General features: G+C 48.5%; 118 protein-coding genes, 1 tRNA gene and 1 pseudogene (1 of these 120 running past the window's edge). 45 read left to right on the top strand and 75 right to left on the bottom strand.

The genetic code is table 11. The features are described from left to right. Positions 1-255: 255 nt before the first annotated feature. The 6 genes from QM717_RS12585 to QM717_RS12560 all read left to right on the top strand — a co-directional run bounded on the left by QM717_RS12585 (position 256) and on the right by QM717_RS12560 (position 6,072). A complete protein-coding gene (locus tag QM717_RS12585) occupies positions 256-2,646 on the top strand; it encodes a TonB-dependent receptor (RefSeq protein ID WP_415037825.1) in 2,391 nt (796 codons plus the stop codon). Between the two features lie 10 nt (positions 2,647-2,656). Continuing rightward, the gene (locus tag QM717_RS12580) at positions 2,657-3,475 is read left to right on the top strand and encodes a DUF4249 domain-containing protein (protein ID WP_415037823.1); all 819 of its coding nucleotides are present in this window, start codon (positions 2,657-2,659) and stop codon (positions 3,473-3,475) included. A gap of 67 nt (positions 3,476-3,542) precedes the next feature. Then, positions 3,543-4,451 carry an alpha/beta fold hydrolase gene (locus tag QM717_RS12575; RefSeq protein WP_415037821.1) on the top strand — a complete coding sequence of 303 codons (909 nt, stop codon included), beginning with the start codon at positions 3,543-3,545 and terminating at the stop codon, positions 4,449-4,451. 33 nt (positions 4,452-4,484) lie between these two features. Continuing rightward, the gene (locus QM717_RS12570) at positions 4,485-4,916 is read left to right on the top strand and encodes a GNAT family N-acetyltransferase (protein ID WP_415037819.1); all 432 of its coding nucleotides are present in this window, start codon (positions 4,485-4,487) and stop codon (positions 4,914-4,916) included. Between the two features lie 89 nt (positions 4,917-5,005). After that, positions 5,006-5,614 carry a T9SS type A sorting domain-containing protein gene (locus QM717_RS12565; RefSeq protein ID WP_415037817.1) on the top strand — a complete coding sequence of 203 codons (609 nt, stop codon included), beginning with the start codon at positions 5,006-5,008 and terminating at the stop codon, positions 5,612-5,614. Next, positions 5,614-6,072 (top strand): nuclear transport factor 2 family protein, encoded by a 459-nt coding sequence (locus tag QM717_RS12560; RefSeq protein ID WP_415037815.1) that lies wholly within the window; start codon positions 5,614-5,616, stop codon positions 6,070-6,072. The genes QM717_RS12565 and QM717_RS12560 overlap by 1 nt, the downstream gene beginning before the upstream one ends. Positions 6,073-6,268: 196 nt before the next feature. Here the strand turns inward: QM717_RS12560 and QM717_RS12555 are convergent, their stop codons facing one another. After that, complete coding sequence (locus tag QM717_RS12555; protein WP_415037813.1) at positions 6,269-7,252, bottom strand: GlxA family transcriptional regulator; 984 nt, start codon at positions 7,250-7,252, stop codon at positions 6,269-6,271. A gap of 161 nt (positions 7,253-7,413) precedes the next feature. Between QM717_RS12555 and QM717_RS12550 the strand changes: the two genes are divergently transcribed. The 5 genes from QM717_RS12550 to QM717_RS12530 all read left to right on the top strand — a co-directional run bounded on the left by QM717_RS12550 (position 7,414) and on the right by QM717_RS12530 (position 9,591). Further along, the gene (locus QM717_RS12550) at positions 7,414-7,821 is read left to right on the top strand and encodes a VOC family protein (RefSeq protein ID WP_415037811.1); all 408 of its coding nucleotides are present in this window, start codon (positions 7,414-7,416) and stop codon (positions 7,819-7,821) included. Next, positions 7,821-8,327: a DinB family protein gene (locus QM717_RS12545; protein ID WP_415037810.1), complete on the top strand. Its 507-nt coding sequence runs from the start codon at positions 7,821-7,823 to the stop codon at positions 8,325-8,327. The genes QM717_RS12550 and QM717_RS12545 overlap by 1 nt, the downstream gene beginning before the upstream one ends. After that, positions 8,308-8,742 (top strand): VOC family protein, encoded by a 435-nt coding sequence (locus QM717_RS12540; RefSeq protein ID WP_415037808.1) that lies wholly within the window; start codon positions 8,308-8,310, stop codon positions 8,740-8,742. Before QM717_RS12545 ends, QM717_RS12540 begins: the two co-directional genes overlap by 20 nt. A 174-nt stretch (positions 8,743-8,916) precedes the next feature. Beyond that, complete coding sequence (locus QM717_RS12535) at positions 8,917-9,279, top strand: DoxX family protein (RefSeq protein WP_415037807.1); 363 nt, start codon at positions 8,917-8,919, stop codon at positions 9,277-9,279. Between the two features lie 90 nt (positions 9,280-9,369). Then, positions 9,370-9,591 (top strand): hypothetical protein, encoded by a 222-nt coding sequence (locus tag QM717_RS12530; RefSeq protein ID WP_415037805.1) that lies wholly within the window; start codon positions 9,370-9,372, stop codon positions 9,589-9,591. Positions 9,592-9,634: 43 nt separating this feature from the next. Here the strand turns inward: QM717_RS12530 and QM717_RS12525 are convergent, their stop codons facing one another. From QM717_RS12525 to QM717_RS12515, 3 genes are all read right to left on the bottom strand, one after another. Further along, complete coding sequence (locus QM717_RS12525; RefSeq protein ID WP_415037803.1) at positions 9,635-11,557, bottom strand: PAS domain S-box protein; 1,923 nt, start codon at positions 11,555-11,557, stop codon at positions 9,635-9,637. Between the two features lie 102 nt (positions 11,558-11,659). After that, on the bottom strand, positions 11,660-12,199 hold the full coding sequence (locus QM717_RS12520; RefSeq protein WP_415037802.1) for a DUF4199 domain-containing protein: 540 nt from the start codon (positions 12,197-12,199) through the stop codon (positions 11,660-11,662). 107 nt (positions 12,200-12,306) lie between these two features. Further along, complete coding sequence (locus QM717_RS12515) at positions 12,307-12,762, bottom strand: response regulator transcription factor (protein WP_415037801.1); 456 nt, start codon at positions 12,760-12,762, stop codon at positions 12,307-12,309. A gap of 46 nt (positions 12,763-12,808) precedes the next feature. On the opposite strand from QM717_RS12515, the gene QM717_RS12510 reads away from it, so the two are divergent. From QM717_RS12510 to QM717_RS12490, 5 genes are all read left to right on the top strand, one after another. Further along, complete coding sequence (locus QM717_RS12510) at positions 12,809-13,153, top strand: DUF6660 family protein (protein WP_415037800.1); 345 nt, start codon at positions 12,809-12,811, stop codon at positions 13,151-13,153. Between the two features lie 64 nt (positions 13,154-13,217). After that, positions 13,218-15,182 (top strand): TonB-dependent receptor plug domain-containing protein, encoded by a 1,965-nt coding sequence (locus tag QM717_RS12505; RefSeq protein WP_415037799.1) that lies wholly within the window; start codon positions 13,218-13,220, stop codon positions 15,180-15,182. A gap of 266 nt (positions 15,183-15,448) precedes the next feature. Continuing rightward, complete coding sequence (locus QM717_RS12500; protein WP_415037798.1) at positions 15,449-15,889, top strand: hypothetical protein; 441 nt, start codon at positions 15,449-15,451, stop codon at positions 15,887-15,889. Positions 15,890-16,011: 122 nt separating this feature from the next. Beyond that, a complete protein-coding gene (locus QM717_RS12495) occupies positions 16,012-16,341 on the top strand; it encodes a hypothetical protein (protein WP_415037797.1) in 330 nt (109 codons plus the stop codon). Between the two features lie 195 nt (positions 16,342-16,536). Next, on the top strand, positions 16,537-16,779 hold the full coding sequence (locus tag QM717_RS12490; protein WP_415037796.1) for a hypothetical protein: 243 nt from the start codon (positions 16,537-16,539) through the stop codon (positions 16,777-16,779). A gap of 136 nt (positions 16,780-16,915) precedes the next feature. Here QM717_RS12490 and QM717_RS12485 read toward each other — a convergent pair whose 3' ends face one another. After that, on the bottom strand, positions 16,916-17,536 hold the full coding sequence (locus QM717_RS12485; protein WP_415037795.1) for a ferritin-like domain-containing protein: 621 nt from the start codon (positions 17,534-17,536) through the stop codon (positions 16,916-16,918). A 171-nt stretch (positions 17,537-17,707) separates the two neighbouring features. Here QM717_RS12485 and QM717_RS12480 point away from each other — a divergent pair, with 171 nt between their 5' ends. From QM717_RS12480 to QM717_RS12470, 3 genes are all read left to right on the top strand, one after another. Next, positions 17,708-18,514 carry an alpha/beta hydrolase gene (locus tag QM717_RS12480; RefSeq protein WP_415037794.1) on the top strand — a complete coding sequence of 269 codons (807 nt, stop codon included), beginning with the start codon at positions 17,708-17,710 and terminating at the stop codon, positions 18,512-18,514. 1 nt (position 18,515) lies between these two features. Continuing rightward, on the top strand, positions 18,516-18,905 hold the full coding sequence (locus QM717_RS12475; RefSeq protein ID WP_415037793.1) for a DUF1398 domain-containing protein: 390 nt from the start codon (positions 18,516-18,518) through the stop codon (positions 18,903-18,905). A 93-nt stretch (positions 18,906-18,998) separates the two neighbouring features. Further along, a complete protein-coding gene (locus QM717_RS12470) occupies positions 18,999-19,157 on the top strand; it encodes a hypothetical protein (RefSeq protein ID WP_415037792.1) in 159 nt (52 codons plus the stop codon). On the opposite strand, the gene QM717_RS12465 is transcribed toward QM717_RS12470, so the two are convergent. Further along, on the bottom strand, positions 19,158-19,751 hold the full coding sequence (locus QM717_RS12465; RefSeq protein WP_415037791.1) for a murein L,D-transpeptidase catalytic domain-containing protein: 594 nt from the start codon (positions 19,749-19,751) through the stop codon (positions 19,158-19,160). 108 nt (positions 19,752-19,859) lie between these two features. On the opposite strand from QM717_RS12465, the gene QM717_RS12460 reads away from it, so the two are divergent. The 15 genes from QM717_RS12460 (at position 19,860) to QM717_RS12390 (ending at position 32,926) form a co-directional block, all read left to right on the top strand. After that, the gene (locus tag QM717_RS12460) at positions 19,860-20,324 is read left to right on the top strand and encodes a DinB family protein (RefSeq protein WP_415037790.1); all 465 of its coding nucleotides are present in this window, start codon (positions 19,860-19,862) and stop codon (positions 20,322-20,324) included. Between the two features lie 9 nt (positions 20,325-20,333). Continuing rightward, positions 20,334-20,843 carry a DUF6438 domain-containing protein gene (locus tag QM717_RS12455; protein ID WP_415037789.1) on the top strand — a complete coding sequence of 170 codons (510 nt, stop codon included), beginning with the start codon at positions 20,334-20,336 and terminating at the stop codon, positions 20,841-20,843. A 36-nt stretch (positions 20,844-20,879) separates the two neighbouring features. Next, positions 20,880-21,758 (top strand): alpha/beta hydrolase family protein, encoded by an 879-nt coding sequence (locus QM717_RS12450; protein WP_415037788.1) that lies wholly within the window; start codon positions 20,880-20,882, stop codon positions 21,756-21,758. 92 nt (positions 21,759-21,850) lie between these two features. Then, entirely contained in the window at positions 21,851-22,288 is a 438-nt protein-coding gene (locus QM717_RS12445; protein WP_415037787.1) for a hypothetical protein, read from the top strand. Between the two features lie 6 nt (positions 22,289-22,294). Then, entirely contained in the window at positions 22,295-23,029 is a 735-nt protein-coding gene (locus tag QM717_RS12440) for an alpha/beta fold hydrolase (protein WP_415037786.1), read from the top strand. Between the two features lie 301 nt (positions 23,030-23,330). Continuing rightward, a complete protein-coding gene (locus QM717_RS12435) occupies positions 23,331-23,963 on the top strand; it encodes a hypothetical protein (protein WP_415037785.1) in 633 nt (210 codons plus the stop codon). A 183-nt stretch (positions 23,964-24,146) separates the two neighbouring features. Continuing rightward, complete coding sequence (locus QM717_RS12430) at positions 24,147-24,827, top strand: metal-dependent hydrolase (protein ID WP_415037784.1); 681 nt, start codon at positions 24,147-24,149, stop codon at positions 24,825-24,827. Positions 24,828-24,939: 112 nt separating this feature from the next. After that, complete coding sequence (locus tag QM717_RS12425) at positions 24,940-25,848, top strand: EamA family transporter (protein WP_415037783.1); 909 nt, start codon at positions 24,940-24,942, stop codon at positions 25,846-25,848. A 133-nt stretch (positions 25,849-25,981) separates the two neighbouring features. After that, positions 25,982-27,334 (top strand): CHASE3 domain-containing protein, encoded by a 1,353-nt coding sequence (locus QM717_RS12420; protein ID WP_415037782.1) that lies wholly within the window; start codon positions 25,982-25,984, stop codon positions 27,332-27,334. Positions 27,335-27,438: 104 nt separating this feature from the next. Then, on the top strand, positions 27,439-28,158 hold the full coding sequence (gene aqpZ / locus QM717_RS12415; protein ID WP_415037781.1) for an aquaporin Z: 720 nt from the start codon (positions 27,439-27,441) through the stop codon (positions 28,156-28,158). A 74-nt stretch (positions 28,159-28,232) separates the two neighbouring features. Continuing rightward, on the top strand, positions 28,233-28,832 hold the full coding sequence (locus QM717_RS12410) for an alpha-ketoglutarate-dependent dioxygenase AlkB family protein (RefSeq protein ID WP_415037780.1): 600 nt from the start codon (positions 28,233-28,235) through the stop codon (positions 28,830-28,832). Between the two features lie 37 nt (positions 28,833-28,869). Further along, a complete protein-coding gene (locus QM717_RS12405; RefSeq protein ID WP_415037779.1) occupies positions 28,870-29,706 on the top strand; it encodes a sterol desaturase family protein in 837 nt (278 codons plus the stop codon). Between the two features lie 101 nt (positions 29,707-29,807). After that, positions 29,808-30,086: a DUF2805 domain-containing protein gene (locus QM717_RS12400; RefSeq protein WP_415037778.1), complete on the top strand. Its 279-nt coding sequence runs from the start codon at positions 29,808-29,810 to the stop codon at positions 30,084-30,086. A gap of 132 nt (positions 30,087-30,218) precedes the next feature. Beyond that, on the top strand, positions 30,219-32,057 hold the full coding sequence (locus QM717_RS12395) for a peptidase M61 (RefSeq protein ID WP_415037777.1): 1,839 nt from the start codon (positions 30,219-30,221) through the stop codon (positions 32,055-32,057). 200 nt (positions 32,058-32,257) lie between these two features. Then, entirely contained in the window at positions 32,258-32,926 is a 669-nt protein-coding gene (locus QM717_RS12390) for a DUF4369 domain-containing protein (protein ID WP_415037776.1), read from the top strand. Positions 32,927-33,263: 337 nt separating this feature from the next. Here the strand turns inward: QM717_RS12390 and QM717_RS12385 are convergent. The 5 genes from QM717_RS12385 to idi form a co-directional block, all read right to left on the bottom strand. Then, positions 33,264-33,337 (bottom strand) — tRNA-Thr (locus QM717_RS12385). A gap of 79 nt (positions 33,338-33,416) precedes the next feature. Continuing rightward, positions 33,417-33,683, bottom strand: a complete 267-nt coding sequence (locus tag QM717_RS12380) for a hypothetical protein (protein WP_415037775.1) — start codon at positions 33,681-33,683, stop codon at positions 33,417-33,419. Between the two features lie 56 nt (positions 33,684-33,739). Further along, the gene (locus QM717_RS12375) at positions 33,740-34,708 is read right to left on the bottom strand and encodes a type I phosphomannose isomerase catalytic subunit (RefSeq protein ID WP_415037774.1); all 969 of its coding nucleotides are present in this window, start codon (positions 34,706-34,708) and stop codon (positions 33,740-33,742) included. A 121-nt stretch (positions 34,709-34,829) separates the two neighbouring features. Continuing rightward, positions 34,830-35,240: a 6-pyruvoyl trahydropterin synthase family protein gene (locus QM717_RS12370; RefSeq protein WP_415037773.1), complete on the bottom strand. Its 411-nt coding sequence runs from the start codon at positions 35,238-35,240 to the stop codon at positions 34,830-34,832. A 23-nt stretch (positions 35,241-35,263) separates the two neighbouring features. Further along, complete coding sequence (gene idi / locus QM717_RS12365) at positions 35,264-35,791, bottom strand: isopentenyl-diphosphate Delta-isomerase (RefSeq protein ID WP_415037772.1); 528 nt, start codon at positions 35,789-35,791, stop codon at positions 35,264-35,266. A gap of 169 nt (positions 35,792-35,960) precedes the next feature. On the opposite strand from idi, the gene msrB reads away from it, so the two are divergent. Together msrB and msrA are read left to right on the top strand one after the other, a co-directional pair. Next, on the top strand, positions 35,961-36,512 hold the full coding sequence (gene msrB / locus QM717_RS12360; RefSeq protein ID WP_415037771.1) for a peptide-methionine (R)-S-oxide reductase MsrB: 552 nt from the start codon (positions 35,961-35,963) through the stop codon (positions 36,510-36,512). A 2-nt stretch (positions 36,513-36,514) separates the two neighbouring features. Further along, a complete protein-coding gene (gene msrA / locus QM717_RS12355; protein WP_415037770.1) occupies positions 36,515-37,150 on the top strand; it encodes a peptide-methionine (S)-S-oxide reductase MsrA in 636 nt (211 codons plus the stop codon). A gap of 60 nt (positions 37,151-37,210) precedes the next feature. Here the strand turns inward: msrA and QM717_RS12350 are convergent, their stop codons facing one another. From QM717_RS12350 to QM717_RS12340, 3 genes are read right to left on the bottom strand one after another with little or no spacing between them, the layout of a single operon-like run. Next, complete coding sequence (locus QM717_RS12350) at positions 37,211-38,296, bottom strand: XAC2610-related protein (RefSeq protein ID WP_415037769.1); 1,086 nt, start codon at positions 38,294-38,296, stop codon at positions 37,211-37,213. Then, complete coding sequence (locus tag QM717_RS12345) at positions 38,293-38,856, bottom strand: hypothetical protein (protein ID WP_415037768.1); 564 nt, start codon at positions 38,854-38,856, stop codon at positions 38,293-38,295. The genes QM717_RS12350 and QM717_RS12345 overlap by 4 nt, the downstream gene beginning before the upstream one ends. Beyond that, on the bottom strand, positions 38,853-40,415 hold the full coding sequence (locus QM717_RS12340) for an FAD-dependent protein (protein ID WP_415037767.1): 1,563 nt from the start codon (positions 40,413-40,415) through the stop codon (positions 38,853-38,855). The genes QM717_RS12345 and QM717_RS12340 overlap by 4 nt, the downstream gene beginning before the upstream one ends. A 300-nt stretch (positions 40,416-40,715) precedes the next feature. Between QM717_RS12340 and QM717_RS12335 the strand changes: the two genes are divergently transcribed. Next, a complete protein-coding gene (locus tag QM717_RS12335) occupies positions 40,716-40,952 on the top strand; it encodes a hypothetical protein (RefSeq protein ID WP_415037766.1) in 237 nt (78 codons plus the stop codon). A gap of 82 nt (positions 40,953-41,034) precedes the next feature. On the opposite strand, the gene recQ is transcribed toward QM717_RS12335, so the two are convergent. Next, positions 41,035-43,230 carry a DNA helicase RecQ gene (gene recQ, locus QM717_RS12330; RefSeq protein WP_415037765.1) on the bottom strand — a complete coding sequence of 732 codons (2,196 nt, stop codon included), beginning with the start codon at positions 43,228-43,230 and terminating at the stop codon, positions 41,035-41,037. A gap of 120 nt (positions 43,231-43,350) precedes the next feature. Here recQ and QM717_RS12325 point away from each other — a divergent pair, with 120 nt between their 5' ends. The 5 genes and pseudogenes from QM717_RS12325 (at position 43,351) to QM717_RS12305 (ending at position 46,573) form a co-directional block, all read left to right on the top strand. Continuing rightward, positions 43,351-44,316: a KpsF/GutQ family sugar-phosphate isomerase gene (locus QM717_RS12325; protein WP_415037764.1), complete on the top strand. Its 966-nt coding sequence runs from the start codon at positions 43,351-43,353 to the stop codon at positions 44,314-44,316. Further along, positions 44,316-45,137: a twin-arginine translocase subunit TatC gene (gene tatC, locus QM717_RS12320; RefSeq protein WP_415037763.1), complete on the top strand. Its 822-nt coding sequence runs from the start codon at positions 44,316-44,318 to the stop codon at positions 45,135-45,137. Before QM717_RS12325 ends, tatC begins: the two co-directional genes overlap by 1 nt. Beyond that, positions 45,130-45,477, top strand: coding sequence for a carboxymuconolactone decarboxylase family protein (locus QM717_RS12315; protein WP_415037762.1), 348 nt, complete (start codon positions 45,130-45,132; stop codon positions 45,475-45,477). Before tatC ends, QM717_RS12315 begins: the two co-directional genes overlap by 8 nt. A gap of 127 nt (positions 45,478-45,604) precedes the next feature. After that, positions 45,605-46,346 (top strand): annotated as a pseudogene (gene lptB / locus QM717_RS12310) (LPS export ABC transporter ATP-binding protein). Then, positions 46,346-46,573 carry a hypothetical protein gene (locus QM717_RS12305; RefSeq protein ID WP_415037761.1) on the top strand — a complete coding sequence of 76 codons (228 nt, stop codon included), beginning with the start codon at positions 46,346-46,348 and terminating at the stop codon, positions 46,571-46,573. Before lptB ends, QM717_RS12305 begins: the two are co-directional and overlap by 1 nt. Here the strand turns inward: QM717_RS12305 and QM717_RS12300 are convergent. Together QM717_RS12300 and QM717_RS12295 are read right to left on the bottom strand one after the other, a co-directional pair. Further along, complete coding sequence (locus QM717_RS12300; protein ID WP_415037760.1) at positions 46,570-47,442, bottom strand: glycoside hydrolase family 25 protein; 873 nt, start codon at positions 47,440-47,442, stop codon at positions 46,570-46,572. The two genes, QM717_RS12305 and QM717_RS12300, sit on opposite strands and share 4 nt — an antisense overlap. A 10-nt stretch (positions 47,443-47,452) precedes the next feature. Further along, positions 47,453-48,157 (bottom strand): CDP-alcohol phosphatidyltransferase family protein, encoded by a 705-nt coding sequence (locus QM717_RS12295; protein WP_415037759.1) that lies wholly within the window; start codon positions 48,155-48,157, stop codon positions 47,453-47,455. A 257-nt stretch (positions 48,158-48,414) separates the two neighbouring features. Here QM717_RS12295 and QM717_RS12290 point away from each other — a divergent pair, with 257 nt between their 5' ends. Beyond that, complete coding sequence (locus QM717_RS12290; protein ID WP_415040119.1) at positions 48,415-49,398, top strand: PorV/PorQ family protein; 984 nt, start codon at positions 48,415-48,417, stop codon at positions 49,396-49,398. Position 49,399: 1 nt separating this feature from the next. Next, entirely contained in the window at positions 49,400-50,998 is a 1,599-nt protein-coding gene (gene lnt / locus QM717_RS12285; protein WP_415037758.1) for an apolipoprotein N-acyltransferase, read from the top strand. A gap of 3 nt (positions 50,999-51,001) precedes the next feature. Here the strand turns inward: lnt and QM717_RS12280 are convergent, their stop codons facing one another. The 23 genes from QM717_RS12280 to QM717_RS12170 form a co-directional block, all read right to left on the bottom strand. After that, positions 51,002-52,402, bottom strand: coding sequence for an exopolysaccharide biosynthesis polyprenyl glycosylphosphotransferase (locus QM717_RS12280; protein WP_415037757.1), 1,401 nt, complete (start codon positions 52,400-52,402; stop codon positions 51,002-51,004). Between the two features lie 62 nt (positions 52,403-52,464). Further along, entirely contained in the window at positions 52,465-53,478 is a 1,014-nt protein-coding gene (locus QM717_RS12275; protein WP_415037756.1) for a glycosyltransferase family 4 protein, read from the bottom strand. A gap of 24 nt (positions 53,479-53,502) precedes the next feature. Then, on the bottom strand, positions 53,503-53,793 hold the full coding sequence (locus QM717_RS12270) for a hypothetical protein (protein ID WP_415037755.1): 291 nt from the start codon (positions 53,791-53,793) through the stop codon (positions 53,503-53,505). After that, the gene (locus QM717_RS12265) at positions 53,783-54,181 is read right to left on the bottom strand and encodes a class I SAM-dependent methyltransferase (protein ID WP_415037754.1); all 399 of its coding nucleotides are present in this window, start codon (positions 54,179-54,181) and stop codon (positions 53,783-53,785) included. Before QM717_RS12265 ends, QM717_RS12270 begins: the two co-directional genes overlap by 11 nt. A 99-nt stretch (positions 54,182-54,280) precedes the next feature. Continuing rightward, complete coding sequence (locus QM717_RS12260) at positions 54,281-55,861, bottom strand: hypothetical protein (RefSeq protein WP_415037753.1); 1,581 nt, start codon at positions 55,859-55,861, stop codon at positions 54,281-54,283. Between the two features lie 2 nt (positions 55,862-55,863). Beyond that, positions 55,864-56,829, bottom strand: a complete 966-nt coding sequence (locus tag QM717_RS12255) for a glycosyltransferase family 2 protein (protein ID WP_415037752.1) — start codon at positions 56,827-56,829, stop codon at positions 55,864-55,866. Then, positions 56,807-58,138 (bottom strand): O-antigen ligase family protein, encoded by a 1,332-nt coding sequence (locus QM717_RS12250; RefSeq protein ID WP_415037751.1) that lies wholly within the window; start codon positions 58,136-58,138, stop codon positions 56,807-56,809. Before QM717_RS12250 ends, QM717_RS12255 begins: the two co-directional genes overlap by 23 nt. Next, complete coding sequence (locus QM717_RS12245; RefSeq protein WP_415037750.1) at positions 58,131-59,228, bottom strand: glycosyltransferase; 1,098 nt, start codon at positions 59,226-59,228, stop codon at positions 58,131-58,133. The genes QM717_RS12250 and QM717_RS12245 overlap by 8 nt, the downstream gene beginning before the upstream one ends. Then, positions 59,225-60,355, bottom strand: coding sequence for a glycosyltransferase family 4 protein (locus QM717_RS12240; protein WP_415037749.1), 1,131 nt, complete (start codon positions 60,353-60,355; stop codon positions 59,225-59,227). The genes QM717_RS12245 and QM717_RS12240 overlap by 4 nt, the downstream gene beginning before the upstream one ends. 1 nt (position 60,356) lies before the next feature. Then, on the bottom strand, positions 60,357-62,009 hold the full coding sequence (locus QM717_RS12235) for a hypothetical protein (protein ID WP_415037748.1): 1,653 nt from the start codon (positions 62,007-62,009) through the stop codon (positions 60,357-60,359). A gap of 37 nt (positions 62,010-62,046) precedes the next feature. After that, on the bottom strand, positions 62,047-63,192 hold the full coding sequence (locus tag QM717_RS12230; protein ID WP_415037747.1) for a glycosyltransferase family 4 protein: 1,146 nt from the start codon (positions 63,190-63,192) through the stop codon (positions 62,047-62,049). After that, the gene (locus QM717_RS12225; protein ID WP_415037746.1) at positions 63,192-63,842 is read right to left on the bottom strand and encodes a CatB-related O-acetyltransferase; all 651 of its coding nucleotides are present in this window, start codon (positions 63,840-63,842) and stop codon (positions 63,192-63,194) included. The genes QM717_RS12230 and QM717_RS12225 overlap by 1 nt, the downstream gene beginning before the upstream one ends. Positions 63,843-63,853: 11 nt before the next feature. Then, positions 63,854-65,263, bottom strand: coding sequence for a hypothetical protein (locus tag QM717_RS12220; RefSeq protein ID WP_415037745.1), 1,410 nt, complete (start codon positions 65,261-65,263; stop codon positions 63,854-63,856). Positions 65,264-65,338: 75 nt separating this feature from the next. Further along, positions 65,339-66,460, bottom strand: a complete 1,122-nt coding sequence (neuC, locus tag QM717_RS12215) for a UDP-N-acetylglucosamine 2-epimerase (RefSeq protein WP_415037744.1) — start codon at positions 66,458-66,460, stop codon at positions 65,339-65,341. Beyond that, positions 66,460-67,104, bottom strand: coding sequence for a TylF/MycF/NovP-related O-methyltransferase (locus QM717_RS12210; RefSeq protein WP_415037743.1), 645 nt, complete (start codon positions 67,102-67,104; stop codon positions 66,460-66,462). Before QM717_RS12210 ends, neuC begins: the two co-directional genes overlap by 1 nt. Position 67,105: 1 nt before the next feature. Continuing rightward, positions 67,106-68,164 carry an N-acetylneuraminate synthase gene (gene neuB / locus QM717_RS12205; RefSeq protein WP_415037742.1) on the bottom strand — a complete coding sequence of 353 codons (1,059 nt, stop codon included), beginning with the start codon at positions 68,162-68,164 and terminating at the stop codon, positions 67,106-67,108. Between the two features lies 1 nt (position 68,165). Continuing rightward, the gene (locus tag QM717_RS12200) at positions 68,166-68,807 is read right to left on the bottom strand and encodes a hypothetical protein (RefSeq protein ID WP_415037741.1); all 642 of its coding nucleotides are present in this window, start codon (positions 68,805-68,807) and stop codon (positions 68,166-68,168) included. Next, a complete protein-coding gene (locus QM717_RS12195; protein WP_415037740.1) occupies positions 68,807-69,466 on the bottom strand; it encodes a cytidylyltransferase domain-containing protein in 660 nt (219 codons plus the stop codon). The genes QM717_RS12200 and QM717_RS12195 overlap by 1 nt, the downstream gene beginning before the upstream one ends. After that, positions 69,466-70,551 (bottom strand): glycosyltransferase family 4 protein, encoded by a 1,086-nt coding sequence (locus tag QM717_RS12190; protein ID WP_415037739.1) that lies wholly within the window; start codon positions 70,549-70,551, stop codon positions 69,466-69,468. The genes QM717_RS12195 and QM717_RS12190 overlap by 1 nt, the downstream gene beginning before the upstream one ends. Positions 70,552-70,612: 61 nt before the next feature. Further along, entirely contained in the window at positions 70,613-71,452 is an 840-nt protein-coding gene (locus QM717_RS12185) for a glycosyltransferase family 2 protein (protein WP_415037738.1), read from the bottom strand. Beyond that, on the bottom strand, positions 71,452-72,321 hold the full coding sequence (locus tag QM717_RS12180) for a hypothetical protein (protein WP_415037737.1): 870 nt from the start codon (positions 72,319-72,321) through the stop codon (positions 71,452-71,454). Before QM717_RS12180 ends, QM717_RS12185 begins: the two co-directional genes overlap by 1 nt. Beyond that, positions 72,318-73,610, bottom strand: coding sequence for a polysaccharide ABC transporter ATP-binding protein (locus QM717_RS12175; protein WP_415037736.1), 1,293 nt, complete (start codon positions 73,608-73,610; stop codon positions 72,318-72,320). Before QM717_RS12175 ends, QM717_RS12180 begins: the two co-directional genes overlap by 4 nt. Next, the gene (locus tag QM717_RS12170) at positions 73,610-74,467 is read right to left on the bottom strand and encodes an ABC transporter permease (RefSeq protein ID WP_415037735.1); all 858 of its coding nucleotides are present in this window, start codon (positions 74,465-74,467) and stop codon (positions 73,610-73,612) included. The genes QM717_RS12175 and QM717_RS12170 overlap by 1 nt, the downstream gene beginning before the upstream one ends. 162 nt (positions 74,468-74,629) lie before the next feature. On the opposite strand from QM717_RS12170, the gene QM717_RS12165 reads away from it, so the two are divergent. Beyond that, positions 74,630-75,367: a tyrosine-protein phosphatase gene (locus QM717_RS12165; protein WP_415037734.1), complete on the top strand. Its 738-nt coding sequence runs from the start codon at positions 74,630-74,632 to the stop codon at positions 75,365-75,367. A 90-nt stretch (positions 75,368-75,457) separates the two neighbouring features. Here QM717_RS12165 and QM717_RS12160 read toward each other — a convergent pair whose 3' ends face one another. The 35 genes from QM717_RS12160 to QM717_RS11990 form a co-directional block, all read right to left on the bottom strand. Then, the gene (locus tag QM717_RS12160) at positions 75,458-77,848 is read right to left on the bottom strand and encodes a GumC family protein (RefSeq protein WP_415037733.1); all 2,391 of its coding nucleotides are present in this window, start codon (positions 77,846-77,848) and stop codon (positions 75,458-75,460) included. 17 nt (positions 77,849-77,865) lie between these two features. Then, a complete protein-coding gene (locus QM717_RS12155) occupies positions 77,866-78,627 on the bottom strand; it encodes a polysaccharide biosynthesis/export family protein (RefSeq protein ID WP_415037732.1) in 762 nt (253 codons plus the stop codon). Positions 78,628-78,691: 64 nt separating this feature from the next. After that, positions 78,692-80,638, bottom strand: a complete 1,947-nt coding sequence (locus QM717_RS12150; protein WP_415037731.1) for a polysaccharide biosynthesis protein — start codon at positions 80,636-80,638, stop codon at positions 78,692-78,694. Between the two features lie 70 nt (positions 80,639-80,708). Beyond that, positions 80,709-81,845, bottom strand: coding sequence for a DegT/DnrJ/EryC1/StrS family aminotransferase (locus QM717_RS12145; protein ID WP_415037730.1), 1,137 nt, complete (start codon positions 81,843-81,845; stop codon positions 80,709-80,711). A 64-nt stretch (positions 81,846-81,909) separates the two neighbouring features. Beyond that, positions 81,910-82,707, bottom strand: coding sequence for an FkbM family methyltransferase (locus QM717_RS12140; protein ID WP_415037729.1), 798 nt, complete (start codon positions 82,705-82,707; stop codon positions 81,910-81,912). Between the two features lie 2 nt (positions 82,708-82,709). After that, positions 82,710-83,357: an HAD family hydrolase gene (locus tag QM717_RS12135; RefSeq protein ID WP_415037728.1), complete on the bottom strand. Its 648-nt coding sequence runs from the start codon at positions 83,355-83,357 to the stop codon at positions 82,710-82,712. Next, positions 83,357-84,325 carry an ATP-grasp domain-containing protein gene (locus tag QM717_RS12130; RefSeq protein ID WP_415037727.1) on the bottom strand — a complete coding sequence of 323 codons (969 nt, stop codon included), beginning with the start codon at positions 84,323-84,325 and terminating at the stop codon, positions 83,357-83,359. Before QM717_RS12130 ends, QM717_RS12135 begins: the two co-directional genes overlap by 1 nt. Then, complete coding sequence (locus tag QM717_RS12125; protein ID WP_415037726.1) at positions 84,325-84,930, bottom strand: sugar transferase; 606 nt, start codon at positions 84,928-84,930, stop codon at positions 84,325-84,327. Before QM717_RS12125 ends, QM717_RS12130 begins: the two co-directional genes overlap by 1 nt. Before the next feature lies 1 nt (position 84,931). Beyond that, positions 84,932-86,083, bottom strand: a complete 1,152-nt coding sequence (locus QM717_RS12120) for a glycosyltransferase family 4 protein (protein WP_415037725.1) — start codon at positions 86,081-86,083, stop codon at positions 84,932-84,934. Position 86,084: 1 nt separating this feature from the next. Continuing rightward, the gene (locus QM717_RS12115) at positions 86,085-87,038 is read right to left on the bottom strand and encodes a polysaccharide deacetylase family protein (protein WP_415037724.1); all 954 of its coding nucleotides are present in this window, start codon (positions 87,036-87,038) and stop codon (positions 86,085-86,087) included. Position 87,039: 1 nt separating this feature from the next. Next, positions 87,040-88,086, bottom strand: coding sequence for a GNAT family N-acetyltransferase (locus tag QM717_RS12110; protein WP_415037723.1), 1,047 nt, complete (start codon positions 88,084-88,086; stop codon positions 87,040-87,042). A gap of 38 nt (positions 88,087-88,124) precedes the next feature. Further along, complete coding sequence (locus tag QM717_RS12105) at positions 88,125-89,231, bottom strand: glycosyltransferase (RefSeq protein ID WP_415037722.1); 1,107 nt, start codon at positions 89,229-89,231, stop codon at positions 88,125-88,127. Continuing rightward, positions 89,228-90,109: a glycosyltransferase family 2 protein gene (locus tag QM717_RS12100; protein WP_415037721.1), complete on the bottom strand. Its 882-nt coding sequence runs from the start codon at positions 90,107-90,109 to the stop codon at positions 89,228-89,230. Before QM717_RS12100 ends, QM717_RS12105 begins: the two co-directional genes overlap by 4 nt. Further along, complete coding sequence (locus QM717_RS12095) at positions 90,110-91,213, bottom strand: EpsG family protein (RefSeq protein ID WP_415037720.1); 1,104 nt, start codon at positions 91,211-91,213, stop codon at positions 90,110-90,112. It lies immediately after the preceding gene. 115 nt (positions 91,214-91,328) lie between these two features. After that, entirely contained in the window at positions 91,329-93,995 is a 2,667-nt protein-coding gene (locus QM717_RS12090; RefSeq protein ID WP_415037719.1) for a T9SS type A sorting domain-containing protein, read from the bottom strand. 28 nt (positions 93,996-94,023) lie between these two features. Continuing rightward, entirely contained in the window at positions 94,024-95,430 is a 1,407-nt protein-coding gene (locus QM717_RS12085) for a T9SS type A sorting domain-containing protein (RefSeq protein WP_415037718.1), read from the bottom strand. Between the two features lie 166 nt (positions 95,431-95,596). After that, the gene (locus tag QM717_RS12080) at positions 95,597-96,724 is read right to left on the bottom strand and encodes a glycosyltransferase family 4 protein (RefSeq protein ID WP_415037717.1); all 1,128 of its coding nucleotides are present in this window, start codon (positions 96,722-96,724) and stop codon (positions 95,597-95,599) included. After that, positions 96,721-97,446, bottom strand: a complete 726-nt coding sequence (locus QM717_RS12075; protein WP_415037716.1) for a glycosyltransferase family 32 protein — start codon at positions 97,444-97,446, stop codon at positions 96,721-96,723. Before QM717_RS12075 ends, QM717_RS12080 begins: the two co-directional genes overlap by 4 nt. Further along, positions 97,443-98,570, bottom strand: a complete 1,128-nt coding sequence (wecB, locus tag QM717_RS12070) for a non-hydrolyzing UDP-N-acetylglucosamine 2-epimerase (protein ID WP_415037715.1) — start codon at positions 98,568-98,570, stop codon at positions 97,443-97,445. Before wecB ends, QM717_RS12075 begins: the two co-directional genes overlap by 4 nt. After that, positions 98,563-99,558: a polysaccharide pyruvyl transferase family protein gene (locus QM717_RS12065; RefSeq protein ID WP_415037714.1), complete on the bottom strand. Its 996-nt coding sequence runs from the start codon at positions 99,556-99,558 to the stop codon at positions 98,563-98,565. The genes wecB and QM717_RS12065 overlap by 8 nt, the downstream gene beginning before the upstream one ends. 14 nt (positions 99,559-99,572) lie before the next feature. Beyond that, positions 99,573-100,847, bottom strand: a complete 1,275-nt coding sequence (locus QM717_RS12060; RefSeq protein WP_415037713.1) for a hypothetical protein — start codon at positions 100,845-100,847, stop codon at positions 99,573-99,575. Between the two features lies 1 nt (position 100,848). Next, positions 100,849-102,357, bottom strand: a complete 1,509-nt coding sequence (locus QM717_RS12055; RefSeq protein ID WP_415037712.1) for a lipopolysaccharide biosynthesis protein — start codon at positions 102,355-102,357, stop codon at positions 100,849-100,851. A 7-nt stretch (positions 102,358-102,364) separates the two neighbouring features. Further along, positions 102,365-103,630: a hypothetical protein gene (locus QM717_RS12050; RefSeq protein ID WP_415037711.1), complete on the bottom strand. Its 1,266-nt coding sequence runs from the start codon at positions 103,628-103,630 to the stop codon at positions 102,365-102,367. Beyond that, a complete protein-coding gene (gene rffA, locus QM717_RS12045; protein ID WP_415037710.1) occupies positions 103,627-104,757 on the bottom strand; it encodes a dTDP-4-amino-4,6-dideoxygalactose transaminase in 1,131 nt (376 codons plus the stop codon). Before rffA ends, QM717_RS12050 begins: the two co-directional genes overlap by 4 nt. A gap of 9 nt (positions 104,758-104,766) precedes the next feature. After that, entirely contained in the window at positions 104,767-105,396 is a 630-nt protein-coding gene (locus QM717_RS12040) for an acetyltransferase (protein ID WP_415037709.1), read from the bottom strand. Further along, complete coding sequence (locus tag QM717_RS12035; RefSeq protein ID WP_415037708.1) at positions 105,393-106,337, bottom strand: glycosyltransferase family 2 protein; 945 nt, start codon at positions 106,335-106,337, stop codon at positions 105,393-105,395. Before QM717_RS12035 ends, QM717_RS12040 begins: the two co-directional genes overlap by 4 nt. Next, positions 106,334-106,969, bottom strand: coding sequence for an HAD family hydrolase (locus QM717_RS12030; protein ID WP_415037707.1), 636 nt, complete (start codon positions 106,967-106,969; stop codon positions 106,334-106,336). The genes QM717_RS12035 and QM717_RS12030 overlap by 4 nt, the downstream gene beginning before the upstream one ends. Continuing rightward, positions 106,970-107,947 carry a hypothetical protein gene (locus QM717_RS12025; RefSeq protein WP_415037706.1) on the bottom strand — a complete coding sequence of 326 codons (978 nt, stop codon included), beginning with the start codon at positions 107,945-107,947 and terminating at the stop codon, positions 106,970-106,972. After that, positions 107,926-108,759 carry an NAD-dependent epimerase/dehydratase family protein gene (locus QM717_RS12020; RefSeq protein WP_415037705.1) on the bottom strand — a complete coding sequence of 278 codons (834 nt, stop codon included), beginning with the start codon at positions 108,757-108,759 and terminating at the stop codon, positions 107,926-107,928. The genes QM717_RS12025 and QM717_RS12020 overlap by 22 nt, the downstream gene beginning before the upstream one ends. Beyond that, complete coding sequence (locus tag QM717_RS12015; RefSeq protein WP_415037704.1) at positions 108,756-110,621, bottom strand: DCC1-like thiol-disulfide oxidoreductase family protein; 1,866 nt, start codon at positions 110,619-110,621, stop codon at positions 108,756-108,758. The genes QM717_RS12020 and QM717_RS12015 overlap by 4 nt, the downstream gene beginning before the upstream one ends. 4 nt (positions 110,622-110,625) lie before the next feature. Beyond that, entirely contained in the window at positions 110,626-110,994 is a 369-nt protein-coding gene (locus QM717_RS12010; protein WP_415037703.1) for an EamA family transporter, read from the bottom strand. Then, positions 110,991-112,040, bottom strand: coding sequence for a dTDP-glucose 4,6-dehydratase (gene rfbB, locus QM717_RS12005; RefSeq protein ID WP_415037702.1), 1,050 nt, complete (start codon positions 112,038-112,040; stop codon positions 110,991-110,993). The genes QM717_RS12010 and rfbB overlap by 4 nt, the downstream gene beginning before the upstream one ends. A gap of 22 nt (positions 112,041-112,062) precedes the next feature. Then, the gene (locus QM717_RS12000; RefSeq protein ID WP_415037701.1) at positions 112,063-113,337 is read right to left on the bottom strand and encodes a nucleotide sugar dehydrogenase; all 1,275 of its coding nucleotides are present in this window, start codon (positions 113,335-113,337) and stop codon (positions 112,063-112,065) included. A gap of 24 nt (positions 113,338-113,361) precedes the next feature. Beyond that, a complete protein-coding gene (locus QM717_RS11995) occupies positions 113,362-114,753 on the bottom strand; it encodes a UDP-glucose 6-dehydrogenase (RefSeq protein WP_415037700.1) in 1,392 nt (463 codons plus the stop codon). 33 nt (positions 114,754-114,786) lie between these two features. Then, positions 114,787-115,343 carry the 3' portion of an SDR family oxidoreductase gene (locus QM717_RS11990; RefSeq protein ID WP_415040117.1) on the bottom strand. Its footprint extends 427 nt past the window's final position, so 557 of the gene's 984 nt are visible here — the last part of the coding sequence; its start codon lies beyond the right edge, outside the window; its stop codon occupies positions 114,787-114,789.

The raw sequence follows: 115,343 nt of genomic DNA, 5'->3' as shown, positions 1-115,343 counted from the left end.
CATTTTTTCATCGGTATACCTTTGCCGAAGAAAAATAAACAAGCGCATTGCATCAAAAATGAAAAGTCATGACCTCTTAAAATTCAAATTTCAAGTTTCAACTCATCCATCAAAACGAAAAATCAAATCAGTATCAATCATCAAAAATCAATTTTAAATCATCATCAATTAATCAACCCGAGGCATTTGATATTAAGAGGAGAATGTCCAGCGGACATTCGGTAATACCAAACGCAGCGGAAAAAAAATCAACAAATGAAGAATCCAATGTACCACTACCTGATGGCCATCCTACTTTCCCTGTTCGCCATCATCGCCAATGCCCAGGACGGCAAACAGAAATTTACGCTGAGCGGAACCATTTCCGACAAGGCTGGAAACGAAACGCTCATCGGCGTCAACATCAGTATCAAGGAGCTCAAGGCGGGCGTCATGACCAACGAATACGGCTTTTATTCGATTTCGTTGCCCGAAGGAACCTACACGTTACAGGTGAGCTACATCGGCTACAACACCTTGGAGCAAACCATCGAACTCAACGAAAACATCCGCAAGAATGTACAGTTGGAAAGCGAAAGCCAACAGCTCGTGGAGGTGGTCATCCAATCGAACCGCCCCGAAATCACCAATGTGCGCAAAGCCGAAATGAGCACGAACAAACTCACGATCCAGGAAATCCGCAAAATGCCCGCGGTTCTGGGCGAAGTCGATGTACTCAAATCGATTCTGCAATTGCCGGGCGTGACCAATGCGGGCGAAGGCTCATCGGGGTTTAATGTGCGTGGCGGCTCGGCAGACCAGAATTTGATTTTGCTCGACGAGGCTACCGTGTACAATTCCTCGCACCTTTTCGGGTTCTTCTCGGTGTTCAATCCCGATGCGATCAAGGACCTCAAATTGTACAAAGGCGGAATTCCGGCCAAATTCGGCGGTCGCGTGTCCTCGGTGTTGGACATTTACCAGAAGGAAGGCAACAAGGACGGCTTCCACATGAACGGCGGCATCGGGCTTATTTCGAGCCGACTCATGGCCGAAGGCCCAATTGTAAAAGGCCAAGGTTCGTATCTCGTGGCAGGCCGCGGATCGTATGCGCATCTGTTCATGAAATTGTCCGACAATGACAATTCGGCGTATTTCTACGACCTCAACACCAAGGTCAGCTACAAACTCAATGAGAACAACAACTTGTTTTTGTCGGGTTATTTCGGACGCGATGTGTTTAGTTTGGGCGACGATTTCAGCAATACCTATGGGAATTCGGTCGTGAATGTGCGCTGGAACCATTTGTTTTCGGACAAATTGTTTTCGAACCTGTCGATGATCTACAGCAATTACCATTACGGTCTCGACCTGGATTTCGAAGGTTTGCAATGGGAATCGGGCATCAAGAACTACAATTTCAAGTACGATTTGCGGCATTACCTGAGCGACAAACTCAAACTCAGTTATGGCGCCAGTGCGATGTATTACGAATTCAATCCGGGCGAAGTGTCGCCACTGGGTGAAAACTCGGGCATCAATTACCGCCAGCTCGACAAGAAATACGCGTTTGAACCGTCGCTTTACATTCAGGCCGAACAGGAACTGACCGATAAGCTTTCCATCAATTACGGCTTGCGCTACAGCATGTTTTACCGCATCGCCGACAAGGAAAATCATTATGCCAACGGACAGGCGGTGGCGTTCAACGATACCTTCCAGATTTATGAAAAGGCCCAGCCCGTCGGTACCGAATACCATCCCGGGCATGAAATCATCGCGAGCTTCGACAACCTCGAACCGCGATTGGCCGTGGCCTACCAATTGGCAGACAACCAATCGGTCAAGGCGAGCTACAACCGCATGAGTCAGTATTTGCATTTGATTTCGAACACGGCTTCGGCTACGCCGCTCGATGTTTGGGCGCCGAGCGACAATTACATCAAGCCCGAGATCTTGGACCAGGTGGCTTTGGGTTATTTCCGCAATTTCAAGGACGATGCGTATTCGATTGAGGTGGAAACCTTCTACAAGAAAATCAAGAACCGTATCGATTACATCGACGGCGCCGATTTGATTGCCAACAACGACATCGAGCAAGTCATTTTGAACGGAAAGGCACGTTCGTACGGAATGGAAGTCTTGTTCCGCAAAAACGAAGGCAAGCTGACCGGATTCGCTTCCTATACTTTATCGCGCTCCGAGCAACAAACCCCGGGCCGGACGTCAAACGAAACAGGCATCAACAACGGCGAATGGTACCGCGCGAGCTATGACAAAATGCACAATTTGTCGGTGACGACGGCCTACCAGTTCAACGAGAAATGGTCCTTCGGTGGGATTTTTACGCTGCAATCGGGCAAGGCGGCAACGTTCCCGAATGGCAAATACAGTTTCGGCGGCATGACGGTTCCTACTTTTGAAGGTCGAAACCAAAGCACGCTCCCGGCCTACCACCACCTCGACATTTCGGCTACTTATACGCCCAAACCGAACAAAACCAAAGGCTGGCAAAGCGAATGGGTGTTCAGCATCTACAACGTGTACAACCGCGCCAATGCCGCCTCGTTGTCCTTTGGACAAAACGAAGACAGCGGGCTCAGCGAAGCCAAACAAATGTCAATTTTCGGGATGGTCCCGAGCATCACTTACAATTTCAAATTTTAATTTAAACATTATGAAGACATTACTTTATATCGCACTGTTATGCACCGCATTCTTGAACATCGGTTGTGAAGACACCGTACACGTTGACCTCGACACGGCCCCGTCGCGCTTGGTCATCGATGCCCAGCTCGACTGGCAGAAAGGAACCGATGGAAGCCAGCAGACCATCAAACTGAGCATGACGACCGGTTATTACGAATACCTCTATCCGGCGGTTTCTGGTGCCGAAGTGACCGTCACCAACAGCAGCAACACTGTTTTTACCTTTACCGAAACACCGGGAACGGGCAACTACGTGTGTAATGATTTTGTCCCCGTCATCGGCGAGAAATATACGTTGACCATCCAAACGGGCGGGCAAACTTATACCGCTTCGGAGACGCTGATCGGCGTACCTGAAATCGACTATGTCAACCAAAGCAATGAAGGCGGATTTGAAGGCGACGAAATCGAAGTCAAATATTATTTCAACGACAACGGGGCCGAGGACAATTTCTATATGACGAGCGCCATCGCACCGGTTTTGCCGTATCCCGATTACGATGTCTGGGACGACGAATTCACGCAGGGCAACCAGAATTTCGGCTATTTCAGCCATGAGGATTTGACCCCCGGCCAGCAATTGAAACTCACGCTTTACGGCATTTCCGAGCCGTACATGAATTACATGAACATCTTGCTACAGGCGGCATCTGGTGATGGCGGACCGTGGCAAACCACTCCGGCCAATGTGCGCGGGAACATCGTCAACCAGACCAACAAAACCAATTTTGCGCTCGGGTATTTCCGACTCTCGGAAGTAGACCGACTCGAATACACCATCCAATAAAAAAAACGGCCGTCGGGGCAGAGATTATGATTAATTTTGTCTCCCCGGCGGCTTAAATTATCCCTTTATGGAAATCAAAAGAAAATCCCATTTCAAGGACATCCGACGCGATTTGGCCTGGTTTGACGATTGGGTAAACGATCTCGAAATCGCCAACGGAAAGCAGTACGAACGAATGGAAGTAAAAACCCCACTCGGCATCACGCATGTCTGGGGGTTGAACACCGAAGACCAAAATGCCGAAACGCTCGTCGTTTTCCCGGGCGCGCGTACCACGGCGCTGTTTTGGGATTTCGACAACAACCTCGCTCATCTCGGGAAAAACCTGCGTCTTTTTTTGGTGGAAACCAACGGATTGCCCAACCTCAGCGACGGCCATACGCCCGACATTCGTTCGCTCGATTATGGGGAATGGGCCAATGAAGTAATTGAAAAACTCAACATCGACAAGGCTTTCGTGGCCGGGGCTTCATTCGGCGGGCTCATTTGTATGAAACTCGCGATCACGAATCCCGAAAAAATCAAATCGGTTTTCCTGCTCAATCCGGGTTGCCTACAGTCTTTTTCGCTCAGCGCTAAAAATCTGTATTACAATTTATTGCCATTGATTGTCCCGACGCACGCCAACATCAAAAAATTCCTCGACAAAGCCATTTTCTGCAAGCCGAACCACCAACTTTCGGAAGCGGCCCAAAAGCTGCTGATCGACTACGAACATTTTGCGATGACGCGCTACGCCGACCAAACGCAGAAACCGTATGACATGGACAATGAATTGCGCGGGGTAAATGTCCCGACCTATTTGCTGCTGGGCGACCGCGATTTGTTGTTCCCGTTTGAGCGTTCGATCAGACAGGCGCAGGATAAAATCAGTACGCTCAAGGAAATCAAGGTGTTTGCCAATGTCGGGCACGGCATTGAGACGTATGCGAAAGCGATGGAATACATCGGGTCGCAGATTCCAAATTCCCGTTAGACTGAAACCAAACCAAAATTGATGACACATCAAATGACAATAACATACCGAACAGCAACCGAAAGTGACAAGGATTACCTCGTTTGGTTGCGAAAAGCGACGATGGAAAACCACCTGATCAATTCAGGAATTTCATTGCGTGACGAAGACCAATTGTTGCGGGTCAATTATCTTTTCGACCAGGCGAAAATCATCCTTTACAAGGGCCAAAATATTGGGCTTTTGAAACTCGACGAAAAAGAAAATAATGTAGAAATCGTACAAGTGCAAATCGATCCGCAATTTCAAGGAAAAGGAATCGGCAGGCAAATTATCCAATCGGTGATCGAAAATTCGTTAAACCGCAACAAGCAAATCTCGTTGAGTGTCTTAAAACAAAATCCCGCGAAAGAATTGTATTTGCGGATGGGTTTTAAAATCATCGGGGAAGACGATTCGTCGTATCTGATGCAATTCGAAAGTTAAACCATTAAATTTCAACCGAAAAGCATTTCCGATTCAAAAAAAAATTACCTTAGTGGGAACTTTTCAACCACCTTTAAAACCAAACGCTTATGCACAAAACTACTTTTTTATTTTCTTTTTTGCTGATTGCCGTTGTGGCGTCCGGACAAATGAATCCGGTCAACAACCTCAACCATTGGCAACAATACCTCACCCCGAACAATTTTTACGAATTGAGTTGGGAAGAACCGACTGCGCCGCATGACGAACTGCTCGGTTACAACATTTACCGCGAGAATGAATTGTACCTGTTTCATACCGGAAGCACCAATTTATTCCATTTGCCGCAGGGCTCCAATGACTACTCCCTTTTGGAGTACAATCTTGAAGAATCACAAGGTTATTACGCGCATGTTACTGCGGTTTACACCACCGGCGAATCGGAATTTGTACAGACCGTTTATGTAGCGCCACCTGCATTGAAAACCCAACAATTTGCAAAAACCAAAGCCATTTTGTATCCGAACCCGACCAACGGAATACTGCACATCGGCAACGAAAACCTCGATAAAATTGTACTTTTCGATGTGACCGGAAAACAAATCAAGGAATTCCAGCCGCAACCGCAAATCGATTTATCGGAACTTCCCAAAGGGTTATACCTGATCAAGTTGTTTTCGGCAGAAGGCATTTGGGTCGACAAAATCATCGTGGAATAATGAGAATCCCATTTCCATTTCTTGCGCTATTGCTGTTCGGAAGTCTTTCGGCGCAAAACAAATACGTCCCGGACGACCCGGTCTTGTACCAAACCATCGTCAGGCTCGACAGTGTTTTCTTTGACGCCTACAACCATTGTGACAACAAACTCAAGGTGTATGGCGATTTCTATGCAGAAAACCTGGAGTTTTACCACGACAAGGGCGGTTTGTCGACTTCCAAAAAAGAAACGGTCGAGGCGACGAAGAAGAACATCTGCGGCAAAGTCACGCGGCATTTAAAACCGGGCAGCATCGAAGTGTATCCGATCAAGGATTGGGGCGCGATCGAAATGGGACTGCACCAGTTCCGCAACAAGGCCGAACCCGACGCGGTGCCGCACGACAGCAAATTCATTATTTTCTGGCACAACGACCACGGAAACTGGAAAATTGAAAAAGTGGTGAGTTTGCATTAAAAAAACCTTGCGGTATTTTTCGCCACGAATCACACGAATCTTCACAAATCTATTCGAGAAAATGGGTACAATTCGTGGCTTACTTTATTACCTAATTTCAACTTTAAATGACGGACACGGCTGCGTTAGTGCCTTTTGTGAAGCAAAGCAATAAAAGAGATAGCGGAAAGCGCGGCCGAAGACAACGCCCAAATCATTAAGCCGCCACCATGCCGCGGTTGTACTTGTTGCGGTACTCGACCGGCGTGAGTCCCGTGATTTTCTTGAACACGTCGCGGAAGGCTTTCGTATCGGTGTAGCCCACGTCGAACATGACCTCGCTGATGTTCTTGCGGCTCGTCTCGAAACTGCGTTTGGCGGCCTCGATCTTGACGCGCTGCATGTATTCGACGACCGTGTTTCCGGTGGCTTTCTTGAATCTTCTTTCCAAGGTCCTGCGCCCGACTGCGAATTTGTCGGCGAGTTCCTCGACGGTAATCTTGTCCTCGAATTTCTCCTCAATGTATTGCTGCGCCTTTTGGATCGCCTCGTCGTCGTGGTCTTTCTGGCCTTGGAACATGATGAACGGCGACTGGCTGTAACGATCGATGTCGATCATGTAGGCTTTGGAAATGACGATCGCCATTTCGCGTCCGGCGTATTTCTCGATCAAATAGACCAATAGATTGACGAACGAATAGGCACCGCCGCTGGTGTAGATGCGGTCTTCGTGCGTGATGATTTTGTCGTCGATCGCGTGCACGTCGGGGAACATTTGCTGAAATTTGTGGACTTCGGCCCAATGCGTTGCGCAGCGTTTGCCCGTCAGCAATCCGGTTGCAGCCAAAAGGAACGCGCCGATACACAAACTTGCGACTTCCGCGCCGTTGTGGTATTGCTTGGTGATCCAAGGCAGGAATTCGGCGTTGTTTTCGATGGCTTCTTTCATGTCGCCGTGCACGGCGGGAATGATGATGAGATCGGTTTTCTTGACATCGCCGATCAGGCAATCGGGTTGGATCGTAAAACGGCCGTTGCGCTGGATGACTTCATTCGAAATGCCGACGAGCTGTACCTCGAACATTTTGGGAATGCCCATGCGCGCGCCGAAATTGTTGACGTCGGAAAGGATTTGGTGCGTGCCGTCGATGTTGGGCAAACTCGCGTGGCCGAGCGGGACCAGTACTGATATGTGTTTCATAGCTTGGATTGATTGATGGTTTGATTATTAATTGTTTGCCAGACAAATATAGCCAAACCGTTTGTCGCAATCAACCCTTGCTTAAGTCGGTTTTGCACGTCGTATCGTTGTGCCATCTGGAATACCTTTGCTATATTCACAACAACAATAAAAACAACCTTATGGAAACCAAAGTATTCATCAATTTCGCCGTCAAGGATTTGCAAAAATCCATCGAATTTTTCACCAAGGTCGGCTACACGTTCAACAAAGGATTCACCGACGAGAGCGGCACCTGCATGATCATCTCCGAACACATCTATGCGATGCTGCTCACCGAGCCGCGCTTCAAGGATTTCACTTCGCGCGAAATCACCGACACCACCAAGGCCATTGAAGTCATGAACGCTTTTTCGTGCGACAGCCGCCAAGCCGTAGACGACATTTTCAACCGTGGCATCGAAGCCGGCGGCAAGGAATCGGCGCCGACGCAAGACCACGGTTTTATGTATGCGCGTGAATTCCAGGATTTGGACGGACACGTATGGAGTTATTTCTGGATGGATCCGGCAGCCATTCCGCAGAACTGATGAAAGCCGAAGTCCAAAGCAACATCAGGCAAAGTTTGGGAAAATTGATGGACGTCGTGTCGCGATTCGACCAAAGCCAAATCGATGTCGTTCCGTTCGAAGGCAGTTGGACCGCGGGCCAGGTCGCCGAACACATCACCAAAGGACTGTCGGGCATGCCGCGGCTCGTGGCCGGAAAAACCGAAGTGACCACGCGTGCGTACAATGCCAAAGCCCAACCGCTGCGCGATTTGTTCCTCGATTTTTCGATCAAGTTCCAGTCGCCCGATTTCATCCTGCCAACCAAAACGGTGCATGCGCAAACGAAATTGATCATCGGCCTGCGCCAAATCGAAACCGAATTGCTCGACGTGGCCGACAAAAACGACCTGACGCTGAGCTTACTCGATTTCGAAATGCCGCAATTCGGTACGCTCACGATCTATGAAATGCTCGATTTCATGATGGCGCATGCCCAACGGCACACGCACCAACTCGAGCACATTTATGCGCGACTCAATCCATAACCCAATGCCCAGCATCAGTTCGTATTTGACCTTTAACGGCAATTGCCGCGAAGCGATGACGTTTTACCGCGATTGTCTCGGTGGTGAACTGGTGCTGGAAACCATTGGCGACTTGCCGATGTCGGGCAAAATACCATGCCACATGAAAACGATTGTCGTACAGGCGATGCTGACCAAAGGCGATTTCACGCTCGTGGCGACCGATATGGGCAATGAAACCCAAATCGTTAAGGGCAATGCCGTGGCGATGTTGCTCGACTGCGATTCTGAGGACGAAGCGCGTTCGGCCTACCAAAAGTTATCTGCCGACGGCCAGCAGACGCATCCGCTCGAGGATTCATTTTGGGGTGATTTGTTTGGCAATTTGCGCGATAAATTCGGAAACCATTGGCTCATCCGGTTTGAGCGTTATTGATTTTTGAGGAGCATGTTCCCGCTTTCCGTTGCAATCTTTTTTCAAGGATTGTATTTCCCGTCGCAAGCTCCGGGCAATCCTTAAAAAAAGGATTTCCACTGCACACGAGCGAAGCGACTGCCGCAGGAATCGGGGCTAGGCATCAACGTAAATTTCACGATTAATTCTAAAAACATGAAACGAATTAAAACTACCTACTGGATTTTATTAATCCTGTTTTCCCTGATGATGCTCCTAGACGGCATCTCGGGCATCCTGCAGGTCGAGGACGGCAAAAAAGCCTTCGACCAACTCGGTTATCCGTATTACCTGATGACCATTGTCGGGATTTCGAAGCTGCTTGGCGTCGCCGGATTGCTGCAAAACAAATGGAAAACGCTCAAAGAATGGGCATTTTCGGGTTTTGCGTTTAACTTTATCGGTGCTTCGGCTTCGTGGCTGCTCAGCGGCGGGCCGATTGCATTTGTTGTCATTCCGTTGGTGATGCTGGGCTTTTTGTTTGCGATTTACACGCTTTGGAAAAAGCAGCCGGTCTAAGCGAACGGTAATTTTTATCTGTAACATTTGACCCGAATCGTATAAAGTTTTTGCACGGAATGTTGGGAAATTTGGTCATCCGATTTTCCTATGAAAGCATACAAGAACTTAAGCAAACAATCTGCTGTCAAAGCTTACCAGCCTTACCTCGACGCGATCAAAATCCAATTCGACGACGGGACGGTTTACCTGTTTACCCATGAAAATTCGGGAGAAGAAATCGTTTCTAAAATGAAAGCACTTGCCTCCGAAGGTCAAGGTTTGGGCAGTTACATCCGCAGCATCGGCACCGAAACCGCACAAAAACTGTAATGATGCCAATATTGGATTTCTGAAATCAAGATGGATTGGGCAACTATTCCTTGATCGGCAAGAACACATGAAACGTCGCGCCCACGCCCGGCTTGCCTTCTGCCGTGATGTAACCGCCGTGTTTGTGCGCAATCTTTTGGCAAATCGCCAGCCCGATTCCCGTCCCTACGTATTCCATCTTTCCGTGCAGTCGTTGGAACGCCTCGAAAATCTTCTCGGCATATTGCGGTTCGAAACCGATGCCGTTGTCGGCGACGCTGAGCCGCCAATAGGTCTGTTTGCCGATGATGTCTTTTTCTGCGGAAATATGGATGAGCGGCTTGACATCGGGTTTGCTGTACTTGATCGCATTGTTGATGATGTTGAGCAGCAATTGCTGGAAATGGATCGGGATGATCTTGACCGTCGGCAGTTCTTCCTTTTCGACAGTGACCTGCTTTTCCTCGAGCAGCAAATCCATCTGCGAAAGCACTTCCTTGAGCATCGTATTGAGGTTGACGCGTTCGAATTTGTATTTCTCCGAATCCATCTTCGAATAGCTCAACACCGCATCGATCAAATTCTGCATGCGGTAGGCCGTCGAAGTGATGCTCTTGAAATACGACAGTGAATTTTCCGAAAGGTTCTTGGTGTCGTTTTCCAAAATACGGCTCGCAAACATCTGGATTTTGCGCAACGGTTCCTGCAAATCGTGCGAGGCGATATAGGTCAGCGAATTGAGTTCCTTGTTCTTGATGTTGAGTTGCTCGTTCATCTGTTCCAGGTGCAGGGCTGCCTCCTTTTCCTTGGTGATGTTTTTGGAAGTCACCGTCAGCGAATCATTGACTTTCTCAATTGCCGCACTGAGCCACAGTGTTTCGCCATCGCGGTCCACATCGATTTCATACACATCGGGTCGACCCGATTTCATGCACGAGACCATCTTCTCGAAAATGCCGTTTTCGAAAATGCCGGGATAGACTTCTCGGCAGGTTTTCTCGAGCACGTCGTCGACGGTGAGCCCGAAATTGGCCGGCACTTCGGGATTCGAGTAAATGATCCTGAAATCGACGATATGGCCTTTGTCGTCGCGAATCGGCCTGTAGCTCGCGATGCCGTAATAGGTCGAATTGAGCACCGATTTGAGGAATGAACGCGACTGCTCCAATTCCTCGGTCCGGATCTTGACCATGCGCTCGAGCGTATCCGAAAAATCCTTCTGGTCGTGGATGTCCATGCAGCCGCCCACATAACCCGTAAAATTTGCGTCGATGTCGAAACGCGGCACGCCTTTGTCCGAAATCCAGCGGTATTGGCCGTCGTGTCGGCGCAGGCGGTATTCCATGTAGAATTCCTTGCGCGCGTCGAAACTGGAGTTGTAGATGTTGAGGCAGCGTTCCAAATCTTCGGGGTGCACGCCTTCAGCCCAGCCGTTGCCCATTTCCTGTTCCAGTGTACGGCCGGTAAAATCGAGCCAGTTCTTGTTGAAGAAATAACACAATTTATCGGTTCCCGACAGCCAGATCAATACCGGCGTCGTATCGGCCACCACGCGGAAACGGTCTTCGCTTTCCTGGCGTTTGATTTCGGCCTCGCGAACGAGTTGTTGGCTTTTCTTCTTTTCGGTGATGTCTTCGATCACCAGGAAAATAAGTTCGGCGTTCTCGGTCTTGTCGGTGATTTGGCGTGCATTGACGAGCAACGAATGCTGCTCATTGGTCTTGAGCGAAATCTCGACCTCATAATTCTCGGCACCGAGATTTTCGGGCAGGATGCGCGACAACAATTCCTTGACCTCGGGAATGTCCCAGGCTTTGTGCGCGATTTCGAACAGCGCCTTGCCTTCGGTTTGTTTAACCGTCAAATCGAAAAGCTCGTAAAAATGCGAATTGGCCTTACGGATGTGGTAAGTGCCGTCGAGGATCAGAATCGGGTCATGGCTTGCGGCGAGCAATGTCTCTATGTATTCCTGTGTATAGTCGGTCATGTGGTTTTTGGCCTAATTGCTTTCATCTGTGGCAATAAATGTAGCAAAATATCCGAAAAACCCTGATTAGACGTCCGTTAAATTTGTATAAAAAAAGGGAGCCTAAGCCCCCAATGGATGTTGTGGTTTCTTTTTGAGGAACAAGGCTGTGATGATTGTGATTAGCAATCCGACGGGCAGGATTTCCATGTAAGTGTACAACATGACAAAAATGGGGTTCTTATACTGTTCCCGGCTGTGTTCCATTTCTGCAATCTGTTCTTTAATCTCCGCAGCAGGAGCGCCACTTGCTTGAATTTGCTCGATGACTTTGGCGGCGTATTTGTCCATAAAATCGGGCATGAAATTGTAATAGATGACCAGCCAGGTGACCACATAGAAACTCGAGGCAATCAGGCTGATCCACAATCCGATCATAAAGGCTTTCCCGAAACTGACCGTCCCGCCGTTGAATTTGTCGCGGTAATTCTTGATCGCCACAAAAATAAACGCGAAGGCGATGATCATTCCGGCAAAGCCGAGCGCCATGCCCCATTCCATATTGTCGGCGCCCTGGCAACCGAAGCCAAGCATGGTCACCGACATCCAGAGGCTTACGATAATCCCTGAAATCAATCCGTAATTCAATACTGTTTTTTGCATCATTTGATTTTTTAAAAGTTATACCGCAAAATTGCGGCAAGCGTTGATTTTGTTGTTCATACTTTGGTATGATTTGTGGCAAAACCGCGGGTTTTCATACTTTGGTGTTACGGAATCAGCCGGATTCTCTTGGCTTTCTCCACGGCCTGCGTACGGCGGTTGACCTCAAGTTTTTCGAACAATCGTGCGCCATGGGTCTTGATCGTGTTGAGCGAGACAAACAATTCGGCGGCGATTTCATTGTTGCTCATCCCCTTGGCCATCAGTTGCAGTACTTCGAGTTCGCGTTTGCTGATGCCGAGCGCCTCGCATTCGGTTGCGTTGAATACAAATTCAGCAACAGGGACAATGGTTTGCTTCTCAACAACGATGGTTTTCGGTTGGGTCAGCTTGGCGGCCAGCCAAACCCCGAGCGCGGTAAAAATAACCGCAATCGCGCCTGCATAAATTTCGAATCCATGGCTGAAAATCACATACCGCAACTCAAGCCAACGCAGCACGAAAAGCAACAGTGCGAGCGTCAACCCGTAGTAGATGACCTGTTTGTGTTTGGAAAACGGCATGGCATTTTTCGATTTTGTCTTGCCCAAATATAAAAACTACAACCGGATGTTGCGAACTTTTTCTACATTTGCCACTGTGAAAACGATCAAGATCCTGTTGTCGCTGTATTTTCTGTTGCTCGCATGCATTCCGTGTGTCGATGCCGAAGTGGCGCACAAAACCGAAAAGACCGAACAGCATTCGGGAGACGAGCACCACGATTTGTGCCCGCCGTTCTGTACTTGCAACTGTTGCGGGACATTGGTCATTTCCCAGATCGGGATCATTTCGTATTCGTTTCCAAAACCCAATCCGGTTCCACAAACCGCGACACCGGAATACCAGTCGGTATTGCTTTCCGCTTTCTTCGGAAACATCTGGCAGCCGCCCAAAATAAGTGCATTAGCCTAATAGATTCGAGCCGTTCCTTTTTTGGAAATCAGGCTTTTATTGCTATTCACTTAAATTTTTATCCATGAAAAAAATAGTTATACTGCTTTTGATGGCAGTAGTTTCGGGTGTGGCCTATGCCCAGGAAATTCCAAAGGACAGTCTTTCCGAAAGCCACGAAGAAATCGATGAAGTCATCATCCAATCGACCAGAACCAGCCGTACCATCCGCAATACACCGACCCGGATCGAAACCATCGACGGCGAAGAACTCGACGAAAAGGCCAACATGCAGGCGCGTTCGGGCATCACGATGGCGTTGCATGAAAGTACCGGACTGCAAGTGCAGCAAACCTCGGCCACGAGCGGCAATGCGAGCATCCGCGTACAGGGACTCGACGGCCGTTACACCCAATTGCTCAAGGACGGTTATCCCAATTTTGGGAATTTTTCGAGCGGATTGAGCTTGCTCGAAATCCCGCCGCTCGATTTGAAACAGGTCGAAATCATCAAAGGCCCGGCCTCGACTTTATACGGCGGGGGCGCGATTGCGGGTGCGATCAATTTTGTTTCGAAAACCCCGAAAGAAAAGGCCGAGTATCTGTTTTTTGTCAACCAATCGCATTTGGGGCAGACGAATATGGGCGCGTATCTTTCGCAGAAAAAAGGCCGTTTCGGCTATTCGCTTCTGCTCATGAACAACCTGCAGAAAGCGTACGATATCGATGACGATGATTTTTCGGAGCTCCCAAAATCGAATACGTTTACGATCAATCCGAGGTTGTTTTTCTATCCAACGGAAAGCACGACTTTGATGCTCGGCAACAGTTTTACCAAAGGCAATATGAAGGGCGGCGACATGAATGTGATCGATGGCCATCCAGATATTTTGCATACGTATTTTGAAAAAAACGAGACGATACGCAACATTACGACGCTCGAGTTCGACAAGCGTTTTGCGAACAAAAACACGTTTAAATTCAAACAAAGTTTGTCGGTTTTCGACCGAAAAATCAACATCCCAAATTATGAATTCGATGGCAAGAATACGAACGCATATTCGGATGTTTCTTACGTCATCAACAAGGAATTTCACACCCTGATCGGCGGTATCAATTTTGTCTATGACGATTTCAAACAGGATTCCGGCCTGCACGATTCGCGATCGTTTACCTCGGGTGCCTATTTGCAGCATACTTGGGATATGACAAAAAATGTCAAGCTCGAAAATGGTTTGCGTATTGATTACGTTGATTATAACGAATTATCTAAAAACCAGCTTTTTGTATTGCCTCGTTTATCTACTTTGTTTAAGATCAACAACCAATGGTCTTCACGCATTGGCGGCGGACTCGGCTACAAACTTCCATCGATTTTTACCGAAAAAACGGAGGAAATGCAGTATCGAAATCTCGCTGTTTTATCCCATGTCAGGCCCGAAAGAAGCATCGGCGGAACGGCCGACGTGAATTACAAAGCCAGCCTGGCAACGGACTTTGTTTTTAGCCTCAACCAGATGTTTTTCCTGACCAAAATCGAACGGCCTTTGGTACTGCAACAGGATGGTTTCGGGACGAATGAATTGGTCAATGCCTCGCGCCCGATTTTGAGCCACGGATTCGAAACGAACCTCAAATTTATTTACCGCGAAGATTTCAAATTGTTCGCCGGTTATACGTTCACCGACGCGAAGGCCGAATACCTATCGGGCAACCAATTTTTGCCGATCACACCCAAGCACAAAGTCAATTTGGCACTGATCCATGAAAAGGAGAACAATTTCAAATTCGGGCTCGAAGGATATTTTACCGACAAACAGTTTTTGACCAATGGCCTGGCGACGGCTTCATTTTGGGAGCTCGGATTTATGGCACAGAAGACGCTTTGGGACCACTTTGATTTCTTCATCAATTTTGAAAACTTCACCGACGTCAAACAAAGCGATTACAAACGCGTGGTCAACGAACCGCACAACAATCCTACATTTGACGAAATCTGGACGCATACCGAAGGCTTTGTCTTCAATGGCGGGGTCAAGATCCGGTTCTAGCAGAAACTTAAAAACCCGCAGAATAAATCCTGCGGGCTTTCAAAATAATAGAATCTAACTTTTATTTACCGTCTTCGTGTTGCATGAAGATGATATCTTATTTAGCCCAAAATTACTGCACGGATTGCGCATATTGTTATACAATTCCCATGCATGTTTATAGAATTAAAAGATTGTCTGTTAAACTCTTGCAAAATTTTAAAAAAGCCATACTAGGCTGGTTCATCGGGCGTTCCAATTAATAACTAATCTACAAAATACAAGTAATGAAGAATTTATTTTATGCCTTGATTGCCTTGGCGATGGTAACGGTTTCGTGCAACTCCGACGACGATGACCACAACAATGTCGTAATCCCGAACCCGACGCTGACTTCGCAAATTACTTCCGGAAGCTGGCGCGTGACCTTGTACCAGGAAGAAGACAATGTACAGACCGACCATTTCACCGGATACAACTTTACGTTTGGGGCCAACAATACGATTACGGCTTCGAACGGCATCAATACCTACAACGGTAATTGGAACCTGGACAACGACGACAGCAGCTCGGACGATTTCAATATTTTCTTTAGCGCACCCGACAATTTCGCCGAACTGACCGAAGACTGGGACATCCTCGAAAGCACTTCTACCCTGCTGCGGCTCAAACACACCAGCGGCGGTGACGGAAGCGTCGATTATTTGACCTTTACGAAAAACCCATAAAAAAGCAGGCCGGCCGTTACAGCCGGTTTTTTTATGCAGTATTGTAACGTTTTCGCAAAATTGCATAAGAAATTGCCGCCCCCGAATCGCTTACTTTGTAGGGAATCACAAATTGCAGAACCATGAAAAAGTTATTTTTAACCGCGGCGCTTTTGACAGTTGGCACAGTTGCAACCGCGCAGCAGGACGGACAACAACCCAATGACGACCAAATCCAACAGCAGGCCCCGCGCGAAACGCAGGTACAAATGGAACGCGCCGCCAGGATCGAAGCCATCAAAACGCAAAGCAACAGCGAAATCGAAGCCGAAAAAGCCGCCAAGGACAAAGGACAATCGCAAAAGCAAACCAAGACACAACCGGTCGGGCTCAATCCATCGGATACCGTGGCGAAACCGAAACCGCTCAAGCCCAAAAAAATCCAATCGGAAGACAGCAAACGCAGGAATTGACCGGGATTGGAATGGAAATATTGTAACATGCCTTGCAGAAATTGTAAGGCATTCTTTTTTCTACGGCAGACCTTTGCCTATTGTTTAGCTGCCTGAAATCTTCGGGCCAATACTGATTGAATATGAAATCGCAGATTATTGCATCCGTTCGTCTTACAGGCCCGGGTCACAAAAACCAAAAAAAACAATATCAACATGAGTAAAAAGACAATCCTCACCTTTGGTGCGATGCTTATTTTCGGATTGGCATCGGCGCAGACCGAAACACACAAGAAACAAGATGCCAAGACAGTCCCGGCCGATACCATTACGGTAATCGAAACCCCGGCCGAGATGAAAAAATCGGAAACGGTCAAGACCCAAAACCACGACAAATCGACACGCAAAAACAAAACCGCTAAGGATTCTATAGCCGTCAAGCCGCGCAAGAGTCCCTAAATCCAAATGTACTATACAGACCTACTATAGTTATGCGGGAACCGACTGTCATTCAAAAGCAGTCGGTTTCTTTTTGCAAACACCTAAAAAAAGCCTCCTGCAAAACAGAAGGCCCATTGATCCAGACAATCTCCCGTCATTTTTCCTCCGCAGCCTGGATATTGATTGATGCCTCGGCGATTTCGGTCAGCATCTTATCGGCGTTTTTTTCTTCGTCGAGCGTGGCCGAAAGGATTTGGGACGCCCTGCTTTCGCCCAAAGTATCGGCAAAAACGCGCAATGTGCCATAAGTGGCGATTTCGTAGTGTTCGATTTTCTGCGAGGCCGCAATGATTCCCGCATCGCGCACGACCCCAATCTCGGTTTCCCCGACAATGCCTTCGCCTTCCTTGATTAAGCCTTCCATCGCATCGCACTTTTTGCCCACGGCCTTCTTGCCTATCGATTCGAAAACCTGTTCCAGGCGCAAGACGTGCTGCTCGGTTTGTTTCAAATGGTGGTTGATGGCGGTAATCAGGTCCTCTGAGGTCGCGTTTTTGGCCATTTTGGGCAAAGCCTTGGTCAGCGCCTTTTCGGCCCAATAGATGTCCTTGAGGCTGTCGATGAACAGTTCGCGCAAACCATCGGCTGCATTTTTCTTGGGCTTGATGACGCTTTTCGTGTTGGATTTGGCGGTCGGTTTAGCGGTTGTTTTTGGGGTTGTGCTGCGTTTTGTGGCCGTCGCGGTAGTCTTTGTTTTTGATGCTGTTGTTTTCATAGGAATGTCTTTTTTGTGTATTAGAACAACAAATTTCCCGCTTTCTGACAACGCACATTTACACAATTTCGAACGAACTTTACAATATTATTTTGATTCGATTTGGTATGGATTTGCCGTAGGAAAACCGCCCTTTTTTAATATCTTTGGGCTACATCATTTTAAAAACCCATGAAAAAAATCCACGCTTTCCTTTTGTTTTTGCTGACCGTATCCACCTATGCACAGACCAAGCCGTTCAACATTGGCGTAGTCGATGAAATCCAATCGACGGTCCTCAACGAAAAACGCATCCTCAACATTTACCTGCCCGACGGCTATGAAAAAAACACCGCCGCTTATCCCGTGATTTATTTGCTCGACGGCAGTGCCAATGAAGATTTCATCCACATCGTGGGCCTGGTGCAGTTCATGACCATGACCGAAAGAATGCCCGCCTCGATTGTCGTGGGCATCGCCAATGTAGACCGCAAGCGCGATTTTACTTATCCGACGACCATCGAACAGGACAAGAAAGATTTCCCGACGACCGGAAGCTCCGAGAAATTTATTTCGTTCCTGGAAAAGGAATTGCAGCCATACATAACCAAAAATTACCGTATCTCGGATTCGAAAACCATTATCGGGCAATCGCTTGGCGCGCTCGTATCGACCGAAATTTTGCTCAAGAAACCCAACCTGTTCACCAACTATATCATCGTGAGCCCGAGTTTGTGGTGGGACAATGAATCGCTGCTCCACAAGGCCCCGCAACTACTTTCTGCACAAGCCGACACCAACCGCCAGGTCTATGTTTCGGTGGGCAGCGAAGGCAAGATCATGGAAGCCGATGCCAAGCAACTGCACAAGGTACTCGTGGAGTCGGGCAAGAAGAACCTCAAGGTCTTTTTCCAACCCTTGCCCGAAGAAAACCACGCGACCATCTTGCACAACAGTATCTACAAAGCATTGGAAACCTTGAACCCAAAAAAATCCTGATATGTTTACGCTCGACCAAATCAAGGCGGCGCATGCCCAAGTAAAAAGCGGCGCCGATTTCCCGCAATACATCCGTGACCTTAAAGCCATGGGCGTGGCCGGCTACGACACTTTTGTACTCGACGGACATGCCGTTTTTGTTGGTAAAGACGATTATTCCGTTTCTTCCGAAGCCAAATATCCTCCGGTCCACATCTCACCCGAAAGCAATGCAGATCAGTTCGCCCAATACCTCAAAAGCCACCAGCAAGGCCAAACCGATTACCTTCGGTTTTGCGGACATGCCGCCGAATCGGGCGTGCACAAATGGACCGTCGACATCGCCGCCATGACCTGTACCTATTTTGACACCCGAGGCAACCTCATGCTCAGCGAACCAATCCCTTCCTAAAGTGGGGTAATATTGTAAAAATCACGTACAAAGCTGTAAGAAAAGCACTAGCCATCGATTGTACTTTTACGACATAAACTAAAAATTGATGTTATGAAAACGATCCTAAGATGGCGGATGTTGCTCGCGATGCTGGGCTGCTGCCTACTGCTGGCCTGCTCCTCGCAAAGCAAAATTGCCGGAACTGCCTCTGACCGCAGTGGAACCAACGGCGCGACCAACGGAACCGGAAAAATTGCCAAAAGCTTGTAGCTATTCAATAATCCATAGCAAAACCGGTTTGTCGGTGGCTTGGAGTTTGGTGTCGAGCGTGCGCATAAAATCGTCCGACACCGCCGGGCAACCCCAACTGAGCGGTGCATAATCGGGGAAGATTTCCTCGTTCGCGACGGCGCTCCACGAATGCAACACCACGACCCTTTGCTCGGCGTTGCTGTTAGTCGGCTCGAGTCCGTGCAACCAGTATTTGACTTTGATGCCCCAACCGCTGTAGTCGCGCTTGCCGATTTTGTACTTGCCCTTTGCGCTGCAATGGCTGTTGTTGGCATTGCTGAATTTGGCCTTCTCCCATTTGTCTTTGTTGTCCTCGAGCACATCGCAACTGCCGTGGGTGACGAGGTTTTCGTTGCTGATTCTTTGTTTCTTGAAATCGTAGACAAAAAAACGGTTCTTTCCCGAATGCACACTGAGGTCGACCAAAAAGTAATAATCGTCATTAAACCCCTTTTGCCTGCAATAGGCCAAAGCCTGTTGGTGTTGGGTTGCATAATCTTTGCGCGGTACTTCTTCGATTGCATTGTTGCAGCAGATGAAACTGATGAACACAATCAGCAAGGCATTTTTCATAATACGGGGTTTCCTACATAACTTTGCAACCCTCCAAATTATTATACTGGCCATCAACAATTTACACTTGCCCAAAAATGCGTAAATTAGCAGGGCTAAAAAAACATCATGGATTTCAAGAACCAATACGAACTGATCCGTTCATCGCGTGGCGCTTTGCTCGACTATTGCGAGACACTTTCACAGGCGCATCTTTTAGAAGAAAACAGTACATTTGGACGCGGCAGTATCCGCAACCTACTGGTCCACAACGGTTACACTTACCAATACTGGCTGGGCGTTCAAGCATTGGGAAAACACATTCCTTTTCCCGAATACGAATCGGTTGAAACAGTTGCCGATGCCAGGCGGTTGTTTGATCAGGTCGATGCGATCGTGTCCGAATTTATCTCAGAATTCGAATCGAAACCGCTCGAATCCATCCAAGTCACTTTGCGCGAACATACTTTTCCGGCGACTGCCCTGGAATTGTTTACGCATGCCATTTCGCATGAATTCCACCACAAGGGACAAATGCTGTCGCTGAGCCGCCATTTGGGTTACATTCCCGCAGATACCGATGTCATCCGATAAAATAAAATCATGAAAAAATACCTTGCCCTCAGTTTGATCGCCGTTTCATTGTTTTCGTGCAAATCGGCCAAAGACCAGTTCCAGTTTGAAAAAATTGCCTTCAGTTCCTCGATGTGTTTCGGCTTTTGCCCGAGCTACCAGATGGAAATCAACAACGACCGCAGCGTCCGTATGCACGGCGATTCGGTTTTTGGGAAGCGGTTTGAAAACGCCAACATCGACCGATCCAAAACGGGCTATTTCACCGGTACCGTAGCCGATACGACCTACAACAAATTGCTCAAGGAATTGCGCACCATAGGGCTCGATACGGTCAAATTTGGTGGGCCTGATTGTTGCGACGGCTCGATCAAAACCATTGTCGTGTACTACAACGGCAAACGCAAATTCCTCAAGGCGATGTTTCCGCCCGAGCATGCACACGCGCTGATTGCGACTTTGCAGGACATTTATTCGACGACCCCATTTGTACCGACGACGCAAAAATTCGAAATCGAACGCGACAGTATCCGCAAATAAATGCGTATTTTTAACTGAATTTCAAACGGTTGAACGATGAAAATCAGTTGGCTTTTCTTGCTCGTGTGCTGCGCCAATGTCGTTTCGGCACAAGTCCCCGATTCGTTGGCGCGCATTTTTCGCTATGAGAAGCAGGTCAAAATGGCGTTGATTGTAGACAGCACCGGAGCCCAGCAAAATGTTTCGATCCAAAAAATCCGTTATTCGGGCCAGGACCATTTTGTGGTTTCGGCCTTGGTGACGACTCCCCAAACAAGTGAAGGTTCGCATCCACTGGCAGTTTTCGGGCATTGGGGCGAAGGAGACAAATCGGAATTCCTGGACCAGGCGATTGCACTTTCTGCCCGAGGTTTTATTTGTATTTTACCCGACGGTCCTTGGCTTTGCCCGAATTCGCCGATCACTTCGTTCAAACGGCAGGGCTATGAAATGTACCGCCAATATGTGATGAACGCGCGTACGGCGATCGATTTGGCACAGCAACAATTCGCAATCAACAACGATAAGATTTTTTACATCGGACACAGTTTTGGCTGCAATGCCGCTTCGGTGTTGTCGGCTGTCGATGCGCGTGTGGATTATTTTGTTTTCATGGCCGGGGCCTATAGTACGGTGTCGAACATCCGCGATTCGACTTATCCCGATTTTGTACAATGGCGCACCGACGACCCGGCGTCTTTTGAACAGTGGGCCAGGCGTATGAAAAACCTCGACGCGCAATATTATTTGCCCTACAAAAAAGCAGCTTGCCTGATCCAGATCGCCGACCAGGATGAATACATTTCGATTGCCGAAAATGAACAATTTACAAATGGCACGCCCCAGCCCAAACAAGTCCGGCATTACAACGCCAAACATGCACTCGATTCCAAAGCTGCCGAGGAAAGGCTCGAATGGATGTTGCAAAGGCTGTAAATCTTTAAAATCTGCAATTCTTCCGTCGTAATTTATAACGGTTTTATGGAGGCAAATGTTAACTTTGTATCTGAAACTAAAATCCGAATGCCATGGAATTCTACGCCACTCTCACCGAACAAGAAAAAAACAAATTGATCCAGTTCCCGGTCTACATTAGTCTGCTTGCCGCCAATCAGGACGGCCAACTCGACGACAAGGAAAAGCAGAAAGCCAACGAAGTAGCACACATCAAGAAATATGAAAACAAAGAACCACTGCTCGTGAAGTTTTACGAAGATGTCGAGGCCCAATTCGCAAGCAACCTCGACGCCCTCGATGCCCAACTGCCGCATGACAAAGACCAACGCGAAGCGGCCATCCGCCAGCAACTCGGTGAACTTGAGGGCATCCTTTCCAAGCTCAGCACCCAGTACAACAACGCCATGCACCGCAGCATCCAGACCTTCAAGGAATATGTTTCGAAGGCGCACGAAAATGTGCTCGAGCATTTCATTTTCCCATTCCCGATTAAAGGATTCACCGAATAACGAACCATGCAGCTAGTCAAAGGTAAAGGAGTCGTACTGATCCACGGTGCCGGTCTTGGCGCATTCATCTGGCAGGAAATGAAATTGGACTGGCAGGTGCTGCGCATCAATTTCCAAAACCGCGGCAATGGTCCCATGAATGTGGGGTTGCATTATCAGGATTATGTAGACGAAGTAATCCAGCAGATTGAAAACTGGACGGTAGACCAGATTGTCATCGTCGGGCATTCAATCGGCGGATGCATTGCGCTCAATGTAGCGGCGCGTTATCCTGAACGCGTCATTGGATTCATCGGCATTTCGGCGGCCATCCCCAAAAAGGGCGGATCGTTCATTTCTTGTTTTTCGGGTCCCAAAAATTGGATGTTGCCCTTGATGATGCGTATTTTTGGAACCAAGCCTCCCAAATTTGTCCTTGAAACCAACCTGTGCAATGGACTCAAGAGCGAAGACCGCGAAAAAATCGTGTCGCGTTTTACATATGAATCGCGCCAATTGTACCTCGAGGATTGCAACGGCAGCATTCCGAATTGCCCCAAGATGTACATCCTCACGACCGAAGACCGAGAGTTCGATCCGAACGACCAGAAAAAAATGGCCAAAAACCTCAAGACCAAACAAATCGAAAGAATTGAGACCGGGCATTTGCCGATGCTGGCAGACCCAAAAAAACTGTCGTACCTGATCAATAGTTTTTGCAAAAACCTGCTCGCGCCTCCTGTAAAACAAGCTGAAAAATAAGCCCATAAAAAATGGAGTAACAGAACTGTTACTCCATTTTCATTTGATCCGGTCTTACCGTTTGGTGATTCGGAACACCAGCGTTGTCACGGATCGGGTTTTTGTTGATAAAGTAAAAAAAGCTGGTTGTGTTGCGTTTTTGTCTCTGTTACAAATGTGTAACTTACAGCCCAATAATGGTTTATATTATTATGGAAAATGTTTATACAATTTCCACTTTTTCAAAAAAATATCCGGTGTAAATTCTGTAAAAATGGCTCACAATCAGCCATTAAAAAAACACAAACGAAAGTAATTTCTTATGAACCTCATCCATAAACTGGCATCGGTTTCGGGCCGACGCGATGAAATCCCGAACCAGGAACTCGCCAAAGCAATCGCATTGGCCAACGATCACAATGCCATTTCCGAATTGGTTGCGCTGCTCCAACACACCGACAAAGCCATCCAAAGCGACAGCATCAAGGTGATTTATGAAATCGGCGCGCTGAATCCAAAATTGGTTGCACGTCACCATGCAGCGTTGGCCCAATTGCTCGATAGCAAAAACAACCGCCTGCAATGGGGCGCGATGACGGCCTTGGGCACGATTGCCTTGGAAAAACCCGAGTTCATTTTCGAACAACTGCCCAAGCTGGTCGAAGTGGCAGAAAAAGGTTCGGTCATCACCAAAGACCATTTGATGGCGATCCTGATCAAACTTTATGCGCTGCCGCAATATGCCACCGCAATTTTCGCCTTATTCAACGAACAATTGCTCCAATGTGCGACCAACCAATTGCCGATGTATGCCGAACAGATGCTGCCTAAAATTGGTGCCGAGCACAAAATCCAGTTCATCCAAACGTTGACTTCGCGACTTGGCGATATCGAGAAGGAAACCAAACGCAAACGCGTGGAAAAAGTGATCCAAAAGTTGGCTAAACAACACTGACACCAAGCTTTGATTACCCGCCGGATCAAAACAATTGCTTACTTTTGATATGTCGAAAATCGGCCGACTTGCTGTCGATATTCCGATAATGACCGCCGCCCTAAATTGGCCAGCCCGCACCAAACAAACGTTTGGCCGACTGGAACTACTTTTGCCACTTTTGTCCAACAAAATCCTTCGACTATGAAAGTTACCTATTATGGCCATTCGTGTTTTGCAGTAGAAGCCGGTGGCAAAAATTTATTGTTCGACCCTTACATCACGCCGAACGAACTGGCCCGGCACATCGATGTCGATGCCATAGCCGCCGATTACATTTTCGTATCGCATGCGCATTTCGACCACATGACCGATGTGGCACGCATCGCCAAAAACACCGGCGCCAAAGTTTTGGGCAATTGGGAATTGTACCAATATTTCAACGGTATCGGCTTGCAGCACACGCACCCGATCAATCCGGGCGGTCAATTCCAATTCGATTTTGGTACGGTCAAATGTGTGATTGCCCAGCATTCGAGCAGTCTGCCCGACGGCAGTTACGGTGGCGTGGCCAGTGGCTTTGTCTTTGACACACCCGATGGCAATTTCTATTACAGCGGCGATACTGCCCTGACGCTCGACATGCAACTGATCCCAAAATTCATCCAACCCGATTTTGCCGTTTTCCCGATTGGCGACGGTTTGACGATGGGTGTTTCCGAAGCGATCGAAGCGGCGAAGATGGTCAAGGTAAACAAAGTTCTGGGCGTGCATTACGACACTTTCCCGTTCATCAAGACCGATCACGACAAAGCCATTGAAACGTTTAAAAAAGAAGGCATCACGTTGTATTTGCCTGAAACTGGAGCAACCATCGAGATCTAAATATTTGTTATTTATTGCTTTGTGTGACTGTCGTTTGTCCTCAAATTAATCGCCGACAATCTTCGTTTTTTAAATCAAGGTCGTATCTTTGCCCGCTTTTTTTAATCAAGATATGACAAACAACAACATACTCAAGGGCGTTTTTTTGGTCGGACTGGGCGCCACCAGTTATGGCATGCTCGCCACCTTCGTCAAATTGGCCTACCACGACAAGGGCAGCACCGGATTGCCTTTTACGCCCGCCGAAGTCATTTCGTCCCAATTCATCTTGGGCATTATCGCCATCCTGGTCCTGAACGTGATTGCCAAGGCCAAAAAGGGCGATTCGGTGGTCAAAGCCTCGAAGCGCGAAATCATGCAGCTCATGGTGGCCGGGACTTCCACCGGGCTCACGAGCATCTTTTATTACCTGGCCGTCAAGTTCATTCCGGTTTCGATCGGGATTGTTTTGCTCATGCAGACCGTTTGGATGGGTGTGCTTTTGGAAATGGCACTGGAGAAAAAATGGCCTTCGAAAATCAAAGTGATTGCCGTATTCATTGTGTTGCTTGGGACCGCATTGGCGACCAATTTAGTCAACAATACCACCCAACTCGACTGGCGCGGTATCGTGCTTGGTTTGCTGGCGGCGGCCTCGTTTACGACGACGATGTTTACCGCCAACCGCATCGCCATCGGGGTTTCCTCGGCACAGCGCAGCCTGTACATGCTTTTGGGCGGCGCCGTGGTCGTGTTTTTCTTTGCTGTGGCCACACAGGTTACGCCGTTCAATTATGACATTTTCTACAAATGGGGCATTTTGCTGGCTTTGTTCGGTACGGTCATTCCGCCGATGCTGATGAATGCGGGTTTCCCGCTGACCGGAATCGGATTGGGCAGCATCGTATCTGCACTCGAGCTTCCGGTATCGGTCATGATGGCTTTCTTTATCCTCAATGAAACGGTGATTCCGTTGCAATGGCTCGGTATCGTCTTGATCATCTTGGCCATCGTGATGATGAACGTGCGTTTCAAGAAATAATTTTGCGCCAAGCTGTTGATTGAACAGTTCATAAAGTTTGCGCTGGGCTTTTCTGATTTGGGTTTTTTGACCTTATTTTGCAGCAGTTTTGCAACTGCCAGTGGGTTGCACCTGTCTCTAAATACCACATTTCATGAAAAAGCTGACCCTAAAGAATGCGCTCGACGCAACGTTTTTGGCCATTCTCCTTGTCTTTAGCGTATTGGTCTACTCGACCTGGAACCGCGCCCAATTGGTCAAACAGAACCGCCTCTCGGTCAACAAGACCAGCAACATCAACGATGTACTCGAAAAAATCCTGTCGAGCACGATCAACATCGAAACCGGCACGCGCGGTTATACGATTACGGGCGAGAACGATTATCTTTCGGTGTACAAGGACGGGCATGAAAACGTCAAGATGTGGATCGATTCGCTCAAGAACATGACCAAGGGCGATACGATTGCGCCTTATAAAATCGATTCGCTGCAGGAACTCATCGAAGACAAGAAAGCCATCAGCGCGATCACGATCAAAACGCGTAGGGAGCAAGGCATGGAAGCCGCGGCGGCCATCGTCAAGACCGGAAAGGGAAAAATGATCATGGATTCGATCCGCTTGCACATCCTCAACTACCAGAAACAGGAATTGCGCTCGCTGGGCACGAACCTCACCGCAACCGAGGACAACGTGCATGCGCGCAATGTCAACTTTATCATTTTTGCCTCGATTACCTTTCTGATCGTGTTTGTCGCCTATGTCATGCTGCGCCGTACGACCAAAGCTTTGTTGCAGGACAAGATCATCCAGGAAAATTTGATGGACGAACTCACGTTCCAGAACCAGCAACTCAATGATTTTGCGAGCATCACTTCGCACAATCTGCGTTCGCCTGCTTCCAACATTACTTCACTCGTGGCTTCGGTCGAAGAAGACAGCACGATTGACGAATACAAGATGCTGTTCGAAATGCTCAAGAAAGTGGCGCAGAACCTCAACGAATCGCTCAACCAATTGATGGAAGTGCTGCACATCAAACGCAACAAACTCATCGAAAAGGAAAACCTCACTTTCCGATCGATCCTGGACAAAACCATCGATTCGCTCCAGGGCGAAATCCACCGCTCGGACGCCGTGATTACCGGCGACTTCGATAAAGCCCCGGAAATTTTGTATTCGCGCATCTACCTCGACAGCATTTTCCACAACCTCGTGAGCAATGCACTCAAGTACCGCGACCCGAAACGCAAACCCGAAATCAGGGTGTCGACCGAAAAGAAAGGCGGGCACATCTACCTTCAAGTCAGCGACAATGGACTTGGCATCGACATGGCGCGCCACGGTCACAAATTGTTCGGCATGCACCAGATTTTCCACAACCATCCCGAAGCGAAAGGCGTCGGATTGTTCATGACCAAAACGCAGATCGAGAGCATGAAAGGCCGAATCAGCGTGGAAAGCGAAGTTGGAAAAGGCACGACTTTCACGGTCATGTTCGGTGCATAACCCTGTTGATTACTAGCTTATTGTTTTGGGTTTCGGCTGCCAAATTTTGTTATTTTTGTTTAAGCCGTGGATCTTCTGCGGCACTCTAACCAAAAACCAACCTCATGAAAAAATTTGCAGCAGAATTTATCGGCACCCTATGGCTTGTCCTCGGCGGTTGCGGAAGCGCCGTCTTGGCCGCCAACTTCTCCTCTGACCCTTTCATCGGCATCGGGCTCGTGGGCGTTTCGCTCGCTTTCGGCTTGACCGTTTTGACCATTGCCTATGCGCTGGGACGCATTTCGGGCGCGCACCTGAACCCGGCCGTCACGATCGGTCTTTGGGCCGGCGGACGCGTAGAAGCCTCGACCGTATTGCCTTATGTAGCCGCACAAATCCTCGGCGGAATCGCCGGAGCGGGAATCTTGTATGTGATTGCCACCGGAAACGGCAGCGCTGTGGGTGATTTCGCAGCCAACGGCTATGGCGATCATTCTCCTGGAAAATACGATATGATGTCGGCCTTTGTCACCGAATTCGTGATGACGTTTATGTTCATCATCATCATCTTTGGCGCCACCGAGAAAGACCGCGCGCGTGAAGCCTTTGCGGGAATCGCAATCGGTTTGGCATTGACCCTGATCCACCTCATCAGCATTCCGGTGACCAATACATCGGTCAACCCGGCACGCAGCATCAGCCAGGCGGTTTTTGTACAGGGCTGGGCTTTGGAGCAGGTTTGGCTGTTCATCGCCGCACCGGTTTTGGGCGCTATCGCCGGCGGCGTGGTGTATAAGAATTTGTTGCGCAAGACGGAATTTGAGCCGGAAGATCGCAATGAATAATATTTTGCCACGAATTCCCGAATTTTAAAATCAATATTATTCGGGAATTCGTGGCTTCTTTTTAATTTTGGGGCATGAGCCTTTTCCAAAGAGATCCCATCCACTTCAACCTGCCCGATGCGGAGATCAGCTATTTCCCCGATTTCTTTTCACGCGAAACCGCCGATGATTTCTTTGCAAAGCTTCGGGACGATATTCCGTGGCAACAGGATGACATCACGGTGTTTGGCAAGACACATCCGCAGCCGCGGCTCACGGCCTTGTTTGGGAACGAGGGCAAACCCTACGCCTATTCTGGGATTGTGATGCAGCCGCACCATTGGACACCGCTGCTGGTTTATGTCAAGGAAGCGATTGAAGCAATCAGCGGTGTTTCATTTACGACAGTTTTGCTCAATTATTACCGCGACGGCAGGGACAGCAACGGTTGGCATGCGGATAATGAAAAAGAACTCGGCAGGAATCCGGTCATTGCTTCGGTGAGTTTGGGTGCGGAACGTTTCTTTCATTTACAGCACAATTCAATCAAGGAAGAAAAACTCAAAATCCTGCTCGAACACGGCAGCCTGCTGCTCATGCGTGGAACGACGCAGCATCTTTGGAAACACCAGATTCCCAAAACGACCAAACCGATTGGGCCGCGCATCAATTTAACATTCCGTATTATCAGATAATTCGGAAAAAAAGTAAATTTGGTTTCAAACGACCGTTATGGAAACCATTGCCGATTATTTCTCGACGATTCCGTCCTCGCACCGCGCCGCCATCCTGGCCGGTGGTATTGCCTTTTTCTGGCTGCTCGAAAGCGTCAAGCCGTTGTTTGATTTCGATTACAAGAAAGGACAACATGCCGCGATCAACATCTTTTTTACGCTGACGACGATTGTGGTCAATTTCGTGATGGCCTTCCTTTTATTGCGGACCGCCGATTATGCCGCGACGCATCAGGTTGGGATTTTACAATGGTTGCCCAAGATGAACATTGGGCTGTATACGATTATCGGCTTGCTGCTGCTCGATTTAATCGGCGCTTATCTCGCGCATTGGGCGCAACACAAAACGATGTGGATGTGGCGTTTCCATTTGATCCACCACACCGACACCTGGATCGATACGACTTCGGCCAACCGGCACCATCCGGGGGAAAGCGTGATCAGGTTTGTATTTACGATGCTGGCGGTATTGGTTTCGGGCAGCCCGATGTGGATGGTGTTCCTGTACCAGTCGTTGTCGGTGGTGTTTTCGCAGTTCAATCATGCCAACATCGCGCTTCCGCAGAAAATAGACGAAATCCTGAGCTGGGTGATTGTCTCGCCGGACATGCATAAGGTGCATCATCATTACAAGTTGCCGTATACCGACAGCAATTATGGCAATATCTTTTCGGTTTGGGATCGGTTGTTCGGGACGTTTAAGGTTTTACACAAAGATTCGATTATTTATGGCGTGGACACGCACATGAAACCCGAGGAACACAACAATCTTAAAAATTTGCTGCGCATTCCATTCCAGAAAAAAAGGGCCGCCTCACCGCCCGAGAATTCGTAAAAAAATCTAGCGGGCGCTGAGAAAGTGATTCTTTTTTTTCTTAATATTGGATGAGAAAAGTAACCTTTAACTAAAAAATTATCTGAATTAATTTTCACCTAATGAAAAAGAGTAAAAGACCCGAGCTTACTTACGAACAAAACGAGAGGCTCATTACGCTGGCTTTAGAGGAAAGGAATCCGTTTGAAATCATCAAAAAAGAATTTGGTTTTTCGGAACAGGATGTTCTTGAAATCATGAAAAAAAGGCTTACCGCAGACCGCTTCGAACTGTGGAAAAAAAAGGCACAGGCCAGCAAACCCAAACCCAAACCACCAAAATTTGACGATTTTGATGAAGACCTCGACGGAAAATATTACTTCAAAAACAAAATAGACTAACGAGAAACTCCCACATCGGGAGTTTTTTTTATGTTTGCGCGTTTTATGTTAATCCGATACTAAAAACCCATGCAGTCGTGTAACTATTTTTTACATTCGCGTACTCATTCCTAAAAAATTTAAAATTTCCTAATGAAGCAATTAATCCTTACGCTGGCGCTGGCAGGTTCGCTGTTGGCCTTCAAGGCCAGTGCGCAATCGAAAGCCGACAAGGTGCTGGTCGATATCGACCTCAATGTAGTGAAAGACGACAAGGTCATGGTCACGATTACGCCTCCGAAAATGAAAACGAACGAAGCTTCTTTCCACATTCCGAAAATTGTACCCGGCACTTATTCTGAAGACGATTATGGCAAGTTTGTCGACAACCTTAAGGCATACGATGCCAAAGGAAATCCGATTGCCGTAGCCAAGATGGACGACAATTCCTGGACAATCAAGGACGCCAAGAAATTGGCCAAAATCACTTATTGGGTCAATGACACCTATGATGTGGAAGACCAGCACGACATTTTCTCGCCAGCCGGGACCAACATTTTGGAAGGCAAGAATTTCCTGCTCAACATGCATGGGTTTGTGGGTTATTTCGATGATTTCAAGGCCACGCCTTATCAACTCAACGTAGCGCATCCGGCTACACTTTGGGGTGCGACCTCGATGACCGACACCGATGCTTCGAATACCAGGGATTCGTTTACCGTTTCGCGCTACGCAGAACTTGTGGAAAATCCAATCATGTATTCGAAACCGGACTACACTTCCTTTAAGGTCAACGACATGGAAATCCTGATTGCGGTGTATTCGCCCAACGGAACCTTTACGGCCGAAGCGCTTACGCCCGATATGAAACGCATGGTCACGGCCCAAAAGAATTTCCTGGGCGCGTTCAATTCCACCAAGAAATACAGTGTGCTCATTTACCTGACCGATGTCAATACCGGAACCGACGCGCACGGTTTTGGCGCACTCGAACATCCGACGGCGACCACGGTCGTGATGCCTGAGGCGATGCCGCTCGACCAATTGTCGGAGCAGCTTAAGGATGTGGTGTCGCATGAATTTTTCCACATTGTGACCCCGCTCAGCATCCATTCGAAAGAGATTCATTTCTTCGATTACAACCATCCGAAGATGTCGGAGCATTTGTGGATGTACGAAGGCGTAACTGAGTATTTTGCCAACCTGTTCCAGATCAACCAAGGTTTGATCACCGAGGATGAATTTTACCAACGCATGGCCGGCAAAATCGCCAATGCGTCGAACATGAACGACACCATGCCATTTACCAAGATGAGCGCCAACGTGCTCAACAAACCATACAAGGACCAATACCTCAATGTATATGAAAAAGGGGCATTGATCGGGATGTGCGTCGACATCATCATCCGTGAGAAATCGGGTGGTCAGCGTGGCATTCTCGATTTGATGCAAAAATTGTCGGCGGCATATGGCAAAGACAATCCGTTTAACGATAATGAACTTTTTGCCAAGATTACAGCCCTGACTTATCCCGAAGTGGGCGAATTCCTCAATACTTATGTGGCAGGCGAAACCCCGATCCCATACGAACAGTTTTTTGCCAAAATGGGCGTGACCCAAAAAGCGACCAAGGTGCCCGGAAATGTGTTCCTCAAAGGACAGATGCCGTACATCACTGTTAATCCGAGTACCAAAGAAATTGTGGTATTGCCGCAAATTGCGCTTCCAGAATTCTATTCCGCACTCGGCATCAAAGGCGGCGACACCTTGCTGGAGATCAATGGCAAAGCCTACAACCTCGACAATATTTACGACATGATCATGGCCAGCCAATTGTGGAAAGAAGACGATGCGATTACCGTAAAAATCAAACGCGACGGCAATGAAACCACGCTGAAGGGTAAAATCAAATTGCCTTATGAAGATGCGACAACATTCGAAGCAACCGATAAAAGCAAGGACAAGCTCAAAGAAGCTTGGTTGAAAGGATAAATTAGACCGCTGCGCTGCTAGAAACAAGATTGCTGCGCTGCAAGAGTCAAGACCATGTAGCCTAAGATTTCTTTTAGACGTCTTGGCTCTTGGTTCTTGGCTCTTGGTTCTTCTAGCCCGATTCACTACTTTTGCCCAGTTAAAATCAATTTCATGAAGAATATTATTATCGCGTTGTCCGCCCTTTTTATCCTGGTGGGTTGCGAAAAAAAGAATCCGATAAAAACCTGCACATCACCGGAAACGTCAAAGGACTCAAAAAAGGAACGTTGTACATCCAAAAAGTGGTAGATACGAACCTGGTGGCCATCGACACCATTCACATCAATGGCGACTCGCATTTCTCCAGCGATTTCAACATCGATTCCCCCGAAATGTATTACCTGTTCCTCGACCGTGGCGTAACGAATTCGCTCGACAACAATTTGCCCTTTTTCGTCGAACCCGGAAACATCCATATCGAAACCAAATTGGATCTGTTCCTGTCTGGGGCCAAAATCACAGGTTCGAAAAACAACGACAAATACTACGAATTCCGTCAAGCCAAAACGCGTTTCACCGATTACAACCTCGGACTCATGGAGCAAAAGCTCAACGCGTTCAAGAACAACAATACCACACGCATCGACAGCCTTGAAAAATTAGCCCAGGCCAACACCAAACGGTTTTATTTGTACACCACTAATTTTGCCGTCAACCACAAGGATTTTGAAGTGGCTCCGTTCCTGGCTTTGTCCGAAATCCCAGACATCAACCTGCACTTTTTGGACACGATCCAGAAATCGATGTCGCCCAAAGTAGCCCAGTCTTTATATGGTAAAAAGCTGACCCAATATTACAACGACAGAAAGAAATCCGAAAAGCAGTAATTTTTGCTAAAACAATGTTAAACTATTGATAACTACGCATTTTTGAAAGGTGAATTTTGATTAAGTTTGTTCGACTTAAACCACTAAAACAAAACATTATGAAAAAATACGCATCAATCATCACGACTGCCTTCATCTGGATTTTTATCCTCGGTTAATCAAGCAGCAAAAACATCAAAAGCCGTCACCAAATTGGGGCGGCTTTTTTATTGGAAGTCATTTTCAAAATATAAAAAAACCAATAAAAGCGATGGTTTCACGATTGAGCTGCGCGGACATGCGTCAAAATATTTCATAAAAAAAAACCACCACTAAAAAAGTGATGGTTTCCTGATTGAGCCGATAGAGGGACTCGAACCCACGACCTGCTGATTACAAATCAGCTGCTCTAGCCAGCTGAGCTACACCGGCGTCTCAATACGGTTGCAAATATAGAAGCGAAAATTAAATTTCCAAAATAAATTTGCACTTTTTTACCGCTATTTCGGGCTTACAAAGCGTTGATCTTTTCAACGAGTTGATTAGCAACCTGTTCTAATTCGGTATGAATTTGCTTGAAATGTGCCTTTTTGTTCTCGACATTTTTAGCGTTCACTTTCGTGATCAAATTGTCGAAAGCCGTGATGGCGTCGTCGATGACCGCATTCGAAGCATCGGTTGGTTTTCCTGTAGTTGACATTTCAAATAAGTACACCGCCTCGATGATATCACCCAACACATAATTGATGTCTTTCTTTAAATTTCTAACGTTAGCCATTGTTTTATTTTTTTAAAATTGTGCTGCAAAAATACTGTTTTTCTTCCGATTACCGTCTATGAAATATAAATTTCGAGCAGTTCTGCTTTGCCTTTGAGGTTCAAGGCGTGAATGGCTGCGGGAACCAATAGGGTATCTCCCGTCTTATAATGATATTTTTCACCGCCAATGTGGATTTCAAAAGTCCCTTCCATACACATGTAAACGGTAAACGAAGCGCCGTCCTTGTGCACTTCTGCCTCACCGTCAAGCGGAATGAAATTGGTAGTGAAATACGGACATTCGACCATCCCGTTCGATTGGTTCGGGTGGCGCGTGTATTCTTTTTGGGTCTCGGTCAAGTCGTAATTGATCGCGTCCAAAGCCAAATCGACGTGGAGCTCGCGCGTGTTCCCATTGGCATCCTTGCGGTTGAAGTCGTAAATGCGATAGGTAATGTCGGAAGTTTGCTGGATTTCGGCTATCACAAGTCCCGCACCGATCGCGTGCACGGTTCCCGTTTCGAGGAAAAACACATCGCCTTTTTGCGCCTTGACCGTATGCAACAACCCGAGGATTGTTTGGTCTTCGAGGCTTTTGAGGTATTGCTCGGGCGAGGATTTGTGTTCGAAACCTACAATGATGCGCGCATTCGGATCGGCTTGCATGACGTACCACATCTCGGTTTTACCGAAAGAATCGTGGCGCTCTTTGGCCAATTCATCATTCGGATGGACCTGGATCGACAGGTCTTCGCGCGCGTCAAGGTATTTGAATAGCAAAGGAAATTGTTTACCGAAGCGTTCGTGCACCTGGGTTCCGAGCAATTCGTCGGGAAAATTTTCGAGCAATTCGGTCAGCGATTTTCCTTGGTAATCGCCATTCGAAACGACACTTACATCGCCTTTGACATCCGACAATTCCCAGCTTTCGCCCGTAATGTTGGACGTGATGGGTTTGTTGAACATCGACTTGAGTTTGGTGCCGCCCCAAATGCGTTCTTTTAGGATCGGATCGAATTGCAGCGGATAGGCTTTGAATTCCATATGTTCTTTTTTGTAGTAGACTTTATCGTTTGTGGATGGCACTAGCCCTGATTGAAACGGAAATCCTTTTGACGCTTCTTTAAGCGGCGAAAGATTGCAGTGAAAAGCAGGTTCCCGGCTCCTAATTTCCTTTATAGCTCACGAAATTGCGCGGTGTTTCATAGAGCACCACTTCGAGTCCAAACTCGGGTTTCAACCTCGGTTTGAGTTTATTCCAGATCACGACGGCGATGTTTTCGGCGGTGGGATTCAGATCGGCGAATTCAGGCACGTCGAGATTTAAATTTTTATGATCGAAGGCAACCTCGACTTCTTGGTAAATCAAATCGGCGAGTTCCTTGATGTCGATGACATAGCCCGTTTCTGGGTCGATTTCGCCCGTCACGCTGACCGTCAAATCGTAATTGTGCCCGTGAAAATTGGCGTTGTTGCATTTGCCAAAAACCGACTCGTTCTTCTCGAACGACCAGTCCTTGCGGTACAAGCGGTGCGCGGCATTGAAATGGGCTTTGCGAGATACGGTGACTTTCATTAGATTTTCAGATTGTCGGATTATCAGATGGTATGTTCTTCGAGATAATGGTAAAATTCGTCAAAAATAATGCGGAACCAGACCGTGTAATTTTCGGGATGGTTTTGCATATCGGCTTGGACGTCTTCGATGGCCATCCATTTCCAGGCTTCGACTTCGTCAGGGTTGATTTTAGGCTGGCCGTTGTAGCGCCCGATCATGACGTGGTCGAGTTCGTGCTCAGTCAGGCCGTTGTCGAACGGTGCTTTGTAAATGAAATGGAACAGTTCGGTCAGTTCGGCTTCGAAACCCATTTCCTCGAACAGTCGGCGTTTTCCGGCCTCGATGTTCGATTCGCCCTCGCGTTGGTGGCTGCAACAGGTGTTGGTCCACAACAAAGGCGAATGGTATTTCTGGTGTGCGCGCTGCTGCAACATGATTTCGTTTTGATCGTTGAGGATGAAAACCGAAAAGGCACGGTGCAAAACCGCTTTTTGGTGCGCTTCGAGTTTGGGCATCAGTCCGATGGGCTGGTCCTGTTCGTTGACAAGAATGACGTTTTCTTCTTTCATAACTTTTTAGGCTCGTCAAAAATACGAAAAAGATACCAACGGTAAAGGGCTTTGGAAAGTATTGCTGTGAAGGCCAAGCCAAACTTTTGTTAATTGACTGCCAAATGTAAACCAAGCGACATTTGGCTTCGTACTTGAGTCGTAATTTTGTTCCAGTAAATTGTACGACATGAAAACTATCCCCTATTTGCTGCTCGCCATTTTGTCTTTGACTTCATTGACAGCCTGCGGCCAAAACCACAAAAACACCACAAACATGAAAACCGGACACCCCAACACCACCGAACAAAAACCCAACAATCCGTATTATTCCCGGACCGATACCAAAAAATTGCAGCTTTCCGACGCCGAATGGAAAAAAGTACTCGCGCCCGATTTGTATGAAGTCTCGCGCCATGCCGAAACCGAAATGGCCTTTACCGGAAAATATTGGGACACCGATATCAAAGGCACCTATTATTGTGCGGCCTGCGGCAACAAACTGTTCGAATCGACTTCCAAATTTTCGAGCCAGTGCGGTTGGCCGAGTTTCTTCGAACAGGACAACAAGAACAGTACGATCGAGAAACCCGACAATTCGTATGGCATGCAACGCATCGAAGTACTGTGCGGACGCTGCGAAGGCCACCTCGGACACATTTTTGACGACGGCCCAGCCCCTACCGGCAAACGCTATTGCATGAATTCGATTGCACTTGATTTTGAACCTTCTAAAAAATAAACATGAAATACATCCTTATTTGCCTGATGGCTACAACCGGACTCTGGGCGCAAAAAAGCAAAATCACCGCCGAGCAAAATGCCTTGAAAGCCGCTGGCAACAACCTCGAAACCATCACGCTTGCGGGCGGTTGCTATTGGTGTGTCGAAGCGATTTATGAGAATTTGAACGGCGTAAAATCGGCAGTTTCGGGTTATGCCGGCGGCACCAAACCCAATCCGACTTACGAAGAAGTATCGACGGGTTTAACCGGTTATGCCGAAGTCGTACAGATTACGTATGACAAAACCGTCACGAGTCTGGACGAGATTTTCAAGGTCTTTTTTACCGTCCATGACCCGACGACGTTGAATCGCCAGGGCGCCGATGTGGGCACGCAATACCGTTCGGCTATTTTCTACCAAAACGACGAACAGAAAAAAGCCGCGCAAAGCATTATCACTGCACTGACCAAAGCCAAGGTCTACGACCAACCCATCGTGACCAAAATCGAACCGCTGACGAAATTTTACAAAGCCGAAAACTACCATCAGAATTATTACGTAAATAACCAAAACCAGCCGTATTGCCAGATGGTCATCCAACCCAAACTCGAGAAATTCGAGAAGGTGTTCAAAGATAAATTGAAAAAGAAATAACAACTAGTAGTAGTGAAGAACCGCGGATTCGTCTGCGGTTTTTCTATTTTAGGCGACCGCTTATTTGCGCAAATCCAGCAACTGAGCCTCAATTTCCTCACGCGTTTCGGCCGAAACCATAGGGATTTTTTTTACTTTTTGTGCGAGCACTTTCTTCCCTTTGCGTCTTTCGTAACTCAAAATCAGTATTCCGTTTTTTTCGTCACACCGGAATACATCCACAAAACGAATCTTCGATTTTTTATCCAAATGGATTTGCCTGATGCCGAATTGGTAAAACCCGCTTTTGCCATATGAGCTTACCGTTCGGTTGGCCGGATCGACAAACAAGTCATAACCCGAGAATTGCGGTGCCGATTCAAATTTCTTTTGCGCCGGATTGAAAAGGAAGACATTTTCGAAAGCGCCCGAACTGCCCGATGCAATCGGGTCGTAACTTTTATAATCGACGAAACCATCCAAATTGACATCGATAAAATCATGCCCCATCGGGAAGCCGAAAGCGGCATAAGCGTCCATCGACGGATAGGCGGTCACGAGCACAGGTTTTTGCTTGTCGTTGAGCAGCACAAATTCAACATCGGGAAATCGCTGTCTTTCGTTGCCGTTGAAAACATAGGTCGCGGTACTTTTCCAATGCACTGCGATGCCGTTCAGCACAAACGGTTTTCCCGATGCGATGCGTTTCTCGACAGCGCGCTGGTTGTCTTTGGTGTAATGCTCGGTGCGGCAGGCGAATTTTTCGCGTTTGATTTCGGTAAAATTCAGATGACGGTCATAGCGGTAATCGACTACCGCGGAATCAATCGCATAGGCCATCAACTCCTGCTCGTCGGCTACCGTTTGGCTGCTGGTGCGGTATTGCCTGAAAATCGAATCGTTGACGAATGCACTCGAAATCCGTTCGACCGGGTCGTCGGCACGCATGGCCAAAACCATTTCCTTACCGCTTTGACCATCGCTGATGCGCAGCACTTTTTCGAGCACGTCGCCATTGGTGTGGCGGAAATACACGACCGGTTCGAGATAATCCTCCGACGAGATTTTGGACAGGAACACATCGGGGCTGCGCCAGTAATAACTGTTGGGTGCAAACCGCTTTTCTTCCAAACCCAAATAGGTCAACAAATCCATATCGTTTTTCATCGGATGCCTGTTCGGAAGCGAATCTGCCGAATGTCTTTTGCACTGGATGCAATCAAACAGGTAATTGCCGTGTTTTTCGGTGGGATAACCGACGAGGACAGCATCACTAAAAGTCGTCTCATACACTTTGAAATTACTGCCGAGCCGCCAATAATCATCAACATACAACAAGTATTTTTGGTTGGGAAGCACATCGACCCTAAAAATCTCACCCGGAATCGCCGATTCGATAATCTGGTTTCCCCGAACGATATAACTGACCGAGAACGGGTTGTAAGTCGCACCACCGGCACATCTCCATACACATTGATGACCTTAAACGTACTGTCTTTGGGATATAAAACCTTGGCTTGATAATAATTTTCGCCAACCTCTGCTTTGCTATTCAATTGTTGGAGCAATGCGTCGGGCAGTTCGCTGTCGTTGGCAGGCATTTGAAGCGCCACCCATTTTGCTACAATGGTATCGCCATAGGGTTTGGAATGGAATCCGTTTTTGGGTTTCCCGAAGCCCATGATCAACAAGGCTACAGCTCCAAAAACCAAAGCGACCGATTTCATGACCGGATGGATTGGGCAATGGCAAGCGCACATTTTTCGCCGTCAATCGCTGCTGAAATAATGCCGCCCGCATAACCGGCACCTTCGCCGCAAGGATACAATCCTTTGATTTGCGTGTGTTCCAAGGTGTAATTGTCGCGTGGAATCCGGACCGGTGAAGAAGTTCTCGATTCTGGTGCGTGCAAAATCGCATCATTCGTGAAATAGCCTTTCATCGATTTGCCGAATTCGGAAAAACCCTGCCGCATGATCTGCGTGAGAAATCCCGGGAAAACCTGCCCGAGTTCTACAGAGGTCGTCCCCGGAACATAAGAGGTTTTGGGAATATCTGCCGATGTTTTGCTTTGTGAAAAATCGACCATGCGTTGGGCCGGTACTTTTTGCGTCTGTCCCGCCAGATGCCAGGCTTTTTGTTCGATGGCCTTTTGGAATTCCATTCCGGCGAGCGCCCCGAATTTGGCGTAAGGCTTGAAATCCTCCAATTTGAGTTCGACCACGATTCCCGAGTTGGCCGTCGCCTGGTCGCGTTTGGAAGGCGACCAACCATTGGTGACCACTTCGCCCGGACTCGTCGCGCAGGGTGCAATCACGCCTCCCGGGCACATGCAGAACGAATACATGCCCCGACCGTTGACCTGCTTGACAATCGAATACGGTGCGGGTGGCAGAAATTCGCCGCGGTAATCGCAACTGTATTGGATTTGATCGATGAGTTCCTGCGGATGTTCGGCACGGACACCGAGCGCAAACGGTTTGGCCTCGATGTGGATTTTTTTGCGGTCGAGCAGTTCGAAAATATCGCGTGCGGAATGGCCGGTGGCCAAAATAATTTGGGAAGCTTCAATCGTATCGCCATTTTGGATGACAACACCTTGCACTTCGCTGTTCTTGACAACAATGTCTGTGAGTTTGGTATCAAATAAGACTTGGCCGCCCATTTCGATGATTTTCTCGCGGATGTCTTCGATGATTTTCGGGAGCTTGTTCGTCCCGATGTGCGGATGCGCCTCGATCAAAATTTCTGGCGAGGCGCCAAATGCGACGAGCAAACGCAAGATCCGGTCGACATCGCCGCGCTTTTTGGAACGCGTGTACAATTTGCCGTCGGAATAGGTTCCCGCACCGCCTTCGCCAAAGCAATAGTTCGAATCTTCGTTGACGAGGTGGTCGCGGTTGATGGCCTTGAGATCGCGGCGTCTGCCGCGCACATCCTTGCCGCGTTCGATGACAATGGGTTTTAAACCGAGTTCAATGAGTTGCAGGGCAGCGAACAAACCGGCCGGGCCTGCACCCACAACGATTACTTCTTGTGCGTTCGAAACATTTTGGTAATCGGGCAATTCGATCTTGTTTTCGAGTACGGGTTCGCCTGCAAAATAAATCTCGATCTTGAGGTTGATCTTGATCGCTTTCTGCCGTGCGTCGATCGAACGTTTGCGGATTTCGATGTGCTGGATTTCAGCAATGGAACTGCGGACCAGTTTGGCGACATGTTCTTTGAGCAACACGCCGTTGGCGGCGGTTTCAGGTGAAACTTGGAGGAGCAGTTCTTTTGGCATGGCGCAAAGTTATATTAGAAAATGAGGAAAATTAGAGAATTAGAAAATTATTTTACCTTGATGATTAATATTCCAAATCCCAAACCTCAATCGCATGAAGGATGAGGGCCAAGCGTTAAAAAATGCATGGATTTGCGTGAAGGATGGGAGCGGCATCCTTTTGCGGCCAAGCTTGCGAGGCCGTAAAAGATAAAGCGGACAGCCTGACCCGCAGGGGCACGCCCACAAAAATCAGCCACGAATGCGCGAATTTAAAATTCTAATTCGTGCATTCGCGACCATTCTTTATAATTTTGCAACATGAGAAAAATAAAACTGATTTGGGATTTTCGCGGACCCGCAGCAGCCAAAACCGCCGAACACCACGAAAAACACCTCAAGGAATACATCGCCATCGAGAAATTACCTTTGGAAATCACGGGGTTTCAAACGCACAACGACATGCACGCGACGGCCTTTATGGTCGTGACCGATGCCGAGATGATCCAGGTGCGCGATGCGTTGAAACCGCACCGCGGGGAACTGTATGGCAATTAATAATTTTACAATTAACAATGGCTCCTGTTGCGCATAAAAAAATCCCGAATCGGGATTTTAATTATTCATTGTTAATTATTAATTAATTCGCTACTTCTGAAATGAACTTGATGCGCATGAACCGCAGTTCATCGATGTCGTAATCGCCGTCGAATTCTTTTAAAGCGTCCTCGATACGATCCGATTCGGACTCCATGAAGTAATCATAGATTTCTTCCTGCTGCTCATCGTCGAGTAGGTCGTCGATCCAGTACTTGATGTTGAGTTTGGTACCCGAATAGACAATCTGTTCCATTTCTTTAATGAGCGCATCCATCGACAAGCCTTTGGCCGACGCGATGTCGTCTAGCGACAGTTTGCGGTCGATATTTTGGATGATGTACAGTTTATTGGCCGAATTCGCACCCGTCGATTTGACCACCAGGTCATCGGGGCGGATGATGTCGTTGTCCTCCACATAACGGCTGATGAGTTCGACGAATGCCGTACCGTATTTCTTGGCCTTGCCCTCGCCTACGCCATGGATGTTCGTGAGTTCTTCCATCGTGTTCGGGTATTTGAGCGCCATGTCCTCGAGCGATGGATCCTGGAAGACCACAAACGGCGGCACACCGAGTTTCTTGGCTACTTTTTTACGCAGATCGCGCAGCATCGCCATCAGGGCCTCGTCGGCGGTACCCGATGATTTGCCTGCCGTGACGATATTGTCGTCTTCGTTTTCGTTGTATTCGTGGTCTTCGCTCATCATGAACGAGCTCGGGTGCATGATGAAATCGAGTCCTTTGTCGGTGACTTTTAAGATTCCGTAGGTTTCGATATCCTTGGACAGCAAACCTTCGACGAGCACTTGGCGGATGAGCGCCATCCAATGCCTTTCCTCTACATCGGAGCCCGCACCGAAAAATTCGTGCGTATCGGTCTTGTGCGCCTTGATCACCGCATTGACACGGCCGATCAGCGTAAAGATGATTTCCTTGGCTTTGTACAAATGCTTGGTATCGCGGACAACCTTGAGCAATTTGACGACCTCGTCCTTGGCTTCGCGTTTGGCTTTCGGGTTGCGGACGTTGTCGTCCATATCGGCGCCTTCGCCGTTTTCGCTGTCGAATTCCTCACCGAAATAATGCAGCAGGAATTTGCGTCTCGACATCGAGGTCTCGGCATAAGCCACGACTTCCTGCAGCAGCGCAAAACCGATTTCCTGTTCGGCTACGGGTTTGCCCGACATGAATTTCTCGAGCTTTTCGACATCTTTATAGGAATAGTACGCCAGACAATAGCCTTCTCCGCCGTCGCGTCCGGCACGGCCGGTTTCCTGGTAATAGCTTTCGAGCGATTTTGGGATGTCGTGGTGGATCACAAAACGCACATCGGGTTTGTCGATGCCCATCCCGAAAGCGATCGTCGCAACGACCACATCGACGTCTTCCATCAGGAACATGTCCTGGTGTTTGGCGCGCGTCTTGGCATCAAGCCCCGCGTGGTAAGGAACGGCGCTGATGCCATTGACCTGCAACACTTCGGCGATCGCCTCGACTTTCTTGCGGCTCAGGCAATAGATGATGCCCGATTTGCCTTTGTTCTGTTTGATGAAACGGATGATGTCCGCCTCGATATTTTTGGTTTTCGTTCGTACTTCGTAATACAGGTTGGGCCGGTTGAACGAAGCCTTGAATGTCTTGGCGTTGGCCATGTCAAGGTTCTTGAGGATGTCTTCCTGCACCTTGGGCGTGGCCGTCGCGGTCAAACCAATCACGGGCACATTGCCTAGTTGTTTGATGATGTGGCGCAGGTTTCGGTATTCGGGACGAAAATCATGTCCCCATTCCGAAATACAGTGCGCTTCGTCGATCGCGACAAACGAGATCGGGACGTTCTGTAAAAAAATCACGTATTCTTCCTTGGTCAGCGATTCGGGCGCCACGTACAACAATTTGGTGATTCCTGCCGAGATGTCGTTCTTGACCTGTGCGATTTCCGATTTGGTCAGCGACGAATTGAGCACATGCGCAATGCCATTTTCCGAAGACAAACTGCGGATGGCATCGACCTGGTTCTTCATCAGGGCAATCAATGGCGAAACAACGATGGCTGTTCCTTCCTGGACCAATGCTGGCAATTGGTAACACAACGACTTGCCACCGCCGGTAGGCATGATGACAAAGGTGTTTTGTTTGGAAAGGATGCTGCGGATTACCTGCTCTTGCAGGCCTTTAAACTGGTTGAAACCAAAATACTTTTTAAGTTCTTTATGTATGTCAATTTCGTTTGGATTCATTCGTAGGTAAGTGGTATTCTTTTGTTAACGGTATTCTGTTGGTAATGGTATTTTGCCTAAATTTGCGTCTCATAAAGATACAATTTTCTTTCATACACACAAATTTTATAACATTCTGTTTTGACACCAAACGAAAATATACTCGCCGCCGCCAAAAAGGCGATTCTTTCCGAAAGCGAGTCCATCAAAAAACTGGTTGATTTTATCGATACCGATTTTGCCGAAATTGTCAAGATCATTTACAACAGCAAAGGCCGTTTGGTCGTCACCGGCATCGGCAAAAGTGCCATCATCGCGCAGAAGATTGTCGCGACGATGAACTCGACCGGAACCCCATCGATGTTCCTGCATGCTTCGGAAGCCATCCACGGCGACTTGGGCATGGTGCAAAACGACGACGTCATCATTTGTATTTCCAAAAGCGGCAACAGCCCCGAAATCAAGGTTTTGGTTCCGTTGCTCAAACGATTCGGCAACATCCTGATCGGCATGACGGGCAACACCACTTCGTTTTTGGCCAAAGGTTCCGATCATGTACTCAACACCACCGTCGATGCAGAATGCGACCCGAATAATCTGGCGCCCACCAACAGCACCACCGCGCAACTCGTCATGGGCGATGCGCTCGCGGTTTGCCTGATGGAAATGCGCCAATTCAAGGCCGAGGATTTTGCCAAATACCATCCCGGTGGCGCCTTGGGCAAAAAATTGCTGTTGCGCGTGGGCGATATGCTCGACCAGACGCACCGTCCGGTGGTTTCACCCGATGCGTCGATCAAGAACGTCATCGTCGAGATTTCGGAAAAACGTTTGGGCGTGACGGCCGTAGTCGAAAACGAGCACATCATCGGCATCATCACCGATGGCGACATCCGACGCATGCTCAACGACCGTGATACGTTCAGCGATTTGACCGCCAAGGACATCATGACAAAAAATCCCAAAATGGTACACTCGACCGACATGGTCGTCGATGCGTTCAACATCCTCGAGGACTTTTCGATCACCCAACTCATCGTCGCCGATGAGGGCGTGTACAAAGGCGTATTGCATTTGCACGACATTTTAAAAGAAGGCATCGTATAATGGCGAAGAAGAACATCAACGAAATGTCATTTTTAGACCATCTCGAGGAATTGCGGTGGTTGCTCGTGCGCAGTACAATTGCGATTTTGATTGCGGCTACCGCGGTTTTCTTTGTCGCCGATTATATTTTTGACGAAATCATTTTTGGCCCGACCAAAGCCGATTTCATCACCTACCGCTGGTTTTGCGAACTCTCTCATTATGTAGGTTTCAAGGACAGCATCTGTGTCGAAAGTCTCGACTTCATCATCCAGAACACCGCGATGGAAGGCCAGGTCAATATTTTCGTATGGATTTGTATCGTCGCCGGGTTCATCGTCGCTTTTCCGTATATTTTATGGGAATTGTGGAAATTCATCAGTCCGGCTTTGTACCCGAAAGAACGCAAGCACGCCAAACTGTTTATTTTCGTGGCGTCTATATTGTTTTTCCTGGGCGTATTGTTCGGCTATTTCGTCGTCATTCCGATGTCGGTCAATTTCTTCGCGACGTTCAAGGTCAGTTCGGTCGTCAAGAACGAATTCAACATCGAATCTTACATCAGCATGGTCAAGACCTCGGTCATCGCGAGCGGGTTGTTTTTTGAGATGCCGATCATTATTTATTTCCTGACCAAACTCGGACTTGTCACACCAATGTTCCTGCGCAAATACTGGAAATGGGCCGTGATCATCATATTGATTGTGGCAGCGATCGTGACGCCGCCGGATGTCGTCAGTCAAATTATTGTCGCCCTCCCGATGCTGGCGATTTACGAATTGAGCATCGGAATATCCAAACTGGTTTACAACAAAAAACTTAAAGAATTAGAAAATGGCTGATCTCGTACAGGAATTCAATGACTACCGGGCCAAGATGAATGAAAAATTACTGGCCGACAACAACAAAATCATCAAACGCATCTTCAACCTCGACACCAATGCTTATGCCGAAGGCGCGCTCGATGTGAAAACCAAAGAACTTTTAGGACTTGTCGCCTCGACGGTTTTGCGTTGCGACGATTGCGTCAAATACCACCTCGAAACCTCTTACAAGGAAGGCGTCACCAAGGAAGAAATGATGGAGGCCATGGGCATCGCGACGCTTGTGGGCGGAACGATTGTAATCCCGCATTTGCGCCGCGCCTATGAATTTTGGGAAGCGCTCGAAGAACAGAATTAGGCAATTAGAAAATGAGACAATTAGAAAATTGTTAATAGTACGCCCAAACATTATAATAATACTTTAATTTGCAGAATAAAAGTCAATCGATCATTATCTAATTTTCTAATTGACCAATTATCTAATTATGATACTCAGAGCTGAAAACCTCATCAAAACCTATAAAAAACGAAGCGTCGTCAAGGGCATTTCGGTGGAAGTCAACCAAGGCGAAATCGTCGGATTGCTCGGACCCAACGGCGCCGGAAAAACCACCTCGTTCTACATGATCGTGGGATTGGTCAAGCCCAATGCAGGCAACATCTACCTCGACGACATGGAAATTACCGATTTCCCGATGTACAAACGGGCACAGCACGGCATTGGTTATTTGGCGCAGGAAGCATCGGTTTTCAGGAAACTGAGCATCGAAGACAACATCCTGAGCGTACTGCAGTTGACCAAACTGACCAAAGCCGAACAGGAAGCCAAGATGGAATCGCTGATCGATGAATTCAGTTTGCAGCACATCCGCACCAACCGTGGCGACTTGTTGTCGGGCGGGGAAAGAAGACGTACCGAAATCGCACGTGCGCTGGCCACCGACCCCAAATTCATCCTCTTGGACGAACCATTCGCTGGTGTTGACCCGGTCGCGGTAGAAGACATCCAACGCATCGTGGCCCAGCTCAAGAACAAGAACATCGGCATCCTGATTACCGACCACAACGTACAGGAAACACTCGCCATCACCGATAAAACGTATTTGATGTTCGAAAGGCGGCATCCTCAAGGCCGGAATCCCTGAAGAACTTGTCGAAGACGAAATGGTGCGCCGTGTCTACCTCGGACAAAACTTCGAATTGCGCAAAAAGAAACTCGAATTCTAATGGAAACCCCGCAGGAAAAAACATGGCGCGAAGACCCGAAAAATTGGAAATGGGGCCTGTTTTACTACAACCCTGAAGACAAACGTTTATTCCCCAGAAAACAACTCAGGGAAATGGGTTGGACGACCAATTTCGCCAATCCGAAATCTATTTTGGCCATGATTGCTTTGATTGGCGGTTCAATAGGAATTATCTTGGGACTCGCCCATTTCAATTCGCCCTGCTAATTGATCGTCAGGTAATGCAATTGCCGCGGCGAACCGTTGAAAATATTGATGTCGACATTGCCTGGAATTCCTTCCACGCTGGCGCTTTCGGTGAATTGCCAGAACAGCCAATCGTCTTTGATGTCCTCGACAAAGAAATTGTAGTTGGCGATCCAGAATGTATAGTCGCTGAATTCTTGCTTTAGAAAATCATCGTAGTAATTTTCGCCCGTGTAGATGATGGGCCGCACTTTATAATGCTTATCGATTCTGTCCAGAAAACGACGCAATCCTTTCTTGAGGCTGTCGATCGATTGGTTCTTGGGCAATTTTTCGATGTCGAGCACAGGCGGCAAATCGCCGCTGCCCAGTTGGACGGTCTTGATGAAATTGTTGGCCTGCTCGATCGAGTTTTCGTTCGGGCGGTAATAATGGTAGGCGCCGCGGATCAGTTTTTTCTTCTTGGCCTGCTCCCAATTGTATTTGAAACACGCATCGGTCACGTCTTTTCCTGCCGTGGCGCGGATGAAAACGAATTGCAATAAAAAGGTATTTTCTACGTATTGCACCTTGTTCCAATCGATTTCACCCTGGTATTGCGAGACGTCAAACCCGATGACCTTGTCTTCGTATTTGCTCATCAATTGGTAATTCCGTACATCGGAAATCTTTTTGGATTCCTCGGTTTCGGTCTTGGAAATCTTGTGCGATTTGAATCCGAGGTAATAGGCCAGCCCATCGCGGTAATGGTAGATGACGCCAAACAGGAACGCCACAAACAAACAACCGAGCAACAATTGTAAACGCGCACCGCTCCAAAACGGGGATTTCTTCGCCGACCGCGTGGGTTTGCGCATACCGGCATTTCTTTTTACGGGACGTTTCCTCATAAACGCAAAACTACTTTTGGAGGAATTTATTGTTGATGACCGACAGCAAAACGTAAGTGACAATCACCAATGGGATTCCGAGGTATTGCAGCAAAACGAGTTCCAGTAACGCAATGATGAGGAAGACAATCTGCAACGCCATTTTCTTCAAATTGAAGTCTTTGATCTTGAGTGAAAACAACGGGATTTCGGCATTCAAAATGTACGCGCTGAACAAACTGATGCCGAGTAAAATACCGTGATCGGTCAAGGCTTCTATGACCAAAAACGATTCGGTGTGTTTCAAGACGAGCGGCAAGCTCATGACAAACAACGCATTGGCAGGCGTGGGCAACCCGATGAACGAATCGGTCTGACGCGTATCGATGTTGAATTTGGCCAATCGCATGCACGAACCCAGCGTAATGACAAAACCCAGAAACGGAATCCATTCGCCCTCCCAACCCGAACCGGTTCGCATCAACTGGAACATCACCAATCCAGGCGTAACGCCACTGGTGACCATATCGGCCAGCGAATCGAGCTGCAAACCAAGCGGTCCGGAAACTTTGAACAGCCGCGCGAAAAATCCGTCGAAGAAATCGAGGAAAATCCCGAGACAGACAAACAGAAAGGCCAGTTCATAATTTTCACGGAATGCAAAAACGATGGCGATGCAACCGCTGAGTAAATTTCCTAAGGTAATGGCATTCGGGACGTGCTTTTTGATATTCATTCTGGTGTGCTTTGAAAAACAAATTTAGCACAATAAGTTCAAGAGATGCGCGTTTTTTAGTAGACTTTTGTGCCGCCCGTCTTATTTTCCCCAAACGAGCGGATTAGCTCGGTAAAAATTTATATTTTTGGCAGAATTTAAAGCAAACACTGTTTGTAAAACATCAACTTGTGAGTAAAAAAATTGCGTTGCTGACTTTGCTTTTCGTAGGGATTTTGGGGTACAGCCAAGCCGTACGGAAATATTCGAATGAATTCATGAACATCGGTGTCGACGCCGCTGCATTGGGTATGGCCAACGCCGTGACCTCGAGCTCGCAGGACGTCAACGCGGGTTATTGGAACCCGGCCGGTCTCGTGAACCTCGAGGACAAGCAGGTCGCGCTCATGCACGCAAGTTATTTCGCCAACATCGCCTCATACGATTATGCGGCCTTTGCCACACCGATTGACCAGTACAGCGCCTGGGGAATTTCGGCGATTCGTTTTGGGGTCGACGACATCCTCAACACGACCGAGCTCATCGACGATCAGGGCAACATCGATTACAACCGCATCAGCAAATTCTCGACCGCCGATTACGGTTTTACCGTTTCGTATGCGCGCCGTTTGCAGGTACCGGGTTGGCAGTACGGGATCAACGCCAAGGTCATCCGACGCATCATCGGGAAATTTGCCAATTCATGGGGATTCGGGATCGATGCCGGGATACAGTTCGAACGCAACAACTGGAAATACGGGATTATGGTGCGCGACATTACGACCACCTACAACATCTGGAACATCGACGAGGAAGAATACGAAAAAATCAAGAACGCCATCGACGGACAAAACCAGGAATTGCCTGAAAGTTCCGAGATTACCATGCCCAAGGCACAACTCGGCGTGTCCAAAAAATTCGAATTCCATTACGATTATACGTTGCTCGCGGCGGTCAACCTCAACATGGAATTTACCAAAACCAATGACCTCATCGCTACCGATTTCGTCAGCATCGCACCGGCCATCGGCTTTGAAGGCGGTTACACCGATTTGGTGTTCCTGCGCGCCGGCTTGGGCAACTTCCAGAACATTACACAGATCGACGATTCGAAAAAATTGAGTTTCCAGCCCAACATCGGACTCGGGTTCAAATACAAGGGCATCGAGATCGATTACGCTTTGACCGATTTGGGCAACCAGAGCGCCGCGCTCTATTCGAACATCTTTTCACTCAAGGTCGACCTAGGAATTTTCAGGTAAGATGGAATTGCTCAAGAAACCCCTGTTCCTTTCTGCACTTTCGGGATTGTTATTGGCACTGAGCTGGCCTACCTACGGCTTTCCATTGCTCATTTTCTTTGGATTCGTCCCGCTACTCATGGCCGAAACCCAACTACGCGGAACCGGAAAAAAAGTCAAGATCAAGGTATTGGCCAACGCCTACCTCACTTTTTTGCTTTGGAACCTGATCACGACCTGGTGGCTTTTTTACGCCTCGGCAGTCGGGATGCTGTTTGCCGTACTCGTCAATTCGTTGCTCATGAGCGTTTTGTTTTTGGGCTATCACGTGGTTTCGAAACGCATCGAGCGCCAATGGGCGTTGTTGTTCCTGGTGGCGCTTTGGATCAGTTTCGAAAAGTTCCACCTCAATTGGGATTTCTCGTGGCCGTGGCTCAACCTTGGACATGTGTTCGCCGATTTTCCGCAGTGGATCCAATGGTATGAATACACCGGAACCTTTGGCGGTTCGCTTTGGATTTTAGCCATTAATGCATTTGTATTTACAGCTATCCAGAACAGCAAACAGGAAAATTTCCGCGCGATTATAAAATCTATTTTACCGAAAACCGCCGTGTTTATTGCGGTTCCGATTGTCATTTCGATGTGGATCTATTACACTTACGAATCGACGGGAAAAACCAAGGAAGTTGTTTTGCTGCAACCCAATATTGATCCGTACACCGAAAAATACGACACCCCGAATTACCTCATCACCAAAGGCTTGCTCGAACAGGCCGACGCCGTCATCACGCCGCAAACCGAATTCCTGATCGCACCCGAAACGGTTCTGGCCGAAAGCGCACCTTTCGACAATTTCTATTATTCGCCGAGTTTGATGATGATGAAAAACTACCTGCGCCAACATCCGAAAGCGGAATTGTTGTGGGGCATCGACACCTATAATTTTGTATTCGATCCAAAAAATGTCACACCGTCCTCGAACCTGTACCGTCCGGGCATGTGGGTCAATTTTTACAATGCGGCCTTGTTCATCAACCACGACCCCGCCATCCAAAAATACTACAAATCGAAACTCGTTGTAGGCATCGAGAACCTGCCGTACAAATCAGTTTTGGAGCCATTGCTGGGCAATTTCATGCTCGATCTGGGCGGGACGATTTCGACCAAAACCATCCAAAAGGAGCGCACGCCGTTTACATCCGACGATGGCACAAAGGTCGCACCGATCATCTGCTACGAATCGGTTTACGGCGAATATGTATCGGGGTTTGTGAAAAACGGCGCGGGTTTTCTGGCCATCATCACCAACGATGCCTGGTGGGACACGACCCAAGGCCACAAACAGCACTTGACGTTTGCTTCGTTGCGCGCCATTGAAACCAGACGCGACATCGCCCGCAGCGCCAACACCGGGATTTCGGCCTTCATCAACCAGAAAGGCGACATCACGAGCCGCACGAAATATGGCGAAAAGATTGCATTGCACGGAACGGTACAACTCAACGACCAACTCACTTTTTACGTCAAATATGGCGATTATATCGCGCGCATCTGCAACTTCATTTTCTTGGGATTGCTGCTGGCAGTGGTGGTCCGTTTCCGGAAAATCAAATACTGATTGTTATTGGCCGCGGTAGAATAAAATCGTACTGAAAGTCTTGAATACGATGTTGATGTCGAGGAAGATACTGCGGTGCTTGATGTAATACAGATCGTATTGCAACTTGATTAAGCTGTCATCGATCGAATCCCCATACGAATAATTGACCTGCGCCCAACCCGTGAGTCCAGGCTTGATGACATGACGCGTTTCATAAAAAGGCATTTTTTCGGCAATCTCGGCCACAAAAACAGGACGCTCCGGTCTGGGCCCGATGACCGCCATATCGCCTTTGAGGATATTGATGAACTGCGGGAATTCGTCGATGCGCGCCTTTCGCAGAAACTTGCCGAAGGCCGTGATCCTCGAGTCGTTGATTGTCGTAAAGACGGCACCGTCCTTTTCGGCATTCTTGACCATCGTACGGAATTTAAGGATCTTGAACACCTCGCCGTTCTTGCCCACACGCTCCTGGGTGTAAAACAATTTACCGCGGTTGCCCAGCAGGTTGCCCAGCAGGATAAATGGAAACAACACCAACGTCATGGCAATGCCGACCAATGAAATCAGGATTTCAAGGATGCGCACCACGAGCAGGTACAAATGGTTCTGGTTGCTGCGGCTGAACGGAAAATAACGGTAAAAATCACGCGCCACATACTGCACCGGAATGCGCTGGGTAATGTTTTCATAGACCTGCGTGTATTCGCGGATGATGAAACCGTGCTCGAGCAGGTGGATCAATTGGTTGTAGAGGTTGACGGTAATCCCGTCGGTTTTTTGCGAGGCGATGACGACTTCGGAAATCGAATTTTCGGTCACGAACCGCTCCACTCCATCGATGTCGATGTGGTGGATGAATTCGTCTACCTCCGACGCGGCATTCCCCATACTGTCTGAGTTGACATAGCCCATGACTTTGTAATGCGGATCGACGCTCTCGAGTCCCGTAACCAGTTCCTCCACTTGGTCGCGGTCGCAAATCAAGATGACCTTCTTGATGAAACGGCTCGATGCGAGAAAATGTACATAAATGAGGCGCCAAATGAGCAATGACAATAAAATGGCCAAGAAGAAATACAAAATCTGCACCCTGTTTGACGGCAACACCGGCGTGTAAATCGGTGTCAACAGGTAAATCAAAACGGTGGTCGAAGCGGTCAGGATCGTACTCTTGATGACCTGAAACTGGTTGCTGGCCACTTGCAGATTGTACATCTCGAATACCGTACCGATGATGTTGATGTACAATCCCAGGACGATTACCCAATAAAAATTGGTCGTCGAAATGTTGAAATAAACAAAGTTGAAAAAAATGTCGCCAACAATATACAATCCGAGCAAGACAAAAATGATATCAAAAATCCGCAGCAGGATCTTCCGCTCAGAAATTTCGAAATGTATTTTTTTGTTGTTGACCATACAAGCAGGAACGCTAGATTTAAGTCACGCAATTTAGTGAATAAATGCTGACAATCTTAAATCTATCGTAAAATTTCAAGCCAGGCCGATTGCACTTTTTGGGTGTCAAATTCACGGGTAAGCAAAAACGCATTTTGAACTATTTTACTTTTTATTTCTTGGTCATTAATGAGATTTATCACGCATTTTGCCATTTCATCAGTATCATTATCCGCAACAAATAAGGCCGTTTTGCCATGTTCCAACAAAAAAGGCAAACCGCCCACATTGGTCGAAACCACCGGAATCCCGAGTGCCATGGCCTCGATCACGCTGACCGGCATGTTATCGTAATGGGTCGTGTTGATGAAAATATCGTAAGCTTCGGACAGTTTGAGCCAGTCGGCTTTGGACAGCTTTCCCGTAAATTCAACCGAAACCCCAAGGCTTTCGGCCAGTTGTCTGGTTTTTTCGAGGTTGCCGTTTTTATCGGGGCCAACCATACACAACTCGGCATCCGGAAATTGTTTTTTGACTTCATGCAGCACCTTTACCGCCATTTGCGGGTTGTACAAATCCGAAAAAGAACGCACCCAAAGCAATTTGGGCTTTAATTTTTTCCTTTCGGTAAACACATAATGGGCCGTATCGATGGCATTCGGAATCTTGAGGGTTTGAAATCCGGCATTTCGGAACGCCTCCCAAAGGTAACCCGAAGGCGCCACATTGACATGGGCATGGGAAAAAACCAACCGGCACAGCTTGGGATTGCGACGCAGCCTGTTCGGCAAATCACCCCCGTGCAGGATCGGAATGTATTTCAAACCAAACAACCGGCACAATTGGCTCACGGCCACCGCATACCAAAAATTGACGGTGCTGTACGTATCGATCAGTACATAATCGGTAGTTTGGCGCAACGAAATGGTTTTCCAGACCATGTCCAGCAGACGCGACAGCTTGTTTTTCTTATCGGAAGCATAGCGCACCACATAGCCATTTTGCGCCAAAAGCGGGCCGAGCATTTCTATCCCGGTCGTGTTGGCGCCGTGTGCAGACAATTTGTTACCGATATACAGCAGATTCAGAGACGCCATAAGGATTGCTTTTCTGAATGGAAATTACTTTTTCTGGGCGGAAAAAATTTCAAAAAGAATAAAGGGCCAAACCAATTTCCTCAGGATCTGCACCTTAAAAAAGCGGTTGAAGACTTCTTTTATTTTCCCGATCGTCGTTTCGTGGTATTCCCCCGTAAAATCGCTGCCCGCCAATTTGCGCCCGACTTTGTACAGTATATTTTCGGTCGGACCGGACACGATCACGTAACCGTCGGGTTTGAGCAAGCTGTTGAATTTCTCGAGGTATTCGGGCAGGATGTCGAGCGGAATGTGTTCCAATACATCAAAAGCCACAATAAAATCGAAGGTGCGTCCTTTGAAAATCCTGCTTGAAGAAATCGCCTTGAACAAAATGGATGCTGTCGGGATACGAAATGGTCTTGGAGAGCAATCGAACCGGCGTCAAATCAAGATCCAAGGCATACAAGCGGTGTCCTTTTTGCGCCATCGCATACGAAAAAACGCCCGTGCCGCAACCAAAATCCAAAATCTCGGCATTGGCTTTATCCAAACTGTCGATAAACGAAGAAGCCACCGAAAGCCGTTTCCAGAAAATATAATCGATGATGGGATTTTTGTGCGCATAGGCCGGAAGGGCCGCTTCCGACAAAACTTCATCTGTTCCTTGGTGGTGCAATAAATCTGCAATGGCTTGCTTGAACAGTTTCTTGGTTACATTCATGTCTTGACTTTAGAAATCTTAAGTGCGTAAAACTAAGGGATAAATTGATAACACACAAACAATCCGCGCAGCCTTTACCCTACTTGGAATCGATTCTTTTTAAATCTTGAACAGATAAACCGCGCCTATTTTATTGACCAATATCATCCCGGGTTCAATTTTATCGGTGACGACATAACTGACTTTTTTGGATTTCAAGAAAGCAATTTTCTGCTCCGGGCCCATCGTTTTGAGCTTTTGGATGTCCAAATACCACTGCACAAATTTATTGGCATTGCCCTCGATGAGCATTCCCGCACCTTTTCCGTCGAGCACCACCGAGCGGTCTGCACCGGCCCTGATGTAAAAACTGCCATAAAAAACGGCATCCTTGGGCGTGTGCTGTTTGATGTAATCGATCATGTGGCTAATGTCGCTGTTGCGGCCCAATTCGTCTGGATTGGAAACCTTGAGCGTGGAAGGATAAATATTGGTCATGAGGTCGTCGCCGAGCACCGGAATCTTGGCAAACAAAGGCAAAGAAGACAGCGACAGGAAAACAAAGAAGCCGATGACGGCAATCCTTTTGTACAGTTCCTTGACCGCAAAACGGGAGAAAAGTTCCACGATAAACAGGTAAAGTCCAATCTGCAACAGCACGAGCAACAGCTTTTGGATGCGGATCAGTTGGAACGCCATCCGGATGTTTTTGTGCAGCAATCGATTGGCCGCGCTTTCTACATAAACAAAGCTATTGGCCGCAATAAAAAGCACCAGTATCGTAAACAACAAAATCTTGAAATTCCTTTTGCCTTCCGAACGGTCGAAAAAATAATACCCCAGGAAAGGAATCAGCAGGAAAAAGGTAATCGGTCGGCTCCAGGCTGGGATAAAAATCATCGGGTCGAGAAACGAACCGCTGATCCGTTGCAAAAATGCCTCGTTGTACAACGCCTGGCTGTACTGCAAATCGACCTTGATGTTGGTCGTATAGGTCAGCAGGTACGGCATCATCCCGATCCCGAAAAACACGCCCGCAACAATCAGGTCGCGCCACATGGCTAGGCTGAGTTTTTTTTCTTCAAAACCGCGGTAGGCCACGAAAGCCGCAGCACAGACAACCAGCAATCCCACGCCACTGATGGGATGGAAATTGAGCAACAGCCCCAAAATCAAACCCGAAACCGCCATGCGGTACTTCTTGAGGTAACAGTAGGTCAAAAACGGCAGCGGTGCCAGGGCGATGAACAACGTGCGCGGCATAATGGTCCACAAGCTCGAAATGCCCAACAATTCGCCACCAGGCGGCCATAAAATTCCCCTGAAAAAAACCGAGAAGGCCAAGGCCAGCAGAAAGTCCCGGCGCAAGGTGTAGAAAAAGAAAAACCACAACACCCCATACAAAATGTGCGAGAAAAAACTCAAAAGGTTGAGTGCCTGTAGGTAATCGCCGTGGGTCAGTTGGGCAAATCCGCGGACGGTTTCGACATAAAAAGGCGTGTAATATTTGACATCGTTGATGTCACTCAGGTACAAATCGTTTTGGTACAGCGCCGGATTGTCGAGCTTCTTGCAGATCGGGATGATGTTGGCCAAATCCGAAGAAATTTCCAAGACGCTGGCGTCGCGGTTGTCAATATAATACCCCAATGCGATGCACACATTGACAAACAGGACGAGCAATACCTTCTTGTAATTCATAATCAGTTATTGGGTTTGGGTGCATTGATGATGTCGTATTGGATCGCCTGCAACAGCAATTGGAAACCGAGGATGATCGACAAGGTAAAAACCATGATCGTCCCGGTAGGCGCCAAAATATCGTGCGAGTAATAGTAAATCCATTTGATGATGCCAAAAACCACCCCGAAAAGGAACAGCGGCAATCCGGTCAGCAGGTACAAAGAGGCGATGTTGAAATCGTAAAGGAAATACTCCTTCAAAATCCGCTTGAAATACACTTTGATAAGGCTCGTGGAAAACACCAACGGCATGTGCCACACCTTCATGCTCGAAATTTCATCGCCGTAAATGGCCGGCATGGCCACGTCCTTGATCCTGGCCTTGATGAAATAAAGTTGCGAGATCAATGAGGTCTCAAAGAAATAGCGGCTCGAAAGTTTGGAGAAATCGAGCTGTTGGAGGTAAGACACCTTGATCGCAAGATAACCGTTGTTGGGATCGAAATTGTTCCAATAGCCGGTCGCAATCTTGGTCAGGAACGACAACATCAGGTTGCCCATCCGACGCCCGAACGGCATCTTCTTGAGCGCGTTCAAATCGCGGAAACGGTTGCCTTTGGCCATGTCCGCATCGTTCTTGAGCAACGGAAAAATCAATTGGGGCAGGAATTTAGGATCCATCTGGTCGTCGGCATCCATCTTGACGACAATCTCAAATCCGTGGTCGATGGCATACTGGAAACTTTTCATCGTGGCCCCGCCGACGCCCAGGTTGACCGGGTTTTCGAGGAAAACGATTTGCATCGGATGCTGGGCCGCCAAACGGATCGCGTCCTGGTCCATCGGTTCCGGGCTTTTGTCATCGGTAATGATCACCGCATCAATGAAATCGGGAAGTTTGGCCACCACGTCGCAGATGTGCCTCGACGCATTGTAATACGGGATGGCGACCGCAATCTTGGCTTTATGCAGTTTGTTGATTTTCATTCTTGATTAAAAAAATTGGTGACATCAAAAGGATCGTGACAAACATAAACAATCCGAGAAGCCCGAATAATACACGGTAAATATACAATTGTTCGCCAAAGAACAAAGTAACGAGCATCGAAATAACCAATCCTTTGAGCGCCATTCGCATATTGGGAAAGTTGGGCATCTTGACAAAAAGATACCCCACGAGCCATCGGAAATACATAAAAACCCCCACCAGCCCGACTTCATTGATCAAGCTCAGGTACGTATTGTGCGCCGAGGAAATCAGGTCGAGCCTGTTGTTAAATCCAATCCCAAACGGAATGATGTAAGGATTGTCGTAGAGGTATTTGAGGTACAGCATCGAAAGCTCCTTTCGGCCCGACCCCAAATCTTCGTAGAGCTCGTCGGCCCTGGCCGATTGCAGCGCATTCGGGCTCTTGATTTTCTTCTCGACGCGGACTTCGTAGACTTCCTTGATTTTTTCGACGAGCATCGGCGTGACGGCAGAAACCCCAATCATCATGACCGTCAGGACGATGGTCGTGATGATGAATTTACCGGTTTCACGGATGAAAAAGTACAACAGGAAAACGGCCAAACCCACATAGGAAGTTCGCGAACCGCTCAAGATCAAGGTAATCAGCGAGATGATGATGGTCGTTATGAGCAGCGTCTTGCTGATCTGGACTCTTTTTTCGTTGACCAATCCGACGGCCAGCACGAACACAATCAGCGTGGTCATGCCCAATACGATCTTGTTTGGCCCCAGTGTACCCGATAAAAACCCGTAGTAACCGCGTTCGTACTCGGCGTTCCACAAAAATGGGATCAATTTGAAATTCTGCAGGATCACGATCAGAAAACACAGGCAGCCAAAGATAAGCGTACAGGTGACAATCCGTTTGAGGTGTTTCAAATCCTGTATGATGATGATCAGGAATATCGTTGCGATGTAAAACGCCCAAAAGTGGAACAGGTATAGCAGCGATTGAAAAATCCAGTACGGTTTGTCGACAATGATCGCGTGCACACAGGTCGGGATCATCATGAAATTGCAATAAAACAAGAACTGGTGCAGGAACCGGAGTACCTGCGTATTGCTGATGATGCCGTTGAGCAGGTTGTAATTCCTGAAGTAAAAAATCATGATCACGAGCCCCGCAAAGTCGAAGATGCGCAATTCGTTGTTTCCCTTTACGCTGTAAGTCATCACCGGAAGGTTGTAGAAATAGGAAAACAGCATGAGGTATGTAGAAACGATAACGATCTTGGTTTTACCCAATTCGTTCATGACATCCTGAAAAGTTTTTTCTCTATCCATTGGCATTGATGCGCGAAAGCCAGTTCAGGTATTTCCCCAAAACCGCGTCCCCGACAAAAGTAGTATAAATAAGATTATGCAAGGCATTTGCGTAATTTTCGCGTACATTTTTATCGTCGATCATCTGCTGCAAACCCGAAACGAAAGCATCCAGATCGCCATCACCGACAATAATGCCTTGGCTGTGGTCCATGATTTCGGGAATTTCCCCAACCCTGGTCACGACAGCCGGCAGTTTAAACAGCCCGTATTCGAGCAGCGAAACCGGCAAACCTTCCGAATGCGAAGTCAGGATCCCAATCGAGGCTTGGCGCAAAATGCCCGCGATATCATTGCGCGATCCGTAGATGAAAACGTGTTGCTGCAAACCGTCGGCTTCGACTTGGGCGTGCAAACGTTTCGAATAATCGTCCCCAAAATCCTTTCCCACCAGATGGAAGGTCCAATCGGGATGACTTTGTTTGAGTTTTTGGGCAATGTCCAATAGAAAAAAATGGCCCTTTTGCGGACGGAGGTTGGCCAGACACAAGATGCGTTTGCCTTCTTGGCCCTGCAACACTGTTTCCTTTCGCCCATCTTTGAGATTGTCCTCGAGTACAAAATTGGGCAGGTAGATCACTTCCTGGCAACGCAGGTGGCGCTTGCCCCAATCGAGCAGCTTTTGGTTGACCGCGATTTCCCCGGCAAAAAAAACCGAAGCCATTTTGAGCGCCTTGTGCTCCCGTTTCTCCAGAAATTCACTGTTCCCATAATGATCGTGCCAAATGATCCTGATTTTGGGATAGATGCATTTGAGCAAAACTGCCAGAAAAAAAGAAGTGCTGTGCGCATGCAGGATATTGGCCTGGTGCCTTACCGCAAATCGGCGCAACGCCCAAAGGGCTTTCCAGTCGAGTGTCTTTTTTTTGTCCAGGAACAAATATGGAACCTGTGGCTGTAATTGTTCGCGCAACGGCCCTTGCTTTCGCGTGACGACCAAACCCGAAAACCCCACTTCGCGGTGCAGTGCATTGGCATAGTTGACCGCCATGCGTTCGGCACCACCGGCTTCGAGGCTGTCGATGAGTTGTATGATTCGTTTGTCTTTCATCTTTTGACGGAATTTTGGAGCAATTGCCGGATCGAGGATTCGAATACATCGGTCGTGTATTGCCGCGACCATTGCATCCCGGCCGCCGCCATGGTGTGGTACCGTTGCTGATCGGAGCGCAAGGCGGAAATTTGGGCAGCGTCTTTTTCGAGATCCATCTCCAACAGCACGCCCCGTTTGCCATGGCCCAGCATGTCCGGCACGCACGAAACCGATGACGAAACCGGAAGGCAACCCCAGAACATGGCCTCGGCCACGACTTTGGGCCAGCCCTCACTTTGCGACGGCAACAGCAGGAAATGACTTTGTTGATAGGCCATCCTAACGGTCGCTTCGGATTGATTTCCCTTCAGGAACACGGCGTCTTGGAGCCCATGCTGCGAAATATAACTTTCGAGACTGGCCCGCTCTTTTCCTTCGCCGTACATTTCTAAAGTGACCGGATTCCCCAATTGGCGTAGCTTTTCGACCAATTGAACCGCATACATCGGACGCTTGCCCGGGGCCAATGTCCCGACAAACAACAACCGGATACCGCTTGCGAAAGACCGCGGTTCAACCGGAACCTTATCGGATTCTTTATAGGTGGCCGTAAAAAAAGGCTTGATATTTTGGGAACTTCCAGGCCATTGGCCATAGACGAGCACCTGCATGTTTTTGGTCAAAAAAGTATTCGATAAAATCCAACGTTGCCATTTGTAACTCCAGGGTTGGCGCGCATCCGGGTCCCAATTTCCCGCATACTTGGCCGTTTTGGGTTTGCCCGGAAACAAAATCTGGAGGAAGCAGCCCAGCAACCCGATGTTGCCCGGACAACGCAAATGGATGTGGTCTGCCCGTTGCATCGCCCTGAAAATGCGGAAACCGATGCGCGGGATTTTCCACATGGTCTTTGCGATCGACGCCATATTGAGGATGTTGAAGTCGCTGATTTCCCTGAAATTGATCGTTGGGTGTTCGTAAGCCATATCGACCGCCGATTTAGGTTGGGCCGACAGCGGCGCGACCACGATGACCTCATCGACATATTTGAACCAGATGTTCATTTCCCGCACATAGGGCGCATAGGACCAATACTGGCCTTTTTCGGTTAAATGCGGTACTTGTGTGATGATGGCAAACTTCATATTATTTGTTGCTTATGGCGGTAAACGGACCGATCAGTGTGACATCGGCCATTTGGGCGAGTTGCATGATATCGTTCGAATACGACGAACGGATCACAACCGGGAAAGGCCATTCCTTGATGCTTTCCACGACGCGCTGCAGCTTGTCTCCCGTTGGAAATTCATTGATGATCAATCCTTTTTTCCCTTTGTTGTAAAGATAAAAACCACCGTTAAAACTTCTTTGTACACTGGTTTTGGTGCTGTATCCGTGCCTGTAAAGGTCGCACAAAAAATAAAATTTTCCTTCCTGAAAATACCTGGCTTTCGGATGCTGCTCTAAAAAAGCAAACATTTGTTCGCGTTCCTGTGTAAAGAGATCGATCTGCTTTTTCCATTGTCCGCCCAGCAACACATAGCCGTAACCGTACAAAGGTCGCGGACCTTCTGCCATCGGCATGTAGAACCCAGCGCCAAAAACGGGACTGATGCTTTCGATCTTGATTCTGTTGTCGGGATTTTTGCGGGTCGCGGTGTCGTACTTTTGGCCCACCCGATTGGTATGCATCTCGAATCCCGGGCCACAGAAAGTGCCTTTGGCCTCGATTTCAATCCCGACGAGCCAAGGCAAAACCACCGCCGCTAGCAGCACCGGCCGCAGGATCCTGTGTCTCATCAGCCAATCGAATCCCAAAAGCAGCAGCACGAGCAAGGCCGGCAGCACAGTCATCGAATATTTGTACATCGGATAAAAACCAAACCATAAAAAGGGCGAAACCGAAAGCAGCAACAATCCGAGAACCGCCATCGAAATGGATTGCCCGGCAACCTTGAGCGCACGCAGTTTGACCAACGCAAACAGCAACAACAGCAATAAGGCCGGTGTCAAGAATGCGCTTGCCGAGGCCAGCATCGCCAGGGCCGAAACCTCGCTTTTCTCGAGATAGCCCGTTCCGGAGGTGATGGTTTGCCGTATCTCCGCCAAATCATAACCGCTGATGCCAATACAGACCAGGGCCAAAACAACCCCGATGCTATTGGCTATTGCTATTTTTACCGCAAGCCACCACGTTCTTTTCCCATAATGTCCAAACGGATGGAAATACAGAAACAATCCGGCATACAACGGCAGTGCCATGAGCATCGTCCAACGAAAAGGCACCGAAAGGCCAAACAAGACCATCGATCCGACCAGGTAAAAGTATTGCCCGCGTTTCAAAAACCGCACGAACACCAACAGCGACGCCAACAGCAAAGCAAAGGCGATGTTGGAAGCGTTGATGATCAAACTGTGGAACAGCAGATCGGGCAACAGCAATGGCAACAGCAGGTAAAAATACAAACGGTTTCGGGCAGTAACGATCGAATCACCGCTGAACAGGCTTTCGAGCAACAAAACCAAAAATGCCAACACCAAAAATCCAGACGCAAAGGAAACCGACACGGCAAAGACGCGCAAACTGGTTTCCTGCTGCAATCCGCTCATTTCCAGCAACCAATCCATCCCGGAATGGTAAGCGGCATAAGGCGGTTGAATGTAAGGATTCCGGCCACAGAGATGGTACAAAATGGTCGCCGCATCATCGCCTTCGACATAATTGAAATTGAGCGTACAGCCCAACAGCAAGCCAAAAAGCAACAGGTAAAACAGGATGGCCAAATGGGTGTTTCTCATTGTACTGGATCGCTTGATGTGGTCCAAATATAGCAGATTATTTGCGCAGCGTTTGGTAGAAGGCGATGTTTTTTTGGACAATCGGTTCGAGCGCATATTTGTTTCGTGCAAAGGCTGCCCCGTTCTGCTGTATTTGCTTTACTTCTGCCGGATGCTGCAATGCCCAGATGATTTTGTCGGCAATGTCCTGCGGTTGGTACGGATCGCACAGCAATCCGGTTTTTCCATCCTCGATGGTTTCCGGTCCCGGTCCGAGTTTGGTGAACACCACGGTTTTCTGCATAACCATCGCTTCGGGCGCGACCAGTCCCTGCGTTTCCATGTGCGAAGGAAAAACACAGACTTCGGCCTCGGCGTATTTTTTTGGGATGTCGACATGCGCGATCGAGCCGTGAAAATGGATACTTTCCCCCGCATCGCCCAGTTGCGGGAATTCTTTTTTGTGAAGCATTTCGATGTAGGAACTGCCATCGGGGAATTGCCAATCCCTTCCGTAGATTTCAAGTGTAGCCGATGGACAGGCGCGTTTGACGATCGGAAATGCCTGGATGAGTTGGCGTATCCCTTTCTTTTCACAGACGGTTCCGGCAAAGACAATGCGCCCCGGAACAACCGGAATGTTTAACGGTTGGAACAAATCGGTGTTGATCGGGTTGCTGATCAGCGGCACTTCATTGCCATGGTAGCTCAGGTATTTATGGGTATGCGATTTCACATAGTCGGATACGGCCACAAAAGCATCGGCACGCGCAAACGACCTTTTCTCCTGAAAGCCTTTCCACCAATTGATGCCACGGTTTTCCCCTTCGGCGAAAAAATGATGCCCGCCGTGCAGACGGATCACGTATCTGATGCCCTTTAATTTTTGAAGGAACGCCAATCCGAGTTCGGCCGATTCGACCACATCGATCGGATGCTCCGCATGGATTTCGCGGATTTTACGGTTGATTTCCCTGAAATTGTTCCACCAGCTCAAGCCTTTGGTGTGGTAACGGATCAGGCGGTAAACGTGTACGCCTTCTTCGGTATATGCTTCCTGTTGCGGCACATAATTCATCCCCACGACGCTCACGCGGAATCCATGCTTGACCAATTCGGTAGCCATCGTCTTGATGAAACTGCCGATGCCGCCGTGCGGAAAATCGGGTCTTGGGTATTCATTGGTCAGGTAACAGATGTGCATCACTGGTGTTTTTGGATAAAGGTTTCGATGGGCAGGTAAAAATCGTCAAGATGGGCCTTGATTTTGGATTCGGGCCAATGCCACCAGGCCACACGGTTCATCGCTTCGATGATTTCCGGATCGTGTTTCATTTCAATGATTTTCGCCGGAACGCCGCCCGCCACCGCATAATCCGGGAGGTCTTTGGACACCACCGCCCCGGCCAAAATGGTCACGCCGTTGCCGATCTTGACCCCCGGCAGAATGGTCGCGTTGGTTCCAATCCAAACGTCGTGTCCAATCGAAATACCCGATTTTTGGGGCCGTAATTTTTGGGTGATTTCGCCCACGCGGTAATCCTTCCCATCGATGTGCACCGAATCGTTCGCACCGGCCAATTCGTGGAACAGCGGAAACGAAGTCACGTTGCCCTGGGTATGGTAACCCGAGTCGCAAACAAAATTGACGTTGGCCGCAATCGAACAGTAATTGCCGATCTCGAGCGCACTGCCCTGGTACCATCGCCAAACAAAAGCCCCATTGTCATAGGTTTTGGTCCCGACCTTTGCCCAAGCGGCATCCTTGAGCCAAGTCGCATTTCGCCCCTTGAGGTAGCGGTAATATTTGATTCCGAGAAACTTCCACAATAAATTCCTAAAAAATTGCACCATGGTTGTTGTTTTTATTTGTTTTCTAAAACCGGATCGGCTTGCGTTGGGTTGATCTGTCGCTTGATATTCTGGGACGCCTTTTGGTGGTCTTCTAAAATGACCTGGCTCCAGCGTTTCATGTCGGGGTCCATGCCTTTTGCGGCTGCGGTCCGTATTTGCTGTACGATTTCCTCCTTGCCGTTGAGCCAAAATACCGCCTGGTCGGGCATCGTCCTGAAATGCTGGAAACGGTAGACTTTTTCAACCGACCAATTCGGATCCTTGCGGTTGGGCTGGTTGTAATTGAGAAACAGGCAAGGTTTGTCGAACATCGAAAAGTCGAACGCCATCGTCGAACCGAGGTTGACGACCATGTCGCAATAATACACCGTGCTGACGAGCAAACGCACGTCTTCATAAAGCGGATACACCTCTGACCAACCCGCCGATCGGCCAAAATTCCACAACGGCGGCGCTTCCTTGAGCAAATCGCCATGCTTTTCAATGATGGACTGGTAACGGCCCGAGAAATCGACCGGGCAACGGCGCACGAGGATTTGGTATTGCTGTTTCAGTTCGGAATCGGCTACGGCTTCGGCCAGGTCTTCCAAATATTTGGCGTCATCGGGCGAGGTCGTTTCGTCATCACCCGAAAAGCAAATGATTTTTTTATCCGGATCGAGTTGGTATTGGGCGAAAAATTCGTTTCTATCCATCACATATTCGGGATACTGGTAAAACTCGAATTGCGGCGTACCGGTAACCTGTACTTGATTTTCGGGAATTTCGGGATAAAACGTCTGGATCTCGTTTTTCATGTGGGTCGACCACACGAGGTAGCGGTCGGCAAGCAAGGCCATTCGCGCCTTGGGCAGGTTGTCCCACGAATAGATAACGGTAGCGCTTGGAATGCCCAAGTCTTGCGCAGCAGCGAAAATCGTCGGCATCTTGAGCCCGCGTTGGTGCAGACAGAAAACACGGTCGGGTTTGATCTGTTCGAGCAATATTTTGGCCTGTGCATAAAACGGATTCTTGCGCAGGGCTTTCTGGTAGGCCGTTTCCAATTTCAGGATCGAGTCGTAACTGCGGTAAAACGGCGCAAGCCTTTCGATTGCCTTGTAAAACAGCCGTTTGGAAAATCCCTTGTGTTTGGTGTTCCAATTGTACAGGATCTCCGGATTTTGGGCCATCCGCGCATTGTAACGCAAACGGCACAGGCAGATGAGTTCGCGCAGGAAACGCTCTTTGGCCGATTCGGTATAATCGGGAATGGAAACCTCTTGCGAAAAATCCTTGAGTTGCCTGAGATAAGTAATCGTATCTGGACTGAAATTGTGCATCAAAACCAATTCCGCGTCGGCATCGTCAAACACCCTGGAGTACAAGTAATTCCGAATTCCTACCCCGTCGGGAAACAATAAAAGCAATTTGTTTTTCTGCATGTTGCGCGCACGATTTTGAATGCCAAATATCGTTTATTTCTGACGAATGAAAAAATTACGCGGCGATTTCTGCAATCAAATGTCCCTGAACTGTTTCTGGTGGTTCAACGCCCAGATGGCGTCATTCTGCAGCGACTCGAGAAACAAGGCTGCACTGTTGCCCGTCCCGTAATCGGCTTTGGCTTCCGAACGGCTATGCGAACCGATCATCCCTAGCCCGTGACGGATGCTTTGCACGTCATAACCGACATTGACGATATCGGCATGGAGCGCCCGGTTTTGCTGACGCGTCCCAATATTGATGATCGGCAAACCGTAATAAGGCGCCTCACGAATCCCGGCGCTGCTGTTCCCAATGATGAACTCGGCATTTTTGAGCAAAGTCAGGAAATATTCGAAGCGCAACGAAGGATACACCTTGAAACGCGGATGATTCTTGAGTTTGTCGTACGCCCTCAGAATCGATTGGCTGCCCAGGTCGTTGTTCGGGTAGACGACGATGTAATGCCGATCGTCCGCGAGCAAAGCCTCAACAAAGGCATCGGCGTATTGCTGCATGAACTTGGCTTCGGTCGTCACGGGATGGAACATCGCCATCGCAAATTTTTCAAAACCGATGTCATAATACGACTTGACGGTCGGCAAATCGGGTAAATCATCCGAAAACATGATGTCGACATCGGGCGAACCGATCGTAAAAATCGATTCGGCCAATTCGCCCATCTGGATCAAACGGTTCTTGGCCTGCTGGTTCGACACGAAATGCACATGGCTCATCTTGCTCGTCGAATGACGAATGAGTTCATCGATCGTCCCCGAAACCTCGCCGCCTTCGATGTGCGCCACGAGAATATTGTTGAGCGAGCCCACGATGGCACCCGCGAGTGCCTCCACACGATCGCCGTGGATCACGATCATTTCGGGATCGCATTGCTTGACGTAGGCCGACAAACCTTCGATGGTCTTGGCCAGGGTCAAATCCATGGTGGTTTCGTGCGTATGGTTCGAAAAAGTATGGATGTTTTTATAATGGCATCGTTCGATTTCTATAAGCGTATAACCGTATTCCTGCTGCAGATGCATGCCGGTCACAAACACAAAAGGCTCAAATCCTGGCGCGTTTTCGAGCGCCGAAATGAGCGATTTGATCTTGCCGAAATCGGCGCGTGTACCGGTAAGAAATAAGATTCTTTTCACTACGATTTGACGATATAAGAAATGGCGTTCGAATACGGAAGTTTCTTGATTTCGGCTTTCTGCGCAAAGAAATCGTCGACGGCTTTATTGGTGCCGGCAAAGGCGCCGTAGTCGTCAAAGATGATGATGCCGCCCGTGGTGACGCGGTCGTACAATCTTTCGAGTACTATCTTGGTCGGTTCATACAGATCGACATCGATGTGCAAGAGCGAAATCTTGAGGTGCGGATTTTTGTCGAGGTAATCGGGCAAGGTCTGCAAAATATCGCCCTTGATGATGTCGACGTTTTTGTTCAGCCCTTGCTTGTCGAGCAATTCGTTGATTTCTTCGTAGGAGATGCTTTTGCCGCCATTGGTTTCGGCCACGAATGCATCGCGTTTGGATTTGTCTTCTTCGAAAACCGCTTCGGGAAAATCCCCGAAAATATCAAACCCGATCACTTTGCGGCTGCCGGTTTGTTCGAGCAGGTCGCGGAATTTGATCCAACGGAAAAACGAATTCCCCTTGAAAATCCCAAATTCTACGATTTCCCCGCGCACGGTGGCCGTTTGCCTGAAGAATTCCAGGTGCGACAAAAATTTGCTGAACCGCGCCGGGTCGGCCGTGGCGTAGAATTCGTTTTCGTATTCAAATCTCCTGTTCAAATCATAAAGTTTGTCCATCTTGAATGTCGTTAAAGGTTAACTGCTCATCGTTTGCAATGTCCCGTGTGGCGGTTCTTCCGAGTACGGCCTCAAATTTATCGGCGAGGATTTCACCGGTTCCGGGACGCTTGACCCAAATATTTTCCTTGGTAAAAACTTCACCTTTTTGGATGTCGGCAATCGCACAGATCGTCGCAAATGCAAAATCGATGGTCACCTGTTCTTCTTTTGCAGGTTCTTTGGTACCGCCGCGCATCTGGGCCATCTCGGCACTGCCCACAATCAATTCGCGGCAAGCCTGTTCGTCCATGCTGCAGACGATGTCCGGTCCGGTGCGGTTCATGTGGTCGGTAAAATGGCGCTCGAGGATGCTGCCGCCCAAAGCCACCGCGCCGAGACAGGCGTTGTTGTTGAGCGTATGGTCGCTGAGCCCGAAAACCTTATCCGGAAACGCCTCGTGCATTTGTACCATCGCGCCAAAACGCACCAAGTGGATCGGTGTCGGATACAAATTGGTCGTATGCAACAGGGCTACCGGAACGTTGTGTTTGTCGAAAATCGCGACAGCCTTGCGCACGCTTTCGATCGTATTCATGCCGGTACTCAAAATCACGGGTTTGCCAAACGAGGCGATGTGTTCGAGCAACGGATAATTGTTGCATTCGCCCGACCCGATCTTGTAGGCCGGAATGTCGAATTTCTTCAAACGTTCGGCGGCCGCACGCGAAAACGGCGTCGAGATGAAAATCATGCCTTTGCTTTCGACGTACTGTTTGAGTTCGAGTTCTTCGGCTTCGTCGAGTGCGCAGCGTTCCATGATTTCATAAATCGACACATCGGCATTTCCGGGGATGACTTTTTTGGCGGCACCGCTCATTTCGTCGGCGACGATGTGGGTTTGGTGCTTGACCACTTCTACACCCGCGCGATGCGCCGCGTCGACCATTTCCTTGGCTACGGCCAAAGAGCCTTCGTGGTTGATTCCGATTTCGGCGATGACCAGTGGCGGATAATCCGGGCCTACCATTCGGTTGCCGATCTGTATGGATGGATTTCTCATATTAACCTTTGAATTTTCTCATTCTGTTTTTGATGAAACTGTTTCCTTTTTCGATGAGCCAGTACCATTTCTGATAAAGTCCGGGATTGGTAAAAATCAATTGGCCGCCCCCGCCCCATCGATCGGCCGGAAACGGGCCGTATGCCGGGTTTTTGCTCGGGGAAATGGTTTCGGCCCGCAGCGAATTGGGGAAAATCTTCATGAACTGCACGATCTGTACGCCGCGGTAGCCCTCGATGAAAATGACGGTATCGGCCTTACAATAGCCCGCGATCTTTTGGAACGAATCGTCCGAACCATCCACGATGATCAAATCGAAAGTACTGCCTTGCTTGATTTGCGACATCTCGTTGTACAATTCAATCTTGTGGTAATCGACCACATTTTTGGGCAGGGCATCCAGGCAATAGTCATTGGCTTCGGTGCCCGTGTATTGGATGTCGAGACCGTTTTGCCTGGCATAATGGAAAATCGTATCCGAAATCGAACCGATGCCCAATCCTACTTCAAGGATGCTTTTCACCTTGAAATCCTTGACCAGCTCTAGAATCTTGATGAGTGCATATTCACTGGCAATGTATTGGTTTCCTTCTACGAAGGCGAATTTTTTATAACCTGCTTTGGCAATTGTCTTGTAATCCATTAAGGGGTTTGTTTTAATAAGTATTGGGCAAAATCGAAATCTTGCTGCGTATCGATATCGACCGAGGCAAAAGGATGGTTTACTTCTAACGGAAAAGCGTCTGGGCTCATGATCGTATCGGCAAGTATCAATTTTCTTGTGCTAATATATAATAAACCGTTTTCAAAATACAACGGTTCGAGGTCTTGGCTGCGCTGTCCCGGTTTGTAGTTGAAGGGCCGGAACCGTTCATGGACGATGCGCCCCAGCTTGTGGTGGCTGCGCGTGACGGTAAACAAACTGTCGCAGTTATTCTCCCGAAAAATCGCGAGCGCCTCTGACAACAGCCCCGTCGGTCGTAGCGGATTGGTGGGCTGCAACAGTACGATCGTATCGGCCGAAACATGCGAAATCACGTGCTTGAGTGCCGAAACTGTCGGTTCCAGGTCGCCCGAAATGGCCACGGGACGATCGATGACCTTGGCGCCAAAACGCAATGCAACGGCTTTGATCTCGGCATCATCGGTCGAAACATAAATGTCGTCGATGAGTTCGGGATGCGCCTGCGCGTACAAAATGCTGTGCGCGAGCAAAGGCAGCCCATTGAGTTCCTTGGTATTTTTACCGGGCAGCCTTTTTGAACCGCCACGCGCAGGAATGATTGCAATCGTTTTTCCCATCAGTCGAAATGGCGTTTGGCACTTTGGATCAAGGCGGTCATGCGTTCGTTCCATTGTTGCGCGGTGTATAAATCTCTTGAAATATCGAATGTTTGTGGGTGTTTGAGGTAATTTTCGATCGCGGCAATCCATTCATCCACAAAATGTGGTTTTTCGATCAATTGCCCCAATTTGCCGTTTTGCAATACTTCTGGTACGCCGCCCATGGCCGAAGCGATACAATAACAGCCGCAATGCAGGGCCTCAATCAGGCTCATGCCAAAACCTTCCTGGCACAGCGTCGGAAACAGATATGCATCGGACATCTGGTAGTATTGCGGCAAAAGGTCATTGGCAATCCGGCCACCGTAAAACACGCCGGATTGTGGCTCTTTGGGTTCGCAACCGATGACGAGCAGAATGGCTTCGGGATGCATTTTGTGCAGGATTTTCCAACTGTCGAGCATCAAATGCAAGCCTTTTTTGGGACGGTCCTGCGAACACCACATGAAGATTTTCTTGCCTTCGAAACCATGTTTTTTCTTGAGTTCTGACTTTGCCTCTGCCGTAATTGGGTGGAATTTCTGCGTGTCGATCCCGTTGTAAAGCACCGAAAAACGAGACGGCAAGACATTGAATTTGTTGCGGAATGCTTCGTAGGCGCTGTGGGTCAACACGACAATCTCGTCGGTTTTTTCAAAGAAGACGTTATTGTAACCCGGCTCAGACGGAACGTGCCCGTGGTAAAAAAACTGCAGGTAACAATTCTTGCGGATGCCTTTCTTTTCGATATACTGCTGCAAAGCCTTGGCCAACCCGAAATTGTCCACGACCTGCAAAATGTAATGTTCATCGGGGCGAAAAATCTCAGCAAACGCCTCAATATAGCCCAAATGATTGTTCTTGCTGATTTTCTTGCGCCATTGCAAAAATGGGCTTTGCGTGACGATCTGGTAGCGTACGTTCTCGAAACGCTGCACGGGCGACTCGCAAATGATCGTGTCGATTTCATGGCTGGATTGCAGGTAATTGCGGTACATCGTCGTCCAGCTTCCGATATGGGCATACGGCAGCGGAAATTGCGATAACAGGACAACCTTGGTCATGGGATTTCTTTACGGTTTGCAAGCCCGTAAACTTAGCAAATAATTTACTCTTGGCGGAATTTTAGAACCTAATTTTGAGGAAGAAGCGGTTCAGGAAACCCAGATGGTTGCGGATCAACAAATCGGCCAGCTTGTTCTTGCGCAGCAAAAACCGCGGACTGCCCCATTTATTGTGGTATTTGAGGATGCCCGACAAATACTTTTCGCTGTCGAAAACCCAAGCATAGTTCGGATGCTTGAGGTATTTGGGGATTTTATAATTCTTGACAAAAGCCTGCTGTTCGGGTTGGGTATTGCTGACCTTGGGCACCGATTTGCGCTCGAGGTGCTCGACATACGAATTGTACACGATCGCATGCTTGATGTTCAAGTACCGCAGCGTCATGCCATAATCGTTGTCGGCATAATAAAAATCGAAGGTCTCGTCTAGCGGCCCGATGCGGTCGAAAATTTCCTTTTTGACCACAAAACACCACCCCATCAAATGGATCATCACGCGGTAACCGATCGCAAAAGCGCCCGGCTGGTGGCCTTGGTGGTAAATGCCCGACGGGCTGAACGACAAGATATCGGGATGCTGTTGCGCGACTTTATAGATTTCGCCAAACCAATTGTCGTGGAACACCAGATCGTTGTTGCACAGCGCAATGTAATCGCCCGTCGACTGCTCGATACCGATGTTGAGAAACCGATGGAAGTTGAACGCTTCCTGCGGCACCATCACCTTCACTTCAGCCGGATAACCAAAACCCGATTCGCGGTAGGTTTTGTTCGATTCGATCAAGATGATTTCGAGATCGGTTTGCGCCTCTGATTCCTGCAACGTCCGGATGCAGCGCATCGTCATCTCATACAATGCCTTCGTATCGGTCTTGGCCAATATGACTACCGACAAACGCATCAGAACAGTTTTTTGAAGATTTTCTTGAATCCCGTCTTGACCATGTAAAACGGGTTGATCGGGATCAGCCTTTGCGGGTGATTCTTGGCATATTGGTCGATGAATTCGTCAATCGAGGTGGCCTTGATGTATTGCAGTTTGTTCCACACATCGGGACGCGTCGGGTGTACATTCTCAAAATCCTTGTAATTGCTGCTGTCGAGGTTTTTCCAGAAATCGAAATAGGCCATCGTATCAAAATCATCGCGGTGTCCCCAGTTCATGATCTTGGTCATGATTTCGGCTTCGGGACGCGCCCAGGATTGGTGAATCGCGGTCATACTCATGAAATGGCTTTTCATCGGGAAGGTATGCCGCGTGAGCGTGTAATGCGACGCATTGGTCACAAACGTAAAGCGTTCGTTGTTCTCGATGTACAGGTAACCGTCGGGCAATTCGCGATAAAGCGTGACCATCTTGCCCCGGAATTGCACGGGCGTCAGTTTCGGAAAAATATTGAGGTACCAGTATTTTTTGAGGTAACGCAGCAACACCGGAAAATCATACACGTATTCGTCCACATCGAGCTGGATGTGCCAACCCTTGCCCATTTTTTTCATGAGCAGGTTGCGTTCGCGCGTTTCGCACTCCATCGGCGTGAGTTCCTTGACATAGAACTGGTCGAAATAAAATTCAATTTTGTTCTTCGTGTCGAAGGCTTTGACTTCCTCGAAAAACGATTCGGGAATTTCAAATGTATTGCCGCTCCAGGTCAAACGGTCCTTGTCGATCGCCACATGGATTTTTTCGACATGCTCGTACAACAGCTTCACCGAAGTCAGCAAATAATGGTAATCGTAGGAAACCAGATAGCCTATGTTGACCTTCATCGCTCGCGGGTTTGGATGTTCCAGAAACTCGGCAGGTACAAACGCGAATGCTGCGGCAATGGCCGCGTACGCTTGGTGAAATTGCTCTGTTCGAGGTGGAAATTGAAGAAATTCTTGATCGTATAGATCGATTCGATATGGCCGGCCCCGATCCAGAAATTGATCATGAACGAACCCGGGATGAACAACAGCGCATCGGTGCGGATCGTCACGGTGAGTTGTTGTCCTTTGAGCAGTTTGCCGAAATTGGCGCCGTCGTCCTCGTTGCTCACGTGTGCCATGAGTTCCGAATTGGTGTTGAGGATGTCCATTGCAATCGACAAATCGGAGATGTTTTCGTGGATGTCCATGCTCACGCTCATTTCGATCTTGTCGCCCAGATAGAGCGTTTCGCCTTTGCCGATCGGCAATCCGTTGCTGCGGATTTCGGTATTGGTGATCGTAATTTTATCGCCGAAGGATTTGTGCACGCTCGGCGAATCGAAATCTTTCATCGAATTGGCCGAATAGAACGCAATCGCATCGTCCACACCGCTGTAATCCACAAGCCTTCCCTTGTCGAGCACGATGCCCTGGTTGCACAAGCTCTTGACCGCGGCCATGTTGTGGCTCACGAACAAGACGGTACGGCCTTCGCCTTTGCTGATATCGCCCATTTTGCCGAGGCATTTCTTTTGGAATTCGGCGTCGCCCACGGCCAAAACCTCATCGACAATGAGGATTTCGCTCTCGAGATGCGCCGCGACGGCAAATGCCAATCGCACATACATCCCGCTGCTGTAACGCTTTACGGGCGTGTCGACATAGCGTTCGACACCCGAAAAGTCTATAATTTCTTCGAGTTTTCTCGTGATTTCTTTTTTGCGCATGCCCAAGATCGCGCCATTGAGGTAGATGTTTTCGCGTCCGGAGAGTTCGGGATGGAAACCGGTCCCTACTTCAAGCAAACTGGCAATACGGCCTTTGACCTTGATCTGGCCCGTAGTCGGTCCTGTCACGCGCGACAACAATTTGAGCAGCGTACTTTTACCGGCGCCGTTTTTCCCGATGATCCCGACGGCATCGCCTTCATTGATCTCGAAATTGATGTCCTTGAGCGACCACACGATATCGCTGGCGCCCTTGACGCTGCGGTCGTTGGCTTCGCCGATGCGTAAAAACGGGTCTTCCTTGCCCCTGATCTTGGTGGTCCAGAACCGTTCCAAATCGCGCGAAATGGTGCCGGTGCCGAACTGCCCAATCTGGTAGGCTTTAGACAAATCTTCTACTTTGATGATCGGTTTGCTCATTATATCGTATCTACAAAATTCTTTTCGGTCTTGTTGAAAATGACAATCCCGAGGAATAAAACCACTACGGTCACCATGGCCGAATAACCAATGCTTGCCAATGTAAATTCGCCTTTACCTAGTAAGCAATAGCGGAAAGCCTCAATGATTCCGGTCATCGGGTTGAGCTCGATGAGCCAGGCCATATCGGAGAATTTCGCCTGGGCTTCGCTGAGCGGATAAATCACGGTCGTCCCGTACATCATCAATTGCACACCGAAAGTGACCAGGAAACTCAAGTCCCTGTATTTGGTGGTCATCGCGGTGATGATGAGCCCGAGCCCGAGCCCGAGCAACGCCATCAGCAACACCAGAACCGGGAAGAATATGACCGCAATGGGCATGTGAAAATCGTTCCTGAAATAAATCATTCCGCCGATGAGCAAAATGAGCTGTACGCCAAAACGCACGAGGTTGCTCACCACAATACCCAGCGGCATGATGAGCCTCGGAAAATAGACCTTCCCAAAAATATTGGCGTTGTCCTTAAACACCGTACTGGTTTTGATCAGGCAATCCGAGAAATAATTCCAGGCCGTGACGCCCGAAAGGTAAAACAGGAAGTGCGGCAATCCATCGGAGTCGATCTTGGCCAGGTTGCCAAAGACGAACGTAAAAACCAAGGTCGTGAAAATCGGCTGAATGAAAAACCACAGCGGCCCGAGGATCGTTTGTTTGTAAAAACTCACGAAATCGCGTTTGACAAAAAGCAGCAGCAAATCGCGGTAGCGCCACACATCGGCAAACTTAAGATCAAAAAGCGACGAATGTCCTTTGATGACCAAATCCCAATCTTCGTGCGGTTTGTTTTGCTCCATTATCCAGTCGGTTGCCGTTTGAATTTTACGCTTTTAGCCCGCAAATATAGTAATTGAAATGCAGTTGTTGAAGCGATAACCGCCATTTTTGGAAATAAATCCAATCCGAACAAAAATCTGCAATATTTCTGTAATTTTGCAGGGTGATTTAAAGCCCGAAAGTTGTTCCACTACCTCAGCAAAAAACCGTATTTAAAGGACCTGATCCCGGATCACCACGTCGATTTCCATTCGCATCTGTTACCCGGAATCGATGATGGGGCCAAAACCATGGCCGATTCGTTGCAACTCATTGCCGACTTGCAGCAAATCGGGTTCGCACAGATGGTGACGACGCCACATGTCATGAAAAATGTTTGGGACAACACGCCGGTCCTCATCGGGCAAAAACTGTCGGAAGTCCAATCGACCCTGGAACAAAAAGGACAGAAGCTCACGTTTACCGCCGCAGCCGAATACCTCATGGACGGCAATTTCATCGAACTGTTCCAAAACGAAAAACTGCTCACGATCAAGGACAATTATGTCCTGGTCGAGATGTCCTACATCAATCCGCCGATCCAGTTGTACGACATCCTTTTCGATTTGCAGGTGGCCGGTTACAAACCCATACTTGCGCATCCCGAGCGCTATCTCTTTTACCACAAAAATTTCTCCGAGTACGAAAAACTAAGGCATGCCGGCTGCGCGTTCCAGCTCAACCTGTTGTCGGTCATCGGCTATTATGGGGTTGGCGTGGCCGAAACTGCCAAGACTTTGCTCAAAAAAGGAATGATCGATTTTGCCGGTTCCGATGTGCACCACCAACACCATGTGGGCGGCTTCTCGCGCAAATTGCTGTTCAAGGATGTACAGCCGATCAAGGAAGCTTTGGCGCACAACCGGATTTTCAGGAAATAGACCGCTGCGCTACCAGAGCAAAGACCGTTTCACTGCAAGAACCAAGACGATACAAAATAAAAAATCCCGACGTTGCCATCGGGATTGGGTTTATTTTTTCTTGAGCAGCTTTTTGTGCCAAGGTTCTTTTTCCTCGTCCTTGCTGTAGCCGTAGCCATAACCGTAACCATAACCGTAGCCGTAGCCGTAACCGTAGGACGAGCTTTTCTTCCACAACGTATCGTTGAGCACGATGGCCATGTTCGGCAGTTTCTTCTCGCGGTAGAACGCCTCGGCAAATTTGAGCAGTCGCTTGTCGAGGTAATTGGCACGCATCACATAAATAAACGCATCCCCGTTTTTGGCGATGAGCAAGGTATCGGTCACCACGCTCACCGGGGCGGTATCGACAATGATGTATTCGTATTCGCCCTTGAGCCGTTCAAAAAGCTGGTCGACCTTCTGGTTCATGAGCAATTCCACCGGATTCGGCGGAATCACGCCCGATGGCAGTACATACAGGTTTTCATAATTCGGCAGCTTGACGATGAAATCGTTGATGTCCTTGTCTTTCTGCGAAATGTAATTCGTGAGTCCCTTTGAAGGCAGCTTGACGTATTTGTCGATTTTCGGATTTCGGATGTCAAGCCCGATCAACAGCACTTTCTTGTTCGACAAGGCAATCGTCGTGGCCAGGTTCACCGCCACGAAAGTCTTTCCTTCTTTGGGAAGTGTCGAGGTAACAAAAATGGTCTTGGCCCTTTTCTCGGGTACATTGCCCAGCATGAATTCGAGGTTGGTGCGTACGATGCGGATCGCTTCGGCCGAACTCGAACGGCTGTTGGTGTTGATGATTTCCTCGCTGCTTTCCGACTGCGGGATGTCGCCCAGGAACGGGATCGACACCTTCGACTCGACGTCGTGGCGCGACTTGATCTTGGTGTCGAGCATTTCGCGGATGTAAATCACGAGCAACGGAATGAGCAAACCGAGCGCGAACGCACCGAGCAAAATGATGTTCTTTTTGGGTGCAACCGGCGTATCGACCGACATCGCCACATCGATCACTTTCGCGTTCGCTGGTGTTACGGCCAACGAAATGGCAATTTCCTCGCGTTTCTGCATCAGGTACAAATACAAGGACTCCTTGATCTGTTGCTGTCTGCCGATGATACGGAATTCCCTTTCCTGACGCGGAATCTGCGAGATTTTACCCGTGTTCATATTGTTTTGGCGTTGCAGATCGGCTTTGCGGATGTTGAGCGTGGCAATCGCCGTATTCAAACTCGTGACGATGTTTTCCTTCATCTCCTCGATGCGTTTGTCGAGGTTGATGACCGCCGGGTTCTTGACCGTTCCGGTCTTGATCAGTCGGCTTCTTTCAAGTACCAAGGTGTTGTGTTCGCCAATCAGGTTGCCGGTGTTGCCCTCGGTAGGCATGATGTTAATCGGCACCAGGTCGCCCTTGTTGATGTTTTTCATGTATTCGAGCAACGACTGTACGATCCTGATTTGCGTTTCGGTTTCGATGAGCTGCTTTTCGTAGAGTGCGGAATTTTGCAGGTACAATCCGGCTTCCGAGACAATATCGGTGACACGGTTCGATTGTTTGTAGGCCGCGCCCTCCTTTTCGACATCGCCCAATTCCTGGGAGATGAGCTTGAGACGGTCCTCGATGAATTTTTCGGTGTTCTGCGAGATGAAATTCTTGTCGGCAATCGCATCTTCGTTGTAAATCTGGACGATGGCATCGAGCAAATCTTCGGCTTTCTCACGGATCGGGTCGATCATCGTCATTTCCACCACACTGGTATTCTTGCCCATGGCGGTGATGTTGAGCTTGTTCTTGTACTTCTGGGTGATGTCGTCGAGCTTGCTGAAATTGATCGTCACGTTGATGTCCTTCTTGGCCTTGCGCTTGGTCGGGTTCTTGTTGACGATGACCTTGCAGTGCTTGAGCGGAACAATCGCTCCATATGAAAACTGACCGAGGCTCTTGTCATCGGCCGTAAACAATTCGTATTTCGAATCGGAAACCGATTTGAGGTCATAGGATGCCTTCCTTTTGTAAAACAATTCGTCCATCGAAATTACCGAAAGACTGATCGGGTTGTCCTTGTAGATTTCAACCGCCTTGACACGGCCTTCGGTAAAATAAGTGATGTTGAGATTGAGGCGCTTGATCGCATTCTCGATGATCGTGTACGACTTGATGACTTCGAGTTCGTTGTCAACATTGCTCTTGACGCCTTTCATCAACCCGAGGTCTTCAAACGCTGACAACTCCGACTGCATGCCGCCCTTGCGTTCGTCCTTGACCAAAATAATCGTCGAAGCCTTGTAAAGCGGAATGCTGTAGCGCAAATAAATTCCGGCCGCGATGAGGCAGAACAGTACACTCAGCAGGAACCATTTCCAGTGAATAAGGTATTTGTCGACCTGTTCGCGTATGTTGAGACTTTCGTCGGTTGATTCTTTGCTTAAAGGAGCATGGGATTCCATTCAGTTGTTTTTAAGGATTACCTGGCCAGCACGACAATGATCGTGATGAGCAGTGAAAGGGAGGAGAACAATACGTAAACATCGGGCCCGATGACAGACGAATTGGTTTTCGTCTTATTCGGTTCGACATACACCACATCGTTCTGCGACAAATAGTAAAAAGGCGAATTGAGGAAATCGGGCGTCGTGATGTCGACGCGGTTATAGGTTTTCTTACCGTCTTTTTCGCGGATGACCAAAATGTTTTTGCGCTGCCCGTAAATCGTCAGATCGCGCGCCTGGCTCAGCGCCTCGAGCAATGTAATCCTTTCGCCGACAATATTGTAACTTCCCGGCGTATTGACTTCACCGAGCACCGAGACCTTAAAGTTGACAATCCTAAGGTTCACGATCGGTTTCTTGACATATTCCGAAATGGCTGCCACGAGCTTGTTGTTGGCTTCGGTACGCGTGAGTCCGCCGAGCTTGATTTTGCCGATGATCGGAAAATCGATGTAACCCGCATTGTCGATCAGGTACGTTTTCAATCCCCTGTAGTCACTATCGTTACTCTGAATATCGGGCAAGTTGAACGGCGCGGCGATTTCCTCGCTTTCGGTGCTCACGATGATACTGAGCAGGTCGTCGGGTTGCAAAACCGGTTCAAAAGTGAGCGAACTGTCGTAGCTTTTTGCCTTTTCGATGTCCTGCATGTACACAATGTCTTTCTTGGAAGCGCATGAAAAAAGAAAAACCGGCACAAGCAGCAGCAGCAGTTTTGTATTCAGGGAAATTCTCATATTTGATTTTTAGGGTGCTAAGATAGTATTTTTATTTTGGCATGTACGTTTGGAGGATGACGCCTCAATTGTCCAAGGTTTGGAAAATCGAGTTCATGCTTTTGAATTCGGGAACAATTTTTTTCATTTTCAAGACGATTTCCTCGTTGTTGATGTTTTCGAAACAAGAAAGCAAATCGAGGATCGTGAGGTTGGTGATCTCGACATCGTCGCAGATTTCCTCGGCAATCATGATCTTTTCGTTGTGCGTCGGCAGTGTTTTCGACATGTCGTTGAGCAATTCCTCGTACAGTTTTTCGCCCGGACGCAATCCGATGATCTTGATCTCGATTTCCTTATCGGGCGTGAATCCGGCGAGTCGGATCATTTTTTTGGCCAAGTCGATGATCTTGACCGGTTCGCCCATATCGAAGATGAAAATTTCCCCGCCCTTGCCCATCGCCCCGGCTTCGAGTACGAGCTGGCAGGCTTCGGGAATGGTCATGAAATAACGGATGATTTCGGGGTGCGTGATCGTGATCGGGCCGCCTTCGTCAATCTGTTTGGTAAACAGTGGAACAATCGAACCGTTCGATCCCAACACATTGCCGAAACGCGTCGTGATGAATTTGGTCACATGCCCCTTGCGCTGTTTCTTGCGGTCCTCGTGCAACACCTGGACGTATTTCTCGGCAATCCTTTTGCTCGCGCCCATGACGCTGCTCGGATTGACCGCCTTGTCGGTTGAAACCATCACGAACCGCTCCACATGGTATTTGACGGCCATGTCGGCGAGGTTTTTCGTTCCGATGACGTTGGTGTAAACCGCCTGCGCAGGATTTTCCTCCATCAGCGGCACGTGTTTGTAGGCCGCCGCATGATAGACCACATCGGGTTTGTATTCCTTGAAGACGCGCTCGATAAGTTCCGTGTTGCGGATGTCGGCGAGCACCGAGGTAATCCTGGCCACCGTCGCATGCCCGTTGATTTCGAGCCCTAGGTTGTGTAATGGTGTCTCGGCCTGGTCGAGCAAGATGATGTGCAGCGGATCAAACCCCAACACCTGTCTGGTAATCTCGCTGCCGATCGAACCGGCTGCACCGGTAATCAGGATGGTCTTGCCGCTGAGCTGGGACGAAATCGAATGGGTATCGAGTACAATTGGTTTGCGTTCGAGCAAATCCTCGATGTCGAAATTCTTTACCTTGGTGGAAATCTGCTGGGTGTCTTCCCAGTCGGTAATGAGCGGAACGGTAAAAACCTTGTAGTTGAATTCGAGACATTCCTCGACCAATGCAATCGTTTCCTCCTTGCTCATGCCCTTTTCGGCGATGATCAGCGCATCGGCCTTCATCGAGCGCAAGATCACGTGGATTTTTTTGCTGTGGTTCAGGATTGGCAAATTGAGGATGCTTTTCCCGACTTTATTCTGGTTGAATTTGTCGACAAAACCAACGACACGGAAACGCCCCGGGGTTTCGGTACGCAACGCATTGGCCACCGAAATCGCATTGGCATCGGCACCAAAAATAACCGCATTGACGAGCTTTTTCTTGTCCTCCATGTGCATGTATTGCTCAAAGAAAAACTTGACCATGATGCGGAACAGGAACAACAGCAAGAACGAAATGACATAGCTCAGGAACAAGCCCGTGGTCAGGAAAGCCTGGTGGTCGAAAATAAAAATCGAGGAATAGTTGATGAGAAGCATCGTCACATAAGCCGTCGTCGTCGACACGAGCAGTTTCACCCCGTCGATAAAGGTCGAATGTCGGATGATGCCGGCATAAGTGCGGTAAATCAGGAAGCAGATGGCGTTGACAAAAGTGACGATCCCGATGCGGGTCGGTACACTCAAGGCACTCGTAAAATTGACGCTGAGGCTGTAAACGATGAGCTTCGCAATCAGGATTGCAACCACCACGATGCAGACATCTATCGAAAAGATAATCCACCTTGGCAAGTAACCAATGTTGCGGAATCTTTTCCCGAAAATGGAATTTCTTAGGATGTCAAAAATGGAATCGGCCATGGTGCGATTTGTTCAACCTTCAAATCTAAACAATTTTAAGATTTCCCTAACATATTTTCAACGGAATTTTTTAGAAAAAAGCATCAAAAACCGCTTTTATCCTTTCGCAATCGATATCGGTAAGGTTAGATCCCGAAGGCAAGCACAATCCATCGTTAAACAATTCCTCAGAAACCGATGCACCGTAATACGGATAGCGTTCGAAAACCGGCTGCAAATGCATCGGTTTCCACAACGGACGGCTTTCGATGTTCTGGGCTTCGAGCGCGAGCCTCAAATCTTCGCGCGTCTTGCCGTTGGTCTTCGACGGATCGATCGTGATGGCCGACAGCCAGTGGTTCGAAAAGAAATCAGCATTGGGTTCGGTCAACACCGTCACGCCCTCGATATGCTCAAAATAATTGGCGTAAAAATCATGCATTTTTCTGCGCAAAGTAATGTGTTTCCCCAACACTTCCATCTGTCCACGACCGATGCCTGCACAAATGTTGCTGAGCCGGTAATTGAACCCGATTTCGCTGTGCTGGTAATGCGGAGCGTTGTCGCGCGCCTGCGTGGCCAGAAAAACGGCCTTGTCTTTCTGTGCTTTTGTGTGTGAAACCAACGCGCCACCACCCGATGTCGTAATGATTTTATTGCCGTTGAACGACAAGGCGGCCAGTGCACCGAAAGTCCCGCACGGTTTTCCCTTGTAGGTACTGCCGAGCGATTCGGCGGCGTCTTCCAAAAGCGGAATGTCGTATTGGTTGGCAATCGCCCTGATTTCATCGACCTTGAACGGCATTCCGTACAAATGCACACCGATGATCGCTTTGGGTTTTTTGCCTTTTGCGATTCGGTCCTTGATGGCTTCTTCGAGTGCAATCGGAGACAGGTTCCAGGTATCGGGTTCGCTGTCCACAAAAACCGGTGTCGCGCCCTGGTAAATGATCGGGTTGGCCGAGGCCGAAAACGTAAAGCTTTGGCAAATCACCTCATCGCCCGCTTTTACGTCGAGTAAAATCAAGCCCAGATGAATGGCCGCCGTCCCCGAACCGAGTGCGGCGATGTGCACGCCGTTGCCGATGAATTGTTCGAGATCCTGTTCGAATCCGGTCACGTTCGGGCCCAATGGTGCGACCCAATTGGTATCGAATGCTTCCTGTACGAATTTTTGTTCGCTTCCGCCCATGTGGGGAGACGAAAGCCAGATTTTGGTATTGTTCATATTTTCTGTGCGCAAATCACGGGTTTTTATTCTGGTTTTCCGTCAATTTTGCGTTAGGTTTGGATTAATTGTGCTTGAAAAAAATATTTGGGGTTTTCTTGGCCTTGTATTCCGAAAACGCCTTGATTTCCTCGAGTCGGTCGTTGTAAACCGTGTAGCCGAGGCTGTAAAAGAAGTCGAAAATCTTATCGGCATCGGCCTGGATCTCGATCATCATCGCCGGTTTTTGCTTCACTATCGTATCCTTGAAGCCCTGCACGACGTTCCATTCGAAACCTTCGACGTCGATCTTGACGAAATCGGGCAATCGATCGGCACCGGCAAAATAACTGTCGAGCGTGATCACCTCAACGGTTTCCTCGATAATCTGGACGCTTTTGTCCGCCGAATTCTCACGGCTGTCGATAAAACCCTCGAATTCGGGAACAAAAGAATTGTTCTGGCCCGAAATCGGATCGATGTAAAAAGTCAATTTTTCATTGACATCGCCCGCGCCTTTCTTGACTACGGTTACGATTTCGCCGAGGTTGTCCTTGAGCAGCTTGATGTTTTTTTCGAGGTATTTGGCATTTTTCTCGCTCGGCTCGAATACATCGACCTTGCCGTTTTTGCCCACGAGATACGCATACAACGTAGAGAAATACCCTATGTGCGCGCCAATTTCGAGCGCATAATCACCGGGCTTGATCCACGACTGGAAAATCTTGATCGTATTGGCCTCGCGGTTGGCGCCATGGTACCAATACCCCTTGTGGTGATAGGTATTGAGCGAGAACTTGCTGCCCGTGTAATGGTGCTTGATGGTCGTGTCAAAAGCGGTCGCCTTGATGATTTTGAGTACTGTTTTGCGTAATAATCCCATTTTTAGTATTTGTTGATGATGCTTTTGAGTTCGGACAGCCCATTGATTTTTTCCGTCGGTAAATATATCAATTCTTTATTGAAATCCTGTGGGTGGATATTTTGGCCGTTGTCGAGCAGGCAAACCGTCGTCCAGCCGAGTTTGTTGGGCGATATGAAATCTTTCTTGACATTGTCGCTGATGTAGAAATAACGCCGGGTGTTGAATTGCGAAAACACCGCAAAATTGCGCTCATCGGGTTTTTCCGAACCAAATTCTTCCGAAACGACAATCAGGTCAAACAGGTTTTCAATATTAAGCGCGCGGATCTTGTTGCGCTGCGTTACCGAAAAACCATCGGTCACCAAACCCAGGTAATGCCCGTCGTTCTTGAGTTCGAGAAGCAAATCGCGGCTTTCGGACATCGGATCGAAATCGGGAACATGCGTGCGGTACACCTGTTTGAGCTCGTCCTTGACCGCTTTCTCGTAACGGTTTTCGAGATTCCCAAAAACATCCTGCTTGGCTTGGTACCAACCGAACATTTCATCAAAAAGCACCGGATTGTTGGGATCGAGCTGTGCGGCAATCGCCCTGAAAGCCGATTTGAGGTAATCGATTTCCTTTACCAGCGTATCGTCGAGGTCAAAAACAATGGTCTTTTTTTCCATCAATGCTTGAAATTGTGCACCAAAACTTCGTCGTCGTACCGCAGCATCATGAGGTTTTCTTCCCATTGGTGGAACACCGGGACGCTGCCGTTCATGAAATATTCGTGGATGATCCAACGCGGAAAATTGCCGCCAGCCAGGTAACTGAGCGGATAACCGCCGCCAAAACGCGGGTTGATCTCGATGCCGTACAAATCCTCGTTGTCCTTGTTGACAAAAACCTGGAACGTGATGCAACCGCGAAATCCTTTGATGTATTGCATTTTTTTCCAGATGTCGTGGATGAATTTGGTCTTTTTGGTAACCGCTTTATTGACTTCGCCGTCGCGCACCTCGATGCGTTTTCTCGGGATCAGGCATTTGAGTTCCGAATGGCGGTCGTAATACAAATCGATCGTGTATTCGACATGGCTCTGGTGGTCGAGGTATTCGAGGAACATCAGTTTGTCGTTCGAGAAATGGTATTCGGTGAGCTGCGACTGCTCCTTGATCACATAATTGTCGACGCTTCGGCTGCCGTCAATCGGTTTGAGGTACAGCGGCAAGGTGTAATTTTGTTTGTCGAACTCTTTCGCGCAGTGGATGCCATACTTTTCGAAGAACTGGTGCGTCTGTCTTTTGTCACGGAAAATCCGGACCATATCGTAATCCGAAATCACGATTTCGATGTTGTTCATGCGGAACAATTCGATGCTTTGCGAAAGCGCGAGCAATTCGGTATCGATCGTCGGGATGATGAGGCGGATGTCGTAATTGAGCGCCAACCGCAGCAAATCCTGGATGTAATCGGGATGGGAAACGCGCGGCACGCGGAAAAAATCGTCCGCGATCATGCAGGCCGAAGAATATTCGGGGTTCGCATCCGAAGCGATGACTTTGGCCGTCGGGAACACATTGCGCAGTTCTTCCTGGAAAAACCGAACCAGCGAAACGCGCCTTCCGGCAGAGGTAATCAGAATGTTGTTCATCAGTTGTATCCGTTAAAAGGTTCGGTCATCTGGGCATTTTCGGGATTGATCCCCTCCGACTTGATGACTTTTTGTATCGTTTTGAATAGAATCTTACAGTCGAGCAAGAAGCCGATGTGGTCTACATACCACACATCGTATTCGAATTTCTTGTCCCAAGAAATCGCGTTGCGGCCGTTGACCTGCGCCCAACCCGTAATACCGGGCCTGACTTCATGGCGGCGGTTCTGGAACTCGTTGTACAGGTGCAAATAGCCCGTCAACAGTGGCCGCGGCCCGATCAGGCTCATGTCGCCCTTGAGCACGTTGATGAGTTGCGGAATTTCATCGAGCGAGGTCTTGCGTACAAACTTGCCGGCCTTGGTGAGCCGGAATTCATCCGACAGTAAATTCCCGTGTTCGTCCTTCTTGTCGTTCATCGTCTTGAATTTGACGATTTTGAAAATCTTGCCGTTTTTTCCGGGACGCAACTGAAAGAAAAACGGCTTCCCATCATTGGCGAAATACAGGAATAGAGACACGGTCAACAATACCGGCGACAACAGCAGCAATCCGAAGAAAGCGCCGAAAAAGTCAATCACCCTTTTGAAAAAATGTCGGTACATGCTATTCCAGTTTTTGGTATTCGGCCAGGATCGCCTCCCAAACCACCTGTTGTTCAAAGTGCGATACGATATGCTGGCGTGCTTCATTGCGCAGCGAAATGTATAAATTTTTGTCCGAAATGAGTCGTTGCATTGCCTCAAAAATCGCCTGCTCGTTCTTGACCGGGATGATCAATCCATTTTGTTCCTGCTCGATGATTTCGTTGCAGCCGTTGATATTGGTCACGATCGACGGCAAACCCATCGCCCCGGCCTGCAACACCACGTTCGGGAAACCTTCGCGGTAGGTCGGGAAAACGAGTACATTTGAAATGGCGAAATACGGACGCACATCATTTCTAAAACCCGTTGTCACTATGAATTTACTGTTTTGTATTTTGTCCAATGTCTGTGGCAGCAAAGGATCGAGGTCGGTTTCATAATCGCCCACAAGCAACAATTTGGCGTTGTCGTATTGTGCGTGCAATTTTTCAAAAGCGGCCACCAATTCGTTGATGCCCTTGTCCTTGACCAACCGGCCGACAAAAATAAAAATGAAATCCGAATCGGAAAAACCGAGTTCCTTTTTGCGTTGTTCGTTTTGTTGTGCCGTATACTGTTCGGCAGAAAAATGCGCCGTGTCGATGCCATTCGAACTGCCATTGCCGATGACCTTGATTTTGTCCGCATCGGCGTATTGGTTTTCGAGGATGATGTCGCGCAAGCCTTTCGAATTCGGGTAAACCATAGTTGCGCATCGGTAGGTCAATTTCTCGACAAAATCGAGCAACTTCCTCTTGTTTCCCGTCGCCTCGAGCAACGGTAAACCCGCCACGGTATGCAAACGATGCGGCACACCAGCGAGTTTGGCGGCGAGCATCCCAACGATTCCGGCCTTTGGCGTATGCGAGTGTACGATAAACGGTTGCTGTTTTTTGAGAAATCGGTAGAGTTTCCAAACCGATTTCAAATCCTGAATCGGCGTGATTTTGCGCGTCATCTCTACGTGATAGACCGGACATTGCTGCAATTTTCCGACTTTCTCCAAATAATCTTGATCCGAGGAAACCATCGTCACCTCATAATAATCCTTCATGAAACGCAACTGGTTTTCGAGCAATTTCTCGAGCGAGATCGGGACGGTCGTCAGGCGGATCAGTTTCTTTTTTTCCATATCAGCACATTTCGATCATGGAAGCCGAAGCGAAGCCGAATTCCGTTTGGAGTTGTTGATAATGTTGCAAAATCGTTTCGAGCATCGCCAGATTCGTCGGTGTCGAATAGCCGAAATTGTGCGGATGCCACCACAGATGGTAACAGCGGTTGTGCTTGGCGGCATATTCCATTTCCGATTGTATCCGGGCCATTTTCAAACCCTGGATCCATTTTTCCTTTTCGGTGTACGGGCGCAGGAAACGGCTGGCAGGTTGCAAAACGATACTGTCTTTTTGAAGGTCTTTTTCGTCGAAAGTCAAGGTGCCGCTGATCGGAAGCAAGGTATCGAACGCACGCGCCATCGCCGAGAATTTGGTCGGGTTGTTCCAAAACCAAACGTCTGGATTGGTGCGTACGGTCTGGATGCCGTTGGCTTTGGCGACATTCAAATAGTCGGGATTGAATTGGTTGCGCGGAAAAACGAGCGAGCGCAATTCGGTGTTGAAATTGGCTTTGGCAATGGCTTGTGCAGCCTGTAAATCGGCAGCAAATTGGGTGGCTGTTTGTCCCGCTTCGTTGCAATAATAATGGGCAAAAGTATGCGTCCCGAGTTCCTGGTTTGGCGTCTGTACAATCTTTTCGATCAATGAAGGTGCGTAATGGTACGGATCGTCGTTTTCATTTTCGCCCACTTCGCCCCTGTCGATCAGACGGTAATACGACAAAACGTTGTTGTGGTAAGTCGGCCGTTTTTTCGGGCAGAATTCGAGCAATTGCGTTTTGTCTTTGGCGAATAAAAACCCGACGGTCGCCCAGGTCGCATGGATGTTGTATTGTTCAAACAACGCCAAAACGTTCGGGATGCTTTGACGCGTCGCGTCGAAATAATCGCGTTTCTGGTTCAGATCCCATTTTTCGGCCGCACCCCAATGCAGTTCAAAATCGAGCGATATGATGAAGGTTCCGTTTGCCATTTTATACGGTATCCGAATCGGAATAACTGAGGTACCAATTGCTGCGGTTGTTAATCGTTTCGGCGTATTTCGCATCGAAAGTACAGGCGCCGAAATGCAATTCGATCGGGCGGAATTTCTCGGGCAAATTCAAGAATGCCTGTTGCTTATAGGCCGGAAAATTGGGCGAATGCTCGAAACACCAGCTCAAAATACAATCGGCTTTTTCCTTCTTGATCTGATTGACGGCATAACTGAGCAATTGGATGCCCGCCTTTTGTTGGCCCGGGTCATAGACCAATTCCATGATGTAACCGACCTTGCCGTTGTGTTTGTCTTTGGTCACAAAAACCACAAACCCGCAATAATTGTTATTGGAATCGTGGCAATGCGCTATGCGGTAATTTTCGTTGGGTTTCAATTTGTAGCGCCAATCGAGGTAGGCCGCCTTGCGCTCGACCGCCACTTTGAAATGTTTGGAGAATTTTTCCCAAACCGAATTGACATCTTCTGGAAAATGGTGGTCTTCGGAAATCGCAAAATTCTTGTCGGCTTTGAACCCCGAGAAAGACAAACCGATATTGGGCAGAAATTGGAGGAATTTGATCTTATCGGTGAAATATTTCGACTGCAGCGGCTTGATCAAAAATGGCACCGGGTCGAGCACTTCCCAACCCAATTTGGTCTTGAATCCGTGGATCGAACTGCCATTCGGAAAACCGTAGACGAGCGCCACGCCTTTATCGGCTGCGTCTTGGTATACACTTTTGGCCAATTTGATGAACAAGCCTTTGCCGCGGTAATCGACATCGGTGATGGTATCGAGCGATTGCGTACCTACGGCCGTTTCGTTCCCGATTTTGAATTTGACACAGGAAACGGCGTAAATCGCGGCCGCTTTTTGTTTTTCGGTATCGAACGCAATGTCGACATAGCCCGTTTTTTCGGTATTCTTAAAAAATTGCCATTCGATATTTTCGCTGCGTTTCGGGCTGCCGTTCGTGTCAAAGCAGGCTTTGTAAATCCCGAGCGTTTCCGGCGTGAGGTGATAGTTGGTCAGACTTTCCATGGATTGGTTTTGAAAGCGTAAATGTAAGGAATTCCGTTTTATCGGGTTTTCAATCGGCCGTATAAATTGAGGTAGGCATCGATCATGTGGCGCATACCAAAGGATTGCACGTGCTCGAGTCCTTTTTGGACCATCGCCGATTGCAGTCCGAAATCGTTTGAAACGGCCAGGATTTTTTGCGCCAATTCGGTCGGATTTTGCTTTTCGAAGACAAAACGGTCATCGGGAACCACATCATTGATGCCAGAGACATCGGTTCCCAAAAACGGCTTTCCGCTGGCCAACGCTTCGAGTGTCACACCCGAAAGACCTTCATAGAGCGACGACAAAATGTTGATGTTGGCCAACCGCATCAATTGTGGAATGTCGTTTCTGAAACCCAAGAAATGAACCCGGTTTTCCAAACCCAATTGTTTCGCCAGTTGGATCGACGGTTCCATTTCCGGGCCATCGCCGGCAAAGAACAATTCGAAATTTGAGGGTAGTTGTTGCAACGCCTGAATCACGGTTTGCTGGTCTTTGGGCGGTGCGAAACGGGAAGTCATGAACAATTTGACGGCTTCGGGTTGGCGTTGGAATTCGGTTGTAAAAACATCAACCTCATCCATTTTTGCCGGATGAAACCGATTCAAATCGACGCCGTTCTTGATTTGATGGATTTTAGATTGCAATCCGGGAAAGCGCTTTTGAAGCATCGCTTCAACATTTTGGGAAACGGCGATGATGGCGTCGTACTTTTTATAAATCCATTTTTCGATTGGGTCGAGCCAAGCTTTGTTGCTGCGGCCATTGGAATTGGAATGTTCAGTAACAACCAAAATCGGACGACGCTTTACAAAACGCGCGGCTACCGAAACATAATACAAACACGGAAAAAGATGCACATGAAACACATCAAACCCACCCGATTGGAGCAGTTTATGGATTTGAAAAAAATACGAAAAGCTTTTGAATCCGCCGGTCCCAAGCGTCACCACTTTGATTCCTGCCGCTTCGACGGCTTTGATGTAGCTGGGTTCTTCCAAAACAGACGACAATTGGACGATCGTAATTTCATGCCCGCTTCCATACATCGGCAGGCTATCGACGAGCAGTTTTTCGGCGCCTCCTTTCCCGAGGCTCAGGCAAAGGTGTGCGATTTTCATTGGGCGGCGGTTTTGTTTCGTATGTAAAGATTGAGCAGCAATCCGAAGGGCAACGCCGCTGCGATGAGCAAAGGTTTGCGTGCCTGCGCCAAGAGCGAAAAATCTTTGGTGAAAATCGCCGAGGAAACCAAATGAACGGCACTGATGAATTTCTCCTTCAACCCGCGATTGGATTCGATTTTTTTCAAACGCGCATACGCAAACCCGCGTGGATTTTTGCGGTATTGGCGCAAGATGTTGCGCGAAGAACCATCGGCTAAATATTCGACCACGACGAGCGGTTTGTTAATGGGTTTGAGCAGGTAATCGCGGTCAATCATGGCGTACAAGGTGCCGAGCGGAACGAAATTCTCGCCTTTGAACAATGGATACGGCGGGTATTTCCGGACGACTTCGGTACGGTACACCAATTTCTTGTCGCCGTGTGCGCCGTGTACGTTGTACAGGTCGGTAAGTGTGGACTCGGTCAAATTATCGGGCATCTTCTCGCCCATGATTTTTCCTGATTTGTCAATATCGAGTCCGACGATGCCCGCAAATTTCGGGTCGAGGTTTCGGGTATTTTCGACGATGACGGCAATCGCATCATCGGGCATGTAATCGTCTGAATCGATACAGGTATTGAACTCGGTTTGGATGCGCGTATAAGCCGTATTGTGTGCGCCATGCATGCCTTGGTTTTGCTGGAATACATAATCGATTTCGATCTTGTTTTGGGCCTTCCAGCTTTCGACCAAAGTTTTCGTTTCATCGGTGGAGCCGTCGTCGATGATCATCCAGATAAAATCAGGCGAGGTTTGCCGGACCAGACTGTCGTAGAGTTGGTGCAGGCAATAAGCGCGGTTGTAGGTGGGCGTAAAAACGGTAATCGGCTTCATTTAATATTTGGCTAATATGATGTTGAGCAAATAAGTGAACGCGAAATAGCACAGCATGATGTTGCCGATGACAAGATGCTGTCTCGTGAAAAACTTATTCTTGAGCAGCGGATAAATGATGACGAGCCCGAGCATGAACCACGACAAAAAGGCAAAACGGTTCGAGAAATTCGCGCGGATGACCAAAATCCAAAATGCATTGGTGATCAAATAAGTGTTGAACAACTGCAGGTAAACCGGGTCCTCAAATTTGCGTTTGTAAATAAAGTACCAACCCGCATACACCCCGATGGCACTGTACAAAAGGAAATCCCAACGGAAGCCGCTGCTGCTGAAACGGTCGACGAGGTCTTCGTTTTCGATCAGGTAGTTCTTGAGTTTTTCATCTTCGGCAAAACCAAAACTGAGGAAAAAAGTCTCGAGTACGCTTCCAAGCGCCAATGAGATTGGGATGGCCGCGAACCAGGCTTTGAGGTATGTTTTGGTGTCTTTGTAATACATTGCTGCGACATAGGCCCCGGAAGGAATCAGCATCGATTTATGGAACAACACCGCCAGCAACATGATGCCCCATTTGTGGTACTTGTTGTCGGTGACAAAAACGAACAGGAAAATGGAGGTCGCCACCGCATTGCGCAATCCGTTGGTCGCCGCACCCCAAAACGACAGGGAAATGAGCAACATGAAAAAACCGTAGAACCAAAAATCGTTGAACATTTTTTTGGAAACGGTGTAAAATGGAAAAATGTACAGGAACGCAATCGTCAGGAAGAAAAACTGCGGCAGCATCACATAGGAACACAATTTCATGAAAATCTCAAAACCAATGTCCTTGCCTTGCAGGATGAGCGGTGCGCCGTCGAGGTAATTGGTAAAATAAATGTTGTACATCCCCATATCGCCGAAATGGCTGAAAGTAATGGGACGCAATCCGATGAAAATAATAGAGAACGAAAGCAGCAAAATACCGACGCCGTTTTTGACTTTGAGGTTTTGCCCATTTTCAAGCGCCACGTTTCTGGATTGCAGGAAGAAGACCAGTACAAAAACCAGTAGGATATTGTAGAATACGTCGTCGTATAAGGCAACCGGTATGTCAATCATCCGCGGGTTCGTTTTATTGAAAGGTTCGTTGGCAAATGTAGCGAAATTGTATACAGCTTGCCAAAAATAAAAAGCGCCCCAATCGGAGCGCTTTTCGAAAAAATGTAAAAACCGATTAGTTTTTAACCAGTTTGAGGTTCTGTTTGTTGTCGCCTTGCGTCACGATGACATTGTAAATGCCCGCTGCATAACGGTTGCCGATGGTAACGGTTTGCGCGGCATCGACGGTGCGGTTTTCAACCAGCTTGCCCAAAATATCGAACACTTGGATCTGCACCGGCCCGGTAGCCTGCGTATAGATGTCGATGTTGAATTGGTCGTTGAATGGATTCGGGCTCGCGAAAGCCTCAAAGTCTTTGCTGCTTGCGTTGGTAATCGACGATCCTGCGGCGATTGCCCGCCATGAATTTCCGGTTGAGAAAGAGCACAGGTCGCTCCATTTTCCATGCGCTGGCGGCCCTGCTGTAGCATCCGTTTCAGCCATATTGTAGTTGAGCGCCGAACGGAAAGTGTAGGTCGTATTGAGCGCCACAAAATTAGAAATTGCCGGAGCGAGCGTAAGCGCTCCTCCCCAAGTAACGTTGAAATAGAAGAAGTAATCTGGCGCAGTAAGCGGATTTCCGGTCTTTACATACTGCACTGCACCGGTACTGGTATTGGTAATTTCCCAAAGGAAACCTTGCGGCGCACCATCACGGGCGGTAGTGGCCAACTGGATTTTTCCTCCTGATGGCTCAAGACCGGTATCCCCGCAATTGTGGAGCGAAACCCAAGCATAATTTTTAGGAGTCCTTACGTGGCAGGTGTCGCCAAAATACCAATTCCCGTTTTTGTACAAACCGACAGTAATGATGTACTCTGTATCGAAATCCATGAAACCGATTGGCAACAGGTCAGGATTGCCTACACGGAGTTTCCAGGTATTGGTCGTGATGTCTAATGGAGTGGGTCCGTACAATCCATCCGCGCGTTGGATGATCCATCTGTAGTTGCCGTTGTCTGATGCATAATTCTGGGCCGTAAAGCCTTTGGACATCAAATCGAGCGTACCGTTACAAAGCGGATCGACCACTCGGGTCAATTGGATGTTGCCCGGTTTGAATACGAGTGCAAAACGCGTAATGTCATCGGTTGTGGTAGTGCTCGTTGTAAAAGTAAAAGGAAAATGCTTGATGTTATGGTAAGCATATACCGGGTTTCCGAGTCCGTCTACCCCAGTCTTTTCTCTCAGGAAGAAAGCCTTCGCGCCGAAAATACCATCAAATTTTTCAGCCCTGATGGTGTAGGTTCCGGCCGGACAGGTAAAACCGATCGGCACGACATCGTTGTTGTTGAAAGGCGAACCCAATGTTCTTCCCTGGATGCCCAGTTTAGGACAAGGAGTTGCCGCGGCAATCATGGTATAAAAAGCAATGCTGCTTTCGGCGGTATACACTTCGGCATCGTACATCTTGTCGTAGGTATTGACCGATCCGGCGATATTACCATTGGTCGTTGTAGCCGCCGGCATGTATCCCACGAGTGTCTCCTTGTACAACGAACCAGCGCCTCCGCTACCCGATTCAAGGCTCAGCCAGATGCGGTTTTTCTCCAGCGGGGCAATCATCTGTACCGACCCGCCTTTGTAAAACTGCTGGTCTGCCGTTGCGATGCCATAGTCACGCATGTCGTTGGTAAAAGTAGCTACGCCGCCAGTGGAACTGAGTCCCATTACAAAAAAACCTTGGCACGAAGCTATTTTTCCCGTCGGACGGTTGGAATTGTCCGGCCCGTAAATAGGATCATTAAATACCCTTCCGGTTCCGATACCGCCGGTAAGATTGTACATCACATAATCGTTGCGGGTGTAATTGATTGGTGCCGTTCCGTTTCCGGGGAAATTCGGGCTGATGGGCGTGTTGTGGGTCCACATCATCAACGCTCCGTTGATGTGGGTAATATTATCCGGATGCGTCAAGAACGAATCGGCATCCAAAGCAGACGGGTATGGATTCCCGATCAAATTGGGCGACATTTTTGACACGCAAGGCGTATAAGCCCCGCCCGAAATCGACTTGGTAATTGTTCCATTGTGTGGTTCGCCCGTAAACTCAACCACCCATCTGTCCTGGTAAGGCGACGCAAAAGATTGCGGCCCGCGGATGATGTATCCCCTTCCGGCAGGATCCATCGTACTGCTGGAGGCGACGTTTTGCCAACGCCCGGTATTGTAAATGGCGGCATCGGTACCAGCGGGCGTGGCGGTCTCGTCCCAATAAAAATATTTGTCGAAAAGTGGCCCTACATAACCCGGCGGGTACGGGTTCAGATACAGTCCTGTATCCACCCCAATGTCTTCCATCACTTGTCCATCGACTGGTGCACAAAAATAAGTGTAATCGAATTTTTCAGTGATTCGCGTCGTGCGTTGAACGGTAATGGCCGAATTGACCGAGTTCGGATTGTCCTGCAGCAATTGCGCATTGGCACGCAGGCTCACGTTTCCGGTTGGGGCCACGACGATGTTGTTCGTTACACGGAGCACGGCATCGCCATTAAAGGTGACTTTTTTGCCATCGCGTACTTCGAGGTCATACACTACCAGGTTTTCATCGGTGGTGAAATCGGCAGCAAAAATGGCCTTGGTCTCCTTGTCTGGGATTCCATTGCTCCAGTTAGAGCCATCCCAGGTTGTTGTTTTGGGCTCGGTCTTGCCCGCGAGTTGTTGTGCTTCGACTACGCCTGTCCCGAACAGCAGCGCGCAACACAACACCATGCACAATCTTTTGAATTGTTTGTTCATAGTTAAAGTATTTAAGGATTATTGATTCCTAATGCTTTGTAACCTTTGTGGTAGTGTGGTATTGGCCCGATTTCAGGCAGATGAAATAAACGCCCGGCGCATAGCTTTCAAAATCGATGACTTCGCGGTTTTCACCTGCCAAGCCCTGGCTGTCTTTTTTGAAGAGTTGCTGCCCAAGCGCGTTGAAAATTTGTATGGTGTTGGTCTGGCTTTCTTTGGTAAAATAATGGAAAACAGCTTCGCCGCTTACCGGGTTCGGATAGAGGCGTCCTACGGGATCCGATTCGAAATTCTCGACAGACAACGTGCAAACATTTCCCACCTGCAACGGCAAGGCATTGGCATCGAGTGTTCCGTTGCCCAAATTGCCATAGCCATTCCAGCCCCATGCATGCAAGGTTGGCTGGAGAGGGAGCCCCAAAGTAAAACCACTTCCGGTAGCCACTTTGCCCCAGGAATTCGAGGAAATAACCGGTGTAGGTATGTTGCGGTTGGTTGTTGTCCCGTCGCCAATTTGCCCGTAAGAATTGATGCCCCAGGTCCACATGCTGCCGTCGCTTTTGATGGCCGCACTGTGGTAACTGCCCGAACTGATTTCAACCCAACCGGGACCCGGTGCAATTTGAATGGCAGCCGGCACCTGCTCGGTTGGTGGCCCACCATTCCCTACGTTGCCATTGACATTGTTTCCCATCGACCACAGGCTGCCGTCGGTTTTGATCATAAGGCTGTTCGATATTTCGCCTTTGGACACCTTGAGCCAGTCATAGGTATTGTTTCCCGATTGCACGGGCGTTTCAAAATAATGGAAGTTGGTATTAACCCCTAATTCCCCTCCATTTTCAGTACCCCAGGCCCAGAGCGAGTGGTCGGTTTTGATGGCCAGTGTGCCGTAATCGCCTGCTGCAACCGATTCCCAATCGTTGGCGGTGCCGATGCGTGCTGGAACATGGTATTCTTCAATATCGTTGTCGATTCCTAAATTGTTTCCTTTACCCCAACCCCAAAGCGATCCGTCCGACTTGATGCCAAATGTATAGTCGGTGCCCACCGACAACTGCGTCCAGTCGGAATCGCTACCGGCCTGCACCATTAGGGTACTGATCAGGTTTACACCGAAATTCCCATCGCCAATTTGTCCAAAATTATTGCGCCCGCAACCCCAGATGGTTCCATCCGATTTGAGCGCCATCGTGCGGCCAGTTCCTACCTTGACCGAAATCCAGTGGTTGTCGGTTCCTATCTGAGTGGGCGTAGATTTATCGGCAGTGGTTCCATCGCCGAGTTGCCCGTAGTTGTTCCTGCCCCAAGCCCATAGCGTCCCATCCTCTTTGATCCCAACCGAATGGTCGCGTGACGCATCGATGGTTTCCCAGCATTGGGCGAACCCATTGCAAAACACCAAAAGCGAAAACAAAAACGCAATTTTTTTCATAGCAAGCATCATTCAAAGTGGAGGCTCGAATTACATTCATCTGGCGTGATGCAGGTCGGTAAAATTAAAACGGTAAATGTCCTAGTGGAGTTGGACCTTTCAAACATAGTAAAAATAATATTACAAAAAACGAATACCGTTAAAATTTTGTAATCTTTTCATTACTTTATCTGTTGGCGTTGCGACGGATGAGTTCGTCCCATTTGGCCATGACCAATGCCGGGCGGAAACGATCCACATTGGCGTGACCCTTTGCCCCCATTTGCCTGCGCAGGTTTTCATCGTTGATGAGTTGCAGCATTTTTTGGGCGAGATCGGCGGGATTTTCGGGCTGGGCCAAAATGGCATCCTCGTTTTCGGTCAAGATGCTGCGCGGACCCGTCGGGCAATCGAACGAAGCCACGGGCAAACCGTGCGACAAGGCTTCGAGCAACACCATCGGGAAGGTTTCGAAACGAGAGCTCATCACGTAAAATTCAGACCGCAACAATTCTTCGCTGACGTTCGAAATTGCATCGCCCACGACCAACGGATTTTTGAAGTTGTGCTTTTTGACCTGTTCGCGCAACGCTTCCTTATCGGAACCATTGCCGAAAATCTTGACCGTCCAGTCTTCGATTTGGTTATCGATTTTGGCCCAGGCTTCAATGAGCAAATCGTAGCCTTTCTGGTAATTCATACGGCCCAGCGAGAGGATTTGCTTTTGTTTGGGCTGGGAAGATTCCGGTACGTTGGCTTCGAAAAAATTCGGGATGATGACGGCATTTTTGCGTTGGTAGAAATCGTATTCGGCTTGGTTCAGGAAAACGATGTTCGTGTATTGATTCTCGACAAATTCGATGAACAGACCCGCCAGTTTCTTCTTGATTTTAACAACCGCCGACGCATTTTCATAACCGAGCTGGAAGCCGTAATACGACGTATGGTATTCGTTGTAAATATTGAATCCTTTGGCCAAATACGGCAACGCAAACCGGATCCACGTGAGCGAAATCAGGAAAACCGCATCGGGATTAAAACTGCTGATTTGCTGCTGCAACAGTTTGTAATGCTTCGGGAATTTCTTGACGTTAACCGGGCTGAAATAACTTTTGCCTTCGACATAACCGATGTTCAAATCCACGTGTTTGACCTTGCCGGAAATCGGGTAACAAGCCGGTTTTCCTTTTTGTTCCGATGTAATGAGCATCACCTCATACCCAAAAACCTCGGCCCAGTAATTGAGTTTCTGGATCAGGATTTTTTCGGCCCCGCCGTGCAGGTGGACTTGTTCGGTGATGTATAGAATTTTCATCGTCTTTTGATGATATCGATAAAAAATTGGATGTTCTTGTAACCGAAAATATTCATCGCCTTCATCTTTAAAATGTTGCGCCATTTCTTGTGGAACGGAATCCACGACTTGGCGAAATGATGGATGCAATAGGTGTTTTTGGTCAAATCGATGTTGCCCGTGACGTAACTTTTCGGACAGAAATAATCGTTCGGGTAAAACGTCACATACCCTTCTATTTCCTGGAATTTGTTGTTCATGACAAATCCTTTTTGCTTCATCATTTGTGTGATGATGTAAGTGTTCGAGGTCGTTTCCAAAGTACCATCGGCTTTGACAAACGGTTTGTTGTCGTAATACGCCAAAAGATCCTTGACCCATAGTCCGCCTTTTTCGCTCGCCATCATTCCGGTCGGCACATTCTCCGGATTTTCAAAACCCGAAAAGGCCGCGTGGTGCAGGAAATCGTCATACGAACGCAGCGCCTCGACATCAGTGTCCATGTACACGCCGCCCATCTGGTCGAGCGCATACAGTCGGCAAACGTCTGAAATAAAGGCAAACTTGCGGTTTTCCAAAGCCTGTTTGGCAAAAATGAACTGATCGAGCGGAAAGTTATTTTCGTTCCATTCGATGATCTCATAATCGGGTAAAAACTGCTTCCACGACTCGAGGCATTTCACCGCGAGCGGTGGCAGCGGATTGCCGCCAAACCAACAATAATGGATAATCTTTGGAATCATAGTTTTTGTTTGATGAATTCGATGATGCGCTGGTTCGCCTTTCCGTCGCCGTACGGGTTGTGCGCTTTCGACATTTGTTCGTACACCGAAACATTGTGGAGCAATTCGAATGCACTTTCGGCTATTTTCGACGCATCGGTGCCGACGAGCTGAACGGTTCCGGCTTCGAGCGCTTCGGGACGTTCGGTGGTTTCGCGCATCACGAGCACCGGTTTTCCAAGCGATGGCGCTTCTTCCTGAACGCCGCCCGAATCGGTGATGATCAGATACGACTGCTTCATCATCCACACAAAAGACGGATAATCGAGCGGATCGATCAAGTGAATATTGGAATGGTTCGACAGCAATTTCATTACCGGTTCCTGCACATTCGGGTTCAGATGCACCGGATAGACGATTTCGGCATCGGAATTTTCGGCAATGTTCGCCAAAGCCTTGCAGATATTGAGAAATCCGTCCCCGAAATTTTCACGGCGGTGACCCGTGACCAAAATGACTTTCTTTGAAAAGTCGATTTTACCTTTAAGTTCGTCAATCTTGGGATTCGAGAAATTGTTTTCAAGCTTGTTGACCGTCCACAGCAACGAATCGATCACGGTATTTCCGGTCACGCTGATGTTTTCGGCCTTGATGTGTTCGCTGAGTAAATTTTGTTCGGACACCTTTGTCGGCGCAAAATGGAAATCGGCGATCCGTGCCGTGACTTGTCTGTTCAATTCCTCAGGAAACGGCGCGTATTTGTTGTACGTCCGCAAACCGGCTTCGACATGACCCGACGCAATCCCGCGGTGAAATGCCGCCCACGCACAAATACTCGAAGTCGTCGTATCGCCGTGTACCAACACCAAATCGGGTTGTTCTTCGGCCAGCACCGTATCCATTTTCATGAAAATACGGCCGCTGAGTTCGTTGAGCGATTGGTTGGGTTTCATGATGTCGAGGTCGAAATCGGGTGTGATTTCAAAGAAATCCAACACCTGATCGAGCATTTCCCGATGCTGCGCGGTCACGCAAACCTTGACGTCAAAATCGGTTTGCCGCAGACTGTGCACGAGCGAACACATTTTGATGGCCTCGGGCCGCGTTCCAAAACAAACGAGTATTTTTTTGGTCCTATTATGCATGTTGGTTTTCCGAAATTTTCTGTGCGATAAACGCGCGGCATTTTGCCTTTAAAGGTTCGGCCAAGGCGTGGTGTTTTCCGAGGTTCTTGACCTTAGTATCTTTGTTGACTTTGCCTTCGAGCCCGAAATTCGAGGTCCATTTTCCGGTCTTGCTGTCGATGTCGATGCGATTGAACAATTCCAGAATTCCGTCAAATCGGCAAGAGTCGACGAAACTGTCGAAACCGTTGACGAAAATCACGGGCGTCCCGAGTGCGAGACACGGCAAAGCGCAATGGATCCTTGAAGTGATCACGAGTTTTGCCTTGGCGTATTTGCGCAATAAATCTTCGGCCATTTCGAATTTCTGTTCGTCGGTGTATTTGCCGGCAGGCGGTTCCTGATTCACATAGATCGCCGACTTCAATAAATCGTCATCGATGAAATTCCCGATGTGTTTTTTCATTTTCCCGAGTTCGAAAATCGCCCCGCTTTGGATGCTGCGCAAAAATCGCTTGGTATGGTACGTCACTTTTTCCCAGGTCGGGTAACTGTACAACGGATCGACGATGTAGATGTCCTCGCCCCTTTCGGAATCATCGACTTTGTACGAATCCAAGGTCAGGGTCAAACATCCGGTGAAATAGGCGTCGATGCCTTTCGCTTTCAAGGTATCGGCCGAAAACTGGTCGCGGCAACCAATCGGCTCATGCTTTTTAAGGTAAGCGATTCCCTTCTCCGAAAGCATGTACGGCGCCGCGGTATTGTTGATGTGGAACGACACAAACAGCGGATCGATGTTGTCCGACGGCACCCAATGGTGGATGTTGTGCGTGAACCAACCGTTCATGATGAGCTGGATTTTGTCGCCATCGTATTCGCCCAACTTTTCGCGGTTGAGCAAAGTGTCGACTTTCGGCAGGAATTGCTTCGCGGCCAAGCTCTGGATGTTGTCGCCTACGTTAAAAAATTTCTTGTTTTCTTCGTATGTCAGTAAACCGTATAACATGGGGTTTGTGGTATTTACAATTTTCGTCTGATTTTGAGGTACGCGTTGAACAGCTTGGGGAATTTGCTGATGATCACATATTTCATTTTTTTGCTGGCCAGTTGCTTGTCGACATTTTTATTGATGATGTCGGCAATCGGCAACGCGGCAAAGGTAACCATATTATTTTGTTCCGAAACCTTGTCCTTGATGATAAACGGATGGGATGATTCGCGTGCCTTTTCCTGCAAACAACGCCATTCGTAAGCCACGCCGGTCGTCATCATCACATCGCCTTTGAAATTCTTGAGCACCAGATCGTAAAAATTCGGCGGCACATTGAAACCGTAATCGTTCGGGTTTTCACCGCAAAGGATAATCCCGAGCATCGTGCGCTGGCATTTGGTGCAAACGCTGCAATTATAGCCTTCGCGCAAATCCGAATAGCAGACGCGCAGTTTGATGTGATATCCTGTTTTTTTTGCAAAGTCGACAATGTTTTCGATTTTTTGCGTCCGGCGGAATTCGAAACCATCGTGCACGACTTCGGTATTCGCCCATTTCATGAGTTCATCGGTCTCGGAGGTCGAGCCCCAGCCGAAACTGACTTCGCCCGTATTCGAAGACGCAATCAAGATCGTTCGGATGCCGTTCAGGTAACTGAGTGGTGCAATGAGTCCGATCAGCGCCATGCCGTGCTGGATTTTGCCCCACCAATTGACATCGACCAAAAGATCGACTTCGTAGGTATAGAATTTTCGAAGATTCGAGGTGACGTAGCGCAAACGGTCGTCGTTGATGATTTTTTCTTCTGTATTGAAACGGCGGAAATCGGCCCAACGCTTGGTATCGGAAATGTCGATGTCGGCGCCCAGCACCGAAACCAAAAAAGGATTCTTCTCCAGATTGCGCGTCACCGATTCGAACGAATCCAAACCGCCGCTGAACAAAATCGCCATTTCGTTTTGATCGATTTCATTTGATACCTTTTGCCCTACGTGCAGTTTCGCTTCTTTGATGTTCGGGAAATGCTTGGCGAATTCGGCCTTGAGGTTTTGCAGCGAATCGTAAAACGTCGCGTCGAGTTCATCGACAAACACATCGAAGCCGACAAACCATGCAATCGGCATGATGTTGGCCAGAAACGGAATCACGGCAATCCCAAGCGGGACGCTGCTCACGTCTTGGTCGTAGCTGACAAAATACGGTTGCTTTTTGTTAAAATATTTACCCAACGAGGCATCGATGTCGTAATCGTAAACAATCGTTTTTCCGTGGTCTGAAAAGCGGGTCTGGTTGAGTTTGATCATATTACTTTTTGCGCAAAAAAGACGGGATGGAATCCTTGACCACCCTGAGTTCATCGGCGTTCATGCCAAATTTATACATCATCGCGAGGTAGATTCCGACGAAAATAATCATTTTGACTATCAGATTCATCCAGTTGTGTCCCGGGATGAAATCGATGGCATAACCGAGCGCCAAAATTACAACAAATGTCGGTAACAATCGATGCTGCAGTTCTTTAAAAAACCGTAAAATATCGAGTTGCATGACGCGATGGTAGTAGAAATTCATAATGACCTGGCTCAGGATCCAGCCGCCGGTCGAGCCGATGCACAGTCCGAGCAGCCCAAAATCGCGTACGAAAAGCGCCCCGACGACCGTACCGATGACGATCAATGAAATGTAGGTCAGCGCCTTGAACGAGAATTTTTTTCGCGCTTCAAGCATCGAATTGGCAAACGATTGCACAAGCGGCAACGTATACGAAAACATGATGATGAGCGCAATCGGCCAGGCCAAAATATAGGTCTGCCCGACCCACAACAAAACGAATTGCCTGCCGTACAACAGGAATCCGCCCAGGATCATGAGCAAGGTTATCAGTGAAAACCGCCCGATGCGGATCATCATCGTCGTCAGTTCCTCGCTCGAGGCTTCGAGTACGGTCATCTTGGTCGCACGTGGTAAAAACACACCCGAAATCGCCGTCGAAAACGCGCCGTAATACGTCCCGAGCATGATGCCGACGCCGTACACGCCGATCAAAGTCGTCGAAATCCCGATGAATCCGAGGATGATCTGTCCGCCGCGCCATTGGAATTGCCCGACCATCGCGAAGATGAAAATCCAGATCGAATAGGAGAAAATTTCCTTGACCAGCGGCGATTCGAACCGGTGCAATTTGAAACGCACTTTAAGATTTCGGAAAATATAATAGCCGCTGAGTCCAATCACCGTGAGGTTCATGACCGTATCGAGCATGACGATCGACACCGAATCGCCGCCCAGGTACAGCAACGCAACGACCATGAGCGAACGCACGACATATTTGACAATGTTGAGCGCACGCGGAAACACAAATTTTTCATAAGCCGAACTGATCGCCGTAAACGCGCCGCCCGGCAACGTAATGGCGAGGTTGAAAATGAGGATCGCAAACATCACTTTGGCCTTCCCCATTTCTTCGGGCGTCAAATTCTTGAAAACCGATTCAAGGTTGAAATACAACACCAATCCCGAAACGACAATCGCCGCCGAAATCGCCGCGTAAATGAGCATCGTCGTCGCGAGGAAGTTTTCTTCGCTTTGGCGGTCGTTTTGCGCGCGGTATTTGGCGACAAAACGCACGATGGTATTGCTCAGGCCCAAATCGAGCACACTGATGTAGCCGATCAGCGAACCGATCAAGGTATACAAACCATACTCCGAATCCCCAAGCTGGCGGATCATGTATGGCGTGAGCAGCAACCCGATCCCGTTGGTCAGGATGATGGTGATGTAGGACAAAAAAGCGCCTTTCTTGAGTTGGCTCATGGGTCAGTTAGTATTCGTAAATTTTGGTTCCCGAAACGGTGATGATCTGCACAGCCTCGGCGCCTTCGATCTTTTCGAAACTCAGGACGGTGTGCTTTTGGAGGAATTCAGGGCTGGTTTTGTACGCATATCCATAACCCGCTTGCTTGAGCGCAGGATTGCGGTAATCGTTCAAAACATAGAGGTAATTTGTCGTTCCTTTGAGGTACACGGTGCTGCCTTCTGGATAATAGGTACTGAGTTCATCGGCGATGTCCTGTTGGGTAAATCCTTTTTCGGTATAGGTGACGATGCGCAGTGCCAGAAACGCCGTGACCAAAGCCAATGGAACGTGCAACGCCCACAGGTTGAATTCCTTGGTCTTCCAATTCATGGCCATCAACAAAACCACATACGGAAACGCATTGAGGAAATAATGCTGGAAATGCTGTACGATCACCGGAAGCAGCGAAACCAAAGCACCGACGAGCAACGCCAATTGTTTTTTATTTTTGAAATCGGGTTTGAGCATCACCAATGGCAGGCACATCAGCAAAAATACTTTGCCCGCATTCAAAAAACCAATAATGGTTTTGGATTGTGCGATGCTTCTTTCGCCGTAACCTTGTCCGGTGAGTTGCGAGAGCAAATCGGCTAAAGGAACCTGATGCAAGCCGCAATAATACGATAGAAATACAATCAACGGAATCAATCCGCCCAAGCCGAAACGCAGTAGTTTCTTGAACCGATCGTCGCCGTGGAAAATGAGCAAGGCAAACGGAATGAAATTGAGCAATCCGTATTGTTTGCAGAAGAACGTCAATCCGAGCAAAATTCCCGAAAATAAATAGTTTTTTTTCAGCAATTGCAGGTATGCGAGCAACATCAACAACAAACAATACACTTCGAGGTTGATGTAACTGCCATCCGAACTCAGCACACAGATGCAAAAGAACAGCGTCAACAACAGTGCTTTTTTCTTCGACAATTCCAAATGCAGCGCAATTTTGTACAGCACAAAAGCCGACAGCAAAATCACGAGGTACTGGAACAGCACAAACAGGAAATACGGCGGCTGCCCGAAGATTTTCCACACGATCGAATTCGCATACATCGCCAGCGGCGTATAGGCCAACACGATGTCCTTGTACGGCACCAAACCATGACTGATGTCGCGCGCCATCGACAAATAAAACGGTGCATCACCGCTCACGGGCGACAAAATCACACCCGAAGCCAGCAACAGTAAAAGCACGCAGCTCCAGATCAGGAGCGTATTTCCGGTAATTTTCATTGTTTGATGCAATCGGTTATCTTCTGGATATCGGCATCGGAAAGGTCATAATAGAACGGCAAACGCACGAGGCAATCGCTGTAATGGTCAGATTGCGCAAGCGTGGCGCCATAATGCTTATCGGTATAGAAAGGGCTTTTGTGCAAACTCAAATAATGGAACACGCACCAGATGTCGGCGGCTTTCAATTTGTTGATGAGTTCGGTGCGCCGCGCCAAATCGGGACACACGAGGTAAAACATGTGCGCGTTGTTGGTCGCATATTCCGGAACCACCGGCAATTTGACGTTAGTGGCCAACGCCCAATCTTGGAGCGCGTCGTAATACAGTTGCCAAATGTGCTTGCGCTTGTTTTGGATGTCTTCGAGCTCCTCGAGTTGTGCCCACAAAAACGCGCTGATGATTTCGGATGGCAAAAAAGAACTGCCCATATCGACCCAACCGTATTTGTCGACTTCGCCGCGGAAAAACGACGAGCGGTTCGTGCCTTTTTCCCAGATGATTTCGGCGCGGTCGGCGAATTGGCGGTCGTTGATCGCGAGCATGCCGCCTTCGCCCGAAATGATGTTCTTGGTTTCGTGGAATGAAAACGCAGCCAAGTGCCCGATTGAACCCAACGCCCTTTTTACGCCGTCTTTTCCGGTGTAGAAACTGTCGATGGCCTGTGCCGCATCTTCCACGACAAACAAATTGTATTTCTCAGCCAATGCCATGATTGTATCCATATCGCAGGCCACGCCGGCGTAGTGCACGGGAACGATGGCCTTGGTTTTGGGCGTGATCAGCGCTTCGATTTTACTCGCGTCGAGGTTCGGGTTGTCGGTTTCCGAATCGGCGAAAATAATCGTCGCCCCACGCAAAATGAACGCATTCGACGTGCTGACAAACGTATACGAAGGCATAATGACCTCATCGCCCGGTTCGATATTGATCAGCAAAGCCGCCATTTCCAAGGCATCGGTACACGAGGTCGTGAGCAGGCATTTCTCGAAACCGTATTGCTTTTCGAAAAATTCCTGGCACATTTTGGTGTACTTGCCGTTGCCCGAAATTTTTCCGGTGCTGACCGCGTCGTACATGTAATGCGTTTCCTTGCCTGTCAAATGGGGTTTGTTGAATGGTATCATGCGTGTTGGTTATCTGATGAATTTGTGCGGATTGCCTACATACAATCCGGGGTTTTCTATGTTTTTGATCACGACCGTTCCGCCGCCAATCTGCGTATGCGCAACCATCGAAATGTTGTCGATGATTGTCGAATTGATGCCCAGGATGCACTGCTGCCCTGTGGTGACAAATCCTGCCACGGCCACGCGCGGCGACAAAAAGCAATGCTTCCCGATGGTCGTGTCGTGTGCGATGGTGCAACTGACATTGAGGATCGTATTTTCTGAAATCTTCGCATGCGCATCGATCACACCGCCGGGATAGATCACACAACCGGCCGCAATCTGTGCCGTCGGATCGACCCAAACGCTCGAATGTACGATTTGACCGAACGGAATCTTGCCGTCGAATCTTTCAAACAATTGGGCGCGCACGTTCAAATGTTTGTAGCCGATGCCAATCAGGATCTCGTCGAATTCTTGCCGTGCATAAGCCGATTCGATCGCGTCGGAAGTGCCCAGGACCGCGTGACCATTCACCGATTTCTCGGCAGTCACATCATCGAAAAACACCACTTTGCCGTAGTGTTTATCGGCGATGGCATAGTGCGCAATCTGCTGACCCAAATGTCCCGAACCGATGATGGCTAACGTTTTCATATATTTTCGGATTGGCTGATGTTGACGAATTCCTTAACCGAAAACAACGGCCGGTTCTTGGCTTCCTTGTAGATGCGCCCGATGTACAGCGAGACGATGCCCAAAAAAAACAATTGCAACCCGATACCGAGCACGATCACCGAAACCAGCGAGGCCCATCCGGCCTGGAAATCGATAAAGAACAATTTGGTGACCGCCAGTGCCACCAGGGCGACAATGCCGAGCAGCACGAAAAGGAACCCGAGGCGTACGGCGAATTTGAGCGGCAATTCCGAGAAATCGAAGATCGCATCGAATGCGAGTTGCATTTTTCGGCGGAAATTGAATTTGGACACGCCCGCAAAACGTTCGCGCTGGTCGATCTCGAGTGTCGTGTAATTCATGCCGACTTTCATGAAAAGCCCTTCCACGAAACGGTTGGTTTCCTTGTATTGCAATAGATTTTGTGCGAATTGGTTGGTAAACATCCGCATCACGGCGATGCCTTTCGGGATTTCAAGCCCGGTGTATTTGTTCAGCGTTCCCCAAAAAACACGCGAATACAGGCGGTTCAGGAACTTGTCTTTTTTCTCTTTGCGGATGCCCCAAACCAGGTCGAAACCTTGTTCGATCGTTTCGAAAAAACGCGGGATTTCATGCGGCGGATCCTGCAAATCGGGGTCCATGTATAAAATGTAGTCGCCCGTGGCGTAAGTAAATGCGGCGGTTGCAGCGAACGCTTTCCCGTGGTTGTACGACAAAACGACCATCTTGATTCTGGGGTTAGTTTTGGCCTGTTCCTTAATGATGGCCACAGTTTGGTCCTTGCTGCCATCGTCTACGAAAATGTATTCGTATTCCACCGGCAGCGTGTCGAGCACGGCTTTGGTTTCCTTCAAAAATTGAAGAATCACTTCCTGTTCGTAATAGACCGGAACGGCCAAAGATATTTTTTTTCTCATGGCAGCCACTGTTTTAAATCGGTTAGCGTACGGATGCGGTTTTGCTGGAGCGGAAAATAATCGTCGCGGTCAATCAGCATGGCTTTCATGCCCAGCTTTAAAGCAGGTTCGAGGTCGAGCTTGACCGAATCGCCGATGTAAATGATCTCGGAAGCTTCGATGCCGATTTTTTCCAAAGCCTTGCCATAAAATTCGAGCGACGGCTTGGCCACGCCGAGTTCTTCGGACACGAAAATATCCGAAAATTCGACATCGAAAAACGACTTCAATTTTTCCTTAAGCGTCGAATTGAAATTGGAAATAATCCCGATCGGAACATTGATTTGGTTGAGAAATGCGGTGTCGTCAAATTTCTCCCACGGCAAATACGAACAACTGCTGAAAATGGTGTCGAGCATTTCATCCGTCGGCAGAATCCCCAACGAATACAACAGTTCGCGGTTGAAATGGCTGTAAAAATCCGCATTGGTCCGGTCCGGAAAAAAAATGCTCTCCGACAAGATCTTGTGGTGGTATTTGAGTGTTTTGGGATCGACCGCATAGCCGAATTGCCGCAACACTTCCTCCATCTTCACATAAAACGAAGGCTTGTACAGCAAGGTTCCCGCTACATCGAATAATACGTATTTCATCTAATAGACCAAATGGCCGTGTTGGTTGTTGTTCAATTGGGTTTCGTCGGTGGCGTTCGGGTAAATCACATCGTAGAGCAAACGGATCGCGATGCCGTCGATGGTGTGGACCGCATCGGGCTGCTGCCCTAAAAGATATTCCTGCAAGGTGTATTTCACATCCTGGAATCCCAAATTATGCCGGATCGAATTCGTTCCCGAAATGCGGCAATTGACCTCAAACGGGATGATGTTGTTTTCAGAATCGACAATGCTTTGCAGATTCAAGCTGCCTTTGAGCCCGCCATGGGCAATCATTTTCTGGATGATTTTTTCCAGTGCGCCATCAAATTCGCGAATGACCTTCGATTTCGAAGTCGCCCCGTTGCTGAGTTCGCGTTCCATCGTCAACAACCCGTGCAGGCTGCCGTCTTTCCTGACATAAAATGCCGTCGTGATTTCTCGGCCCTGGTGCAACGGCTGGATCATGCAATCGTCCCCGAATTGCGTCGGGTTGGCCGGGTTGATCAAAATCCCACGCGAGCCACGGCCTTCGCGCGGTTTGAGGATGATGTTTTGCTGCGAACCATTATAATCTTTCGGCAACCACGACTGCGCAAACGGAATCCCGAGTGACTGGTGGTGCAAAAAGGTCAGGTATTTGTCGAGGTATTTTTGGGAGATGTCGGCGTCGCTGGCCGCCACGACCGCGTTGAGTTGGCTCTGGTGGCGCGACAAATAATAGATTTCGTAATCGGTGGTCGGAATGACCAAATCGACTTTTTCATCGTCAATAATCTTGGCCATTGCCGGAATGTAGGCCGCATCATACGAATACGGCACGACATGAGTCGCATCGCACAAATGGTTTCCCGCGGTAAAGGCCGACACATCGGTCCCGACAATGCGGAGGTCGAGCCCGAGCGACAGGATATTCCGAAGCACGCCCTGCCCCACGTTTCCGCCGGTTCCGGTGACTAATACTGTTTTTTTCTCCATGCGATGTATGCTTTGATGGCGCTTGCGGGTTGCATTTCCGGATGCCAATTTAAGGTATTTTGCGTAAAGGTATTGTCATATTTTACCGAAAGTGAGCGATCTTCGTTCTGGTGGACGATTTCGGCTCCGGTTTCAGCAGCGATGAACTGTGCGATTTCTTTATTGGCGTATTCCATTTGCGAAACCCCGAGATAAATCGCGTGTTCCCAACTGTCTTTGTCGATGACCGCCTGGATCATTCGGGCAGCATCGTCGACGTGGAAATAATTCTGCTTTCTTTCACCCGTGCCCCAAACTTCAATTCGCTTGTGTTGAATGGCTTGGTTGACGTAATTCGGGATCAGGGTATTTTGTTTCATGCCCGGGCCGTAAAGCGATGACAGCCGGATGACGACCGATTGATTGCGGTTTCGGATGATTTGTTCGGCCTCGAATTTGGATTTCGCATAATCGGTTTGCGGATCGGCAGCCGTATTTTCGGTAATCGTTTCCATATTGGATCCGTACACCGAAACCGAAGAAAGGTAAATGTGTTTGGATGTCGGGAATCGGTCGGCGATTTTCTGTGTCGCCACGACATTGCCTTGGTGTAAAGTTTCGTCATCCAAAATGGTCGTGCCTGAAGCAACCGCAGCATGGCAATGAATAATCACTTCTGGGTTTTCGATTCGATCCAAATCCTCAAAACCATATACCGGAACATCCATTTTCGTCTTTGAAGTGCTGATGCCAATGACTTCGTTATGGGTTGAAAAAAAACGCGCCAAATGAGCCCCCAAAAAACCGCCGATGCCCGTGATTGCTATCTTCACTTGGTTTCGTTTGCTAAAATTTGCTGCATCATTGCGTTCCATTCAAAATGGGTTCCCGCCTTCGAAATATCGCACTGGCCCGCCTTTTTCCAAGGCTTGGCAATTTGCTTGTGCAGGAAATCCTTTTCCCATTGTGTCGGAACCTCAACTTCCTTGACGTAGAACTCGAAATGCGCGTTTTGGGTGTCGAGTTTTTGGTCGAGCAGGAAAAAAGTCAGGTAAGGCTTGATTCCGGTTTCGAGGTTTTCTTGGCGTACGACAGTATTGACGACATTGAAAGATATATTGCGCCAAGTGCTGCCGGAAACATAATCAGACGGCATTCCGTTTTCATCGACAATCGGGACGAGGATTTTTTGGTCGCCATTCACATACACAATCTTGAAAATGTGGTTGTAACCTTTGAAGTGGAAATCGAGAAACACCGCATGCCTGCCAATCCCGAAGTATTTGCGCAAAACCGCTTTCGGCGCTTTAGTGGCTTTGGCCAATGTGCCTTTGGCGTATTCGCCGTTGGGCGTGGCAATCACAAAACATTGCAGCAGAAATAAAACCGGCACGACCCATTTCCATACCTTTTTGGTAATGGCGAGTTGGTTCCAGCCCTTGACCATTAAATCCTGGTCTTCGCGCGTCGGTTCGGGATATTCGGGCAAAGTGCAATTTTCAGAAGTACAGCGAACGGTCAATCGTTCACCGGCAATGTAAGCGTAGATTTTCTTTCCGATGGCCGAAATCCCGGGAAGCGAGACCAGCAAACCCAGCGGATAGGTATAGCCCATCGCCTTAAACAGTTGCACATACGCCCAAAAACCAACCGATACTTTTCCGTTGGCGGTCACCCCGTGGATATTGATCAACAGGGTTTCTTCGGGAATATTTTGAATCGCTGCCTCGTTTTGGAAATGGCCCTGAACGGTCAAACAACGCACGCGGTTGAACACATCCAGGTGCCGAATAACGGTAACGACTTTGATGCACAGCGGGCATTCGGCATCGTAATAAAAAGTATAAACGGGATTTTTCGCTTTGAAAAAAGAGCCGATCTTGAGCCACAAATCCGGCGGAAGCAAGAGCAGGTAAATCACGATATAGGTCAATGCAAACCACGGAATCGGGTAACTCATCAAGATGCCGATATGGAAGAAAACGCCGATAAATACCAGCGTTGGCCGCAGTTTTCGGAACCACATCAGGAACACGAACAAGGTTTCAAAGGCCATCACGAAATAGCTCAGGAAAATGACGAGCCCTTTTTGGTTGAGCAGTATCGAGGTGTCGAACCAGGTCACCATCGGCAAGCTCGACGGCAACCAGATGCCGAGTCCTTTTTGCCACATCGTGCTGTTCATCTTGAGGAAAATCGAATCGAAATACACGAGGGCGATGCCCACATAAACCGGAATCAGATAATTCATTTCCAACACTTTCCGATCCGGACGGTACAACTTCCCGATGTTGGTATACTTGACTTTCTGGATCAGACTGTCGAGCGAGAACACGCGCGAAACCGGCATGAACATCAGGAAAAAATTAACCCCTACATAAGTATAATAGACATGGTATTCAAAGGTCGAGGCGCTGCTGAAAATGATCACGCCAAAGATGTAATTGACAATGGTCGCCAAGCGCGTAAACAATCCGAGCGCGAGCAAAACCAAGGCGATTACATAAAAAGTATACAGGTAACCGAAAGTAAATTCGCCCGGATTGACAAACGGCACCCGGTCGAAAATAATGTTGCGGTAAATGAACATGTGGGTCACTTCGCAAAACAGTACCAACGCATAGAGTACGCGGAAAATGGAAAGTCCAAGCGCATCGATTTTGTGGTTCAGTATGTTGCGAAACAGGTTTTTCATGCGGTCAATATTTTACGGTGACGATGGTTCCAACGATGATCAGTGCCAGACCCATTACTTTTCCGATCGTGAAAGTCTCGCCGAGGAACAAAATCCCAACGACAAAAACAAGTGCGGGCGCGAGGCTCATGAACGGATAGGCTTGCGTGATTTCAAATTTGGTCATCGCCGCCATCCAAAACAACGAAGCTACGAATGCCGAAGCAAAGCCGGAAAATACAAATGGGTCGAACAGCAATTTTACGAGGTACCAGACTTTGTCCATCGCGGCTTCAGGCAAGACAATTTGGAGTCCGCTAAGCCGCCATTTGAGGATGATTTGTCCATAAACGGTAAACGCCAGCGTGCCCAATATGTACAGATACGGATTCACGAGTGGTATTGCTTTTCGTAATATTTCTGGTACTGGCCAGAAGTGACATTTTTAAGCCAATCTTCATTGGAAAGATACCAGTCGATGGTTCGCTCGAGTCCTTGCTCAAAGGTCACCGATGGTTCCCAACCGAGTTCCTTGTTGATTTTCGTCGCATCGATCGCGTAGCGCAAATCGTGTCCCGGGCGGTCCTTGACATAGGTAATCAGTTCGGCCGAACTGCCTGGATTACGTCCGAGTTTGCGGTCCATGATTTCACACAGCAATTTGACCAGATCGATGTTCTGCCATTCGTTGAAACCGCCGATGTTGTAGGTTTCGTGGTTGCCGCCTTGGTGAAATACCAAATCGATCGCGCGCGCGTGGTCTTCGACAAAAAGCCAATCGCGCGTGTATTTTCCGTCGCCATACACCGGCAACGATTTATGATTGATGATGTTGTTGATGAACAACGGAATCAATTTTTCCGGAAAATGGTTCGGGCCGTAATTGTTCGAACAGTTCGTGATCACATACGGCAAGCCATAGGTTTCGCCATAGGCGCGCACAAAATGATCCGAACTGGCTTTCGAAGCCGAATACGGTGAATTCGGGTCATAGGCCGTGGTTTCGGTGAACAATCCTTCGGCACCAAGGGTTCCGTACACCTCATCGGTCGAAATGTGGTAGAACCGTTTGCCTTCCTGATTGTCCTTCCAAATGGTTCTCGCGGCATTGAGCAAATTCATCGTACCGATGACATTCGTCTTGACAAACGCGAGCGGATCCTCGATCGAACGGTCGACATGCGATTCCGCTGCCAAATGGATCACGCCGTCAAATCGGTGCTCATTGAACAAAGCGTTGATGAAATCTGCATCGACGATATCGCCCTTGACAAAAGTATAGTTCGACGCCTGGTCGATATCGGCTATATTTTCGAGATTGCCCGCATAGGTGAGCAAATCCAAGTTGTAAATCTGGTAATCCGGATACTGCTGGACAAAACGTCTCACGACATGCGAGCCGATGAAACCGGCTCCTCCGGTAATTAAAATCTTCTTCATTTTGGATATTATTTGTGGAAGCCTAGAGGTTTCCGTCTACATTTTTGGTCAATACACCTTTCACGTCGTACAACACCGATTTTTCCTTGCGCAATTTTTCGAGGTCTAGGTCGAGGAATTCGTTGTGCGATACGCCGAGTACGATCGTATCGAACGTTTCGGTCGGCAATACATTGGTGGTCGTGAGCCCGTATTCGTGCATCACTTCGGCCGGATTTGCCCACGGATCGTATACCGTGACGTTGGTTTCGTAATCTTTCAAGGCACGGATCACATCGACAATCTTGGTGTTGCGCACATCGGGGCAATTTTCCTTGAACGTGATGCCGAGCAACAGGATGTTCGAGCCGTTGACCTTGATGCTTTTCTTGATCATGAGCTTGACGACCTGAGACGCGACATAATCGCCCATCGAATCGTTGAGTCGGCGGCCGGCCAAGATGATTTCTGGATGGTAACCCGCTTCCTGTGCCTTCTGCGCGAGGTAATACGGATCGACACCGATGCAATGCCCGCCCACCAATCCGGGTTTGAACTTCAAGAAGTTCCACTTCGTTCCGGCGGCTTCAAGCACGGCATGCGTATCGATGCCCAGGATGTTGAATATCTTGGCGAGTTCGTTGACAAATGCGATGTTGATGTCGCGCTGTGAATTCTCGATGACTTTCGCGGCTTCGGCGACTTTGATCGTTGGAGCCAGATGCGTTCCGGCGGTGATGACCGATTGGTAAAGTGCATCGACCTTCTGCCCGATTTCGGGCGTAGAACCCGCGGTAACCTTGAGGATTTTCTCGACCGTATGTTCCTTGTCGCCCGGGTTGATCCTTTCGGGTGAGTAGCCGACGAAGAAATCGACATTGAATTGAAGTCCGCTGACTTTTTCCAAAACCGGCACACACTCGTCCTCGGTCACACCCGGATACACCGTCGATTCATAGATGACGATGTCGCCTTTTTTGAGCACTTTCCCGGCCGTTTCGCTCGATTTGTACAAAGGTGTCAAATCGGGGCGGTTGTTCTTGTCGACCGGCGTGGGCACAGTCACGATATAGTAATTGCAATCCTTGATGTCGTCGAGGTTGTGGCTGCAGAACAGTCCGTTGTCGCTGGACGCAGTTTTCTTGAGTACGGCCTGCAATTCGGCGTCGCTGACTTCGAGGGTCGAATCGGTTCCCGATTGCAGTTCGCCAATCCTTTTCTGGTTGATGTCAAATCCCGTGACCGGATATTTCGTGGCGAACAGTCTTGCGAGCGGCAGGCCCACATATCCGAGTCCGATGATTGCAATTTTGATCATTTGTTTGGGTTTTAGGGATAAAAATTACGAACCGATCGCGCGGTATACAAAACCGATTTCGCGCAATTTGGCTTCGTTGAGTAAATTCCTGCCGTCGAAAATGAAGGCCGGCTTTTGCATGTTGTCGTAAATTTTCTGCCAGTCGTAAGTCGTGAATTCGTCCCATTCGGTCATGACGGCAATCGCATGCGCATTTTTACAAGCTTCGTATGCATCGTTGAAAATGGCTACACTTTTCTTGTTCTTATCGCTGCTTCGGGTTTGCAGGTAATCGAGGTCGGCATAGACTTGCTCCTGCTCGACTTTCGGGTCATAGACCGCAATCTTGGCCTGTTCGTTGACCAAATCATCGGCAATGTAAATGGCCGCCGATTCACGCGTGTCGTTCGTGTCTTTTTTGAACGCCCAACCGAGAAATGCGATTTTCTTGTCGGCTACGGTGTTGTACAAAGTCGACACGATGTTGTTGGCGAACCTGCGCTTTTGGTGGTCGTTCATGATGATGACCTGTTCCCAATAATCGGCCACCTGGTGCAATCCGAAGGACTTGGAAATGTAAACGAGGTTCAGGATGTCTTTCTGGAAACACGATCCGCCAAAGCCTACCGAAGCCTTGAGGAATTTCGGGCCGATACGGCTGTCCATCCCGATGGCACGCGCCACTTCGTTGACATTGGCGCCCGTTTTCTCGCACAATTCCGAAATCGCATTGATCGAGGAAACACGCTGCGCCAAAAAGGCATTCGCGGTCAATTTGGACAATTCCGATGACCAGACATTGGTGGTCAGGATATTTTTAGGGTCTACCCAGTTTGCATAGACATCGACCAAAGCCTGGATCGCTTTCTGGCCTTCTTCGGTGGTGTCGCCCCCGATGAGGACGCGGTCCGGCTTGATCAAATCCTGTACGGCGGTTCCTTCGGCGAGGAATTCCGGGTTCGAAAGGATCTGGAAATGCACGCCGTTGCCGGTGTGGTCGAGGATGCTCTTGATCGCCTCAGCCGTACGTACGGGAAGCGTCGATTTCTCGACAACGATTTTATCGTCCTTGGCAATGCGTGCGATTTGTCTGGCGCAAAGCTCGATGTATTTGAGGTCGGCTGCCATGCCTTTACCCGATCCGTAGGTCTTGGTTGGTGTGTTTACAGAGATAAAGATGATTTGTGCTTCGTGAATCGCTTTCTCTACATCGGTAGAAAAGAACAAATTCCGGCCGCGGGCTTCGCCTACGATTTCGGCCAATCCGGGTTCATAAATCGGGATGTTGTTGATGTCTTGATCGTTCCAGGCGGCGATTCTTTCTTCATTAAGGTCGACTACCGTTACATCGATATGCGGGCATTTTTGTGCAATGACTGCCATCGTCGGGCCTCCAACATATCCGGCTCCTATGCAACAAATTTTAGTAATTTTCATTCTGTAAATGCTATTTCTGTGTTATTAATTGTGTTATTTGAGGTTTTCCCAGTACCATTTGACGGCCTGCTTGAGCCCGTCCTGGATCGAAAACTGCGGGTCATAGCCCAATAATTGTCTGGCCTTGTCAATGCTGGCCAGCGAATGCGGAATATCGCCTGCGCGCTGCGGTCCGTGAATCACGGGAACCGATGCAATCTGCGCATCATATTCCGACAAATATTCTTTCAAATACGCCACCAGATTGTTGAGCGTATTGCGGTCGCCGAAGGCGGTATTGTAGACCGTATTGATCGCCTCGGGATTGGCCGTCAGCATCGCGCGCTCGTTCATCTGGATCACGTTGTCGATGTAGGTGAAATCACGCGAATAATTCCCATCGCCATTGATGACCGGGCTTTCGTGTTTCATCAGTTGCATCACGAATTTCGGGATGACCGCGGCATAGGCGCCATTCGGATCCTGTTTCCTGCCGAATACGTTGAAATACCGAAGTCCGATGGTTTCCAGCCCATAGGTCTTGCTAAAAATATCCGCGTACAATTCGTTGACGTATTTCGTGATCGCATAGGGCGACAACGGTTTCCCGA

This window comes from Flavobacterium sp., assembly GCF_047602195.1.
Classification (GTDB): domain Bacteria; phylum Bacteroidota; class Bacteroidia; order Flavobacteriales; family Flavobacteriaceae; genus Flavobacterium.
The sequence above is the reverse complement of the archived record's forward strand: the minus strand, read 5'-3'. Positions and strand labels throughout refer to the sequence as shown.

Coding starts and splice junctions, on each gene's coding strand:
- QM717_RS12585 (WP_415037825.1), top strand. CDS start 256: ATGAAGAATCCAATGTACCACTACCTGATGGCCATCCTACTTTCCCTG.
- QM717_RS12580 (WP_415037823.1), top strand. CDS start 2,657: ATGAAGACATTACTTTATATCGCACTGTTATGCACCGCATTCTTGAAC.
- QM717_RS12575 (WP_415037821.1), top strand. CDS start 3,543: ATGGAAATCAAAAGAAAATCCCATTTCAAGGACATCCGACGCGATTTG.
- QM717_RS12570 (WP_415037819.1), top strand. CDS start 4,485: ATGACAATAACATACCGAACAGCAACCGAAAGTGACAAGGATTACCTC.
- QM717_RS12565 (WP_415037817.1), top strand. CDS start 5,006: ATGCACAAAACTACTTTTTTATTTTCTTTTTTGCTGATTGCCGTTGTG.
- QM717_RS12560 (WP_415037815.1), top strand. CDS start 5,614: ATGAGAATCCCATTTCCATTTCTTGCGCTATTGCTGTTCGGAAGTCTT.
- QM717_RS12555 (WP_415037813.1), bottom strand. CDS start 7,252: ATGAAACACATATCAGTACTGGTCCCGCTCGGCCACGCGAGTTTGCCC.
- QM717_RS12550 (WP_415037811.1), top strand. CDS start 7,414: ATGGAAACCAAAGTATTCATCAATTTCGCCGTCAAGGATTTGCAAAAA.
- QM717_RS12545 (WP_415037810.1), top strand. CDS start 7,821: ATGAAAGCCGAAGTCCAAAGCAACATCAGGCAAAGTTTGGGAAAATTG.
- QM717_RS12540 (WP_415037808.1), top strand. CDS start 8,308: ATGCGCGACTCAATCCATAACCCAATGCCCAGCATCAGTTCGTATTTG.
- QM717_RS12535 (WP_415037807.1), top strand. CDS start 8,917: ATGAAACGAATTAAAACTACCTACTGGATTTTATTAATCCTGTTTTCC.
- QM717_RS12530 (WP_415037805.1), top strand. CDS start 9,370: ATGAAAGCATACAAGAACTTAAGCAAACAATCTGCTGTCAAAGCTTAC.
- QM717_RS12525 (WP_415037803.1), bottom strand. CDS start 11,557: ATGACCGACTATACACAGGAATACATAGAGACATTGCTCGCCGCAAGC.
- QM717_RS12520 (WP_415037802.1), bottom strand. CDS start 12,199: ATGCAAAAAACAGTATTGAATTACGGATTGATTTCAGGGATTATCGTA.
- QM717_RS12515 (WP_415037801.1), bottom strand. CDS start 12,762: ATGCCGTTTTCCAAACACAAACAGGTCATCTACTACGGGTTGACGCTC.
- QM717_RS12510 (WP_415037800.1), top strand. CDS start 12,809: ATGTTGCGAACTTTTTCTACATTTGCCACTGTGAAAACGATCAAGATC.
- QM717_RS12505 (WP_415037799.1), top strand. CDS start 13,218: ATGAAAAAAATAGTTATACTGCTTTTGATGGCAGTAGTTTCGGGTGTG.
- QM717_RS12500 (WP_415037798.1), top strand. CDS start 15,449: ATGAAGAATTTATTTTATGCCTTGATTGCCTTGGCGATGGTAACGGTT.
- QM717_RS12495 (WP_415037797.1), top strand. CDS start 16,012: ATGAAAAAGTTATTTTTAACCGCGGCGCTTTTGACAGTTGGCACAGTT.
- QM717_RS12490 (WP_415037796.1), top strand. CDS start 16,537: ATGAGTAAAAAGACAATCCTCACCTTTGGTGCGATGCTTATTTTCGGA.
- QM717_RS12485 (WP_415037795.1), bottom strand. CDS start 17,536: ATGAAAACAACAGCATCAAAAACAAAGACTACCGCGACGGCCACAAAA.
- QM717_RS12480 (WP_415037794.1), top strand. CDS start 17,708: ATGAAAAAAATCCACGCTTTCCTTTTGTTTTTGCTGACCGTATCCACC.
- QM717_RS12475 (WP_415037793.1), top strand. CDS start 18,516: ATGTTTACGCTCGACCAAATCAAGGCGGCGCATGCCCAAGTAAAAAGC.
- QM717_RS12470 (WP_415037792.1), top strand. CDS start 18,999: ATGAAAACGATCCTAAGATGGCGGATGTTGCTCGCGATGCTGGGCTGC.
- QM717_RS12465 (WP_415037791.1), bottom strand. CDS start 19,751: ATGAAAAATGCCTTGCTGATTGTGTTCATCAGTTTCATCTGCTGCAAC.
- QM717_RS12460 (WP_415037790.1), top strand. CDS start 19,860: ATGGATTTCAAGAACCAATACGAACTGATCCGTTCATCGCGTGGCGCT.
- QM717_RS12455 (WP_415037789.1), top strand. CDS start 20,334: ATGAAAAAATACCTTGCCCTCAGTTTGATCGCCGTTTCATTGTTTTCG.
- QM717_RS12450 (WP_415037788.1), top strand. CDS start 20,880: ATGAAAATCAGTTGGCTTTTCTTGCTCGTGTGCTGCGCCAATGTCGTT.
- QM717_RS12445 (WP_415037787.1), top strand. CDS start 21,851: ATGGAATTCTACGCCACTCTCACCGAACAAGAAAAAAACAAATTGATC.
- QM717_RS12440 (WP_415037786.1), top strand. CDS start 22,295: ATGCAGCTAGTCAAAGGTAAAGGAGTCGTACTGATCCACGGTGCCGGT.
- QM717_RS12435 (WP_415037785.1), top strand. CDS start 23,331: ATGAACCTCATCCATAAACTGGCATCGGTTTCGGGCCGACGCGATGAA.
- QM717_RS12430 (WP_415037784.1), top strand. CDS start 24,147: ATGAAAGTTACCTATTATGGCCATTCGTGTTTTGCAGTAGAAGCCGGT.
- QM717_RS12425 (WP_415037783.1), top strand. CDS start 24,940: ATGACAAACAACAACATACTCAAGGGCGTTTTTTTGGTCGGACTGGGC.
- QM717_RS12420 (WP_415037782.1), top strand. CDS start 25,982: ATGAAAAAGCTGACCCTAAAGAATGCGCTCGACGCAACGTTTTTGGCC.
- aqpZ (WP_415037781.1), top strand. CDS start 27,439: ATGAAAAAATTTGCAGCAGAATTTATCGGCACCCTATGGCTTGTCCTC.
- QM717_RS12410 (WP_415037780.1), top strand. CDS start 28,233: ATGAGCCTTTTCCAAAGAGATCCCATCCACTTCAACCTGCCCGATGCG.
- QM717_RS12405 (WP_415037779.1), top strand. CDS start 28,870: ATGGAAACCATTGCCGATTATTTCTCGACGATTCCGTCCTCGCACCGC.
- QM717_RS12400 (WP_415037778.1), top strand. CDS start 29,808: ATGAAAAAGAGTAAAAGACCCGAGCTTACTTACGAACAAAACGAGAGG.
- QM717_RS12395 (WP_415037777.1), top strand. CDS start 30,219: ATGAAGCAATTAATCCTTACGCTGGCGCTGGCAGGTTCGCTGTTGGCC.
- QM717_RS12380 (WP_415037775.1), bottom strand. CDS start 33,683: ATGGCTAACGTTAGAAATTTAAAGAAAGACATCAATTATGTGTTGGGT.
- QM717_RS12375 (WP_415037774.1), bottom strand. CDS start 34,708: ATGGAATTCAAAGCCTATCCGCTGCAATTCGATCCGATCCTAAAAGAA.
- QM717_RS12370 (WP_415037773.1), bottom strand. CDS start 35,240: ATGAAAGTCACCGTATCTCGCAAAGCCCATTTCAATGCCGCGCACCGC.
- idi (WP_415037772.1), bottom strand. CDS start 35,791: ATGAAAGAAGAAAACGTCATTCTTGTCAACGAACAGGACCAGCCCATC.
- msrB (WP_415037771.1), top strand. CDS start 35,961: ATGAAAACTATCCCCTATTTGCTGCTCGCCATTTTGTCTTTGACTTCA.
- msrA (WP_415037770.1), top strand. CDS start 36,515: ATGAAATACATCCTTATTTGCCTGATGGCTACAACCGGACTCTGGGCG.
- QM717_RS12350 (WP_415037769.1), bottom strand. CDS start 38,296: ATGAAAAACGATATGGATTTGTTGACCTATTTGGGTTTGGAAGAAAAG.
- QM717_RS12345 (WP_415037768.1), bottom strand. CDS start 38,856: ATGAAATCGGTCGCTTTGGTTTTTGGAGCTGTAGCCTTGTTGATCATG.
- QM717_RS12340 (WP_415037767.1), bottom strand. CDS start 40,415: ATGCCAAAAGAACTGCTCCTCCAAGTTTCACCTGAAACCGCCGCCAAC.
- QM717_RS12335 (WP_415037766.1), top strand. CDS start 40,716: ATGAGAAAAATAAAACTGATTTGGGATTTTCGCGGACCCGCAGCAGCC.
- recQ (WP_415037765.1), bottom strand. CDS start 43,230: ATGAATCCAAACGAAATTGACATACATAAAGAACTTAAAAAGTATTTT.
- tatC (WP_415037763.1), top strand. CDS start 44,316: ATGGCGAAGAAGAACATCAACGAAATGTCATTTTTAGACCATCTCGAG.
- QM717_RS12315 (WP_415037762.1), top strand. CDS start 45,130: ATGGCTGATCTCGTACAGGAATTCAATGACTACCGGGCCAAGATGAAT.
- QM717_RS12305 (WP_415037761.1), top strand. CDS start 46,346: ATGGAAACCCCGCAGGAAAAAACATGGCGCGAAGACCCGAAAAATTGG.
- QM717_RS12300 (WP_415037760.1), bottom strand. CDS start 47,442: ATGAGGAAACGTCCCGTAAAAAGAAATGCCGGTATGCGCAAACCCACG.
- QM717_RS12295 (WP_415037759.1), bottom strand. CDS start 48,157: ATGAATATCAAAAAGCACGTCCCGAATGCCATTACCTTAGGAAATTTA.
- QM717_RS12290 (WP_415040119.1), top strand. CDS start 48,415: ATGAACATCGGTGTCGACGCCGCTGCATTGGGTATGGCCAACGCCGTG.
- lnt (WP_415037758.1), top strand. CDS start 49,400: ATGGAATTGCTCAAGAAACCCCTGTTCCTTTCTGCACTTTCGGGATTG.
- QM717_RS12280 (WP_415037757.1), bottom strand. CDS start 52,402: ATGGTCAACAACAAAAAAATACATTTCGAAATTTCTGAGCGGAAGATC.
- QM717_RS12275 (WP_415037756.1), bottom strand. CDS start 53,478: ATGGCGTCTCTGAATCTGCTGTATATCGGTAACAAATTGTCTGCACAC.
- QM717_RS12265 (WP_415037754.1), bottom strand. CDS start 54,181: ATGAATGTAACCAAGAAACTGTTCAAGCAAGCCATTGCAGATTTATTG.
- QM717_RS12260 (WP_415037753.1), bottom strand. CDS start 55,861: ATGAATTACAAGAAGGTATTGCTCGTCCTGTTTGTCAATGTGTGCATC.
- QM717_RS12255 (WP_415037752.1), bottom strand. CDS start 56,829: ATGAAAATCAACAAACTGCATAAAGCCAAGATTGCGGTCGCCATCCCG.
- QM717_RS12250 (WP_415037751.1), bottom strand. CDS start 58,138: ATGGATAGAGAAAAAACTTTTCAGGATGTCATGAACGAATTGGGTAAA.
- QM717_RS12245 (WP_415037750.1), bottom strand. CDS start 59,228: ATGAAAGACAAACGAATCATACAACTCATCGACAGCCTCGAAGCCGGT.
- QM717_RS12240 (WP_415037749.1), bottom strand. CDS start 60,355: ATGAAGTTTGCCATCATCACACAAGTACCGCATTTAACCGAAAAAGGC.
- QM717_RS12235 (WP_415037748.1), bottom strand. CDS start 62,009: ATGAGAAACACCCATTTGGCCATCCTGTTTTACCTGTTGCTTTTTGGC.
- QM717_RS12230 (WP_415037747.1), bottom strand. CDS start 63,192: ATGCACATCTGTTACCTGACCAATGAATACCCAAGACCCGATTTTCCG.
- QM717_RS12225 (WP_415037746.1), bottom strand. CDS start 63,842: ATGGTGCAATTTTTTAGGAATTTATTGTGGAAGTTTCTCGGAATCAAA.
- QM717_RS12220 (WP_415037745.1), bottom strand. CDS start 65,263: ATGCAGAAAAACAAATTGCTTTTATTGTTTCCCGACGGGGTAGGAATT.
- neuB (WP_415037742.1), bottom strand. CDS start 68,164: ATGAGAAATCCATCCATACAGATCGGCAACCGAATGGTAGGCCCGGAT.
- QM717_RS12200 (WP_415037741.1), bottom strand. CDS start 68,807: ATGGATTACAAGACAATTGCCAAAGCAGGTTATAAAAAATTCGCCTTC.
- QM717_RS12195 (WP_415037740.1), bottom strand. CDS start 69,466: ATGGGAAAAACGATTGCAATCATTCCTGCGCGTGGCGGTTCAAAAAGG.
- QM717_RS12190 (WP_415037739.1), bottom strand. CDS start 70,551: ATGACCAAGGTTGTCCTGTTATCGCAATTTCCGCTGCCGTATGCCCAT.
- QM717_RS12185 (WP_415037738.1), bottom strand. CDS start 71,452: ATGCGTTTGTCGGTAGTCATATTGGCCAAGACCGATACGAAGGCATTG.
- QM717_RS12180 (WP_415037737.1), bottom strand. CDS start 72,321: ATGAAGGTCAACATAGGCTATCTGGTTTCCTACGATTACCATTATTTG.
- QM717_RS12175 (WP_415037736.1), bottom strand. CDS start 73,610: ATGAGCAAACCGATCATCAAAGTAGAAGATTTGTCTAAAGCCTACCAG.
- QM717_RS12170 (WP_415037735.1), bottom strand. CDS start 74,467: ATGGAGCAAAACAAACCGCACGAAGATTGGGATTTGGTCATCAAAGGA.
- QM717_RS12160 (WP_415037733.1), bottom strand. CDS start 77,848: ATGGAATCCCATGCTCCTTTAAGCAAAGAATCAACCGACGAAAGTCTC.
- QM717_RS12155 (WP_415037732.1), bottom strand. CDS start 78,627: ATGAGAATTTCCCTGAATACAAAACTGCTGCTGCTGCTTGTGCCGGTT.
- QM717_RS12150 (WP_415037731.1), bottom strand. CDS start 80,638: ATGGCCGATTCCATTTTTGACATCCTAAGAAATTCCATTTTCGGGAAA.
- QM717_RS12145 (WP_415037730.1), bottom strand. CDS start 81,845: ATGAACAATACCAAAATCTGGCTTTCGTCTCCCCACATGGGCGGAAGC.
- QM717_RS12140 (WP_415037729.1), bottom strand. CDS start 82,707: ATGGGATTATTACGCAAAACAGTACTCAAAATCATCAAGGCGACCGCT.
- QM717_RS12135 (WP_415037728.1), bottom strand. CDS start 83,357: ATGGAAAAAAAGACCATTGTTTTTGACCTCGACGATACGCTGGTAAAG.
- QM717_RS12130 (WP_415037727.1), bottom strand. CDS start 84,325: ATGAACAACATTCTGATTACCTCTGCCGGAAGGCGCGTTTCGCTGGTT.
- QM717_RS12125 (WP_415037726.1), bottom strand. CDS start 84,930: ATGTACCGACATTTTTTCAAAAGGGTGATTGACTTTTTCGGCGCTTTC.
- QM717_RS12120 (WP_415037725.1), bottom strand. CDS start 86,083: ATGGAAAAAAAGAAACTGATCCGCCTGACGACCGTCCCGATCTCGCTC.
- QM717_RS12115 (WP_415037724.1), bottom strand. CDS start 87,038: ATGGCAAACGGAACCTTCATCATATCGCTCGATTTTGAACTGCATTGG.
- QM717_RS12110 (WP_415037723.1), bottom strand. CDS start 88,086: ATGGAAAGTCTGACCAACTATCACCTCACGCCGGAAACGCTCGGGATT.
- QM717_RS12105 (WP_415037722.1), bottom strand. CDS start 89,231: ATGAAAATCGCACACCTTTGCCTGAGCCTCGGGAAAGGAGGCGCCGAA.
- QM717_RS12100 (WP_415037721.1), bottom strand. CDS start 90,109: ATGAAGCCGATTACCGTTTTTACGCCCACCTACAACCGCGCTTATTGC.
- QM717_RS12095 (WP_415037720.1), bottom strand. CDS start 91,213: ATGATTGACATACCGGTTGCCTTATACGACGACGTATTCTACAATATC.
- QM717_RS12090 (WP_415037719.1), bottom strand. CDS start 93,995: ATGAACAAACAATTCAAAAGATTGTGCATGGTGTTGTGTTGCGCGCTG.
- QM717_RS12085 (WP_415037718.1), bottom strand. CDS start 95,430: ATGAAAAAAATTGCGTTTTTGTTTTCGCTTTTGGTGTTTTGCAATGGG.
- QM717_RS12080 (WP_415037717.1), bottom strand. CDS start 96,724: ATGAAAATTCTATACATCACCGAACAAGTCCACCTGCACGGCGGGGCC.
- QM717_RS12075 (WP_415037716.1), bottom strand. CDS start 97,446: ATGATTCCAAAGATTATCCATTATTGTTGGTTTGGCGGCAATCCGCTG.
- wecB (WP_415037715.1), bottom strand. CDS start 98,570: ATGCATAATAGGACCAAAAAAATACTCGTTTGTTTTGGAACGCGGCCC.
- QM717_RS12065 (WP_415037714.1), bottom strand. CDS start 99,558: ATGTTATACGGTTTACTGACATACGAAGAAAACAAGAAATTTTTTAAC.
- QM717_RS12060 (WP_415037713.1), bottom strand. CDS start 100,847: ATGATCAAACTCAACCAGACCCGCTTTTCAGACCACGGAAAAACGATT.
- QM717_RS12055 (WP_415037712.1), bottom strand. CDS start 102,357: ATGAGCCAACTCAAGAAAGGCGCTTTTTTGTCCTACATCACCATCATC.
- QM717_RS12050 (WP_415037711.1), bottom strand. CDS start 103,630: ATGAAAATTACCGGAAATACGCTCCTGATCTGGAGCTGCGTGCTTTTA.
- rffA (WP_415037710.1), bottom strand. CDS start 104,757: ATGATACCATTCAACAAACCCCATTTGACAGGCAAGGAAACGCATTAC.
- QM717_RS12040 (WP_415037709.1), bottom strand. CDS start 105,396: ATGAAAACGTTAGCCATCATCGGTTCGGGACATTTGGGTCAGCAGATT.
- QM717_RS12035 (WP_415037708.1), bottom strand. CDS start 106,337: ATGAGAAAAAAAATATCTTTGGCCGTTCCGGTCTATTACGAACAGGAA.
- QM717_RS12030 (WP_415037707.1), bottom strand. CDS start 106,969: ATGAAATACGTATTATTCGATGTAGCGGGAACCTTGCTGTACAAGCCT.
- QM717_RS12025 (WP_415037706.1), bottom strand. CDS start 107,947: ATGGAGAAAAAAACAGTATTAGTCACCGGAACCGGCGGAAACGTGGGG.
- QM717_RS12015 (WP_415037704.1), bottom strand. CDS start 110,621: ATGAAAAACCTGTTTCGCAACATACTGAACCACAAAATCGATGCGCTT.
- rfbB (WP_415037702.1), bottom strand. CDS start 112,040: ATGAAGAAGATTTTAATTACCGGAGGAGCCGGTTTCATCGGCTCGCAT.
- QM717_RS12000 (WP_415037701.1), bottom strand. CDS start 113,337: ATGATCAAAATTGCAATCATCGGACTCGGATATGTGGGCCTGCCGCTC.
- QM717_RS11995 (WP_415037700.1), bottom strand. CDS start 114,753: ATGAAAATTACTAAAATTTGTTGCATAGGAGCCGGATATGTTGGAGGC.